General features: G+C 70.9%; 94 protein-coding genes, 3 tRNA genes and 2 pseudogenes (1 of these 99 cut by a window edge). 42 read left to right on the plus strand and 57 right to left on the minus strand.

The features are described 5' to 3' along the window. Positions 1 to 1,124: calcium-binding protein (locus tag G3A44_RS09880; RefSeq protein WP_163457355.1), on the plus strand; the 1,124-nt coding region annotated here is incomplete at its 5' end. Between the two features lie 40 nt (positions 1,125 to 1,164). Here the strand turns inward: G3A44_RS09880 and G3A44_RS09885 are convergent. Beyond that, positions 1,165 to 3,141 (minus strand): aminotransferase class I/II-fold pyridoxal phosphate-dependent enzyme, encoded by a 1,977-nt coding sequence (locus tag G3A44_RS09885; protein ID WP_163457356.1) that lies wholly within the window; start codon positions 3,139 to 3,141, stop codon positions 1,165 to 1,167. Positions 3,142 to 3,308: 167 nt separating this feature from the next. On the opposite strand from G3A44_RS09885, the gene G3A44_RS09890 reads away from it, so the two are divergent. From G3A44_RS09890 to G3A44_RS09905, 4 genes are all read left to right on the plus strand, one after another. Beyond that, positions 3,309 to 7,214 carry a calcium-binding protein gene (locus G3A44_RS09890; protein ID WP_163457357.1) on the plus strand — a complete coding sequence of 1,302 codons (3,906 nt, stop codon included), beginning with the start codon at positions 3,309 to 3,311 and terminating at the stop codon, positions 7,212 to 7,214. Between the two features lie 165 nt (positions 7,215 to 7,379). Then, positions 7,380 to 9,152: a type I secretion system permease/ATPase gene (locus tag G3A44_RS09895; protein ID WP_163457358.1), complete on the plus strand. Its 1,773-nt coding sequence runs from the start codon at positions 7,380 to 7,382 to the stop codon at positions 9,150 to 9,152. Continuing rightward, positions 9,149 to 10,633 carry an HlyD family type I secretion periplasmic adaptor subunit gene (locus G3A44_RS09900; RefSeq protein ID WP_163457359.1) on the plus strand — a complete coding sequence of 495 codons (1,485 nt, stop codon included), beginning with the start codon at positions 9,149 to 9,151 and terminating at the stop codon, positions 10,631 to 10,633. The genes G3A44_RS09895 and G3A44_RS09900 overlap by 4 nt, the downstream gene beginning before the upstream one ends. A gap of 53 nt (positions 10,634 to 10,686) precedes the next feature. Then, positions 10,687 to 11,922: a glycosyltransferase family 4 protein gene (locus tag G3A44_RS09905; protein WP_163457360.1), complete on the plus strand. Its 1,236-nt coding sequence runs from the start codon at positions 10,687 to 10,689 to the stop codon at positions 11,920 to 11,922. 21 nt (positions 11,923 to 11,943) lie between these two features. Here G3A44_RS09905 and G3A44_RS09910 read toward each other — a convergent pair whose 3' ends face one another. Continuing rightward, positions 11,944 to 12,696 (minus strand): sulfite exporter TauE/SafE family protein, encoded by a 753-nt coding sequence (locus G3A44_RS09910; RefSeq protein WP_163457361.1) that lies wholly within the window; start codon positions 12,694 to 12,696, stop codon positions 11,944 to 11,946. Positions 12,697 to 13,163: 467 nt separating this feature from the next. Between G3A44_RS09910 and G3A44_RS09915 the strand changes: the two are divergent. Beyond that, a pseudogene (locus G3A44_RS09915) lies at positions 13,164 to 14,311 on the plus strand (IS3 family transposase). Between the two features lie 61 nt (positions 14,312 to 14,372). On the opposite strand, the gene G3A44_RS09920 reads toward G3A44_RS09915, so the two are convergent. The 7 genes from G3A44_RS09920 to G3A44_RS09950 form a co-directional block, all read right to left on the minus strand. Beyond that, on the minus strand, positions 14,373 to 14,759 hold the full coding sequence (locus G3A44_RS09920; RefSeq protein WP_163457362.1) for a hypothetical protein: 387 nt from the start codon (positions 14,757 to 14,759) through the stop codon (positions 14,373 to 14,375). Positions 14,760 to 14,808: 49 nt separating this feature from the next. Beyond that, positions 14,809 to 17,928: an efflux RND transporter permease subunit gene (locus G3A44_RS09925; protein ID WP_163457363.1), complete on the minus strand. Its 3,120-nt coding sequence runs from the start codon at positions 17,926 to 17,928 to the stop codon at positions 14,809 to 14,811. Position 17,929: 1 nt separating this feature from the next. Beyond that, complete coding sequence (locus G3A44_RS09930) at positions 17,930 to 19,048, minus strand: efflux RND transporter periplasmic adaptor subunit (protein ID WP_163457364.1); 1,119 nt, start codon at positions 19,046 to 19,048, stop codon at positions 17,930 to 17,932. Then, on the minus strand, positions 19,045 to 19,605 hold the full coding sequence (locus tag G3A44_RS09935) for a hypothetical protein (RefSeq protein WP_163457365.1): 561 nt from the start codon (positions 19,603 to 19,605) through the stop codon (positions 19,045 to 19,047). Before G3A44_RS09935 ends, G3A44_RS09930 begins: the two co-directional genes overlap by 4 nt. Before the next feature lie 59 nt (positions 19,606 to 19,664). Further along, on the minus strand, positions 19,665 to 20,975 hold the full coding sequence (locus G3A44_RS09940; protein WP_163457366.1) for a TolC family protein: 1,311 nt from the start codon (positions 20,973 to 20,975) through the stop codon (positions 19,665 to 19,667). 163 nt (positions 20,976 to 21,138) lie between these two features. Beyond that, entirely contained in the window at positions 21,139 to 21,501 is a 363-nt protein-coding gene (locus G3A44_RS09945; RefSeq protein ID WP_163457367.1) for a DUF2946 family protein, read from the minus strand. A gap of 156 nt (positions 21,502 to 21,657) precedes the next feature. Next, the gene (locus G3A44_RS09950) at positions 21,658 to 22,071 is read right to left on the minus strand and encodes a hypothetical protein (RefSeq protein WP_163457368.1); all 414 of its coding nucleotides are present in this window, start codon (positions 22,069 to 22,071) and stop codon (positions 21,658 to 21,660) included. A 73-nt stretch (positions 22,072 to 22,144) separates the two neighbouring features. On the opposite strand from G3A44_RS09950, the gene G3A44_RS09955 reads away from it, so the two are divergent. Together G3A44_RS09955 and G3A44_RS09960 are read left to right on the plus strand one after the other, a co-directional pair. Next, on the plus strand, positions 22,145 to 22,612 hold the full coding sequence (locus tag G3A44_RS09955) for a hypothetical protein (RefSeq protein ID WP_163457369.1): 468 nt from the start codon (positions 22,145 to 22,147) through the stop codon (positions 22,610 to 22,612). Between the two features lie 187 nt (positions 22,613 to 22,799). Continuing rightward, complete coding sequence (locus tag G3A44_RS09960; protein WP_163457370.1) at positions 22,800 to 23,126, plus strand: hypothetical protein; 327 nt, start codon at positions 22,800 to 22,802, stop codon at positions 23,124 to 23,126. Positions 23,127 to 23,438: 312 nt separating this feature from the next. Here the strand turns inward: G3A44_RS09960 and G3A44_RS09965 are convergent. The 5 genes from G3A44_RS09965 to G3A44_RS09985 form a co-directional block, all read right to left on the minus strand. Continuing rightward, a tRNA-Ser gene (locus tag G3A44_RS09965) sits at positions 23,439 to 23,530 on the minus strand. 85 nt (positions 23,531 to 23,615) lie between these two features. Next, a complete protein-coding gene (locus G3A44_RS09970; protein ID WP_163457371.1) occupies positions 23,616 to 27,935 on the minus strand; it encodes a DEAD/DEAH box helicase in 4,320 nt (1,439 codons plus the stop codon). A 26-nt stretch (positions 27,936 to 27,961) separates the two neighbouring features. Then, on the minus strand, positions 27,962 to 29,281 hold the full coding sequence (serS, locus tag G3A44_RS09975) for a serine--tRNA ligase (RefSeq protein ID WP_163457372.1): 1,320 nt from the start codon (positions 29,279 to 29,281) through the stop codon (positions 27,962 to 27,964). Between the two features lie 101 nt (positions 29,282 to 29,382). Next, positions 29,383 to 30,354 carry a 4-hydroxy-3-methylbut-2-enyl diphosphate reductase gene (gene ispH / locus G3A44_RS09980; protein WP_163457373.1) on the minus strand — a complete coding sequence of 324 codons (972 nt, stop codon included), beginning with the start codon at positions 30,352 to 30,354 and terminating at the stop codon, positions 29,383 to 29,385. Beyond that, positions 30,354 to 30,797, minus strand: coding sequence for an FKBP-type peptidyl-prolyl cis-trans isomerase (locus tag G3A44_RS09985; RefSeq protein ID WP_163457374.1), 444 nt, complete (start codon positions 30,795 to 30,797; stop codon positions 30,354 to 30,356). The genes ispH and G3A44_RS09985 overlap by 1 nt, the downstream gene beginning before the upstream one ends. A gap of 152 nt (positions 30,798 to 30,949) precedes the next feature. Between G3A44_RS09985 and radC the strand changes: the two genes are divergently transcribed. Beyond that, positions 30,950 to 31,624 (plus strand): RadC family protein, encoded by a 675-nt coding sequence (radC, locus tag G3A44_RS09990; protein WP_163457375.1) that lies wholly within the window; start codon positions 30,950 to 30,952, stop codon positions 31,622 to 31,624. Positions 31,625 to 31,707: 83 nt separating this feature from the next. Continuing rightward, positions 31,708 to 32,424, plus strand: coding sequence for a Smr/MutS family protein (locus G3A44_RS09995; RefSeq protein ID WP_375138644.1), 717 nt, complete (start codon positions 31,708 to 31,710; stop codon positions 32,422 to 32,424). Between the two features lie 20 nt (positions 32,425 to 32,444). On the opposite strand, the gene G3A44_RS10000 is transcribed toward G3A44_RS09995, so the two are convergent. From G3A44_RS10000 to G3A44_RS10010, 3 genes are read right to left on the minus strand one after another with little or no spacing between them, the layout of a single operon-like run. Continuing rightward, on the minus strand, positions 32,445 to 32,867 hold the full coding sequence (locus tag G3A44_RS10000; protein ID WP_163457376.1) for a group II truncated hemoglobin: 423 nt from the start codon (positions 32,865 to 32,867) through the stop codon (positions 32,445 to 32,447). Continuing rightward, complete coding sequence (locus G3A44_RS10005) at positions 32,867 to 33,646, minus strand: MinD/ParA family protein (RefSeq protein WP_163457377.1); 780 nt, start codon at positions 33,644 to 33,646, stop codon at positions 32,867 to 32,869. The genes G3A44_RS10000 and G3A44_RS10005 overlap by 1 nt, the downstream gene beginning before the upstream one ends. Next, on the minus strand, positions 33,643 to 34,398 hold the full coding sequence (locus tag G3A44_RS10010; RefSeq protein WP_163457378.1) for a GGDEF domain-containing protein: 756 nt from the start codon (positions 34,396 to 34,398) through the stop codon (positions 33,643 to 33,645). Before G3A44_RS10010 ends, G3A44_RS10005 begins: the two co-directional genes overlap by 4 nt. A 201-nt stretch (positions 34,399 to 34,599) precedes the next feature. On the opposite strand from G3A44_RS10010, the gene G3A44_RS10015 reads away from it, so the two are divergent. Genes G3A44_RS10015 through G3A44_RS10025 form a run of 3 tightly spaced genes read left to right on the plus strand, consistent with a single transcriptional unit; the run spans position 34,600 to position 37,394 of the window. Continuing rightward, on the plus strand, positions 34,600 to 35,481 hold the full coding sequence (locus G3A44_RS10015; protein WP_163457379.1) for a CheR family methyltransferase: 882 nt from the start codon (positions 34,600 to 34,602) through the stop codon (positions 35,479 to 35,481). Between the two features lie 31 nt (positions 35,482 to 35,512). Continuing rightward, positions 35,513 to 36,208, plus strand: coding sequence for a chemoreceptor glutamine deamidase CheD (gene cheD / locus G3A44_RS10020; protein ID WP_163457380.1), 696 nt, complete (start codon positions 35,513 to 35,515; stop codon positions 36,206 to 36,208). Between the two features lie 34 nt (positions 36,209 to 36,242). Next, complete coding sequence (locus tag G3A44_RS10025) at positions 36,243 to 37,394, plus strand: protein-glutamate methylesterase/protein-glutamine glutaminase (protein WP_163457381.1); 1,152 nt, start codon at positions 36,243 to 36,245, stop codon at positions 37,392 to 37,394. A gap of 9 nt (positions 37,395 to 37,403) precedes the next feature. Here the strand turns inward: G3A44_RS10025 and hemW are convergent, their stop codons facing one another. From hemW to G3A44_RS10050, 5 genes are all read right to left on the minus strand, one after another. Continuing rightward, entirely contained in the window at positions 37,404 to 38,606 is a 1,203-nt protein-coding gene (hemW, locus tag G3A44_RS10030) for a radical SAM family heme chaperone HemW (protein WP_163457382.1), read from the minus strand. Positions 38,607 to 38,630: 24 nt separating this feature from the next. After that, positions 38,631 to 39,281: a non-canonical purine NTP pyrophosphatase gene (locus G3A44_RS10035; protein ID WP_163457383.1), complete on the minus strand. Its 651-nt coding sequence runs from the start codon at positions 39,279 to 39,281 to the stop codon at positions 38,631 to 38,633. Positions 39,282 to 39,307: 26 nt separating this feature from the next. After that, positions 39,308 to 40,042, minus strand: coding sequence for a ribonuclease PH (rph, locus tag G3A44_RS10040; protein WP_163457384.1), 735 nt, complete (start codon positions 40,040 to 40,042; stop codon positions 39,308 to 39,310). A 107-nt stretch (positions 40,043 to 40,149) separates the two neighbouring features. After that, a complete protein-coding gene (locus G3A44_RS10045; protein ID WP_163457385.1) occupies positions 40,150 to 41,061 on the minus strand; it encodes a PP2C family protein-serine/threonine phosphatase in 912 nt (303 codons plus the stop codon). Between the two features lie 40 nt (positions 41,062 to 41,101). Further along, positions 41,102 to 42,067, minus strand: a complete 966-nt coding sequence (locus tag G3A44_RS10050; protein ID WP_163457386.1) for a serine/threonine protein kinase — start codon at positions 42,065 to 42,067, stop codon at positions 41,102 to 41,104. Positions 42,068 to 42,099: 32 nt separating this feature from the next. Between G3A44_RS10050 and G3A44_RS10055 the strand changes: the two genes are divergently transcribed. From G3A44_RS10055 to G3A44_RS10075, 5 genes are all read left to right on the plus strand, one after another. After that, positions 42,100 to 43,008, plus strand: a complete 909-nt coding sequence (locus G3A44_RS10055) for a YicC/YloC family endoribonuclease (RefSeq protein WP_163457387.1) — start codon at positions 42,100 to 42,102, stop codon at positions 43,006 to 43,008. A gap of 8 nt (positions 43,009 to 43,016) precedes the next feature. Continuing rightward, positions 43,017 to 43,655 carry a guanylate kinase gene (gmk, locus tag G3A44_RS10060; RefSeq protein WP_163457388.1) on the plus strand — a complete coding sequence of 213 codons (639 nt, stop codon included), beginning with the start codon at positions 43,017 to 43,019 and terminating at the stop codon, positions 43,653 to 43,655. Between the two features lie 47 nt (positions 43,656 to 43,702). After that, entirely contained in the window at positions 43,703 to 43,906 is a 204-nt protein-coding gene (gene rpoZ, locus G3A44_RS10065) for a DNA-directed RNA polymerase subunit omega (protein ID WP_163457389.1), read from the plus strand. Positions 43,907 to 44,043: 137 nt separating this feature from the next. Beyond that, on the plus strand, positions 44,044 to 46,344 hold the full coding sequence (locus tag G3A44_RS10070; protein WP_163457390.1) for a RelA/SpoT family protein: 2,301 nt from the start codon (positions 44,044 to 44,046) through the stop codon (positions 46,342 to 46,344). A gap of 92 nt (positions 46,345 to 46,436) precedes the next feature. After that, positions 46,437 to 47,219, plus strand: a complete 783-nt coding sequence (locus tag G3A44_RS10075) for a class I SAM-dependent methyltransferase (protein WP_163457391.1) — start codon at positions 46,437 to 46,439, stop codon at positions 47,217 to 47,219. 7 nt (positions 47,220 to 47,226) lie between these two features. Here G3A44_RS10075 and G3A44_RS10080 read toward each other — a convergent pair whose 3' ends face one another. Beyond that, a complete protein-coding gene (locus tag G3A44_RS10080) occupies positions 47,227 to 47,862 on the minus strand; it encodes a response regulator (protein ID WP_163457392.1) in 636 nt (211 codons plus the stop codon). Further along, positions 47,859 to 49,010 carry a hybrid sensor histidine kinase/response regulator gene (locus G3A44_RS10085; protein WP_163457393.1) on the minus strand — a complete coding sequence of 384 codons (1,152 nt, stop codon included), beginning with the start codon at positions 49,008 to 49,010 and terminating at the stop codon, positions 47,859 to 47,861. The genes G3A44_RS10080 and G3A44_RS10085 overlap by 4 nt, the downstream gene beginning before the upstream one ends. 211 nt (positions 49,011 to 49,221) lie before the next feature. Between G3A44_RS10085 and G3A44_RS10090 the strand changes: the two genes are divergently transcribed. The 8 genes from G3A44_RS10090 (at position 49,222) to G3A44_RS10125 (ending at position 58,188) form a co-directional block, all read left to right on the plus strand. Next, complete coding sequence (locus tag G3A44_RS10090; RefSeq protein WP_163457394.1) at positions 49,222 to 49,689, plus strand: hypothetical protein; 468 nt, start codon at positions 49,222 to 49,224, stop codon at positions 49,687 to 49,689. Positions 49,690 to 49,734: 45 nt separating this feature from the next. Next, positions 49,735 to 50,097, plus strand: a complete 363-nt coding sequence (locus G3A44_RS10095) for a response regulator (protein WP_163457395.1) — start codon at positions 49,735 to 49,737, stop codon at positions 50,095 to 50,097. 82 nt (positions 50,098 to 50,179) lie between these two features. Further along, positions 50,180 to 52,387, plus strand: a complete 2,208-nt coding sequence (locus G3A44_RS10100; RefSeq protein ID WP_163457396.1) for a chemotaxis protein CheA — start codon at positions 50,180 to 50,182, stop codon at positions 52,385 to 52,387. Between the two features lie 24 nt (positions 52,388 to 52,411). Further along, complete coding sequence (locus tag G3A44_RS10105) at positions 52,412 to 54,112, plus strand: methyl-accepting chemotaxis protein (RefSeq protein ID WP_163457397.1); 1,701 nt, start codon at positions 52,412 to 52,414, stop codon at positions 54,110 to 54,112. A gap of 78 nt (positions 54,113 to 54,190) precedes the next feature. Next, entirely contained in the window at positions 54,191 to 55,939 is a 1,749-nt protein-coding gene (locus G3A44_RS10110; RefSeq protein WP_310734355.1) for a methyl-accepting chemotaxis protein, read from the plus strand. Positions 55,940 to 55,974: 35 nt separating this feature from the next. Continuing rightward, the gene (locus G3A44_RS10115; RefSeq protein ID WP_163457398.1) at positions 55,975 to 56,451 is read left to right on the plus strand and encodes a hypothetical protein; all 477 of its coding nucleotides are present in this window, start codon (positions 55,975 to 55,977) and stop codon (positions 56,449 to 56,451) included. 66 nt (positions 56,452 to 56,517) lie between these two features. Beyond that, positions 56,518 to 57,528: a methyl-accepting chemotaxis protein gene (locus G3A44_RS10120; RefSeq protein WP_163457399.1), complete on the plus strand. Its 1,011-nt coding sequence runs from the start codon at positions 56,518 to 56,520 to the stop codon at positions 57,526 to 57,528. Between the two features lie 114 nt (positions 57,529 to 57,642). Beyond that, a complete protein-coding gene (locus G3A44_RS10125; RefSeq protein WP_203561362.1) occupies positions 57,643 to 58,188 on the plus strand; it encodes a chemotaxis protein CheW in 546 nt (181 codons plus the stop codon). A gap of 32 nt (positions 58,189 to 58,220) precedes the next feature. Here the strand turns inward: G3A44_RS10125 and G3A44_RS10130 are convergent, their stop codons facing one another. The 10 genes from G3A44_RS10130 to hemC form a co-directional block, all read right to left on the minus strand. Then, the gene (locus G3A44_RS10130) at positions 58,221 to 59,009 is read right to left on the minus strand and encodes an enoyl-CoA hydratase (protein ID WP_163457400.1); all 789 of its coding nucleotides are present in this window, start codon (positions 59,007 to 59,009) and stop codon (positions 58,221 to 58,223) included. 49 nt (positions 59,010 to 59,058) lie between these two features. Then, the gene (locus G3A44_RS10135) at positions 59,059 to 60,147 is read right to left on the minus strand and encodes a DUF3108 domain-containing protein (RefSeq protein ID WP_163457401.1); all 1,089 of its coding nucleotides are present in this window, start codon (positions 60,145 to 60,147) and stop codon (positions 59,059 to 59,061) included. Between the two features lie 70 nt (positions 60,148 to 60,217). Next, on the minus strand, positions 60,218 to 61,951 hold the full coding sequence (locus tag G3A44_RS10140) for a M61 family metallopeptidase (RefSeq protein ID WP_163457402.1): 1,734 nt from the start codon (positions 61,949 to 61,951) through the stop codon (positions 60,218 to 60,220). A 58-nt stretch (positions 61,952 to 62,009) separates the two neighbouring features. After that, the gene (locus tag G3A44_RS10145) at positions 62,010 to 62,507 is read right to left on the minus strand and encodes a DUF3429 domain-containing protein (protein ID WP_239061790.1); all 498 of its coding nucleotides are present in this window, start codon (positions 62,505 to 62,507) and stop codon (positions 62,010 to 62,012) included. 186 nt (positions 62,508 to 62,693) lie between these two features. Continuing rightward, positions 62,694 to 62,770 (minus strand) — tRNA-Arg (locus G3A44_RS10150). Between the two features lie 134 nt (positions 62,771 to 62,904). Then, a tRNA-Arg gene (locus G3A44_RS10155) sits at positions 62,905 to 62,981 on the minus strand. Between the two features lie 83 nt (positions 62,982 to 63,064). Further along, positions 63,065 to 64,312 carry a heme biosynthesis protein HemY gene (locus G3A44_RS10160; RefSeq protein ID WP_163457403.1) on the minus strand — a complete coding sequence of 416 codons (1,248 nt, stop codon included), beginning with the start codon at positions 64,310 to 64,312 and terminating at the stop codon, positions 63,065 to 63,067. Between the two features lie 37 nt (positions 64,313 to 64,349). Beyond that, a complete protein-coding gene (locus G3A44_RS10165; protein ID WP_163457404.1) occupies positions 64,350 to 65,516 on the minus strand; it encodes a uroporphyrinogen-III C-methyltransferase in 1,167 nt (388 codons plus the stop codon). A 132-nt stretch (positions 65,517 to 65,648) separates the two neighbouring features. Then, a complete protein-coding gene (locus tag G3A44_RS10170) occupies positions 65,649 to 66,461 on the minus strand; it encodes a uroporphyrinogen-III synthase (protein ID WP_163457405.1) in 813 nt (270 codons plus the stop codon). A gap of 99 nt (positions 66,462 to 66,560) precedes the next feature. Further along, complete coding sequence (hemC, locus tag G3A44_RS10175; protein WP_163457406.1) at positions 66,561 to 67,529, minus strand: hydroxymethylbilane synthase; 969 nt, start codon at positions 67,527 to 67,529, stop codon at positions 66,561 to 66,563. Positions 67,530 to 67,665: 136 nt separating this feature from the next. On the opposite strand from hemC, the gene ppc reads away from it, so the two are divergent. Continuing rightward, entirely contained in the window at positions 67,666 to 70,524 is a 2,859-nt protein-coding gene (gene ppc, locus G3A44_RS10180; RefSeq protein ID WP_163457407.1) for a phosphoenolpyruvate carboxylase, read from the plus strand. Positions 70,525 to 70,638: 114 nt separating this feature from the next. On the opposite strand, the gene G3A44_RS10185 is transcribed toward ppc, so the two are convergent. Then, positions 70,639 to 71,403 carry a LytR/AlgR family response regulator transcription factor gene (locus tag G3A44_RS10185; protein ID WP_163457408.1) on the minus strand — a complete coding sequence of 255 codons (765 nt, stop codon included), beginning with the start codon at positions 71,401 to 71,403 and terminating at the stop codon, positions 70,639 to 70,641. Between the two features lie 49 nt (positions 71,404 to 71,452). Continuing rightward, entirely contained in the window at positions 71,453 to 72,529 is a 1,077-nt protein-coding gene (locus G3A44_RS10190) for a sensor histidine kinase (protein WP_239061791.1), read from the minus strand. A 190-nt stretch (positions 72,530 to 72,719) separates the two neighbouring features. Here G3A44_RS10190 and argH point away from each other — a divergent pair, with 190 nt between their 5' ends. After that, positions 72,720 to 74,156 carry an argininosuccinate lyase gene (argH, locus tag G3A44_RS10195; RefSeq protein ID WP_163457409.1) on the plus strand — a complete coding sequence of 479 codons (1,437 nt, stop codon included), beginning with the start codon at positions 72,720 to 72,722 and terminating at the stop codon, positions 74,154 to 74,156. A gap of 54 nt (positions 74,157 to 74,210) precedes the next feature. Here argH and G3A44_RS10200 read toward each other — a convergent pair whose 3' ends face one another. From G3A44_RS10200 to G3A44_RS10210, 3 genes are all read right to left on the minus strand, one after another. Continuing rightward, a complete protein-coding gene (locus G3A44_RS10200; RefSeq protein ID WP_163457410.1) occupies positions 74,211 to 75,431 on the minus strand; it encodes a DUF5666 domain-containing protein in 1,221 nt (406 codons plus the stop codon). Next, entirely contained in the window at positions 75,412 to 76,323 is a 912-nt protein-coding gene (locus G3A44_RS10205) for a DUF6502 family protein (RefSeq protein ID WP_163457411.1), read from the minus strand. Before G3A44_RS10205 ends, G3A44_RS10200 begins: the two co-directional genes overlap by 20 nt. Before the next feature lie 154 nt (positions 76,324 to 76,477). Next, on the minus strand, positions 76,478 to 77,806 hold the full coding sequence (locus tag G3A44_RS10210) for a DUF5666 domain-containing protein (protein ID WP_163457412.1): 1,329 nt from the start codon (positions 77,804 to 77,806) through the stop codon (positions 76,478 to 76,480). 155 nt (positions 77,807 to 77,961) lie between these two features. Between G3A44_RS10210 and dinB the strand changes: the two genes are divergently transcribed. Next, entirely contained in the window at positions 77,962 to 79,338 is a 1,377-nt protein-coding gene (gene dinB, locus G3A44_RS10215) for a DNA polymerase IV (protein ID WP_239061792.1), read from the plus strand. On the opposite strand, the pseudogene G3A44_RS24075 reads toward dinB, so the two are convergent. Further along, positions 79,286 to 79,885: pseudogene (locus G3A44_RS24075) on the minus strand (YbaN family protein); the annotation flags it as partial. The gene dinB and the pseudogene G3A44_RS24075 overlap by 53 nt on opposite strands. On the opposite strand from G3A44_RS24075, the gene G3A44_RS10225 reads away from it, so the two are divergent. The 4 genes from G3A44_RS10225 (at position 79,799) to G3A44_RS10240 (ending at position 83,111) form a co-directional block, all read left to right on the plus strand. After that, positions 79,799 to 80,368 (plus strand): hemerythrin domain-containing protein, encoded by a 570-nt coding sequence (locus G3A44_RS10225; protein ID WP_239061793.1) that lies wholly within the window; start codon positions 79,799 to 79,801, stop codon positions 80,366 to 80,368. The pseudogene G3A44_RS24075 and the gene G3A44_RS10225 overlap by 87 nt on opposite strands. A gap of 16 nt (positions 80,369 to 80,384) precedes the next feature. Next, positions 80,385 to 81,350: a LysR substrate-binding domain-containing protein gene (locus G3A44_RS10230; protein ID WP_163457413.1), complete on the plus strand. Its 966-nt coding sequence runs from the start codon at positions 80,385 to 80,387 to the stop codon at positions 81,348 to 81,350. Positions 81,351 to 81,470: 120 nt separating this feature from the next. Further along, positions 81,471 to 82,610, plus strand: a complete 1,140-nt coding sequence (locus tag G3A44_RS10235) for an alpha-hydroxy acid oxidase (protein ID WP_163457414.1) — start codon at positions 81,471 to 81,473, stop codon at positions 82,608 to 82,610. A gap of 204 nt (positions 82,611 to 82,814) precedes the next feature. Continuing rightward, entirely contained in the window at positions 82,815 to 83,111 is a 297-nt protein-coding gene (locus G3A44_RS10240) for a hypothetical protein (protein WP_163457415.1), read from the plus strand. 11 nt (positions 83,112 to 83,122) lie between these two features. Here G3A44_RS10240 and G3A44_RS10245 read toward each other — a convergent pair whose 3' ends face one another. The 7 genes from G3A44_RS10245 to G3A44_RS10275 all read right to left on the minus strand — a co-directional run bounded on the left by G3A44_RS10245 (position 83,123) and on the right by G3A44_RS10275 (position 89,754). Then, entirely contained in the window at positions 83,123 to 83,539 is a 417-nt protein-coding gene (locus G3A44_RS10245; protein WP_163457416.1) for a DUF1801 domain-containing protein, read from the minus strand. Positions 83,540 to 83,692: 153 nt separating this feature from the next. After that, on the minus strand, positions 83,693 to 84,058 hold the full coding sequence (locus G3A44_RS10250) for a hypothetical protein (RefSeq protein ID WP_163457417.1): 366 nt from the start codon (positions 84,056 to 84,058) through the stop codon (positions 83,693 to 83,695). 135 nt (positions 84,059 to 84,193) lie between these two features. Next, positions 84,194 to 84,763 (minus strand): dCTP deaminase, encoded by a 570-nt coding sequence (dcd, locus tag G3A44_RS10255; RefSeq protein WP_163457418.1) that lies wholly within the window; start codon positions 84,761 to 84,763, stop codon positions 84,194 to 84,196. A gap of 30 nt (positions 84,764 to 84,793) precedes the next feature. Next, complete coding sequence (locus G3A44_RS10260; RefSeq protein WP_163457419.1) at positions 84,794 to 86,020, minus strand: DUF1513 domain-containing protein; 1,227 nt, start codon at positions 86,018 to 86,020, stop codon at positions 84,794 to 84,796. Between the two features lie 13 nt (positions 86,021 to 86,033). After that, positions 86,034 to 87,092 (minus strand): imelysin family protein, encoded by a 1,059-nt coding sequence (locus tag G3A44_RS10265; RefSeq protein WP_163457420.1) that lies wholly within the window; start codon positions 87,090 to 87,092, stop codon positions 86,034 to 86,036. After that, complete coding sequence (locus G3A44_RS10270; RefSeq protein WP_375138645.1) at positions 87,092 to 88,570, minus strand: di-heme oxidoreductase family protein; 1,479 nt, start codon at positions 88,568 to 88,570, stop codon at positions 87,092 to 87,094. Before G3A44_RS10270 ends, G3A44_RS10265 begins: the two co-directional genes overlap by 1 nt. Then, entirely contained in the window at positions 88,567 to 89,754 is a 1,188-nt protein-coding gene (locus tag G3A44_RS10275; protein ID WP_163457421.1) for an imelysin family protein, read from the minus strand. Before G3A44_RS10275 ends, G3A44_RS10270 begins: the two co-directional genes overlap by 4 nt. A gap of 93 nt (positions 89,755 to 89,847) precedes the next feature. Here G3A44_RS10275 and G3A44_RS10280 point away from each other — a divergent pair, with 93 nt between their 5' ends. Then, entirely contained in the window at positions 89,848 to 91,278 is a 1,431-nt protein-coding gene (locus G3A44_RS10280; protein ID WP_163457422.1) for a carbohydrate porin, read from the plus strand. 89 nt (positions 91,279 to 91,367) lie between these two features. Here the strand turns inward: G3A44_RS10280 and G3A44_RS10285 are convergent, their stop codons facing one another. The 4 genes from G3A44_RS10285 to G3A44_RS10300 all read right to left on the minus strand — a co-directional run bounded on the left by G3A44_RS10285 (position 91,368) and on the right by G3A44_RS10300 (position 96,648). After that, positions 91,368 to 91,595 carry a (2Fe-2S)-binding protein gene (locus G3A44_RS10285; RefSeq protein WP_163457423.1) on the minus strand — a complete coding sequence of 76 codons (228 nt, stop codon included), beginning with the start codon at positions 91,593 to 91,595 and terminating at the stop codon, positions 91,368 to 91,370. 205 nt (positions 91,596 to 91,800) lie between these two features. Then, complete coding sequence (gene bfr, locus G3A44_RS10290) at positions 91,801 to 92,277, minus strand: bacterioferritin (protein WP_163457424.1); 477 nt, start codon at positions 92,275 to 92,277, stop codon at positions 91,801 to 91,803. 123 nt (positions 92,278 to 92,400) lie between these two features. After that, a complete protein-coding gene (locus G3A44_RS10295) occupies positions 92,401 to 95,475 on the minus strand; it encodes an efflux RND transporter permease subunit (RefSeq protein WP_163457425.1) in 3,075 nt (1,024 codons plus the stop codon). A gap of 42 nt (positions 95,476 to 95,517) precedes the next feature. Further along, positions 95,518 to 96,648 (minus strand): efflux RND transporter periplasmic adaptor subunit, encoded by a 1,131-nt coding sequence (locus tag G3A44_RS10300; protein ID WP_163457426.1) that lies wholly within the window; start codon positions 96,646 to 96,648, stop codon positions 95,518 to 95,520. Between the two features lie 705 nt (positions 96,649 to 97,353). On the opposite strand from G3A44_RS10300, the gene G3A44_RS10305 reads away from it, so the two are divergent. The 3 genes from G3A44_RS10305 (at position 97,354) to fur (ending at position 99,906) form a co-directional block, all read left to right on the plus strand. Next, positions 97,354 to 98,499 (plus strand): porin family protein, encoded by a 1,146-nt coding sequence (locus tag G3A44_RS10305; RefSeq protein ID WP_163457427.1) that lies wholly within the window; start codon positions 97,354 to 97,356, stop codon positions 98,497 to 98,499. A 180-nt stretch (positions 98,500 to 98,679) separates the two neighbouring features. Next, positions 98,680 to 99,342, plus strand: coding sequence for a nucleoside/nucleotide kinase family protein (locus tag G3A44_RS10310; protein WP_163457428.1), 663 nt, complete (start codon positions 98,680 to 98,682; stop codon positions 99,340 to 99,342). 90 nt (positions 99,343 to 99,432) lie between these two features. After that, complete coding sequence (gene fur / locus G3A44_RS10315; RefSeq protein WP_163457429.1) at positions 99,433 to 99,906, plus strand: ferric iron uptake transcriptional regulator; 474 nt, start codon at positions 99,433 to 99,435, stop codon at positions 99,904 to 99,906. A 388-nt stretch (positions 99,907 to 100,294) separates the two neighbouring features. On the opposite strand, the gene G3A44_RS10320 is transcribed toward fur, so the two are convergent. Next, positions 100,295 to 100,663, minus strand: a complete 369-nt coding sequence (locus tag G3A44_RS10320; RefSeq protein WP_163457430.1) for a hypothetical protein — start codon at positions 100,661 to 100,663, stop codon at positions 100,295 to 100,297. 307 nt (positions 100,664 to 100,970) lie between these two features. Between G3A44_RS10320 and hemP the strand changes: the two genes are divergently transcribed. The 5 genes from hemP (at position 100,971) to G3A44_RS10345 (ending at position 108,271) form a co-directional block, all read left to right on the plus strand. After that, on the plus strand, positions 100,971 to 101,159 hold the full coding sequence (hemP, locus tag G3A44_RS10325) for a hemin uptake protein HemP (RefSeq protein WP_163457431.1): 189 nt from the start codon (positions 100,971 to 100,973) through the stop codon (positions 101,157 to 101,159). 193 nt (positions 101,160 to 101,352) lie between these two features. Beyond that, complete coding sequence (locus tag G3A44_RS10330) at positions 101,353 to 102,327, plus strand: hypothetical protein (protein ID WP_163457432.1); 975 nt, start codon at positions 101,353 to 101,355, stop codon at positions 102,325 to 102,327. Between the two features lie 35 nt (positions 102,328 to 102,362). Then, entirely contained in the window at positions 102,363 to 103,805 is a 1,443-nt protein-coding gene (locus G3A44_RS10335; RefSeq protein WP_163457433.1) for a DUF2325 domain-containing protein, read from the plus strand. Positions 103,806 to 103,874: 69 nt separating this feature from the next. Continuing rightward, positions 103,875 to 104,939, plus strand: coding sequence for an ABC transporter substrate-binding protein (locus G3A44_RS10340; RefSeq protein ID WP_163457434.1), 1,065 nt, complete (start codon positions 103,875 to 103,877; stop codon positions 104,937 to 104,939). Beyond that, positions 104,936 to 108,271 carry a hybrid sensor histidine kinase/response regulator gene (locus G3A44_RS10345; protein ID WP_163457435.1) on the plus strand — a complete coding sequence of 1,112 codons (3,336 nt, stop codon included), beginning with the start codon at positions 104,936 to 104,938 and terminating at the stop codon, positions 108,269 to 108,271. The genes G3A44_RS10340 and G3A44_RS10345 overlap by 4 nt, the downstream gene beginning before the upstream one ends. Here G3A44_RS10345 and G3A44_RS10350 read toward each other — a convergent pair. From G3A44_RS10350 to panC, 5 genes are all read right to left on the minus strand, one after another. Continuing rightward, on the minus strand, positions 108,231 to 109,967 hold the full coding sequence (locus G3A44_RS10350; protein ID WP_163457436.1) for a DUF4139 domain-containing protein: 1,737 nt from the start codon (positions 109,965 to 109,967) through the stop codon (positions 108,231 to 108,233). The genes G3A44_RS10345 and G3A44_RS10350 overlap by 41 nt on opposite strands. A 133-nt stretch (positions 109,968 to 110,100) precedes the next feature. Beyond that, complete coding sequence (locus tag G3A44_RS10355) at positions 110,101 to 111,684, minus strand: hypothetical protein (protein WP_163457437.1); 1,584 nt, start codon at positions 111,682 to 111,684, stop codon at positions 110,101 to 110,103. Positions 111,685 to 111,772: 88 nt separating this feature from the next. Next, positions 111,773 to 112,189 carry an aspartate 1-decarboxylase gene (gene panD / locus G3A44_RS10360; RefSeq protein ID WP_163457438.1) on the minus strand — a complete coding sequence of 139 codons (417 nt, stop codon included), beginning with the start codon at positions 112,187 to 112,189 and terminating at the stop codon, positions 111,773 to 111,775. 68 nt (positions 112,190 to 112,257) lie between these two features. Then, positions 112,258 to 113,343, minus strand: a complete 1,086-nt coding sequence (bioB, locus tag G3A44_RS10365) for a biotin synthase BioB (RefSeq protein WP_163457439.1) — start codon at positions 113,341 to 113,343, stop codon at positions 112,258 to 112,260. A gap of 26 nt (positions 113,344 to 113,369) precedes the next feature. Continuing rightward, positions 113,370 to 113,674, minus strand: the final stretch of a protein-coding gene (gene panC / locus G3A44_RS10370) for a pantoate--beta-alanine ligase (RefSeq protein WP_163457440.1). The gene runs 535 nt beyond the window's last position; the window shows 305 of its 840 coding nt (coding positions 536-840); the start codon falls outside the window, past its right edge; its stop codon occupies positions 113,370 to 113,372.

Below are 113,674 nucleotides of genomic sequence, written 5' to 3' on the forward strand. Positions count from 1 at the left end.
GTGACGACATCGTCCTGACCAACAGCGCGGGCTTTGACGACTACATCAGCACCGGCGCCGGCAACGACCACATCACCGTCAGCAGCAGCCACGTCTGGGGCTGGGGCAACGTCTACGCCGGCGAGGGCGATGACACCCTCCTGGGCGGCAGCGGCACCGACATCAACCTCTTTGGCGAAGCCGGCAACGACTCCATCGACGGCGGCGCCGGCAACGACGCCCTGACCGACGGCGCCGGCGATGACACCCTGGTCGGCGGCACCGGCGACGACCGCCTCTATGCCGACTGGTCCAGCGCCACCACCGCCATCGTCGCCGACTTCTCCGACCCCAGCGCCACACAGGTGGTTCAGGGCAACACGATCACCGGTTTTGAGGCCTTCTGCCTGACCACGGGCTCAGGCGACGACGTGATCGTCACCAACGGCGGCGGCTTTGACGACTACCTCAGCACCGGCGCCGGCCACGACCACATCACGCTGGGCAGCAGCCATGTGTGGTCCTGGACCGCGGTGTACGCCGGCCTGGGCGACGACACCCTGATCGGCGCCGAGGGCAGTGATGCCGGCCTGTTTGGCGACGAGGGCCAGGACTGGCTGGAGGGCCGGGGCGGCGACGACCGCTTCTACGACGCGCTGGGCGACGACACCTATGTGGGCGGAACGGGTCTGGACTACATCGAGCTGCGCGCCGGCAGCGACACCGTGGTGCTGGGCGCCGCCAGCGGCGCCGACCGGGTGGCGGGCTTTGCAGCGGGCGACGACCACCTGGTCATCGACCAGACCCAGGGCACGGTGGGCAACGGCGACACCCTGCTGGAAAACGTGGCCACCACCGCCGGCCCCGGCGGCTTTGCCGCCGCCAGCGAGCTGGTGCTGGTGGACCATGACTTTGGCGCCAACCTGGACGCCGCGACCGTGGCCGCGTGGCTGGGCGCCGCCGACGACGCCTACGCCATGGGCCAGGGCAGCCTGTTCCTGGTGCGGGGTGGCGCGGACAGCGCGCTGTTCCAATTCACCGCCGCCGATGCCGGCGCCACCGTGGAGGCCAGTGAGCTGACCCTGCTGGCCACCCTGGCGGGCAGCACCGGCCTGGGTGCGGCCGACCTGGCCCTGCTGGGCTGAACGCTGCGGGCCGGGGCGCTGGCGGAGCCCGGCCGGCCGTTCAGGCGTCCGTCTGCAGCGCCGGCAGCCGCGCCAGTTCCGCCTCGCGCAGCACGCGCAGGCGTAGCTCGCCATCGGCCTCGCACAGGCCATGCAGCTCAATGCTGCGCTGGGTCTGCAACAGGCGCGCCAGGTAGGCCACCACCGCCGGCTCAATGACCTGCCCGGGCACCAAGACGGGGATGCCCGGCGGGTAGGGCACGATCTGGTCGCAGCACACCCGGCCATTGAGCGCCGGGTTGGGCTGGCCGCTGTCGTCCAGCACCGGCAGGCGCTCGCCACGCTCGTAGAAGGCGTCTCGCGGCAGGCAGGCCAGGCGCGAGAAGCGCGGCGCCTCGGGCATGCGGCCGTAGCTCAAGGGCGTGCGGCGCTCCTTGGCCAGCCGCAGCATGGCGTCAAACAGCCGGCTGGCCTTGGCGCGGGTGGTGCCAATGGTCAGCAGCAGCGTCAGGGTGTTGTGGGTGTTCTTCTCCACCTGGATGTTGAAACGGCTGATCAGCTCCTCGCGCAGCTCGTCGGCCCCCCAGCCGCTGGCCGAGAGGTCAATGGTGAGCTTGGTCGGGTCCAGGCGGATGCCATCGCCCTGCACGGCCTCGGGCAGCAGCTCGGCCAGCTCCAGCACCCGGAAGGCGCCGGTCGCGTTGATCTTCTCCCGCAGTTCGGCGGCCAGCTGCAGGCTGCGGTCCAGCAGCCGAAAGCCTTCCATCACCGCCTGGCGCCGCGCCACATCCAGGCTGGCGATCAGGTTGTACTGCGGGCTGGTGGAGGTGTGCATGTTGAAGTTCTCCCGGAACAGGTGCTCGTCGAAGTCCGGGTCGTTCACATGGATCATGCTGGCCTGAGAGAAGGCCGAAAGCACCTTGTGCGTGCTCTGGGTCACGTAGTCGGCGCCGCACTCCAGCGCGGTGGGCCGCAGGCCGGGGTGAAAACGCGCGTGGCCGTACCAGGCCTCGTCGACGATCACCTTGATGCCGGCGGCGTGCGCCATCTGCACGATGGGACGCAGGTCATAGCGCAGGCCGTCATAGGTGCAGCTGGTGAGGATGAGTACCTTGGCCTCGGGGTGGGCGGCGATGGCCGCACGCAGCGTGGCCAGTGGCACCGGGCCAAACAGGCCAAAGCGCCGGTTGACCGACGAGTCCAGGTACACCGGCCGCGCCCCCGAGAGGATCACCCCATGGTGCACGCTCTTGTGGCAGTTGCGGTCCAGCAGCAGGGTGTCGCCCGGCGTGAGCAGGGTCTGGAAGATGACCTTGTTCGAGGTGCTGGTGCCATTGGTGGCGAAGTAGGTCTTGCGCGCGCCAAAGGCCTGCGCGGCCAGCCGCTGCGCCTGCGCGATCACGCCGGTGGGGTGCATCAGCGAGTCCAGCGCCGGCACGCTGACCGAGAGGTCCGCCCGCAGCAGCTCCTCGCCCACAAAGTCATGGAAGTCGCCCACCCAGGGGCTGGCCTTGAACGAGTCCCCGCCGCCATGGCCGGGCGTGTGCCAGCTGTCTTTGGCCTGGGCCACGTAACGGCGCAGGGCGTCATAAAACGGCGTGGCCGACTTCTCAGCCACCTCGGCGGCCAGGATGCGGCACCAGCCCGCCAGGTCGGCTTCGTCACGAAAGAAGTAGCCGTCCACCGCGTCGCTGGCCAGGCGTTCCACCAACAGCTTGGCGGCGTCGTCTTCCAGCACCATGTAGAGCGAGAGCTCGGGCCGCGCCTGTGTCAGGCGCTGGGCGGTGGCCACCGCCTGCTCACCCGCGGCGGCGTCACCGCCAGCGCCGTGGTCTATCAGCACCCCCTGCAGGTCCTCACCCGCCTGCGGGCTCAGGGCATGTCGCAGGGCCTCGTCGCCCGGGGCGCTGGGCAAGGGATGCAGCACAAAAGGATGCGGTGCCAGGCGGTGCGCGGCCTCGGTCAGGCCGGCGGCCACCTGCTGGCGCCAGGCCGGATCGGCACTGACCACCAGGATGCGGGTGAGGGGTGCTGTCATGGATGAACGTCACTCCAGAACAAAGGGTGGGGCGAGTGTAGGAGCGGCCCGCCCGGCCCGGGAATTCAACGCGGCATCAACGCAGCCTGCCTAGAGTGCGCCGCATCCGCGGCCTTGGCGCCCTCCGCGGCGCCCGCGCCCCCCCCTTCTCCTGCCAGGCCACGCCCATGCGAACCTTGACCGCTCCCCACGCCCCCCAAGCCCTCCCCGGCACGCCCCGCACCGGCACAGAGGCCGCCGACGTGCTGCACGGCACCCTGGGCGACGACTGGCTGCAGGGTGGCGGTGGCGATGACTGGCTTGATGGCGGGCTGGGCAACGACCTGCTGGAAGGTGGTGAGGGCCACGACCAGCTGCGCGACGGCGGTGGCCTGGACACCCTGGTCGGCGGCGCCGGCAACGACCTCTACCGCGTGACCGCCACCACCACCCAGCTGGTCGAGCAGGCCGGACAGGGCCATGACGTGGTGGTGGCCGCCGTGGACTGGACACTGGGCGAGGCCCTGGAGGAGCTGCGCCTGACCGCCTCGGCCACCGCCCTCAACGGCACCGGCAACGCCCTGGACAACCGCCTGCTGGGCAATGCCCTGGACAACGTGCTGCTCGGCCTCGGCGGCCATGACGCACTGTGGGGCGCCGACGGAGCCGACACCCTGTCCGGCGGCGCGGGGCGGGACACCCTGGACGGCGGCCGGGGGGACGACCTGCTGAGCGGCGGCGCCGACGACGACACCTACCGGGTGGACAGCGTGGGCGACCTGGTGCAGGAGAGTGCGGACCGCGGCCACGACACCGTGCGGGCCAGCGTGGACTACACCCTGGGCCAGCACCTGGAGGACCTGGTGCTGACCGGCACCGCCCGGCTGGCCACGGGCAATGCGCTGGACAACCTGCTGACCGGCAACGGCCAGGACAACCTGCTGACCGGGGGCGCGGGACGGGACACGCTGGAAGGCGCCGGCGGACACGACACCCTGGTGGGCGGCGAAGGCGATGACTACTACCGGCTGCGCGGCCTGCCCGACGAGGTGGTGGAGCTGGCCGGCCAGGGCACGGACACGGTGGAGTCCAACGTCAGCCATGTCCTGGCCGAAGCGGTGGAGAACTTGGTGCTCACCAGCGCGGCCCTGCGCGGCACCGGCAACGCCCTGGACAACCACCTCACCGGCACCGCCGGCGCCAACGTGCTGGACGGAGGCGCCGGCGTGGACACCCTGGTGGGCGGTGCGGGTAACGACCTTTACCTGGTCGACGACACCGCCGACCAGGTGATCGAGCGGGCCGGCGAGGGCTGGGACAAGGTGCGCAGCAGCGTCAGCTACACCCTGGGTGAGCACCTGGAACGCCTGGTGCTCACCGGCACCGCCTACCAGGCCATCGGCAACGCGCTGGACAACCAGCTCAAGGGCAACGAGGTGGGCAACCTGCTGGACGGCGGCGCCGGGCGCGACACCCTGACCGGCGGCCTGGGCGATGACCTCTACCGCGTGGACGACACGGGCGACGTGGTGGAGGAAGGGGTCGGCGAGGGCGAGGACACGGTAGAGGCCAGCGTGGACTGGACCCTGGGCAGCGGCGTGGAGCATCTGCAGCTGACCGGTGCGGCCGTCACCGGCACCGGCCATGCGGGAGACAACCACCTGCGCGGCAACGCCGGAGACAACCTGCTCAGCGGCCTGGAGGGCCACGACCTGCTGCAGGGGGACGGGGGCGACGACGTGCTGCAGGGCGGCACCGGCAACGACACGCTGGCCGGCGAGGCCGGCGTCGACCTGCTGATCGGCGGCGGTGGTGACGACATCTACACGCTGGACGATGACGACGACCTGGTGGTGGAGCGCACCAGCGAAGGTCGCGACACCGTGGTCTACGGCGTGGCCGGCGGCGCCTGGACCCTGGCGGCCCAGGTCGAGAACCTGATCCTGACGGGCACGGCCCTGACCGGCCGCGGCAACGCCCTGGACAACCAGCTCACCGGCAATGCCCAGGACAACCTGCTGCAGGGCGACGCCGGGCACGACACCCTGGACGGCGGCGCCGGGGCCGACACCCTGGACGGCGGCAGTGGCGACGACCTCCTCTTCGTCGACCACACCGCCGAGGAGGTGCGCGGCGGTGACGGCGACGACACGGTGCAGGCCAGCGTCGCCTGGGCGCTGGGCGCGGACCTGGAAAACCTGGTGCTCACCGGCAACGATGACCTCACCGGCACCGGCAACACGCTGGACAACCGGATCACCGGCAACGACGGCGCCAACACCCTCGACGGCGGTGCCGGCGCCGACACGCTGGACGGCGGAACAGGCAACGATCTCTTCATCGTGGACACCGCTGACGACCAGGTCCTGGACGCTGGGGGGCAGGACACCGTGCGCGCCAGCGCCAGCTACACCCTGGGTGAAGACGTGGAAGTCCTGGAACTGACCGGTGGCGCGTCCCTGTCCGGCACCGGCAACGCACTGGCCAATCTGATCCAGGGCAATGACGGCGACAACACCTTGGACGGCGGCGCTGGCGCCGACCTGCTGTACGGGGGTCTGGGCAATGACCTGTACCTGGCCGACGACACCGGCGATTTGGTGGGATGGGACGCCGGCGGTCAGGACACCGTGCAGGCCAGCGTCGATCACACCCTGGGCGTGGGTGTGGAGACGCTGATCCTCACGCACGGCGCCCAGACAGGCATCGGCAACGCCTTGGACAATCTGATCGTCGGCACCGACGGTGACAACACGTTGGACGGCAGTCTGGGCCAGGACACCCTCCGGGGCGGGCTGGGCAACGATACCTATGTGGTCGACGACAACGTGGACATCGTGATTGACGATGGCGGCGAGGACACCATCGTGAGCAAGCTGTTTGGCATCAACCTCAACTTACACAGTTGGCCAGGCATTGAAAACGTCCGGCTGCACGAGGTCTGGTTCCACCCCGTCAGCGCGCACGCGATGTACCCGATGAACGCCACGGGCGATCAGGGCAACAACCAACTCTGGGGCAACAGCATCGGCAACAGCCTTTACGGCATGGGCGGGGACGACTCCCTCTACGGCGGAGACGGCGCCGACGAGCTGGAGGAGTACTCGGGAGCGAATCTGCTGGATGGTGGCGGCGGAGACGACATCCTGCGGGTCGAGTGCAGCAACAACACCTTGCTTGGCGGGGACGGCCGCGACCAGCTGTACGTCCGCTATGGCGCCTCGGGCGCCCAATGGCTCGATGGCGGCGAAGGCAATGACCGCCTGATCATCCAAGAAGCGTCCGCCGGCCGCATGACCCTGGAGGGCGGCCTGGGCGATGACGACTACCACCTGAGTGGCGCCCCGGCGCTGCTGACCGACATCGGTGGGCACGACACGGTCGCCGTGCTGGACTTCGACTGGGTCCTGCCCGAGGGGATCGACAACGTGGAACTCGACAGCAGCGGAGCCCGCCACGAGATCACCGGCAACGCGCTGAACAACCGCATCGACGGCTCCTACTTCGGCGACGATTTGGCCGGCGCCGAAGGCGATGACCTGCTGGTCGGCCACAACGGGGACGACCTGCTGTCCGGCGGCACCGGGCAGGACACCCTGTCGGGCGGGGAGGGCCGCAACACCCTGGTGGGTGGTGCCGGGTCAGACCTGATCCAGCTCTGGGACGGCCAGCCAGACACCGTTGTCCTGAACGACACGGGGGGCCACGACACTGTCACGGGTTTTCACCCGCAGGCCGTCTTGGCCCTGGATGCAGTCACGTTGCGGTTGGGCAATGGCGACGCCGTGGTGGACAGTGGCACCGTCCAGGCGCAGGGCCAGGGCTTCTCCAGCCAGGCAGAGGTGGTGATCTTCAGCCAGGCTGCCGCCAGCCTGGCGGCGCAAGACGCCGCCGACTTCCTTGGCAGCGCCGATGGCGCTTTCGTCCAGAGCGATGCCCGCGTGTTCGTGGTGAACGACGGCACCGACACCGGCGTGTACCTGTTTCAGTCGGCAGACAGCGACGCCACCGTCAGCGCCAGCGAGCTGACGCTGCTGGCCACCCTGAGTGGCACGGTGACGGTCGATCTGCCCAATCTGGTGTTCAGCGTCTGAGACGGGCGGCACGGGCGGCCCGCCCGTCGCCTGTCGCCCGAGGCCCCGGCCGGAGCCTGAGTCGGACTGCACCCAAAATAAGGGGCGGCCGGCACGCTGGCCGACCGCCCTGCGCGGGGGCCTGTCCAGGCAGGCCCCCGTCCCGCGTCACCACGATCTCGCTCCATGGCCCAGTCTCCGCAAGCCTCCGGCGCCCTGCGCCTTTTCCTGCTGCCCCAGCTGCGCTGGGCGGCGGGCTACAGCCTGGTGCTCAACATCGCGCTGCTGGCCCCGTCGCTGTACATGCTGCAGGTCTACGACCGGGTGCTGGTCACCCGCAGCGTGGAGACCCTGGTGATGCTCACCGTCATCACCGCGCTGACCCTGCTGGCGTATGGCCTGCTGGACCAGACCCGCAGCCGGCTGCTCACCGTGGCGGGCATGTCGCTGGAGCAGCGCTTCGGCCCGCTGCTGCTGCAGCAGGCCATCGTGCAATCGGCCCGCCAGGTGCCCGGCGCCAGCGGCGAACTGCTGCGCGACCTGGGCCAGCTGCGGGCCTTTCTCTCGGGCCCCGGGGTGGTGGGCCTGTTTGACGCGCCCTGGGCGGTGCTCTACATCTTGCTCATCGGCGCCTTTGACTGGCGCCTGGGCGCGGTGGCCCTGGGCGCCGCGCTGCTGCTGCTGGCCCTGACCGCCGCCAACGAGCGCCGGGTGCGTGCCGGCCTGAGCGACACCCTGGCCGATACCCGCGCCGCCGGCCGCTGGGCCGAGCGCAGCGTGGCCAATGCCGAGGTGGTGACCGCCCTGGGCATGAGCCAGACCTTGAGCCAGCGCTGGGCGGGCCAGACCGCCAGCGTGCACGACCGCAGCCTGGCGGTGAACGCCCGCACCGGCCTGCTCACCGCCAGCACCCGCACCCTGCGGCAGTTGGTGCAGGTGCTCATGATGGGCCTGGGCGCCTGGCTGGTGATCCACGAGGGCGCTTCGCCCGGCGTGATGATCGCCACCACCATCATCCTGGGCCGGGCCCTGGCGCCGGTGGAACAGCTCATCGCCGGCTGGAACGCCCTGACCGAGGCCCGCCTGGCCTTTGCGCGGCTGCAGCAGCAGCTGGACCGGCCGGCAGAGGGCGAGGTGGGCACCACCCTGCCCCGACCCAGCGGCCGCATCCAGGTGGAGGGCCTGACCCATGCCGCGCCCGAGAGCGGTCGCCTGCTGCTGCGCCAGGCCAGCTTTGAGGTGGCCCCGGGCGAGATCGTCGCCATGGTGGGCAACAGCGGCGCCGGCAAGACCACGCTGGCCCGGTTGCTGGTCGGCGTGCTGCGCCCCAGCGCCGGCGCGGTGCGCCTGGACGGCGCCGACATCCGGCAGTTCGACCCCCAGCGCCTGGGCGCCGCCCTGGGCTACCTGCCGCAGGACGTGGAGCTGTTCGCCGGCACCGTGGCCCAGAACATCGCCCGCTTCACCGAGGGTGAGGAGCCGGCGCACTCGGCGGCGGTGATCGCCGCGGCCCAGGCCGCCGGCGCCCACGAGCTGATCCTGCGCCTGCCGCAAGGCTATGACACGCCAGTGGGCGAAGGCGGCCGCCGGCTCTCGGGTGGCCAGCGCCAGCGCGTGGCCCTGGCCCGAGCCCTGTTTGGCGATCCGGCCGTGGTGGTGCTGGACGAACCCGACGCCAGCCTGGATGCCGAGGGCGAGGAGGCCCTGGTGGGCGCCCTGCAGGGCCTGAAAGCCCGTGGCGCCACGGTGATCACCGTCACCCAACGCCGGCGCCTGCTCTCGGTGGCCGACAAGTTGGTGGTGCTGCAAAACGGCCAGGTGGAACGGGTGGCCACCCGTCAGGAGTTGCAGGCCCAGGCCGCCGCCGGCCCAGGCGGTGCCGCCGGGTCGGCCCGCCCTGCGCCCGCCACGCCGCTGCGTGGCCCGGCCCACCCCGCCACCCCGGGAGCCGCCGCATGAACGCGCCCCAAACACCGCTGAACGCCACACCCGGCCCCGCGCTGGCCGACCCGATGGCCCCCACGCCCCCCAACCTGGACGCCCCGCACGCCGCAGGCGCCCCCGCGCCCGCCTGCAGCGAAACGCCCCTAGGGCCGGCCCCCGGCACGCAGGCGCCCCCTGCCCTGGCAGGACCTGCGGCCGCGCCCGTTCCCCTGCACCAGGTCGCCCAAGCCGCACGACGCCGGGGCCTGTGGATCATCGGCCTGTGGACGGGCGCCTTTGCCGCCTGGGCGCTGTGGGCGCCCATCTCGGGCGGTGTGGTGGCCCAGGGGCTGGTCAAGGTCGAGGCCAACCGCCGGGTCATCACCCACCGTGACGGTGGCACCGTGGCCCGCATCTTGGTGCACGACGGCCAGACGGTCAGCCAGGGCCAGCCCCTGCTGGTGCTGGAGGATGTGCGGGTGGACGCCTCGGTGGACCTGCTGCGGGGACAACTGGCCGCCGACCGACTGCGACGCGCCCGCCTGGAGGCCGAACTGGCGGGTGCCCCCCGCTGGGCGCCGCCAGCCGCCCTGCTGGCCGAGTTCAAGGGCGTGCCGGCCTTGTCCGAGCTGGCCGCCAAGGAACGCGCCACCTTCACCGCCCGCCGCCAGCACCTGGAGACCCAAATCACCGGTGAACAGCGCCAGGCCCAGGACACCCGCAGCGAGGTCGAGGTGCGCGAACGCGAGCGCCAGAGCGCCACCGAGGCCATCGCGCTCATGCGCGAGGAGCTGCGGCTGAACCAGCAGCTGGAGCAGGCCCAGTTCGTCAATCGGGCGCGCATCCTCACCTTGCAGCGCTCGGTGAGCGACTACGAGAGCCGCCTGCTCAACAACGACGCTGAACTGGCCCAGGCCCGCCAGCGCCTGGCCGGCTTTGCCGCCCGCGAAGCCAGCCTGCGCGAGGCCTACCGCCAGAACGCCGCTGACGAGCTGCGCGATGTGGCCGTGCGCCTGGCCGACACCGAGCAGCGCCTGCGCTCCAGCCGCGACGACCAGCAGCGCCAGACGGTGCTCGCCCCCGAAGCGGGCCGCCTGATGAACCTGCGGGTGAACACGCCCGGCTCCGCACTGGGGCCGCGCGAGCCCATCGTGGACCTGGTGCCGGCCGACGCCGCGCTGCACATCGAGGCCCGTATCCCCCTGGAGACCGGCGCCGACGTGCGGCCGGGCACCCCCGCCGAGGTGCACATCGTCACCGCCCACAGCCGGGGCGAGAAGCTGCTGGCCGGCCAGGTCACACGCGTCTCGGCCGACGCCGTGGAGGACCCGCGCAGTGGCGCGGCCTACCTGCTGGCCCAGGTCCAGGTGTCCCCCCAGGAGTTGGCCCGCAGCGGCCTGCCGCTGCAGCCCGGCCTGCCCGCCGAGGTCTACCTCCAGGTCAGCGAACGCACGCCGCTGGGTTTTCTGCTGGAGCCGGTGACCGGCTACTTCCGCCGCGCCTTCCGCGACCGCTGAGCAGCTGACAAGCCGTTCGACGCCCGCGCCGCCGACCATTTTTCCCCCGCCCCATGCGCGTCCTCTTCATCCACCAGAACCTGCCCGGCCAGTTCACCCACCAGATGCGCGCGCTGCAGGCCGCAGGCCACGAGGTGCTGGGCATCGTCGAGAAATCCGCCCTGCAGCGCTGCGCCGCCCTGCACCCCGGCATCGGCCTGCTGGGCTACGGGGTGCAGGCGCCCAAGGAACCTGGCGGCATCCACGCCTACCTGCGCGACGTGGACACCCAGGTGCGCCGGGGCCAGTCCGTGGCCCGCGCCCTGCTGGAACTCAAGAAGAAGGGTAAGGTGCCCGACTTGGTGGTGGCCCATCCCGGTTGGGGCGAGAGCCTGTTCATCCGCGACGTGCTGCCCGGGGTGCCGCTGGTCAACTACCTGGAGTTCTTCTTCTCCGCCCGCGGGGGCGACGTGAACTTTGACCCCGAGTTCCCGGCCACGCTGGACACCGAATGCCGGCTGACCGTGCGCAACGCGCTGTTCCTGTCCGCCCTGGAGAACTGCAGCGCGGGCGTGGCGCCCACCCCCTGGCAGCGGTCCCGCTTTCCGGCCACCTACCTGCCGCGCATCTCCGTCATCCATGAAGGCGTGGACACCCGCGCCATCACCCCGCAGGACGGCGCGCAGTGGACCTGGGAGGGACGCACCTACCGTCAGGGCGAGCCCATCGTCACCTACGTGGCCCGCGGGCTGGAGCCCTACCGGGGCTTTCACCTGTTCATGCGGGCCCTGCCCCGCTTGCTGCGCGAACACGCTGGCGCCCGGGTCATCCTGGTGGGCGGTGACGCGGTGAGCTACGGCAGCCGGCACCCCAGCGGCAAGAGCTGGCGTGAGGTGATGCTGGACGAGGTCGGCGACCAGCTGGACATGGCGCGGGTGCATTTCACCGGCCGCGTGCCGCATGCCGACCTGCACCAGATCTTCCGCGTCTCGGCCGCCCACGTGTACCTGACCTACCCCTTCGTGCTGTCGTGGTCGCTGCTGGAGGCCATGGCCTGCGGCGCGCTGGTCATCGGCAGCCGCACGGCCCCGGTGGAGGATGTGGTGGTGGACGGCGGCAACGGCCTGCTGGTGGACTTTTTCGACCAGGACGCGTTGCTGGACCGCATCACCCAGGCGCTGACCCAGCCCGGGCGCTGGGCGCCGTTGCGTCAGGCCGCCCGCGAGACGGTGGTCAACCGCTTTGACCTGCAAACCGTCTGCCTGCCCGAGGCCCTGCGCCTGCTCGACCGCGTGGCCGGCCGGGGCTGAGCCCGCGCCAGGCCAAGCGTGTCAGCGCAGGCCGTCCCAGAGCAGCTTGACGCCGGTGAGGAACATGCCCAGGTGGAAGATCCGGTAGAACCACACCGGATCGATGTGCCGCACCACCCGCAGGCCCAGCCACACGCCGACCGGCGCAAAGGGCATGAGCGCCAGTGAGGTGGCGATGTTGCGGCCGTCGATCAGGCCCAGCCAGGCATAGGGCACCCACTTGGAGAAGTTGATGACGGTGAACAGCACCGCACTGGTGGCGGTGAACACGATGGGCGCCAGGCGCTGCGGCAGCAGGTAGAAGCCCAACGGCGGGCCGCCCGCATGGGCCACAAAGCTGGTGAAGCCGGCCGTGGTGCCCAGCACCGCCCCCAGCCAGCGTGGCGGACTCGGCGCGTCCGCACGGGGTGGAAACACCACCCGGATCGCCAGGAACAGCAGGGTGATGGCCCCAACCACGCCCGCCACGGCCTGGGCCGGCAACGCCCCGAAGGACAGGGCGCCGATCACGATGCCCGCCAGCCCCGCCGGCACCAACAGCCGCAACAGCGCCCGATCGGCCTGCCGCACCAGGGCGGCCAGGCCCATCAGGTCCATCACCGCCAGCAGCGGCAGCATGATGGCCGCCGCCTGCGGCACCGGCACCGCCAACGCCATGATCGGCACCGCCAGCGCCCCGAAACCTGCCCCGAAGCCGCTCTTGGAGATGCCCATCAGCACCACGGCCGGTATCGCCACGGCATAGAACAGCGGATCGGTGATGAGATCGGGCATGCGGTCCGTGGCCTGGGCTGAAAAAGCAAAAAGCCCAGATGACGAATCAACTGGGTTTGCTGACGGTGCACGAATTTGGCGGAGAGAGAGGGATTCGAACCCTCGATACACGAGTACCTGTATACCGGATTTCGAGCCCTTTGCGCCTGTGCAGAGCGGCGCGTCAGCCAAATTTCTCAGTTCGCCATGCGGGACATGGCTTAAGGGCCGTCGAGCACGTCCTCGATGCCCGCACAACGGCCCAGCGAATTCCGTTGGGCGGTGCATCTCTGGTCCACCGCACGGTCGGGCCGACACGCTTGAGTGCCGGGCTGCGTGCTGTGGTCCGCTGTGCACAGGGGGTTTGCGGGGTGCCGACCGAGCAGCTTGCACGCAAGCGGACTACGCTCACGCACGCTTGGGACAGTGGGCTGCTGCCGGTTTTTCGGACACCTTGTTAAGGTAGAAGAAGGAACCGGAGGTGGTTTATGGGAACGAGAAGGCAGTTCAGCCGAGAGTTCAAGGTCGAGGCGGTCAAGCTGGTCAAGGATCGCGGGGTGTCGGTGGCGCAGGCCGCACGCGACCTGGAGGTGCACCAGACGGTGCTGCGCTCGTGGATCAGGGAGTTGGCGGCAGACCCGCAGCAGGCTTTCCCTGGCAAAGGCGTGATGAAGCCCGAGCAGGCCGAAGTCGAGCGACTGCGGCGTGAAGTGGCCAAGCTCAAGATGGAGCGTGACATCTTGAAAAAAGCCGCGGCCTACTTCGCCGAGGACTCACTGTGAGGTTTGAGTTCATGGCGAAGCACCGAGGAATCTGGCCGGTGGTGGTGATGTGCGAGGCGCTCGGTGTCTCGCGTAGTGGCTTCTACGACTGGCTGGAACGGCCGCAAAGCCAGCGCTGCTTGACCAACGAGGTGTTGGCCAAGCAGGTCAGGCAAAGCTTCGTGGGCAGCGACAGGACCTAGGGTGCACGCCGGGTTTGGCGCGACGTGCTGGCCAGCGGTTTGAACTGTGGCCTGCATCGGGTCGAGAAGCTCATGCAGCAACAGGCGCTGCGCGCCAGGCCCAGACGGCGTGGTCTGCCCAAGGACGACGGGCAACGCAGTGAGATCGCGGGCAACCTACTGGAGCGTCAGTTCAAAGCAGATGCCCCGAACCAGAAGTGGGTCGCCGACTTCACCTACATCTGGACCGCCGAGGGGTGGCTGTATGTGGCGGTGGTGCTGGACCTGTACTCCCGCAAGGTCGTGGGCTGGTCCATGCAGGCCAGCATGACCTCGCAGTTGGTGGCCGATGCGCTGATGATGGCGGTTTGGCGGCGTGGCAAACCCGCGGCGCTGATGCACCACTCGGACCAGGGCAGCCAATACACCAGTGGGCATTTCCAACAACTGCTCAAGGAGCAGGGCATCACCTGCAGCATGAGCCGGGCCGGCGAGGTCTGGGACAACTCGGCGATGGAGAGCTTCTTCAGTTCAATGAAGACCGAGCGCGTTGCGAGCAAGGTCTACAGAACGCGCGAGGAGGCGCGGGCTGATGTGTTCGACTACATCGAGCGGTTCTACAACCCGACTCGGCGGCATTCGACCATCGGCTACGTCAGCCCAGTACAGTTCGAACAAGCTCGAGGAGCTTAGGTCGGTGTCCAGAATTCCGGCAGCAGCCCAGCACACGTCAGTCTGCGGGCAGTCATTGTGTTCACTTCACGGTGAAGCGTGCGGTGGCTGGCTTGCCGCCGACGGTCACGACCGCGACGGCCTTGGTGCCGGGGCCGACCTTGAAGCTTCCGGTGGCTTCGAGCTTGTCGCCAGCCGGCTTCAGCTCGACTTCTTGCTTCTCGGCGCCGGTCAGCAGCGTGACCTTTGCGCTGGCCTTGGACACGTCAGCAGGCTTGCCGTGATCCCGCAGGTACAACTGGATCGCGGTGGGCTTGGCCACCAGCTCGTAGTCCATGTCCTTGACCTCGACCACGACGCCGCCATGCAGCGGCTTGTGCTCATGGGCATGGTCATGCTTGTCGCCGGCGGCGAAGGCCGAACCGGCAAGGGCGAGGGCGACGGAGGCGAGAACGGCGTGCATCTTCATGGGAGTCCTTTCAGGGTGGTGGATGGGAACAACGACGGGCAGAACGTGGTCACAGGGCCTCGGCATCCTTGTCGTCCAGCAGCGCCTCGGCCGGCTTGCGACCGAAGAGCCAGAACATCGCCGGCGTGAGGAAGGTGTCGAGCAGCGTCGAGCTGATCAGCCCGGAGAAGATGACCACGGCCACCGGGTGCAGCACCTCGGTGCCGGGCTGCTCGGCCTCGAACAGCAGCGGTGCCAGCGCAAACGCAGTGACCAGGGCGGTCATCAGCACCGGGCTCAGGCGCTCCAGCGAGCCACGCAGGATCATCTTCTGGTCGAAGGACTCGCCCTCGAAACGCATCAGGTTGACGTAGTGGCTGACCTTGAGGATGCCGTTGCGCACCGAGATGCCGGCCAGCGTGATGAATCCGACCAGCGCCGCCACGCTCAGCGGCTGGCCCGACAGCCAAAGGCCGATCACCGCACCGACCAGGGCCAACGGGATGTTCACCATGATCAGCGCCGACAGCGCAGCCGACTTGTAGCGGCTGTACAGCACCACGAACATCAGCGTCAGCGACACGATGGACAGCAGGCCGACCAGGCGCGAAGCCTCCTCCTGCGCCTGGAACTGCCCGCCCAGGGTGATGAAGTAGCCCTCGGGCAGCTTCGTCTCGGCGACCACCTTGCGGATGTCGGCCACGATCTCCGAGAGTGCCCGCCCGGACGCGTTGGCCGACAGCACGATGCGTCGTTTGCCGTCGTCGCGGCTGATCTGGTTGGGGCCGTCGCCGTCCTCGATCGTCGCGATCCTCGACAACGGGATGCGGCCGTTCGGTGTCTCGATCAGGATCTGGCCCAGGCCTTCGACCGACCGAGCCGTGTCGGGCAGGCGCACGACCAGCGCAAAGCGCCGGCCACCCTCGACGATCTGCGTGACCTTCTCGCCCTCGACCAGTGCCTGCAGCGCCGACAGCACCTGCGGTGCCGGCACGCCGTACTGCGCGGCTGCCGCGTAGTCGACGCGCACCTTGATCTGCGGCGCCAGCACCTGCTTCTCGATCTGCAGGTCCGCGATGCCCGGGATGGCGGCCAGCTTCGCGCGCAGGGCATCGGCCTGGCCCCGCAGCGCATCGAGATCCTCCCCGAAGATCTTGATGGCGATCTGCGAACGCACCCCCGACAGCATGTGGTCGATACGGTGCGAGATGGGCTGACCGATCTCCAGCGCCGCGGGCAGGTTGACCAGGCGCGCGCGGATGTCGGCCTTGATTTCGTCCATGCTGCGCGTCAGCTCGGCCGTGGGCTTCAAACCCACGTCGAGCTCGCTGACGTGCACCCCTTCGGCATGCTCATCCAGCTCGGCCCGGCCGCTGCGCCGCCCCACGTGCGTCACTTCCGGCACCTGCTTGACCAGCACCTCGGCCTGCCGCGCCAGCGCGGATGACTCCGTCAAGGTGACGCCGGGGTTCAGGCGCAGACCGATCAGCAGCGTGCCCTCGTTGAAGGGTGGCAGGAAGGTCGTCGGGAAGAACGGCACGGCGGCCGCGGCCACCAGCACCGCCGCGCCAGCGGTCGCCATGGCGGCCTTGGGCCGGTTCAGCACGCCCTGCAGGCTGCTGCGGTAGCCCGCCTTGAGCCAGGCCAGGACCTTGGTGTCGCCGTGGTCCAGGTTCTTCATCCGCGGCAGCAGGTAGAAGCTGAGCACGGGTGTCACCGTCACCGAGACGATCAGCGAAGCGAGCGTCGAGACGATGAAGGCGATGCCCAGCGGCACGAACAGCTTGCCTTCCAGCCCCGGCAGCGCGAACAGCGGGATGAAGACCAGCACGATGATGACCGTGGCGTACAGGATGGCCGAGCGCACCTCCATCGTGGCGTGTGCGACGACCTCGATCGGGTGCAGCCGGCTGTGCGGATGGTTGGCCCGGTCGGCCTTCAGCCGCCGCAGCACGTTCTCGACACCCACGACCGCGTCGTCGACCAGGCCACCGATGGCAATCGCCAGGCCGCCCAGCGTCATCGTGTTGATCGACAGGCCGAAGTACTTGAAGACCAGCGCGGTGATGAAGATCGATACGGGAATGGCCGTCAGCGCGATGATGGTCGGCCGCAGGGTGCCCAGGAAGAAGAACAGGATCACCGCCACGAAGACCGAGGCGCCGATCAGCTTGCCCTGCAGCGTGGTGATCGAGGCCTCGATGAAGCTGGCCTGGCGGAAGGTCACGCGCGGTGCCTCCATGCCGGCCGGCAGCGAAGCCTTCAACCCGACCAGCGCGTCCTCGATGGACTTGGTCAGCGCGATGGTGTCGGCCGTCGGCTGCTTCTGGATGCCCAGGATGACGGCCGGCTTCCCCTCGAAGCCCGCATCGCCGCGCTTGAGCGCCGCGGCGAAGGTCACCTCGGCGATCTGGCGCATCAGGATGGGCTGGCCATCCTTGGAGGTCAGTGCCAGGTTCTTCAGGTCATCGAGTCGCGAGGTCCGGCCCAGGTTGCGGATCAGGTACTCGCGACCGTTGAGCTCCAGGAATCCGCCGGAGGTGTTGGCCGAGTAGCCCTTGAGCGCCCCTTCGAGCTGCTCGTGGGTGATACCCAGTTCCGCCATGCGGGCGGTGTTGGGCTGGACCTGGAACTGCCGCACCTCGCCGCCGATGGGGATCACCTGCGCGACACCGGGCACCGACAGCAGCCTTGGCCGTAGCACCCAGTCGGCGTACTCGCGCACGGCCATCGGGCTGATCTTGCTCGGATCGACGGGAATCGCGATCTGCATGATCTCGCCCATGATCGAGCTGATCGGCCCCATGCGCGGCACCACACCCTCGGCGATGCCCTCCTCCATCGACGACAGCCGCTCCGACACCAGCTGCCGGGCGCGGAAGATGTCGGTGCTCCAGTCGAAGGTGACGTAGAGGAAGGACAGGCCGGCCGACGAGGTCGAGCGCACGGACTCCACGCCGGGCAGACCGTTCATGGTCGTCTCCAGCGGGAAGGTGATGAGCTGCTCCACCTCCTCGGCGGCCATGCCGCCGGCCTCGGTCATGATGGTGACGGTGGGCTTGTTGAGGTCCGGGAACACGTCCACCGGGGTACGGGACAGCGTGAACGCGCCGTAGGCCATCAGCACCACGCTGGCGATGATCACCAGCAGACGGTTCGTCAGGCTGTTGTCGAGTAGCCACTTGAACATGTCAGCGCACCTGGTTGATCAAGGTGGCGCCCTGGGTGGCGACGCGGTCACCAGCCTTCAAGCCCGACGTGACGGCGACGTTCAGGCCGTCCAGCGGCTCGGTCGTGACGGTGCGTGGCTCGAAGCGTTCGGGGGCGGTCTTGACCCAGACGACGGTCTGGTTGGCCGGGCTCTTCATCAGCGACGCGACGGGGACCGGGATGCCCTTGACCTTCTGCCTGGTCTGCACGAACACCCGCACCGGCTGGCCGACGGCCAGCCCGTTCAGGGCTGCGCCCTGCGCCCGGAAGCCCAGCGGCAGCGCCTGCTCGCGCAGGCTGCGCGCGGCGCCGACGAACACCAGCGGCACGCGCTGATTGCCGACCGCCAGCGTGGCGCTGCCGACATCGGCCCCCAGGGCCGGATCGAAGGCCAGGGCCTCGATGCGCAGGCGACCCGGATCGACGATCTCGAACAGCAGTTCGCGGGCATCGACGACCTGGCCGGCCACCACGTGGGCCGACGCGATCACACCGGACACCGGGGCCACCAGCGCCTCGCGCGTGGCCAGCCCGCCGCCGACGGCAGCGATGCGTTCGCCAAGGCTGGCTGCCTCGCTCTCGGCGGCCTCGATGTCCTTGCGCGGCACGGTGTCGGCCAGTTCCTTGAGGCGCGCGACGCGCTTGTCGGCGAGCGACTTGGCCGCACGCAGTTCGGCCAGTTGCGCGGACTGGTTCGATCGCTCGATGGGTGCCGCCGACGGCACGACATAGGCGAGCACGTCGCCCTTGCGCACCACTTGTCCAGGGCTGGGCAGGCCGCGCGGACCGGGCTCGATGCGACCGGCGTTCAGTGGCTGGACCTTGCCACCCGCGTTCGGATCCATCAGCACCTTGCCGTTCAGCTCGACCGAGCGCGGCAGTTCGGCCTCCTCGGTCACCATCGTGCGCACGCCGAGCTGGCGCTGGGCGGGCTTGGGCAGGAAGACGCTCCCATCGGGCTGCCGCTGGGGGCCGTTGGCGCTCGGCGCGGCCGGGGCATCGCCGTGGTCGTGCCCTTCGCCGGCCTGTGCGGGCCACACGGCGGCCAGGGCCAGCACGACGCCGAGCCCAGCGAGGTGGTTCGTGATGGCGCGCTTCATGCCGCACCTCCCGCTTGCGGCTGGCGAGCCGCCATCAGGCGCCTGCCACCGAGCACCACGACCGCCAGTGCGGCCAGGCCGCCGACAGCCCAGCCGGCGTACTCCTTCCACGAGTGCTGGTGGACCGGGTCATCGGCGTGCGGGGCCTCGTGCAGGTCGAGTTCCCCGGCCAGCAGGTCGACGTCGGAGCCCGCCGTCACCGTCGCGGTGATCGGCAGCACGCCGGGCTTCGGCGCTTCCTTCAGCACGATTTCGTAGGCGTCGTCGCCATGGGACTGTGCGCTGAACTTCGCGCCCGCGATCTCGAGATCGATCTTCGCGCCGCGCACAGGCGTGTTGTCGGCGAAGCGGTCCAGGTACAGCGTGACCTGCTTGCCGTCGAGCACGCCGACCAGCTCGAAGGTCTCGGAGACGGCTGCGAATCGCGGCAACGCCTTGCCGGTGGCGACGGGTGTTGCATCGCCGTGGTCATGGCCTTCGCCGGCCAAGGCCGGCATGCCGGTACCGAGCAGGAAGGCCGCGAGACTGAGCACGGCCAACGGATGGGTGGACTTCATGGGGTGGGATTCCTGAATGGGTTCGCTAAGGCGCGTTCGTTTCGTGCGGGACGCCGGGCTCATTGCGGCAGCAGGCCCAGCGCCTGGCGCCACGCCGAGATGGCTGCGGCGAGTTCGATGCGCGCACGCGCGGCCTGGCGCTCGGCGTCCGCGGCCTCGGACTCGATGCGCAAGCGGGTGGGCAGGTCGGTCTCGCCGAGCCGGAACGACTTGTCGAAGAAGCCTCGCGACTCCAGCGCAAGCCCCGCGCGTCGTTCGGCGGCCGCGAGCTGCGCGCGCGCGGCATCGGCGCGTGCCCGGGCAGCCTCACGTTCGCCCGCAAGGCGGGCACGTTCGAGCGCCATCTGCGCCTGCAACTCGACCGCTTCGGCGCGCGCAGTGGTCACGCGTGCGTCGTGTCGGGGTCCGGCGCCGAAGGGGATGCGCACACCGACGGTGAAGGTCTGGTTGTGGGACTCCCCGTAGGCGCCCCGATCGCGGGTGGCGGCGATCGTCAGCTCCGGGCTGGCACGTGATTGGGTGGCAGCCAGCGCGATCGCTCCCTCGGCGACCGCTGCGCGGTCCTTCAGCGCAAGCAGTTCGGCATGGTCGTCCATCTCGGCCGTGGCAGTTGCCGGAGTGGGCGGCTCGGGCTCGGCCTGGCTCGGCATGGCGCTGGCCAGGCCGACGGCGGGCATGGCGGTCAGCGAGCGAAGATGCTGCTGCGCGACCGTGAGCGCACCGTCTGCCTGCGCAACGGCGCCTTCGGCCGCAGCCACCGCGGCATCGGCTTGGTGCTGGTCGGCTCGGGCCAGATCCCCAGCCTTCAGGCGCTTGCCCACGTCGGCCGCGATGCGGCGAACGTTTTCCAGTTGGCCGCGCGCGGCTTCCAGCTCCGCGTGTGCCCGCTGCCAGGACCACCAGGCTTCCCGCACGGCGGCCGCGATGCGCAGCTGGGCCGCAGTGGTCCGGCTCTCGACAGCACGGCCTTCGGCGTCGGCCAGTGCCTGGCTGCGACCGCGTTCACCCGGCAGCCACAGCGGGATGGCGACGCCGACTTCGTATTCCCGCGTGCCGACGTTTCGGTTCAGGCGGTCCGTCTTGGTCGACAGCTCCATGGCGACAGGCTCGGGCGTCCACGACTGGGCGGCCTGCGCCTGAGCGCGTGCCGCATCCCGCCGTGTCGCGAGCGCCAGTGCTTCAGGCTGGCGGGCCCATGCCGCTTCAAAGGCCCCGCGCAGGGTCAGCGGGTCCTGCGCTGCGGGCGGTACCGCTGTTTGCGCGTGCGCTTGGATCAGGCCGCCTGTCAGTGCGGCAGCCAGTGCCAGGGTCAGGGTGGCGCGGGCAGTGTGTGGCCACCGCCCGGCAGCCGGAAATCTTCTTCGGTGCATCCGATGCTCCAGTGTTGAGAACAACCCACGGGAGATCGGCGAGAGGCGACGCTGAGGGACTCAGGTCGGATCGGGCCTCGAACGGCGCCACTGACCGATGCGTCAGGAGGCGCGCGCGCAGGCGCGAACGGGCTTCAGGAAGGGAAGAGACCCGCCTCGCCGATCAGGCGAGGGGCAGCCACTGAGGGCGTTCGGGCGGGCTTTGCGCGATCGTGCGTACGATGCCGTCGACCGGTGTGACCGGATGCGAGGTCAGGGCGAGCGGCGTCGTCTCATCCATCGGTGCAGGCATGCCGGCACAGGTGCCGTGGCAATGGCCGCAATCGAAGTCGAACCCGGCCGGCGCGCTCTGGTCCGCCGGCGCACTGTCGTGGTCGGCAGTGGCCTGGCCGGTGTGCTGGTGCTCGTGGTGGCCCAAGTGCTGGGCTTGCGGGTCACTCTCGTGTCCGCAGTACACCGCCACGGCCGCCCAGCTGAACTGGAGCGGCAGCAGGGCGAGCATGAGGATGGCAAGCCAGCGGCGCATGGAGAAGAGTCTAGCAGCTACAGGGTTCGGGCAGGGGTCACGCGCTGAGCGCCGTGACCGGCATCACCGCTTTTCGGCACGGATGCGCCGGACCTGAGCGTTTATTCGGTGCCGGATCACTGGCCTGACCTGAACTCGCGTGGGGGGGCGAAGCGCTCACCCCCGCGCAAGGAGTGCATCACCATGAAGACCAGTAGTTCCAGCTGCCTGAAGGCACATCGGACCCAGTCCATCAACACCACGGCGCACGTTCAGCCCGGTCAGAAGTTCAAGAACCTCGACCTCGCCCAGAAGCTTGCCTTCCTGCAATTGCAGCATGACCAGCACGGCACGCTTCGCGCGTGGACAGACGCCGACGCGGCAAAGGCCCTCGACGCCCTGGTCGCCCTGAACGAAGAGCAGATGCGCCGGCGGTATGCCGCGAACGTGCGTCGCCTGCGCATGGCGCTGGAACAGGACCACGGCAGTGTGCTGCGCCCGGCGGTGCGCCCTGCCGCGCAGATTCCCTACGACGAGGACGAGCGCGACCCCTTCGAGATCATTCCCGACTACTTCAACGTGCGCAGCCACGAAAGCACGAAAGACGGCATCGGGAGCACGTCGCTGGTCCAGGCGTTCCCTGTGGGCTATCCCTGGCCTGCGCGTGCAGCACGTGTTCGTCTTCGCCGGGCTGACGAGGCAAGGTTACGACCTGGCCTGCCCGCAGACCGTCGTCTGGATGGACAAGCAGCGCCTGCTTGCGACCGGAGAGCTCAAGCGCGTGCGTGTCGACGGGATCGTCCAGACCTGCGAGGGTGCCGTCGTTCCGCTGGAGTTTGAGGTCGAGAGCGCCTTCGATGGCATCGAGATGCCCGAGGGATTGTTGGACGGGGCATCCAGCGTCGATCTGCACACGATGGCCTGGGCGCAACGTGACCCGCCGCCCTCTGATGTGGTGGCGCTGGAGGACGGGCGCCCGATGGCCGCGCTGCCGCCTCTGGCTGTGCCGTTGGACAACTTCTGGAGCGGCGAACTGGCCAACATCATCAACTGGGATGAGCGCTGTGAGCTGGCGTGGTCGCGCCCCTTTGCACGGACAGGCGCTGTCGATGCTGTGGAAGTGGAGTTGTGAGGTCCGCGGGAGGGCAGAGCCGCCAGAGTTGAATGTCACGGTGGCAGATTGACAGCCGGCATGTGGATGGCCGAGCCAGGGCGAGCAGGGCGCTCGCGGGCAGATCTAACAACAAGACCATGAGCCACCATCCACAGGAGCATGTGCCCATGACCACCCAGAACTTCACCAAAAAGGCCCGCCCCACGTGATCGAACCGCACGACACCGAGGCGATCAACCAGTGGCTGGCGGCCGTGAGGATGGACGCCGCGTTGACCCAGCCCACCGCCTTCCGGCTGGCGCAGGTGCTGGCTGCGCAGAAGTCCCCCGCGATCTCACTCACGCCGGAGATTCGTCGCCTGCTCGGGCGTGACCCGATGGAGTGGGAGGAGGACCTCGCGGACCTGTACCGCCGCGGCTTGTTGGCCATGTGGCAGAGCCTGGGATCGCCGTGGCTGGTCATGCTCATGCGCGGCGGGCCGACTAAGGTTGCGAGGGCCCTCGCCACACATGCTCCTGAGTGGCGCGGATAGGCCTCCGTCGCCCGCGGTTGGCGCCATCCCGGGTGACTGCGGTCCACTGCCGGTCCTGGCGTGAAGGGCCGCTGCAACCGACGCGCCGTGCAGACGGCCGAGAAGCCAAGCCAGCGTTGCATGGTCCGCCCACCAGGACCGTACGGTCCACGGTCCCTCGCCGGGTCCGGGGCCGGTTTTGGTGCACCTTCGGGTGGCCACGGGGCTGCTGCAGAGCGCAAAACCACCCCGGCGGCAACACCCGGGGCAGTCCGTTCGTGGGGCGCTGAAAATAAAAAAACCCCAAGTGCGACAAGCACTTGGGGTTGATTTTGGCGGAGAGAGAGGGATTCGAACCCTCGATACAGGAGTACCTGTATACCGGATTTCGAGTCCGGCGCATTCGACCACTCTGCCATCTCTCCTGGAAATCGATGTTCGCCGTGGTCAACTAAGCGAAGCCTTGCATTCTAGCCTCGTTGTCCCGGGTTTGGGAAGAGGCTTCACACCTCAGGCGGTTTCATCGGGGGGCAGCGCCTGGCCGCGCATCAGCGCCAGCAGTTCGTCGGCCGGTGGCAGGGCGCGGGCTTCACCGCCCTCCAGCAGCAGGTCGGCCAGCTCGCGCTTGTCGCGGTGCAGGGTCAGGATCTTCTCCTCCAGCGTGCCCTGGTGCACCAGGCGGTAGACGGTGACCGGCCGCTGCTGGCCCATGCGATGGGCACGGCCACTGGCCTGGTCCTCGGCCGCGGGGTTCCACCAGGGGTCGGCGATGACCACGTAGTCGGCCACGGTGAGGTTCAGGCCAAAGCCACCAGCCTTCAGGCTGATGAGGAAGAGGTCGCCCTGCCCGGCCTGGAAGGCGTCCACCCGTTTCATGCGCTCGGGCCCGGGCGTGCTGCCGTCCAGGTACTGGTAAGCGATGCCCGCTGCGTCCAGTGGCGCCTTGAGCAGGGCCAGAAAGTCCACGAACTGGCTGAACACCAGGGCCTTGTGGCCGTTGGCCACCAACTCGGCGGCCAGCTCGGCGAAGGCCTGGACCTTGGCACCGGGCAGCGCCAGCTGGGGCGAGACCAAGCGGGGGTCGCAGGCGGCACGGCGCAGCCGGGTCAGGCCGGCCAGGATGTTCAGGTGCGCCTGCCCGGGCGCGTCGCCGCTGAGGCTGCGCTCGGCGTCGGCCAGCACCTGGCGCCGCAGGGCCTCGTAGTGGGCACGCTCGGTGGCATCACCCTCCACCTGAAGCACCAGCTCCGTGCGCGGTGGCAGGTCGTCCAGCACCTGGGCCTTGGTGCGACGCAGGATGAAGGGGGAGATGAGCCGGCGCAGCTGGCGCTGGGCAGTCTTGTCGCGCTGGCGCTCGATGGGGCCGGCGAAACGCTCGTTGAAGCGCGCCAAGCTGCCCAGCAGGCCGGGGTTGCAAGCCCGCATGATGGACCAGAGCTCGGCCAGCCGGTTCTCGATGGGGGTGCCCGACAGCGCCAGCCGGAAGGCCGCCCGCAGCTCGAACACCGCCTGGCTGCGCTTGGCCTGGGCGTTCTTGATGGCCTGGGCCTCGTCCAGCACCAGGGTGGCCCAGTCCACCGCGGCAAAGGCGGCCTGGTCGATTTGCAACATGGGGTAGGACACGACCACCAGCTGCTGACGGCCCAGCTGGGCCAGCGCCTCGGTGCGGTCGGCGCCGCCCTCGGCATGCACGATCACCTCCAGAGAGGGGGCAAAGCGCCGGGCCTCCGCGCGCCAGTTGCCCACCAGCGAGGTGGGCGCCACCACCAGGGCCGGCCCCTGGCCGGCGCGCGCCAGCAGCACGGCCAGGGCCTGCAGGGTCTTGCCCAGTCCCATGTCGTCGGCCAGGCAGGCGCCCAGGCCGGCATGGGCCAGGCGCATGGCCCATTCATAGCCTTCCTCCTGGTAGGGGCGCAGCTGGGCCTGCAGGGTGGCCGGCAGGGCGGGCACCACCTGCCGGGCCTGGTCCAGCCGGGCCAGGCGGTCGGCAAAGGCAGGGTCCACCTGCAGCTGCGTGCCCTCGGTCAACTGCTGCAGCCAGGGGGCGGCCACGGCGGGGATGCGCAGCTGGGCCAGGTCGGCGGCGTTGGCGGTCTCGGCCACCGCCGACAGGTCGTCCAGACGTTCGCGCAGTTCCTGCGTCAGGGCCAGGTAGCGGCCCTGGCCCAGGGGCACGAATCGGCTCTTGCGCTGGGCGGTCAGGGACAGGAGTTGGTGCAGGCTCAGCACCAGGCCTTCGTCCAGACCCAGCTCACCGTCCAGGCCCAGCCAGTCCTGCCGGGTGTGCACCCGCAGGGCGAGTTGGTCCAGTCCAGCGGCCTCCACCCGCACCGGCTGGCCCTTGGGCCAATCCACCCCCTGCAGGCAGGCCAGGGTCGGCAGGCGCTCGACCAGGGTGAGGGCGGCCTCGGGCTCTTCCACCAGCCATTCGGCCGGGGCGCCGGCCGGTGGCGGCACCAGCATGGGGCAGGCGTCCAGCAGGGTGTCCAGATGGGCCCGCTCGGCGGCCAGGTCGCGCTGCACACCCAGGGTCTCGCCGCGCAGGGCGGTCACCACCCGCTGGCGGCCGGCGCCCGGCACCAGCCGGGGCGACTCCTCCAGGTAGTCCTGCCCGTAGGGCACCGCCACCACGCGCAGCGACAGGGCGTCGCCCACGGGGGAGAGCTCGGCACGCAGGCGGGCGTCGGCGGGCAGTTCGCGGGCGGCCTGCACGCCGGCGGCATCACTCTGGATCTGGAAGTGCATGCCCAGGCCACCGAGCACCTCCTTCAGGCGGGCGGCCCCGGCCGGGGGCAGGACCAGGCCTTGGGGGCCCAGCAGCTGGGCCACCCGGCGCTGGGCCGGGCTGAGCTGGATCAGCCGGCCACGCTGGGGGCTGTCGAGGACCACGCGCAGGCCGCGCAGGGCCTCCAGCTCCTTCTGCTCGGCCGGGGTGCCCGCCCAGCGCTTCTCGACGGCCTGGCAGTGCTGGAGGTCGATGGCGGGCAAGAGCCGCACCCGCAGGCGGTCGGGCTCGCGCACCACGTCCAGCTCCGGCTGGCCCTCGACCAGCTCGAAGTTGCGCTCGGGGCTGTGCCACAGGGCGACCTGGGGGTGGCCGACCAGGGCGGAGAGGGCGGCCGGCAGGTCCAGGCGCAGGCCGCGGCCGAAGGCTTCGGCGCGGATGCAGCGGGCCAGGCGGGCGTCGGCGGCCGGCAGGGCCTCGGCGGTGCGCTGCAGGCGGCTGAGCGGCACCTCCTTGGCCTTGCTCCAGCCCCGCGCGCCCAGACGCTGCTCCAGGGGCTGCAGGGCGCTCACGCTGCCGTCCTCCTCGACGGTCAGGCACCAGACCAGGCGGGTCTCGGGCTTGTCGGCCTCGGCCCCCGCCCCTTCGGGCTGGGCCACGGCAGACAGGGCATCCAGCGCCAGCTCCCAGGCCGGGCGCGGCGGGCTGACGAAGAATGTGTCGGGCACGGGCCGGCCGTCCAGCAGGTCCAGGGCCTGGTCCAGCCAACGGCTCAGGGTGCCAAAGCCGGCGCCTTCCAGGTGCTGGCGCAGCAGCCGGGCGGCCGCGCGCTCGTCGGCGCTCAGGGCTTCGGCCTCCCCCCCCGTCTTGAGCCAGGCGCGGGCCAGCCAACGCCAGAAGTCCAGGATCATGACCGGCCCGTCGCCCGAAAAGCTGGGGGCCGGATGCTGGGGGCTGTAGCTCAGGCCGCTGCGGGGCAGGAACAGGCGTAGGTTCAGCGGCACCTCGGCCAGTCGCATGCGCAGGGCCTCGGCCAGCAGGCCGTAGGGCGAGTCCGGCACCGGCTCGCGCTTGCCGCCTTCGGCCAGGCAGTATTTGAGGGCACGCTGCAGGTGCTCGGGCTCGGGCCTGGCCATGAGGGCCAGGGGATAGAGGCTGCCGGGCCAGGCCCCCAGCAGGCCGCGACGCTGGCCGCTGAGCTTGCGCAGCAGGGGCAGGGCCGACTCGTAGCCGGCGATGGCCTCTTCCCAGGCGCCGCGCGCCACGGCTTGGGCCGCCTGCAGGGCCAGGGCACGCTGCTGGCGCTCGGCCAGGCCGGGATCGGGATCGGCCAGCGGCACCAGGGCGGGGGCGAGCAGGCGGGCCAGGTCAGGGGCGTCGCCACGCATGAGCTGGGCCTCCGCCCACAGCAGGCGCAGGTTGGCGCCACTTGGGCCGGTCTCCAGGGCCAGCAGTTCGTCGATCCAGTGGTTCAGGTCCAGGTCGGGCGGCTGGCGCCAGTTGCCCAGCAGGCCCAGCAGCGCATGGTGGACCATGCCGACCTGCAGGTCGGGATGGAGCATGGGCAGCAGGTCGTCGTCGAGCACATCGGTGACGGCCCGGTCCAGCACCTCGCCCAGGCTGGAGATCCCCCAGGGCAGGCGGTGCTCCAGGGCGCGCAGCTGCTCGGGGTCGCTGGCGGCCAGGGCCTCCAGGCGGACACGGGCGAAGGCGGCCTGCTCGTCCGGAAAGCGCACGTTGTAGGCCTGCCGGCCGCCCACGGTGTCGCTGTAGTGGTCGGCCTCGGCCAGGGCACGGCGCAGGCGGTCGATGTCGGCAGATTCCAGCAGTGCGGGATAAAGCACGGCCAGCGCCTGGGGACTGGGCTCCCAGTGGCCGGCGCGGTAGGTGTCCTGCCGCAGCCAGCCGTGCTGGCCCAGGGTCTGCAGGGCCTGGCGCACCACCTCATGGGTCAGGCGCGCGGCGGGATCGCGCCACAGGCCGCCATGCAGCAGGGTGTGGATCCACGGGCGGGTGCGCAGGCGTCCGCCCAGGGTCACCGCCAGGGCGACGAAGCGTTCCGCAGGCCCCAGGGCCAGGTAGTCGTTCAGCGCCAGGGTGGCCATGGGTGACTCCGCCGCGTGTGCGCCACTCAGGCGCGCAGCACGCTCTGGCCGCCGAGGTAGGGCTGCAGCGCGGCCGGGATGGCGATGCTGCCATCGGCCTGCTGGAAGTTCTCCACCAGCGCCACCAACGTGCGGCCCACCGCCAGGCCAGAGCCGTTGAGGGTGTGCACCAGCTCGGTCTTGCCCTGGGCGTTCTTGAAGCGCGCCTGCATGCGGCGTGCCTGGAAGGCCTCGCAGTTGGAGCAGGAGCTGATCTCGCGGTAGGTGCCCTGGGCCGGCACCCACACTTCCAGGTCATAGGTCTTGGTGGCGCCAAAGCCCATGTCACCAGTGCACAGCAGCATGACGCGGTACGGCAGCTCCAGGGCCTGCAGGATGGCTTCGGCGTGGCCGGTCATGGCTTCCAGCGCCTCGTAGCTCTTGTCGGGGTGGACGATCTGCACCATCTCCACCTTGTCAAACTGGTGCTGGCGGATCAGACCCCGGGTGTCGCGCCCGGCCGAGCCCGCTTCCGAGCGGAAGCAGGGGCTGTGGGCGGTGAGCTTCAGGGGCAGCTCGTCGGCGGCCAGGATGGTGTCGGCCACGGTGTTGGTCAGGGTGACCTCGGCCGTGGGGATCATGTACCACTTGTTGGCGGCGGCTTCGGCGTCGCCCGAGGTGACGTGGAAGAGGTCCTGCTCGAACTTGGGCAGCTGGCCGGTGCCCTGCATGGTCTTGCCGCTGACGATGTAGGGCGTGTAGCACTCGGTATAGCCGTGGCGCGTGGTGTGCATGTCCAGCATGAACTGGGCAAGCGCACGGTGCAGGCGGGCGACAGGCCCCTTCAGGAAGGAGAAGCGCGCGCCGCTGAGCTTGGCACCGGTCTCGAAATCCAGCCCCAGCGGGGTGCCCAGGTCCACATGGTCCTTGACCTCGAAGTCAAAGTGGCGCGGTGAGCCCCAGCGACGCACTTCCTGGTTGCCGTGCTCGTCGCTGCCCACAGGCACGCTCTCATGCGGCAGGTTGGGCACCGACAGCAGCATGGCCGACATCTCGGCCTGCAGGGCTTCCAGACGGGTGCCACCGGCGCCCATCTCGTCGGCGATGGCCGCCACCTGAGCCATCAGCTCGGCCACCTGGACGCTGGTGTCCTCGCCCTTGGCGGCCTTGCCCTTGAGCATGCCGATCTGCTTGGACAGGCTGTTGCGCTGGGCCTGCAGCTGTTCGGTGCGCACCTGCAGCGACTTGCGCTCGGACTCCAGGGCCGAGAAGCGCGCCACGTCGAGGTAGGGCTGGGGGGTCTTACGGGTTTCCAGGCGGGCGACGACGGCGTCCAGTTCACGGCGCAGCTGGTTGATGTCAAGCATGGTGGGGTCGGGAGCAAGGTGTCAGGGAGGGTTCCGGGGCGCCTGGTGGCGGGAGGGCCCCGGGGCGGGCCGACCGCAGGAGCGGGGCGCGCCGGGCGGGTTCAATCCGCGGATCGCGAAGCGGCAAATTCGGCCATGGACCTGTCGCCCAGGCCCAGGGGCAGCGGAAAGCGCATGGTCTCCTCCACCCCCGGCAGGCTGCGCACCGAGACGGCGCCCAGGGCCTTGAGCCGGCCGATGACCGCCTGCACCAGCACGTCCGGGGCGGAGGCACCAGCGGTCAGGCCGATGCGCGGGCGACCATCGAGCCAAGCAGGCTGCAGGTCTGCGGCGCTGTCCACCATGTAGGCGGGCGTGCCCAGGCGCTCGGCCAGCTCACGCAGACGGTTGCTGTTGGAACTGGTGGGGCTGCCCACCACGATGACCACATCCACCTGCGGCGCCAGCACCTTGACGGCATCCTGCCGGTTCTGGGTGGCGTAGCAGATGTCCTGCTTCTTGGGCTCGCGCACGTCCGGAAAGCGGGCCTTGACGGCGGCATGGATGGCCGCGGCATCGTCCACGCTGAGCGTGGTCTGGGTCACGACGGCCAGCCGCTGCGGGTTGCGCACCGGCACGGTGGCCACATCGGCCACGTCCTCCACGAGGTAGATGCCCTCGTGCAGCTGGCCCATGGTGCCCTCCACTTCCGGATGCCCCTTGTGGCCGACCATGATGAACTCGTAGCCCTCCTTGGAGAGCTTGGCCACTTCCACATGCACCTTGGTGACCAGGGGACAGGTGGCGTCAAAGACGCGGAAGCCGCGCTCGGCTGCCTCTTGCTCCACGGCCTTAGGCACGCCGTGGGCCGAAAACACCAGTGTGGCGCCGGCGGGCACATCGGCCAGGTCCTCGATGAAGACGGCGCCCTTGGCCTTGAGGTCATTGACCACATAGGTGTTGTGCACGATCTCGTGGCGCACATAGATGGGCGCGCCGTGCAGGCGCAGGGCCCGCTCGACGATCTCGATGGCCCGGTCCACCCCGGCGCAGAAGCCCCGGGGCTCGGCCAGCAGGATCTCGGCATCACCCATCACAGCACCCCGATGATCTGCACTTCAAAACTCACCGGCTGGCCGGCCAGCGGGTGGTTGAAGTCGAACTCCAGCCAGCCCTCGCCCACCGCGCGCACCACACCGGCGAAGCGGCCGGTGTTGTCGGGGGTGGGAAAGTCCACCACGTCACCGACGTGGTACTCGGCCTCGGGGTCCCCCAGCTCCCGCAGGACCTGGCGCGACAGGCGCTGGACCATGTCCGGGCTGCGCTCACCAAAGGCCTCGCCCGGGGCCAGGGCGAAGGTGGTGCGGGTGCCCTCGGCCAGGCCGATGAGCCGAGCCTCAATGGCCGGGGAGAGCTGGCCGCTGCCCAGGGTCAGGGTGGCAGGATGGTCGGCGAAGGTGGTCACCACGTCGGCGCCATCGGGGCCGGCCAGCCGGTAGTGCAGGGTAAGGAAGGATCCGGGTTGGACGGTGGTCACGGCGCAGCCTCGCGGCAGGGAGAAACCGGCGATTTTAGGAGGCTGGCGCCGCGGCCCCCCCGCCGGGGGGATGTGACCCTTCAGGGGCCTGCCCAGAATCCCGCGGCATCGGGCCCCGACCGCGCGGCCCCCTGCCCTGCACCGGAGCCGCCATGACCCTCAAGGACCTGCCTGCCGCCCTGCGCCCGCGCGAAAAGCTGCTGGCCCACGGGGCCTCTGCACTGGCCGACGCCGAGCTGCTGGCCCTGCTACTGCGCACCGGCCTGGCGGGCAAGGGTGTGCTGCAGCTGGCCGAGGACCTGCTGGCCCGGCAAGGCGGCCTGGCCGGGCTGCTGCAGGCGCAGGCCGCGGACTTCCGGCGCATCAAGGGCCTGGGGCCGGCCAAGTGTGCTGAGCTGGCGGCGGTGGTCGAGATCGCCCGGCGCGCGCTGGCCCAGGAGCTGCAGCGCGGCCCGGTCTTCGACAGCCCCGGCAAGGTCAAGGACTACACGGCGTTGCGCCTGGGCGGCCTGCCGCACGAGGTTTTCGCGGTGCTGTTCCTGGACGCGCAGCACCGCCTGATTGAAATGCGCGAGCTCTTCCGCGGCACGCTGACCCAGACCAGCGTGTACCCACGGGAAGTGCTCAAGCTGGCCATGGCGCTCAACGCCGGCGCCGTGATCCTGGCCCACAACCACCCTTCCGGGCTGGCCGAGCCCAGCCGGGCCGACGAGTTCCTGACCCAGTCGCTCAAGACCACACTCCAGATGGTGGACGTGCGGGTGCTGGACCATCTGGTGGTGGGCAGCGGCCAGGTGGTGAGCTTCGCCGAGCGCGGGCTCCTGTAGCCGGCAGCGCCCTCGGTCGGTGGCGCCGCCGCAAGCCCCCTGCCGGGCAGGCCCTGGCGGGCTTGGGGTAGGCTTGCAGGCCCTTGTCCAGCGCCCGTTCCGCCGTGCCCGCCGATCGCTCCCCCTCCCCCGCCCCGCTGCGGGCCATCAGCCTGCAGGACCTGGGCGCCCTGCGCCAGCAACTCAAGGACCGGGCGGCCCAGCAGGCCGCCCAGCGCGCCCGCGAGGAGGCCGAGCGCCGCCGCCGGGAGCGGGAGGCCGCTGCCTTCGCCCACGCCGTGGGGCCGGTCACGCGACTGCCTGACCGCAACCTGCACGAGGGCGGTGGCAGGCCGCTGCCGCCGCCGGAGCCGCGCCAGCGCGAGCTCGACGAGCAGGCGGCGCTCAAGGCCTCGCTGAGCGACGAGGTCGACCTGGAGAGCCTGCTGCTGACCGACGACGGCCTGAGCTTTCGCCGGCCCGCCATCGGCCTGGACGTGGTGACCCGGCTGCGCAAGGGCCACTGGTCGATCCAGGGTGAGCTGGACCTGCACGGGCTGCGCCGCGACGAGGCACGGGACGCATTGGCCCATTTCATCCACCAGTCGCACCAGCACAGCCGGCGCTGCCTGCGGGTGGTGCATGGCAAGGGCCTGGGCTCGCCCGGGCGTGAGCCGGTGCTCAAGGCCAAGGTGCAGCGTTGGCTGGCGCAGCGCGAGGAGGTGATCGCCTTCACCCAGGCCACCGGCCCGCAGGGCGGCGCCGGGGCGCTGATCGTGTTGCTCGGCAGCCGGCCACGCGGCCGGGTGCCAGTGGCCTGAGCTGGAAAAGCGCCCGTGCCTCAGTCGGCCCGGTTGCGCATCCAGTCGGCGGTGTCAAAGAGCGACCGCTCCAGGCGGGCGCGCAACTCGGTGGGCACCTGCCGCTCCTGCATGGCCTGGAACATGCATGCCAGCCACTGGTCGCGCTCAACCCGGCCGATGGAGAACGGCAGGTGGCGGGCGCGCAGACGCGGGTGCCCGAAGCGGTCGATGAAGTGGTTGGGCCCCCCCAGCCAGCCGCAGAGGAACCAGAACAGCTTGTCCCGGGCGTCGTCCAGGGTGCTGCCGTGGACCTCCCGCAGTCGGGCGTAGGCGGGCTCCAGGTCCATCAGGTCGTAGAAGCGGTCCACCAGGGCACGCACGCCGGGCTCGCCGCCCAGCTGCTCGAAGGGGGTGGCCACGGGGGCGGCCGAGGAAGGGGTGTGGGAGGTCGATTCGCTCATCAGTCGGCCATGCGGGTGGCGACAGCCACCACGGCCACGGCCGCGCTGCTGCCAGGAAAGCATTCCAGCAGCAATTGTCGCCGGCGCACCGCATCGCGCACCGACACGTCGGCCGGCACCTCGCCCAGGAAGTCCAGACGCACCGGGCCGTCGAGCCCAGGGGTGACATAACGGTCCACCACCTGCTGCAGCTGGGCGCGCACCTGGCGGCCCTCGCCGGCCTTCTGCACCTGGTTGACCACCAGCCGCAGCTCGCGACGGCCCTGGGTGGTGGCCAGCACTTTGATGGTGGCGTAGGCATCGGTGAGCGCGGTGGGCTCAGGCGTGGTGACGATGAGCACCTCATCGGCCAGCGAGACGGTGTAGAGCACCACGTCCGAGATGCCGGCCCCGGTATCCAGCAGCACATGGTCGAAATGCGGCCGCACCGTCTCCAGCAGGCGCTGCAGCCGTTCGCGGACCTCAGGGGTGAGGCGCGAATATTCCACCATGCCCGAGCCTGCCAGCAGGGCGGTGAAGCCTCCGGGGGCGGGCAGCAGAGCCTCCTCCAGGCGGGCCTTCCCGGTGAAGACCTCGTGCAGCGTGACCTTGGCGGGCAGGTTGAGCACCACGTCGAGGTTGGCCAGGCCCAGGTCGGCGTCCAGCACCAGCACGCGCCGGCCCAGCCGGCTGAGGGAGGCGGCCAGGTTGGCGGTGGTGAAGGTCTTGCCCACCCCGCCCTTGCCGCTGGTGACGGCGGTGATGCGGGCACCGCCGGTCGGGGCCGCGGGCCGGATCATGGCCGCGCCGCCCGAGGGCCTGGCTCGTCGGCCATGGCCCCCACGGGGGTGAACAGCAGGTCCTTCTCGTCGGCCGAGACGGTGGAGTGGGCGGTGGTCTCCAGACAGGCCCGGTGGCCGCCGTCCAGGCGTGCACGGTCGAGCTGCAAGCCGGCTCGGCCCAGCCAGGCCGCGGGGTCGGCATGGCGCGCGGGGCCGGCAAAAGCGCCCCCCACGCTGGCGGTCAGGCCCAGCCGCCGCCCGGCCAAGCCGGGCAGGTCCAGCGCGGCCACCCGGGCGCAGAGCCCGTCGGCCACTTCCTGGCCAAAGCCCGGGGCGCAGTTGGGCAGCAGCACGGCAAAGCACTGGCCCTCCAGGCGGGCGGCCAGGTCCATGGGGCGCAGCTGAGCGGCGATGTCACGCCCCACGGTCTGCAGGGCCTGCTCGGCCACCGCCCGACCGTGCAGCTGCTGCACCCGAGGGTGGTCGTCCACATCCAACAGCAGCAGCAGGGCCGGCTCGCCCGTGCGCGCCACGCGGTCGAGCTCGCGCAGCAGGGCCGACTCCAGGCCCCGGCGGTTGGCCAGCCCGGTCAGCACATCGCGGCTGGAGAGTTCACACAGGGCGTCCACCAGGCCCTGCAGCCAAGCCTGGCTGCCGGGGGCCCCGGGGGGCGCGGCATGGCCGGCCTGCCGCAGCAGCTGCAGCGCCGCCTCCACCTGGAGCGCCGGCGGCTCGGGCGGAAAGTGACGGCGGACGGCGGAGAGGTTCACGGACGGGGTTCCAAGGGGAAGGTGCCAGGGCAGTCTAGCCCTCGACTTCCGTGCAGGGCGGGCGATAAGGCCGACAAATGCGCCTCAACTTCCGCCCTCCGGGGCCGATCACTGGGCAAGACTGGATGCGGTCCCGGCGGGACTGTCCTGACCTGCGCCGGACCTGCCCGACCTCCACCCTTGCGCCCTCGCGCCCCCCTCATGCCACCGCCCACCCTTGACCTTCCCGCACGCGCCTCGCCGTCTGGCGAAGGCGGTGCCGAGCATGAATTCAACTTCAGCGCCTCGGACTTCGAGCAGGTGCGCAAGCTCATCTACGAGCGCGCGGGCATCCACCTGCATGAAGGCAAGCGGGCGATGGTCTACAGCCGGCTTTCCCGCCGGCTGCGCGAGACCGGCCACCGCAGCTTCAAGGCCTACCTGGACGACCTGCGCCAGGCCAGCGGCGCCCAAGGCGAGCAGGAGTGGCAGGAGTTCGTCAACTGCCTGACCACCAACCTCACCGCCTTCTTCCGGGAGGATCACCATTTCCACGCCCTGGCCGAGGCGCTGCGCCAGGGCCAGTTCAGCGCCGGACGCCCGCCGCGCATCTGGTGCAACGCCGCCTCCACCGGCGAGGAGCCTTACTCCATCGTGATGGTGCTGGCCGAGGTGCTGGGCGAGCGCTCAGGCGCGCGCCTGGTGGCCAGCGACATCGACACCAAGGTGCTGGCCCAGGCCCGGCGCGGGGTCTACAGCGCCGAGGCCCGGGGGCTGTCGCCCGAGCGGCTCAAGCGTTTCTTCATGCGTGGCACCGGCCCCAACGCCGGGCAGATCCGCATCAAGCCGGAGCTGGGCCAGATGGTCGAGTTCCGGCCCTTCAACCTCATGACCCCGAGCTGGTCGGTCGGCGAGTCCTTCGACATGGTCTTCTGCCGCAACGTGATGATCTATTTCGACCACCCGACCCAGCGCAAGGTGCTGGAACGCATCCATGGCGTGATGAAGCCGCAGGGCCTGCTGTTCGTGGGCCATTCCGAGAACTTCACCGACTCGCGCGACCTGTTCCAGCTGCGCGGCAAGACCATCTACCAGCGGGTCTGACCCGCCGGTGACGACAACCCCTGGAGACCGCATGGCCGTCAGCCCCTCCTCCACCCCCTCTTCCGGCGCCCGTCCGCCCCTGCCCGCGCTGCAGAGCGCGACCACGGCGGCCCGTGGCTCGCGCCTGGAGCGGCTCAAGTCCGTGGCGCGCAAGCCGGGCGAGGCCTCGTTCTTTTTCTGGGATGCGCATTTCCGCAACGACGCGGTCAAGGTGCTGCCAGGCGAGTACTACGTGGACAACGAGGACATCGCCGTCATGACCACCCTGGGCTCCTGCATCGCTGCCTGCCTGTGGGACCGCCAGGCCAAGGTGGGCGGCATGAACCACTTCATGCTGCCCGAGGGCTCGGGGGACTCCGGCCGCTACGGCAGCTACGCCATGGAACTGCTGATCAACGAAATGATGAAGCGCGGCGCCAGCCGCCTGACGCTGGAGGCCAAGGTGTTCGGCGGTGGCGCCGTCATCAGTGGCATGAACACCATCAATGTGGGCGAGCGCAACACGAAATTCGTGATGGACTTTCTCAACACCGAACGCATTCCAGTGGTGTCCAAGGACGTGCTGGACATCTACCCGCGCAAGGTCTGCTTCCTGCCCTCCAGCGGCAAGGCCATGGTCAAGCGCCTGGCCCCCACCAATGCCGAGGCCGTGCTGGCACAGGACCGCGTGGCGGCGCAGAAGGCCGCCCCGGTGGCGAGCTCCGGCGGCTCGATCGACCTGTTCTGAGACCACGGCCAGGCCTGAACCCGAGGAGACCGACATGGCCAAAACACGTGTGGTGGTGGTGGACGATTCCGCCCTGGTGCGCAGCCTGCTTTCCGAAATCATCAACCGGCAGCCCGACATGCAGTGCGTGGGCACCGCGGCCGACCCCCTGGCCGCCCGGGAGGTGATCCGCAACCTCAACCCGGACGTCATCACCTTGGATGTGGAAATGCCCAAGATGGACGGACTGGATTTCCTGTCCAAGCTGATGCGCCTGCGGCCCATGCCGGTGGTCATGGTCTCGACCTTGACCGAGCGAGGGGCCGAAACCACCTTGCGCGCGCTGGAGCTGGGCGCGATCGACTTTGTGGCCAAACCCAAGCTGGGCATCGCCGACGGCCTGCGGCAGCTGGCCGAGGAGATCACCGAGAAAGTGCGCATCGCCGCCAAGGCCCATGTGAGCCGGCATGTGGCGCCGTCCGCGGCCGCCGCAGCCGCAGCCGCTGCCGCCGGCGGCAGCAGCAGTGGCGCGGCGGCGACGGGCTCGGCCGCGCGACAGGACGTTCGTGCAGTCCCGCCGGCGGCCACCCCCAGCCTGGGCCGGGTGTCCACCGAGAAGATCATCTTCATCGGCGCCTCCACCGGCGGCACCGAAGCCACCAAGGAGGTGCTGCTGGGCCTGCCCCATGACGCCCCGGGCGTGGTGATCACCCAGCACATGCCGCCCGGCTTCACCCGCAGCTATGCGGCGCGGCTGGATGGGCTGTGCCGCATCCGGGTCAAGGAGGCCCAGGACGGCGAGCGCATCCTGCCCGGACATGCCTACATCGCCCCGGGCGGTCTGCACCTGAGCGTGGAGCGCTCCGGCGCCAACTACATTGCCCGGGTTCGCGACGGCGAGCCGGTCAACCGGCACAAGCCCTCGGTGGAGGTGCTCTTCGAATCCGCCGCGCGGGTGGTGGGCGCCAACGCCTTCGGCATCATGCTCACCGGCATGGGCGCCGACGGTGCCAAAGCCATGCGCCAGATGAAGGACGCCGGCAGCTACAACTACTGCCAGGACGAGGCCACCTGCGTGGTCTTCGGCATGCCGCGCGAGGCCATTGCCCACGGGGCAGCCGACGAGGTGCTGCCGTTGGCGCAGATCGCCCCGCACCTCATGGCCAAGCTGCGCGAGACCCACGGCGCCCTGCTGCACCGGGTCTGAGCCCGAGGCTCAGAGAAAGAGTTCCTGCAGGTCGCTGAGGAAGTCAAATCCCTTGGCGGTCGGACGCCACCGTCGCCCGGCCGGCCCCTCCACCTGCTCCAGCAGCCCTCGGGCAAGCGCCTCCTCCACGCCGCCGGCGATGGCCGAGGGCGGCAGCCCGGTGCGCTCGGTGAACAGCATGGGCTCGAACCCCTCGCGCAGGCGCAACAGGTTGAGCATGAACTCGAAGGGCAACGCCTTGCGGCCCACTTCCTCCTCGTTGGAGGTGGCGTTGCCGGCCAAGGCCTCGCGCATGTAGGCCGCCGGCTCACGCCACTTGACCTGCCGCATCACCCGGTGCGGAAAGCTCAACTTGCCATGCGCACCGGCGCCCAGGCCCAGGTAGTCGCCGAACTGCCAGTAGTTCAGGTTGTGGGTGCAGCGGTGGCCCGGCCGCGCATAGGCCGAGACCTCGTAGCGCTCCATGCCGGCCGCACCGGTGCGGGCCACCACCTCGTCGAGCATCTCGGCGGCCAGGTCGTCATCGGGCAGTCGCGGCGGCCGACGGGCAAACTCGGTGTTGGGCTCCAGCGTCAGGTGATAGAGCGAGAGGTGCGGTGGCGCAAAGGACAGCGCGGTGTCCAGGTCACGGCGCAAGCCGTCCAGGTCCTGCCCGGGCAGGGCATACATCAGGTCGAGGTTGAAGGTGTCAAAGCAGTCGGCTGCCTCGGCCACCGCCGCACGGGCCTGCGCGCCGTCATGCACCCGGCCCAAGGCCCGCAACTTGTCGTCGTCAAAGCTCTGCACACCGATGGACAGGCGGGTGACGCCAGCGGCACGGAAGGCGCGGAACCGGTCACGCTCGAAGGTCCCTGGATTGGCCTCCAGCGTGATCTCGCAGCCCGGCTGCAGGGGCAGCAGCAGACGCAGATCCGAGATCAGCCGGGCAATGCCCTCCGGCGAGAACAGGCTGGGCGTGCCGCCGCCAATGAAGACCGAGTGCACACTGCGGCCCCACACCAGCGGCAAGCTGGCCTCCAGGTCGGCGCGCACGGCGTCCAGGTAGCGGGATTCGGGCAGGGCCTCGCCCTCGCCGGCCCGCAGGGCATGGGAGTTGAAGTCGCAATACGGGCACTTCTTGAGGCACCAGGGCAGGTGCACGTACACCGACAGGGGCGGTGGCGCGCCCAGCTGCAGGGTGCCCGGGCGCAGATAGCGGTCTTGGAGCTGCATGGCAGACCTTGGTGGGGAGGGGCCTCAGCCCAGGCGCCAGGCCGAGCGCATCAGCGCCAGCATCTGGGCCGCGGCCAGCGCCCGGTGGCTGTGGGCGTTCTTGACCTCGGCCGGCAGTTCCGCCGCCGTGGCACCCAGTGCCGGGATGTACATCAGGGGGTCGTAGCCAAAACCACCAGCGCCACGGCGCGTGGCCAGGATCTCTCCGGGCCAACGCCCGAAGGCGATCAGCGGTTCCGGATCGTCGGCGGCACGCAGCGCCACCAGGGCGCAGACAAAGGCGGCCTGCCGGCCGCCAGCGGCCCCGGGGGCCTCGGCCAGACGCTGCAGCAGCAGGGTGTTGTTGGCCTCGTCCTGCGCGGCGCGACGGGCCTCCCGGTCGGCCAGCGCCACGGCCTGGGGCGGCAGCGGGGCGTACACCGCGCTCTGCACGCCGGGGTGTCCGCCCAGCGCATCCACGCACAGGCCGGAGTCATCGGCGATCACCGGCAGGCCGGTGGCCGCTGCCGCATGGCGCGCCTTGGCCAGCGCGTTCTCCACGAAGGTGATGTGCGGCTCCTCGGCCTCGGCCACCCCCAGCGAGCCCTGGGTCACGATCTCCAAGGCCAGCGGGGCAAACAGGGCGTTCAGCTCCTTGAGCTTCTTGGCGTTGTTGGACGCGAGCACGAGCTTCATGGTCAGACTCCTCGGGGAGAAACCACTCAGGCCTGCGCCTGGGCCAGCGCGGCCTTCTGCAGGGCCACCAGCTCGGTGATGCCGGCCTCGGCCAGCGCCAGCAACTGGTCCATCTCGGTGCGGGTGAAGGCCACGCCCTCGGCGGTGCCCTGCACTTCCACGAAATGGCCGGCGCCGGTCATGACCACATTCATGTCGGTGTCGCAGGCAGAGTCTTCGGTGTACTCCAGGTCCAGCAGCGGCGTGCCCTGCACGATGCCCACGGACACGGCGGCCACATGGTCACGGATGGGGCTGGCGGCGATGGCCCCCTTGGCCAGCAGCCAGTTCACCGCATCCTGGGCCGCCACGAAGGCGCCAGTGATGGCCGCCGTGCGGGTGCCGCCATCGGCCTGCAGCACATCGCAGTCCAGGGTGATGGTGCGCTCCCCCAGGACCTTCAGGTCGAACACCGCGCGCAGCGAACGGCCGATCAGGCGCTGGATCTCCTGCGTGCGACCGGTCTGCTTGCCCTTGGCAGCCTCGCGGCTGCCCCGGGTGTGGGTGGCGCGCGGCAGCATGCCGTACTCGGCCGTCACCCAGCCTTCGCCGCTGCCCTTCTGGTGGGGGGGCACACGCTCCTCCACCGAAGCGGTGCACAGCACGCGGGTGGCGCCAAACTCCACCAGCACCGAGCCTTCGGCGTGGCAGGTGAAGCCGCGGGTGATGCGCACCGGGCGCAGGGCATGGGCGGCACGTTGGCCGGAGCGCTGGAAGCTCATGGAAAGGTCCTCGGGGTCAGAAAGCACAACGCCGGTGAACCCAGTCACCGGCGCAGAGAAAAATCCAGCCGTGGCCCCCGACGGGGCCGGACGGCCTGCGGTGTGGCTCAGCGCGACTTGCGGCTGGTGCGCTGGATGGCTTCGTTGATCTCGCGGATGGAGCGCTCGATCTCCGCCTCGTCCAGGTCGGCCGGCGCGGTGTCGGCCAGCGTGGCCTGGATGGTCGAGGCAAAGACGTCCTCGCCCATGGAGCGGGTGGAGATGCCGGCCAGGGTGTCAGCGTCCTCGGCAGCCTCCCATTCGACTGCCAGCACGGTGACGTTGTCGCCGTGGGTGCCGCCGTTACGCAGGGCCTGCTCCACCATCTCGGGCACCGCATCGGCCAGGGGGCGGGTGGAGAGCATGTCCACGATGGCGGTGTCGGTCAGCACGCTCCACAGGCCGTCGGAGCAGACGATGAGGCGATCGCCAGAGTGCAGCGGCACCGGCCCGGCGGTGTCCACCACCGGCTTGCCCGGGCTGCCCAGGCAGGTGAACAGCACCGAGCGGTTGTAACGCGCATCCATGGGCACCACATGGGCCAGCGACTGCTGCAGCTCGGTGTAGCTGTGGTCCCGCGTGCGCACCACCAGGTCGTTGCCCCGCACCAGGTACAGGCGGCTGTCGCCGCAGTGTGCCCAATAGGCCATGCCGGCCTGGATCACACACGCCACCACCGTGGTGCGGGGGGTGTCCACCAGCGACCGTTCGGTGGCGTAGCGCAGCAGGGCGTGGTGCCCGGCCAGGATGGCGTCCTGCAGGAAACGGATGGGATTGCGCAGGGTCGGCTTGGCCTCGCGCTGGAAGGCATTGGCCAGCACCTGCAGGGCCATCTGGGAGGCCACCTCCCCTTCCGGATGCCCGCCCATGCCGTCGGCCAATGCGAACAGGCCCGAATCCCGCGTGTAGCAGTAGCCCATGCGGTCTTCGTTCTTCTCGCGGCCGCCCTTGCGGCTGATCTGGAACACCGAGAACCTCATGGCCGGCCCAACCTGTGGAGTGTGTCAGGGTGCGGCATGGTCAGCGCGCTCCGGACTTCATGTTGTCGATCTGCAGTTTCAGCCGTTCGGTGAAACTGAGGGAGGAATAACGCCGCTCGGTCTCCTGGCTGAGTTCCTTCTGCAGGGCGAAGACGCTCTGCGGACGCGACAGCGGATCCAGGGACATGCACCACTCGGTGACCTCGATGAGGTTGTCCGAATAGATGTTGCGCATGCGCGAGAGGGAGAGCTGCAACCGGTCCTTCTCGATGCGCTGCGGCGCATCGGTGGGCGGATAGCCTTGCATGCAGGCGTAGATGCAAGCGCCGATGGCGTAGATGTCGGTCCAGGGGCCCAGGCTGCCATCGCGGCGGTACATCTCGGGCGCGGCAAAGCCGGGCGTGTACATCGGCCGGATGAAATTGCCTTCCTTGGACAACACTTCGCGGGCGGCACCAAAGTCCAGCAGCACCGCCTTGTTGTCGTTGGTGATGAGGATGTTGGCCGGCTTGATGTCCAGGTGCAGCATCTTGTGCTGATGCACGATGCGCAGCCCGCGCAGGATCTCGTCAAAGAGGCTGCGGATGGTGGACTCGCGGAAGATCTTGTCGCGCTTGAGGTCGCGTGCGGTGACGATGAAGTCCTGGAGGGTGTCGCCCTGCAGGTAGTTCATCACCATGTAGACGGTCTCGTTCTCGCGGAAGAAGTTGAGCACCGACACCACGCTGCTGTGCGAAATCTGCGCCAGCGACCGGCCTTCCTCGAAGAAACTCTTGAGGCCCAGACGGTAGAGCGGCAGCTTGTCCGGCTTGACCCGCGGGATGAGCTCACCGGGCACCCGCTCGGCCAGGGAGGCGGGCAGGTACTCCTTGATGGCGACGTAGTGGTGTTCCTCGTCCTCAGCAAGGTACACCACGCCGAACCCACCGGCGGCCAGCTTCCTGACGATGGTGTAGCCGCCGACCACGGTGCCTGAGGGCAACGGGGCGGGTTTGGGCTTTGTCATAAAATTGCGCTTTTGCTTACAGCAGCACCTCCATGCCAGTTTACAGCATGACCGGTTTTGGCAGCGCCAGCGCCGCCCCGGTCTCCGAGGGCGAAGCCACCGCATCTGGCGTGAGCGTGGAACTGCGCTCGGTCAACAGCCGCTTCCTGGACCTGTCCTTCCGCATGCCCGACGAGCTGCGGCAGTGTGAGCCCGCCTTGCGCGAGCTCATCCAGGGCGGTCTCAAGCGCGGCAAGGTGGAGCTGCGCGCGCAGTCCGCCCGCGGCGAGGACAACAGCCTGTCCACCCCCAGCGCGGAGCTGCTCAACCGCCTGGCCCGCATCGAGTCCGCCGTCACGGGCTGGATGCCGCGCGCCCAGCCCCTGTCGGTGCATGAGGTGCTGCAGTGGAGCCGGGGGCAGCAGGCCAGTGCGCCGGCCCGTCAGGACGAGCTGGTGCTGCAGGCGGCGCGCCTGGCCCTGACGGCCCTGCGCGATGCCCGCGCCCGGGAAGGTGAACGCTTGGTGGGCATCCTGCTGGAGCGGGTTCGGACCCTGCGGAGCCTGGCGCTCCAGGCCGAGCCGCTGGTGCCCGCGGTGGTGCAGCGCCAGCAGCAACGTTTCCTGGAGCGCTGGAACGAGGCCCTGGCCAGCGCCGGCGCCGGCCAAGCCGTCTCCGCCGAGAACGCGCGCGACCGTGCCCTGTCCGAGGCTGCCGCCTTCGCCATCCGCATCGACGTAGCCGAGGAGCTGGCCCGCTTGAAGGCCCACCTGGACGAGATCGAGCGCCTGCTCCAGGGCGGCGGCGAAGTCGGCAAGCGGCTGGATTTCCTGATCCAGGAATTGCACCGCGAGGCCAACACCCTGGGCTCCAAGTCCGCCGCCCTGGAACTCACCGCCATCTCAGTGGAGATGAAGGTTGCCATCGAGCAGATGCGCGAACAGGTGCAGAACATCGAATGACGCCGACCATGACGTCCGACACCCTTCTCGAAACCCCCGGCAACCTCTTCGTGGTGGCGGCGCCCAGCGGCGCCGGCAAATCCAGCCTGGTCAAGGCCCTGCTGGAGCTGGATTCCCACCTCTCGGTCTCGGTTTCGCACACCACACGCGCCCCGCGCGGCCAGGAACAGGACGGCCGCGAGTACTGGTTCATCAGCGCCCCGACGTTCCAGGACATGGTGGACCGCGGCGAGTTCCTTGAATGGGCCGAGGTCCATGGCAACCGCTACGGCACCAGCCGAAAGGGGATCGAGTCGCGCCTGCAAGCCGGCGAGGACATCGTCCTGGAGATCGACTACCAAGGGGCGCTGCAGATCAAGCGACTGTTCCCGCATGCCATCCTGATCTTCATCCTGCCCCCCAGCTGGCAGGAGCTGGAGCAGCGGCTGCGCCGGCGCGGCGAAGACCAGCCTGAGGTCATCGCCCAGCGCATGGTCAATGCGCGTGAAGAAGTGGCGCAGGCCCGCCATTTCGACTTCGTTATAATCAACGCTTTGTTCGAGACGGCGCTGTTCGACCTCAAGACCGTGGTCCATTCACAGCGCCTGAAGTACGCCGCGCAGCTGCGCGCGCGCTCTGGGGTGTTCCAAGCCCTGGACCTGGCCTGAAGGTCAGGCACTCCCGTCTCGCCCTCCACAGCCTTCCCGAGCACGCCATGGCCCGCATCACCGTCGAAGACTGCCTCGAAAAGATCCCCAACCGCTTCCAGCTGGTGCTGGCAGCCACCTACCGGGCACGCATGCTGAGCCAGGGCCATGCCCCGCGGCTGGAGTCCAAGAACAAGCCCGGCGTCACCGCCCTTCGTGAAATCGCCTCCGGCGAGGTGGGCGTGGAGATGCTGCGCCGCGTGCCGACCTGAGCCGCGAGCCCGCCTCACCGCGTCCGCACCTTCAAAGGGCACCTTTCCAGGTGCCCTTTGTCATTTGCGGCCCCCTCAACATGAGGTTTGGGCGCGGGCCAGCAACCGCCCCAGCCTTCCTCGGCTAAATTCGTGGCATGGGCCTGCGATCCTTCGTCACCGACATCCTGCCAACCACCCTGCACACCCGAGGCCGGCACGCGCCGACGCTCGTGGGTGAACCCGAGGTCGAGACCTTCGCCCAGTTGGTGGACAAGCTGGGCTACCTGAGCCGTGAGGACCTCAAGCAGGTCCGGGCCGCCTACAAATTCGCCGACGAGGCCCACCTGGGCCAATTCCGCGCCAGCGGTCAACCCTATATCACCCATCCCATCGCGGTCGCGGCGCTGGTGGCCGACTGGAAGCTCGACGCCCAGGCGGTGATGGCCGCGCTGATGCACGATTCGATGGAGGATTGCGGGGTCACCAAGGTCGAGCTGATCGAGCGCTTCGGCTCGCCCACGGCCGAACTGGTGGACGGCCTGACCAAGCTCGACAAGCTGCAGTTCTCCACACGCGAAGAGGGCCAGGCGGAGTCCTTCCGCAAGATGCTGATGGCCATGTCGCGCGACGTACGCGTCATCCTGGTCAAGCTGGCCGACCGGCTGCACAACATGCGGACCATGGGCGCGATGGCGGCGCACAAGCGCGCGCGCATCGCCCGCGAAACCCTGGACATCTACGCCCCCATCGCCCACCGCCTGGGCCTGAACCAGCTCTACCGGGAACTGCAGGAGCTGGCCTTCAGCTATGTGCACCCCTGGCGCCACGCCGTGCTGCACAAGGCCATCACCCGGGCCCGGGGCTACCGGCGCGACATCGTCGAGCGGGTGCGCAGCGATGTGGACAAGGCCTTCGGGGAGGCGCGGGTGAAGGTGGAGGTGAGCGGCCGGGAGAAGACCGTCTTCTCCATCTACCGCAAGATGCGGGAGAAGCATGCCGGCTTCGCCCAGGTGACCGACATCTACGGCTTTCGCGTGGTGGTGCAGAGCTGGCAGGAGTGCTATTTGGCACTGGGCGTGCTGCACCAGCTCTACCACCCAATGCCGGGCCGCTTCAAGGACTACATCGCCATCCCCAAGCCCAACGGTTACCAGTCGCTGCACACCACGCTGGTCAATCCGCTGGGCACCTCGGTGGAGTTCCAGATCCGCACCGAGGAGATGCACGCCATTGCCGAAACGGGCATTGCCGCGCACTGGCTCTACAAGGTGGGCACCAAATCCTCGGCCAACCCGGCTGAGGTGGCGCAGACGCTGGGGGCGATGTGGCTGAAGTCGTTGATGGACATCCAGCGCGAGACCCATGACGCCTCAGAGTTCCTCGAGCACGTCAAGATCGACCTGGTACCAGACTCGGTCTATGTCTTCACCCCACAGAGCAAGATCATGGCGCTGCCCCGGGGGGCCACGCCGCTGGACTTCGCCTACGCCATCCACTCCCGGGTGGGCGACCATTGCGTGGCCGCCCGCATCAATGGGGAACCGGCCGCGCTGCGGGCTGAGCTCAAATCGGGCGACGTGGTCGAGATCATCACCAACCCCGGCTCACGTCCCAGCCCCGGTTGGCTCAACATCGTGCGCACTGGGCGCGCCCGCTCCAAGATCCGCCACTACCTCAAGAACCTGGAGCACGAGGAAAGCCAGGCCCTGGGCGAGCAGATGCTGACCCAGGCCTTGAGGGCCGAGGGCATGGCGCTGCCCCCCGAGTCGGCGCCCGAGGGCACCAGCGTCTGGCCCACCCTGCTGCGGTGGAGCGGCAACCGCAATCCTTCGGAGCTGATGCTCGACATCGGGCTGGGCCGCAAGGTGGCGGCCATCGTGGCCAAGCGCCTGGCCCAGCTGATGCAGGAACAGGGACAGCGCCCGGATGCGGTGACCCTGACGCTGGCGCGCTACGCCGCCGGCGGCGAAGAAGCAGGCGCCACCCCGCCGAGCCTGGTGGTGGTCGACGGCAGCGAAGGCACCGGCGTCTCGCTGGCCACCTGCTGCCGCCCGATTCCCGGCGACGAGATCCAGGGCTACCTGGGCCGAGGCGAAGGCCTGGTGGTGCACACCGGCGACTGCGGTGTGGCCCGCCGGCTCTCGGCCCGGGACAAGGAACTTTGGATCCCGGTGGCCTGGTCCGAAGAGCCGGTGCGCCAGTTCGACACCGATGTGCAGGTGCTGTTGCGCAACGACAAAGGCACGCTGGCCCGTCTGGCCGCGGCCGTGGCGTCGGCCGAAGCCGACATCCACCACATCGACATGGGCGATGAGGCCCGCGGAGAGACGGCGGAGTTGCGCATGCGCCTGAGCGTGCGTGACCGCCAGCACCTGGCCGATGTGCTGCGGACGCTCAAGCGCAGCCCCTCGGTGTTGCGGGCTTCGCGCGTCAAGCCCGAGCGCCCACCGGGCTGATCCCCAGCCCCGGCCCCGACCGCCGAACTGGCGCGCCGCGACGCCGCTCCACCGCCGATCTGACCGGACGAAGGTCCGCAGAATCCGCGGGCATGGACGGCCCGTCTCCCCTCATCACCCGCCTCTGGCCGCTGCCGGCGCTGCTGGTCTGGGGCTTGGCCTGGGGCGTGTTCCTGCAGGCCTGGCGCAGCGGCCTACCGGGCTGGCTCTGCCTGGTGTCAGGCACGCTCACCGGCCTGCTGGGCAGCCTGTTGGGCGCCAACCGCTGGCGCCGACTGCTGATCGCGGCGGGCTTTCCCCTGGGCGTGCTGCTGGCCGCCCTGGCGCCGGCAGTGCCGGTGGCCGCCTGGCTCTTGCCGGTGGTGGTGCTGCTGGCGGTCTATCCGCCGCGGGCCTGGCGGGACGCGCCGCTCTTTCCCACCCCGCGCGGGGCACTGCAGGAGCTGGCGAAGGCGGTGCCGCTGGCGCCAGGCGCCCAGGTGCTGGATGCTGGCTGCGGCCTGGGGGCTGGACTGCGGGCGCTGCGTGCAAGTTATCCACAGGCCCGGCTGGAGGGGTGGGAATGGAGCTGGCCGCTGGCGCTGGGCTGCCGCCTGCGCCATCCGGGGCTGCGGGTGCGGCGCCGCGACATCTGGGCGGCATCGTGGCGGGGGCAGGACTTGGTCTACCTCTTCCAGAGGCCGGAGAGCATGCCGCGCGCCATGGACAAGGCCCGGCGTGAACTGGCGCGGGGCGCCTGGCTGGTGAGCCTGGAGTTCGAGTGCCTGGGCTGGCGACCGCAGGCGCGGCTGGAGACGGTGACGGGCAAGCCGGTGTGGGTCTACCAAGCGCCCTTTGAGCCGGCGCCGGCCCCGGGCGAACCCCCGCCGGGCTGAATCCCGATCACTCGCCCACCAGGCCGTTGCGGATGGCGTAGACGGTGAGCTCAGCGTTGTTGGCCAGGGCCAGCTTCTCCAGCACGCGGGCGCGGTACACGCTGACCGTCTTGGGGGAGAGGGCCAGTTCCGAGGCGATGTCGGACAGGCGCTTGCCGCTGGCGATCATCACCAGGGTCTGCAGCTCACGGTCGGAGAGCTTCTCATGGGCATTGGCCACCTCGGGCGTGGTCAGGCTCTCGACCAGCATCTGCGCGATTTCAGGCGTGACGTACTTGCGGCCCTGGGCCACGGTGCGCACCGCCTGCACCAGCAGCGCCGGATCGCCGCCCTTGTTGACGTAGCCGAAGGCGCCGGCGCGCAGGGCCCGGATGGCGTACTGGTCTTCGGGGTACATGCTGACCACCAGCACCTTGACGGTGGAGCCCTCCTCACGCAGGGCGTGCATCACGTCCAGGCCGCTGCGGCCGGGCATGTTGATGTCCAGCACCAGCACATCGCAGGTCTCCTTGCGCATGAGGGTGCGCAGCTCACCGTAATCGCCAGCCTCGCCCACCACGTCCAGGTCAGGGGCGTCGGCCAGGGTGTCACGGATGCCGCGGCGTATCAGCGCATGGTCATCGCAGATGATGACGCGGGTCATAGGGCTCCCCAGGCGGAAGGGTCGTGCTCCAGGTCGAGGTCCGCCTCCGCCTCGGGTCGGCCTCCGGGCTCCAGCGGGATCGACAGGATCAGGGTGGTACCGGCACGGCCGCTGGAGAGGTCCACCCAGCCCCCCACCGTCGAGGCCCGCTCATGCAGGCCGCGGATGCCGAAACTGCGGGCCTTGGCCAGGTCGGCATCGGACAAGCCGCGACCGTTGTCGCTGATCTCCAGGGACAGCACGCCCTGGGCGAGCGAGAGGTCGATGGAGACCCGCGTGGCCTGGGCATGCTTGCTGACATTGGTCAGCGCCTCCTGCGCGGTGCGGTAAGCCACCAGGGGCACGCCGGCGGGCAGCTGCGGGCTGTCGTGGCTGGTGCGGAACTGGCAGGTCACCCCCGTGCGGCGCTCGAAGCGGCTGGCCATCCACTGCAGTGCCGGCACCAGGCCTTGCTCCAGGATGGCCGGGCGCAGGTTGTGCATGATGCGCTGGCTGGCCTCCAGGGCGTGGGAGACGGTCTCGAGCGCGCTGTCAAAGCGGGGCTTGAGCTCGGCGGGAGTGGCCGGATGGCGGGCGAGCCAGGCCAGGTCGAACTTCAGCGCGGTCAGGCTGCCGCCCACGTCGTCATGGATTTCCCGGGCAATGGCCGCGCGCTCCATCTCGACGCTGGTCTGCAGGTGCTGGGCCAGCTCGGACAGGCGCTGGCGCGAGGCGGCCAGCTCACGGTCGGCGGCCTGGCGGGCACGCTGGGCCTCGTGTGCGGCGATGGCATGCTCGACCGCCGGTGCCAGGCGGGCCAGGTTGGCCTTGAGCAGGTAGTCGCTGGCGCCGTTGCGCATGGCCTCCACGGCCACATCCTCCCCGATCTCGCCGGACACCAGGATGAAAGGCAGGGTCACCCCCTGCTCACGCACCAGCTCCAGGGCCCGCAGGCCGGAGTAGCCCGGTAGGTTGTAGTCCGACAGGATGATGTCCCAGGGCTGGTCCAGGCCTTCGCGGAACTCGCGCTCGGTATCCACCCGGAGGGTCTGCACCGCGCGACCGCCACGGCTCAGGTGCGCCATGGCCAGTTCATGGTCAAGCTCGGAGTCTTCAAGGTGCAGCACCCGCAGCGGACGCAGGGCGGCGGAGGTGTTCGCGGCCGGCATGCACCAAGTATGACCCAGCAGCAGGCCAGGGAAAGGGAGAGCCAGACCGGAAATTGGCCACGTTTTGCCGCCGTGATCAATTCAACATTGACCGGGTGGCTGCCGAAAAATCAGCCACGTCCGAGCCCATGGACGCGACTGACGCCAGGGCCCGCACACCCCACTCCAGCGCATGACCACCGCCCAACCGCCCTGTGAACCCGGAGCCCCGATGCAAGCCTTAGACGCCCCCGTCCCAGAGCCCGCCGGCGGTGGCCTGCCGCTGCTGGCCGCGGCGGACCTGCAGGACCACCTGATGGTGGCCAGCCATGACCTGGAGCGCCTGCAGCGCCTGCTCGACGATGCCAGCGAATCGCTCACCACCCAGTTCTATGGCGCCAGCCACCTGATCACGCAGTACCTGCGGGCTGCCGCCCCCGGGCCGGATCAGGACCACGGCGCCGTGCATGAGGCGATGCAGAACCTCGCCTCGGCCATCACCGCGCTGCAGTTCCATGACATGGCCACGCAGCTGATCGGCCACACGCAGAAACGGCTGCGCAGCTGCGCCGACCGCATTGCGCGCGACGCCATGGGCGAGGAGGACGACGACGGTACCGCCGTCATCGAGGAAGGTCCCGCCCGCCCCAACCCCGTCACCCAGGACGAGATGGACGCCGGCTCCATCGAGCTGTTCTGATCCTCACGCCCCCCGCCATACCGACTGAACTCCGGAGAACACGCGATGCATTCGATCCTTGCCGTTGACGACTCGCCCTCGATGCGCCAGATGGTCAGCTTCACCCTCAAGAACGCCGGCTTCAATGTGGTGGAAGCCGTGGATGGGCAGGACGCCTGGGAAAAGGCCAACCAGCGCGACTTCAACCTGGTGCTGACCGACCAGAACATGCCGCGCATGGACGGCATCAGCCTGACGCGCAAGCTGCGCGAGAACCCCAAGTTCAAGACCACGCCCATCCTGATCCTGACCACCGAGTCCAGCGACCAGATGAAGCAGGCCGGCCGCGCCGCGGGCGCCACCGGCTGGCTGGTCAAGCCCTTCGATCCGGCCAAGCTGATCGAAGTCATTGGCAAGGTCATCCGCTGAGCTGACCTCCCTGCGGACCGCCGGCCCGGTGGGGCGGGTGGTCGCGATTCCCAGAGTTTCCGGATCACAGGAGCGGCGCACCATGGGTGAGACCCTGCACGAAGGCGGCAGCATTGCCGAGAGCATCGACCTCAGCCAGTTCTACCAGGTGTTCTTCGAGGAGGCTGGCGAGAACCTCGAGCAGATGGAGCAGCGGCTCCTGGAACTGGACGTCAACGCCGCCGACGACGAGGAGCTGAACGCGATCTTCCGTTGCGCGCATTCGGTCAAGGGCGGCGCGGCCACCTTCGGCTTCAGCGATGTGGCGGAACTGACGCACCAGATGGAGACGCTGCTGGACAAGCTGCGCCGCCACGAGCTGCAGCCCACGTCCGCCATGGTGGACGTGCTGCTGTCGGCCGGCGACGCGCTGCGTGCGCAGCTGGCGCGCCACCAGGGCACGGGCGGACCGGCCCCGGACACCCGTGAGCTGGTGGCCCACATCCGGGCCCTGGCCGAGGGTCAGGCCGTGGAGGCTCCTGCCGCCCCGCGGGCGGAAACCCGCGTCAGCGCGCCTGCAACCGCTGCGGTACCGGTGCCCAGCGCCTCGGGCGGCTGGGAACTGCGTGTGGGCCCGCTGGCCGATCCGGCGGCCGCCGACGGCCTGGCCGACCTGTTCCGCGAGATTCCCAACCTCGGCACCATCGAGCCGCTGGACGGCGGCAAGGCCGAGGACGGCATGCGCCGATTCCGTATCGTCAGCAACGCCAGCGAGACGGACCTGCTGGACCTGTTCACCTTCCACGTGGCCCGCGAGCAGCTGCAGCTGGGCCCGATGGGGCCCGGTTACGGCTTCCACGACGGGGCCCCCGGGGCTCCCGCCGACACCCGGCCCGCCGCCGCCCCCGCAACGCCGCCCGCCAGCGCACCGGCAGCACCCGCCAAGGACGTGGGCTACGGCTTCTTTGACGATGCACCGGGCGCCCCAGGCGGTGGCGTGGCGGCAGCGGCCCCCGCTCCCGCCCCTGCGCCTGTGGCCGCCCCGGAGCCGACACCGCTGGCCGCCGCAGCCACGCCGGTTGCGCCGGCGCCAGCGGCCGCCAGCCGGGCGCCCAAGGCCGAGGCGAAGGCTGGCGCCGGTGCCCTGGACTCCACCACCCTGCGGGTGTCGGTCGAAAAGGTCGACCAGCTGATCAACCTGGTGGGCGAGCTGGTGATCACCCAGGCCATGCTGGCGCAGAACAGCCGCACTGGCGACAACCCCATCAGCCAGCAGCTGGCCTCGGGCCTGGCCGACCTGGAGCGCAACACCCGCGACCTGCAGGAAGCGGTGATGTCGATCCGGATGATTCCGATGTCCATGGTCTTCAACCGCTTCCCTCGGATGCTGCGCGACCTGGCCAGCAAACTGGGCAAGAAGGTGGAACTGGTCACCCAAGGCGAAGCCACCGAACTGGACAAGGGCCTGGTGGAGAAGATCACCGACCCCTTGACCCACCTGGTGCGCAACAGTTGCGACCATGGCATCGAGCTGCCGGCCGATCGCCTGGCCAAGGGCAAGCCCGAGCACGGCACCGTGACCTTGGTGGCCTCGCACCAGGGGGGCTCCATCGTCATCGAGGTGCGCGACGACGGCCGTGGCCTCAACCGCCAGAAGCTGCTGGATAAGGCGCGCGAGCGCGGCATCGAGGCCCCCGACAGCCTGACCGACCAGGAGGTCTATGGCCTGATCTTCGCGCCCGGCTTCTCCACCGCAGACGTGGTGACCGACGTGTCCGGCCGTGGCGTGGGCATGGACGTGGTCAAGAAGAACATCACCGCCCTGGGCGGCACGGTGGAGATCGACTCCGCCGAGGGCTACGGCATGAGCGTCAAGGTGCGCCTGCCGCTCACCCTGGCCATCATGGACGGCATGAGCATCGGGGTGGGTGACGAGGTCTACATCCTGCCGCTGTCCTCAGTGGTCGAGTCCTTCCAGATCGAGGACGGCATGATCAAGACCATTGGCAACTCCGGCCGGGTGGTGGAGGTGCGCGAGGAGTTCATGCCGGTCATCGACCTGGAACAGGTCTTCAGCGTGCCCCGCTTCGACTTCGAGAAGTCCACCAGCATCCTGGTGGTGGTCGAGGCCGAGGGTGGGCGGGTGGCGCTGCTGGTCGACGAACTGCTGGGCCAGCAACAGGTGGTGGTCAAGAACCTGGAGGCCAACTACCGCAAGGTCAACGACGTCTCCGGCGCCACCATCATGGGTGACGGGCGGGTCGCCCTGATCCTGGACATCGGCTCCCTGGTGCGCCGCTCGCGCCACTGAGGCCCATTGCCGAGGAGACCCCACATGCCGACAAGCCGCCTGAGCGTGGGCCAGCGCCTGGCCCTGGGCTTCACCACCCTCATGGCCCTCATGGTCCTCATGGCCGCCGGCGTGCAGTGGCAGCTGGCGCAAGTCGCCCGACTCAACCAGGACATTGCCCAGGCCCAGGGCGCGGCCGTGCTGGCCGTGACCTGGCAGGGCCACACCCAGACCAACCTGGCTCGGGCGCTGTCCGTGGCCAAGTCGGGGGGACAGGCTGAACTCAAGGCCTTCCTGGACCCGATGATGAAAGAGACGACCGCCCGCATCAACGAGCTGCAAAAACAGATCGAGGGCCTGGCGCTGACCGACAGCCAGCGCCAGCAGCTGGGGCAGGTCGCCCAGACCCGCAAGGTCTACATCGACAGCCGGGCCGCGGTGCTCAAGCGCCTGGGCGAGGGCGACCCCCAGGCCGCGGCCGACGTGGACCGCCAGGTTGTCCCCGCGGCGAATGCCTACCTGGCGGCCCAGGCCAGCCTGGTGGGGAGCCTGCAGGCCCAGGCCCAGGAGGCCGCCCAGTCCGGCGCCCAGGCCCTGGACACCAGCCGCCGCCTGCTGCTGGCCGGTAGCGTGCTGGCCTTGGCCCTGGGCATCGTCATGGCCTGGCGCCTGACCCGCTCCATCATCGGCCCCATGCGCCGGCTCATGCACGGCGCCGAGCAGATCGCCGAGGGCCATCTGGACCGCCCCATGGCGCAGGACCGGCACGACGAGATCGGGCATCTGCAAGGCACCCTGGAGAAGATGCGCCGCCAGCTGCAGGCCATGGTCTCAGGCATCCGCCGGAGCACGCAGAGCATCGGCAACGCCAGCAGCGAGATCGCCGCCGGCGCCCAGGACCTGAGCGCGCGCACCGAGCAGACGGCCTCCAACCTGCAAGAGGCGGCCTCCTCCATCGAACAGCTGGCCGGCAACGTGCGTCAGACCGCCGATGCCGCACGCACCGCCAACCAGATGGCTGCCACGGCGGCCGAGGCCGCCCAGCGCGGTGGCCAGGTGGTGGGCGAGGTGGTGAGCAACATGTCCGACATCACCGAGGCCAGCCGCAAGATTGCCGACATCATCAGCGTCATCGACGGCATTGCCTTCCAGACCAACATCCTGGCGCTCAACGCGGCGGTGGAGGCCGCCCGCGCCGGCGAGCAGGGCCGCGGCTTTGCGGTGGTGGCCGGCGAGGTGCGCACACTGGCCCAGCGCAGCGCTGCGGCCGCACGCGAGATCAAGACCTTGATCCACGCCAGCGTGGAGCGGGTGGAGTCGGGCTCCCGCCTGGTGCAGTCTGCCGGCTCCACCATGGGCGAGATCGTGGGCAGCGTGCAGCGGGTCACCGACATCATCGCGGAAATCAGCGCCTCGTCCACCGAGCAGAGCGACGGCATCGCCCAGGTCAACACCGCCGTGAACCACCTGGACCAGATGACGCAGCAAAACGCCGCCCTGGTCGAGGAAAGTGCCGCCGCCGCCGAGAGCCTCAAGCACCAGGCCGAGCAGCTCAACCATGCGGTGGACCGCTTCTCGGTGGGCGACGACCCTCCACCCGCGCCCCTGGCCGCCGGCGCCTCGCCGCCCGCCGCCGCACCGGCCATCCGGCAAACCGCGCTGCCACCAGCGCCCCGACCTGCACCGCGACCGGCCGCGCGCGCGCCGGCCGCCACCCCGTCCGACCACGACTGGGAAACGTTCTGAACGCCACCCACCGCACGGCCCCCCGCGGCCGGCCGCTCCCACCTTGCCGCCCCGGCGCCGCTGCTTTTGGAGAACTGCGTGACCTCCTCCTCAACGCCCTGGATGCGGCGCTTCCCCATCCGCCTGCGCATGCAGGGTGCCATCGGCACCGTGCTGGCCTTGTTCGCCCTGGTCGGTCTGGCCGCCTGGCTGGGCATACACCACCTGGCGTCGCTCAACCAGCACTTCATGGTGCATTCCATGGCGGAACTGCATGAGGTGGGCGACATCCGCCAGGCGCTGGGCCGCATGCGCCAGGCCGAGAAGGACATGGTCATCGACTTCGAGGACAGCGCCGCCGTGCAGCGCCACGCCGCGGTGTGGCAGCAGGCGCTGGAGGGGACGCGCAAAGGCCTGAACGAGCTGCAGGCCGGCGAGGAGGACGAGGACAACCGGCTGGCGCGCGAAGCGTTGACCTCGCTGGAGGCCTACGCCACGGCCACCCAGGGCGTGATCCGCACCCTGAGCGCCGGCAGCTACGACTCGGCGCGCGGCCCCAGCCGGCTGATGGACCGCGCACGGGGCCATGTGACCGAAGTGGAGGAGCGCGTGGCCGGCATCGCCAAGGTGGTCGATGACGAGGCGACCGAGACCCGAGCCGCCTTTGAGGCCCGGATCCATCAGGTCCAGGTCAGTTTCGGCTTGGTGATGGCCCTGGTGGTGGTGGTGGTGGTGCCGTTGACCCTGCTCAATTCCCACTCCATCACCGAGCCGCTGATGGCCGCGCGCGACGTGGCCAAGGCCATTGCCGAGGGAGACCTGACCCGCCCCATCGACACCCGTGGCCATGACGAGGTGGGGCAGCTCATGCGGGCCCTGTCCACCATGCAGACGGCCCTGGGCGGGCTGGTGGGTGAAGTCCGGCAGGCTGCAGACAGCATCCGGACCGCCTCGGCCGAGGTGGCCTCCGGCAACACCGACCTCAGCGGGCGTACCGAACAGGCCGCCAGCAGCCTGCAGCAGACCGCCAGCTCCATGGAGCAGCTCACCACCAACGTGCTGCAAAGCGCCGAAGCGGCGCGCCATGCCACCGGCTTGGCCGACTCCGCCTCGGACGCCGCCACCGCCGGGGGCACCGTCGTGCATGAGGTGGTGCAGACCATGGAGGACATCCAACAGTCCAGCCGCCGCATCGGCGACATCATCGGCACCATCGATGGCATCGCCTTCCAGACCAACATCCTGGCGCTCAATGCCGCGGTGGAAGCCGCTCGCGCCGGCGAGCAGGGCCGCGGCTTTGCCGTGGTGGCCGGTGAGGTGCGCAGCCTGGCCAGCCGCTCGGCCGAGGCCGCCCGGGAGATCAAGACCCTCATCGGCGCCTCGCTGGACCGGGTAGAACACGGCTCGCGCCTGGTGCGCGACGCCGGCAGCCGCATGGAGGACATCGTCAACGCCGTGGGCCGGGTCTCGCACACCATCCACGAGATCTCCACGGCCACCGGTGAGCAGAGCCAGGGCATCGGCCAGGTCAACCAAGCCGTCGGCCAGCTCGACCAGATGACCCAGCAGAACGCGGCCCTGGTCGAAGAAAGCGCCGCCGCCGCGGAAAGTCTGCGCGAGCAGGCCACCCGTCTGTCTAGCCTGGTGGCAAGCTACCGCGTGGAGGGGGCGGCGGGCCTTGCGGCCTCCACCGGGTCGGCCCCCGTGGGCCGTGGCGCCGCGCCCCCGCCCCGGCCTGCCACCCGCCCGGCCGCACCGGCCACCCACCGCGCCACGCCGGCAGCCGCCGCGCCCGCAGCCCGCCCGCAGGCCCCGGCTTCGACCGAGACCGAGTGGGAAACCTTCTGAGCCCAGCCTGACCAGACACCACCATGAGCCCCCTCATGAGCCCTTCCCTTACCGCTCCGCCCTGGCTGCGGCGCCTGAGCATCCGCCAACGCCTGCTGGGCAGCGTGGGCGTGGTGGCCCTGGCGATCCTGGTGCTGGGGCTGTGGGCCTCGGCGGCCTACCGCCAGCTGCAACAGGACACCGACGCCCAGTTGGCCCGCCAGCTGGCGGTGCTGGACCAGGCCCGGGCCCTGGAGACCGCCGTGGAGCGCCTGCAGCGCCTGGAGCAGGAGGTGCTGCTGGCCTCGAACAACGTGCTGGAGGCCCGTGAGCGCCAGCAACGCTGGCAGGCCGAGCTCAAGACCACCCAGGGCTTGCTGCAGCAGGCCGGCGCCGCCGGCGCGGGCGCCCTGGCCCCGCTGGGCCGCTACGGGGAGACCGTCGCCCCGGTGCTGCAGCAGGTCAGCGATGCCCGCATCGACACTGCGGCCGCCCACGCCTACACCCGCCAGGCAGGCCCCGACCTGGCCTAAGCCCTCCAGGCCATCGGCCAGGCCGCGCAGGCCGACCGGGAGCGGCTGGACGCCGAGCATGCCGAAATGGCCGCCGCTGGCCAGCGTCAGTCCCTCCTGCGTCTGGTGGCGGCTGCAGCCGTGCTGGGCGGCTTTCTCCTGGCGATGCAGGCCATGGTGCGCTCCATCGCCCGGCCGCTGGAAACCGCCACCTCCGCGGCGCTGCGTATGGCCGAAGGCGACCTGAGCCAGCCCCTGGCCGACAGCGCCCCGGACGAGGGTGGCCAGATGCTGCGCGCCCTCGCCCGCATGCAGGACAGCCTGCGCCAGGTGGTGGGCCAGGTTCGCGAAGTGGCCGACAGCATCCAGACCGCCAGCGCCGAGGTGGCCACCGGCAACCTCGACCTGAGCCAGCGCACCGAGAACACCGCCAGCAACCTGCAGCAGACCGCAGCCTCGATGGAGGAGCTCAGCGGCACGGTCCGTCACAGCGCCCAGGCCGCCGACCAGGCGCACCAGCTCTCCGGCCAGGCCAGCCAGGAAGCGCGCCAGGGCGGCACGGTGGTCGATCAGGTGGTGGCCACCATGGACGCCATCAGCCAGGCCTCACGGCAGATCGCCGACATCACCGGGGTGATCGACGGCATCGCCTTCCAGACCAACATCCTGGCCCTCAACGCCGCGGTAGAGGCCGCCCGTGCCGGTGAGCAGGGCCGCGGTTTTGCCGTGGTGGCCGGCGAGGTGCGCACCCTGGCCAGCCGGTCGGCCGAGGCCGCCCGGCAGATCAAGTCCCTCATCGGCACCAGCGTGGACAAGGTCGAGGCTGGCGCCGCGCAGGTGCAGCAGGCGGGTCAGGCCATGGGCGGCATCGTGCAGTCCATCCAGCGGGTGGACCACATCATGGGCGAACTGGCCAATGCCAGCGGCGAGCAGAGCCGGGGCCTGGAGCAAATCAACCAGGCCGTCTCGCAGCTGGACCAGATGACGCAGCAGAACGCCGCCTTGGTCGAGCAGAGCGCCGCCGCCGCCGACAGCCTGCAGCAGCAGGCCCGGCAGCTGCACGCCCTGGTGGCCACCTTCCGGCTGCAGGCCCATTGAAGCCGGACAACACGGCCCCAGCGCAATTCCTGCCCTTCAGCATCGGTCCATCCGACCGATAAGCCCACAAGGGCCCCACCCTTTCCGAGTCCCCGTCTTTTCAAGGACACAGCCATGGACATGAGCACCGACGTCGCCCACGTGGCCCGCCACGAGGCCGAACGCGCCCTGATGGGTGCCCGCGGCCGCACCCCCGCCACCCCCACCTCGGCCCATGGCGAGTACCTCACCTTCCGCCTGGGCGCGGAGGAGTACGGCATCGACATCCTGCGGGTGCAGGAAATCCGCTCCTATGAGCAGCCCACCCGCATCGCCAATGCACCGTCCTTCCTCAAGGGCGTGGTCAACCTGCGCGGCGTGATCGTGCCGATCATCGACCTGCGGGTGAAGCTAGGCTGTGAGAGCGCCGACTTCAACGCCTTCACCGTGGTCATCGTGCTCAACATCCGCGGCCGGGTGGTGGGGGCGGTGGTGGACTCGGTGTCGGACGTGATGGAGCTCTCGCACGACCTCATCAAGCCGGCCCCGGCCATGAACGCGGTGGTGGACATGAGCTATGTCACCGGCATCGCCAACGTGGGCGACCGCATGCTCATCCTGATGGACATCCAGGCCCTGATGAGTGCGGCCGACATGGGCCTGATCGAGGCCATGGGCTGAACGGGTCGGGGCGCGCCGCGCCCCGCCCGCACTCAGCGGTGGCGGAACTCCGCCTTGCGCTTGTCCAGGAAGGCGCCCATGCCTTCACGCTGGTCCTCGGTGCCAAACAGCGCATGGAAGAGCCGGCGCTCGTAGCGCACGCCGGTGGACAGGCCGCTCTCGAAGGCCTCGTTGACCAGCTCCTTGACCATCATCACGCTGGGCTGGCCCATGGTGTTGATCTGGGCCGCGGTGGCCAGCGCCTCGTCCAGCAAGCTGGCCGCCGGCACCACCCGGGAGACCAGGCCGCTGCGCTCGGCCTCCTCCGCCCCCATCATGCGCCCGGTCAGCAGCATCTCCATGGCCTTGGCCTTGCCGATGGCGCGCGGCAGGCGCTGCGTGCCGCCGGCCCCGGGCACGATGCCCAGCTTGATCTCCGGCTGGCCAAACTTGGCCGAATCCGCAGCGATCACCACGTCGCACATCATGGCCAGCTCACAGCCACCGCCCAGGGCAAAACCCCCCACGGCGGCGATCACCGGCTTGCGAACCTGGCGGATGGTCTCCCAGTTGCGCGAGATGTGGCCGCGCTTGAACGCATCCATGTGGCTGAAGCCAGCCATGGCGGCGATGTCAGCGCCCGCCGCGAAGGACTTCTCGCTGCCGGTGATGACGATGCAGCCGATGCCGTCGTCGGCATCAAAAGCCAGCAGCGCCTGACCCAACTCGTCCATGAGCTGGTCGTTCAAGGCATTGAGCTGCTTGGGCCGGTTCAGGGTGATCAGTCCGGTCTTGAGGGCACCGTCTCCACGCACCTCGGTCAGGATGCATTCATGGCTCATCGTCTTCTCCTTGGGTCTGCTTTTGCGGGGGAGGAAACAGGCCTGCGCCTCAGCGCGCCGGCGCGGCCTGCAGCGGGGGTTGCTTGAGGGTCAGCTCCAGATGGGTCTCGGCATCTTGGTGGATCAGGATGCGCACCGGCAGGTACTGAAGGCTGGGCGCCATCCACATCTCCACGCTCAGCTCGTTGGGCTTGCGGCCTTCGGCGCGCGGCCGCAGGTGGTAGGCGTCCACCGTGGCAAAGGGCAGGACCACCGGCTCCAGGGCAGCCACCTCATAGCCCCAGGTGCCCACGCGTCGCGGCAAGGCCATCGGGAACTGCAGTGTGGCCCCGACCCGCTGCAACTCCGGTTGGGTCAGGAAGCGCCAAGTCATCTGCACGAACTGGCTGGCAGAGTCCTGCACACCGGCAGGCGCTGGCACCGTCTTGCCGTTGGCCAGCCGCACTTCCTCGGCGTCGAAATGGACCGTCTCCTGCCGGGTGCTCACCAGCGGCGCCTCGGAGACCTGGTCAAAGCGGCGCGGCGCCAGGCCCTGGGCCGTGATGAGCCCGTCACTTTGCAGCCGACGCTCGAAGGCAGGCGAAACCTTGAGCGTCAGCTGCACCTGGTAGCGCTCGCCCTGCCGCCGCCATTCCACCTGGGCCGAACCATAGAGCGGACCGCGGAAATGGCCCTTGAGGTCCAGCGTCAGCCGGGTCGAACTGGGCCATTCGAAAGCCGCCGGAGCCGAGGCGGCCGCGGCCACCGCGGGCGCGGCCGCCGACGCCGGCTCGGCCACCGCGGCCACGAATTCAGGCGTGGAGGCGGCCGGGGTCGCCGGCTCGGCCACCACCTCTGGAGCGACAGGCTCGTCGGGCTCCGGCAAAGGCCGGGAAGCCGCTGGCGACGGGGCGGGCGCCGCGGCGCGGATCGGCGGCGGGGCAGGCGGCGCCGGTGGGCGCACCGCCGGCGGCGCACTCAAGGCCATTTCCTGCACAAAGGCCACCTCCAGGGCCGGGGGCGGGGCCGCCTGGGCGCCCCAGCCCACCATGGACTGCGAGACCTCGCGGCCCAGCCAGACATGGCCCAGGCAGACCGCGGCCCACACCGCCCACCACAGCGGCCGGCGCCAAGCCGCCAGGGCCCGCAGATCCCTCACCACCGGGAGGGCTCCCACCGCGCGGCCTTGCCCCGCTGGGCAGGCCCGCGCCTGCGGCCGTGCCCTGTGCTCATTCGCCCAACCAGGCCAAGCGTCGGGCCGCGATCTCGGCGTCGGACGGGGTCTGCAAGCCCAGGCGGACCTGCTGGCCGGCCGCGGCCTCGGCGCTCTGTTCGGCGGCCAGGCGCAGGGTACGCAGGCGCTGGCCGCGCACCACGGTCAACTCGCAGGCCTGGGTGGGCAGGACCCACTGGCGCAGGTCCTCCAGCCGGCGCAAACGCCAGCCATCGGCGGCCAGCAGCTCATCCCCGGCCGAGAGCCCGGCCGCCTCGGCCAGCCCGCCGCGCAGCACGACCTTGACCTTGAGGCCCTCGGCCCCCTCCTGCATCCGCAGGCCCAGGCGCTGCGCCAGGGCGGTCGCCTCTTGGGTGACCGACACGCCCATGGCTTCCAAGGCTGGCGCAAGGGGCAAGGGATCACGGCCGTGGACCCACTGGATCAGGGCCCCGGCCAAGGCCGGACCGCCCTCGGCGGAAACGGCCGCCAGGATGGCGGCTTCGGTCACGCCGTGGCGCAGGCTGCCCTTCCAGAGCCGGCGCATCACCGCATCCAGCCCGGCGGCACCGGCCGCGCGCAGGCGCAGGTCCAGCAGCAGGGCCACGAGCGAGCCCTTGGTGTAGTAGCTGACGGTGGCGTTGGGGGAGTTTTCGTCGGGGCGGTAGTACTTGACCCAGGCGTCAAAACTGGCCTGGGCCACGCTGTGCCACGCCTGCCCCGGTGCCTGGGCCACCCCATTGACGGTGCGGGCGAGGGCCTTGAGGTAGCGGGCGGTGTCCATCAGGCCCACCCGGCGCAGGAAGAGGTCGTCGTAGTAGGAGGTGAAGCCCTCGAAGAACCAGAGCAGCTCGGTGTAGTTCTCCCGCGCATAGTCGTAGCGCAAGAACTCCCGCGGCTTGAGCCGCTTGACGTTCCAGGTGTGGAAGTACTCGTGGCTGATCAGGCCCAGCAGGGTCTGGTAGCCCTCGCTGGTCTCCGGCATCCCGGTACGCGGCAGGTCACGGCGGTTGGCGATCAGGGCCGTGCTGGCGCGGTGCTCCAGACCGCCATAGCCCTCCTCCACCGCGTTGAGCATGAAGACGTAGCGGGCAAAGGGCGGGCGGCCCTTGCCATGCCAAAAGCGGATCTGGGCCTCGCACAGGCGTTGGGTGTCGGCCAGCAGGCGCTCTCCATCCATGCCCGGCCACGCGCCGGCGACCACGAACTCGTGGGGCACGCCGCAAGCTTCGAAGCGGCCGCGCCAGAAAGGACCAAGTTCCACCGGGGAGTCGGCCAGCTCGTCGTAGTCGGCGGCCTTCCAGGTCCGCGGCCGCGGGCCGGGTGGCAGGGCCACCGCCACGTCCCAGCCGCGCGGCAACTGGCCCAGTCGCAGCTCGTGGGGCTCGTCCTCGCGCCCCTCCACCCGCAGGCACAGGCTGGTGGGGTTGAAGAAGCCGCGGCAGTCCTCCAGCCAGGCACAGCGCACCGAGTTGTCGAAGGCGTACACCTCGTAGCGCAGCACCAGGGCGGTGCTGCCCTCGCAGGCCACGTCCCATGTGCATTTGTCGAGCTGGCGGACCGCGCAGGCCGCCTCGCCCTGGCGGGCCTCCAGCGGCCCCAGGTGACGGGCGAACTCGCGCACCATGTAGCTGCCCGGAATCCAGGTGGGCAGGCTCAGGCGACAGCGGGCCGGCGGCTGTGGCACGGTCAGGGTGACGGCAAAGCGGTGTGCGGCCGCCTGGGCCACGTCCACGCGGAAAGTGATCATCGGCTCGGGCTCCTGCCGGTCGGATGGGGAGTGGCGGTGAGGGTCGATGGTGCCGGGCTCAGATGCCGGCGGCCCCCAGGAAACAGCAGAAAGCAGCGATGGCACTGAGGCGGAAGCGCAGGGTGAGCCAGTAGCCCAGGCCCGCGGCGGTGTAGAGCTGACGGTCCTTCCAATAGCAGACGCCCAGCATCACCCCCAGCACCACCAGGCCCGCGTGCGGGGGCATGATCATGCCGAACCAGCCCACCAACGGCGGCACCATGGCCCAGCGGAAAGCCCGCCCCCCCGGCAGGCCGGCCCGCATGGCCAGGCCCCAGTGCACACCGCCCAGAAAGGCGACGATGGCCCCGGCATAAGCGGACAGGGAAAGGGCCACCCAGACGTGGGCATCACGCAGCTCATCGCTGTCGCCCCCCACCAGCCAGACCAGCAGGGTGCCCAGCGCAAAGGGGATCAATCCAGCATGGCCCAGCTTCCAGGCTTCCTGGGGAGGCTGCTGCTCGCCCGGCACCACAGGCCAGGCCGGGGAAGAGGGAGGCGTCATCGGCGTGTTCATGGCGCCGCATTGTCACCGGTGGCGCAAGCCGGCAACACACGCATGGGCGTCGATCTGGCGCCGGCGCGACAGCGGCCCGCGCCCGGGACGGCGAGCCGCCCATCCGACACGGCGGCAACGCCGTGTGGCGGATTCGAGAGAACAAAAGAAAACGGGCCAGATGTTTTCACATCTGGCCCGTGGAGTTGGTGCGGCTGGCAGGATTCGAACCCACGACCCCTTGGTTCGTAGCCAAGTACTCTATCCAACTGAGCTACAGCCGCTCGTCTATGACGGTGATCAGACTGGCAAGAGACCTGAGCCTCGAGTCAGAACGACGCTGATGGCATGCTGTTTGGAGTCAGACTGGTGACTGACTTTGCACTTTCGTGCATGCACGCTCACAAGCGATTTGGTTTGGTGCGGCTGGCAGGATTCGAACCCACGACCCCTTGGTTCGTAGCCAAGTACTCTATCCAACTGAGCTACAGCCGCTGCGAGCCTATGACTATAGCACAGCGTATTTTTGAATTGCAAGCACTCTGCGCGAAAAACTTTTGCAGGCCGGTTCCAACCCGTCAATCGATGGCGGCAGCACGCTGGTCGTAAGCCAGGGCGCGGTCTTCCTGGCCCTCCTCGCGGGCCATGCCCGCCAGGCAGCGCAGGGACTGCCGGCGCACAGATGAGGGCAAGGCGACCGCCGAGGCGGTCTGCTCCAACAGACGTCGGGCCTTGCCCCAGAGCTGCCGGTCGGCAAACACCATGGCCGCCGCGGCCACCAGCGCCGGCTCATGTCCGTGCTGACCCATGGCCACCTCCAGCCGTGGCAGCCATTCGCTGCCCGCACCGGGCGCACAGTCCACCAGGGCCAGTGCCAGGGCGGCACGGCCTTCGGGCTCAAACTTGCCCAGCCGCTCCCAAGCCTGCTGCAGCCAGAACCGGCCGGTGCCGGCCTCACCCAGGCGGGCGGCACGGCTGGCGGCCCGGGCCACCACCCAGGGGTCCTGGCGGTCGGCCGCGTCAAGCTGCTGCCAAGTCCGCTGCAACTGATCCACGTCGAAGGCCTGGTCCAGCGCATCCAACGCCAGCGACCGCAGCAGCGACTGGGCAGCCGCTGCCGAGAAGCCCTGGTGCTTGGCCAGCAGGCGGGCCACCTGCAGGGCCTGCAGGGGTTGGCGCATCTGCCGCGCCAGCTGCAGGCGCAGGCGCAGGGCCTGGGTGCGGCGTGCCACCCCTGGTGGCAGCTCAGCCAGCAGCCGCTGCGCCTCCTCGGCCTGGCGGTCCTCGACCGCCCACTCGGCGCACTGCAGCAGCAGGCCATCCACCGCGGAGCCGCTGAGCTGCTGTGACCGCGCCAGCGACAGCGCGGTCTGCACGGCCTCATCGCGACCCTTGCGGTCCTGCAGGCGGTGGGCGGCGCTGGCCAGCAGGCCATGTGCGAGCACCGAAAAACCGGTGTCTTCACGCAGGGCCGCGGTATCGGCCTGCAAGGCCAGCGCCCGCTCCGCCGCCCGCTGGGCCCGCGCGTAGCGGGCGGCCAGGGCCTCGGTCATGGCCTCGCGCAGCGCGGCCTGAGCGGCCCGCTCGCGCTTGAGTTCACGCCAGGCGCGGGCCCGTCCAGGCAGGCTCCACAGCGAATCGGCGGTCCTCAACACCAGGAAGGCGGCCACCACGGCAGCGGCCACCACCAGCAGGAAAAGGTTGAGCGACAGGTCGAGCCGCCAGTGACCGTAGTAGAGGGACACCAAGGCGTCGTTGCTGCCCAGGAAGGTGGCGGCCACCACGGCCGCCACGAACACCAGCAGCATCCAGGCAATGTTTCTCATCGCGTCGGAGATCCGGAAGCGGTTGTTCGGAGGGCACTCAGCGGCCGGCTGCGGCGGCGGCCAGGGCGGCCAGGGTCTCGTCGGGGCGCGGCAGGTTCACCACCCGGCTCTGCGCGCCGACCTGCCCCACCAGCTCCTGGGCCGCGGCGACGCGCCGGGAGGCGGGATCGAAGTAGCGCCCCAACGCCCCCTGGGCCTGGGCCAGGTCGCTCTGGGCCAGGTCGAACTGCCGCGACATGAGCGCCAGCCGGGCGTTGAGCAGGCGGAGCTTGAGGTTCTCGCGCAGGAAAAAAGACTGCTCGGGGCTGATGAGGGCGGCCTCAGGGTGGTCGATCCGCGTCACGCGGACCAGGCCCTTGACCTCTTGCCACACCTGCCCGACCCAGCGCTGCCACACGGCCGGCTCCTCAGGCGCGGAGGCGGCGGCCGCCGGCCGCGATGCGGCACGGCTGGCCACCGCCGCGGCAGCCGTCGTCGGCCGGCCGGCCCGCTCGGCGCTGGCCAGCAACGGCAGCTCATCGACCAGCCGCACCGCCTCATCGAGCTTGATGACCAGACTGGGCACGTCCACAGCGCTGACCGCGCGCGCCCGATCCAGGTCACGCGCCACCGCGCGGCGCACCCGCTCTAGGCGCGGCTGGTTGTAGCGGGTCAAGCGCTCGTCGGCCTGGCGCAAGGCGGCCACCACCGGGTCGGCGCTGCCCGTGATGGCCGCCTGCTGCTGGGCCACCCGCAGGGCGGACTCGACGTCGGCCAGCACGTTCTCGTCGCGTGAGCGTGACAGGGACTGGATCAACTCCTCGACCTGGGAGCGCTGCAGTGCGGACTCGGCCACCCGGGCCTCCAGCAGCCCCACCTTGGCCTGCGCGTCCGCGGCGATCTCCTGGGCCTGCCGCGACAGCAGGCGCGCCTCGGTGCTCTGCTCTTGGCTGACCTGCTGCCGGCGCACCAGCTCCTGCTCCAGCAACTGCACCCGCTGCTGGGTATTCCAGGCCAGGGTGACGCCCAACACCCCCATGGCGGTGACGGCCACCGCGCCGAGCACCCAGATGTTGGCGCGGTGGTGCCAAGCCGGCGGAGCGCCTGCCAGGCCCGGGGCCTGGGCGGCCACCGGCGACAGGGGAGCGGCAGGCGCGACCGGCGGGACGGACGTGGCCGCAGGCTCGGGCGAGGCGGGAGTGGGAGGCAGAGTGGGTTCGCTCACGGTCAACAAGCTCTCACAGGATGTCTTGGCGCCACAGGCCGGCCCAGGGGAGAGGGGCCCCGGGGCCGGCAGCGGGCACAGCCCGCACGGTACACCGGAAAACTGATCACCGGCCGGCCCGGACGCGGACCCTCAGGCGCCCCGGTCGGCCGTCAGGACGGCCAGCGCGGCCTCCAGCCCCACGCCCACGGGCAGAACACGCCCGAAGCCGAAGCGCTGGCAAGCCTGCTCGATCCGGGGATGGCTGGCCAGCGCGGTGCTCTGGTGCCAGGGCCAGGGGCCGGTCAGGGCCGCCAGATGATCCAGGGCCTCGGAGCTGCTGATGAGCCAGCGCGCACGCGCCGGCTGTGCCCGCAGTGCCTGCAGCACCGCCTGCTCCGGCTCGCCCCAAACCGGGCGGACCCGGGCATAGGCCTGCAGGGTGTGGACGCGGGCCCCCGCCTGGTCCAGGGTGCGCGCCAACCAGTCGCGCCCCCCCTCACCACGCACGATCCAGACCTCGCGCCCAGGCCAGTCCTCCTGCGCCACCAAGGCCCAAAGGGCCTCGGAGTCGAACTGGGGAGACTGCGGCCCCGGGGCAACGATGGCCGCCTGCGGCACCCCGGCGGCGCACAGGGCGGCCACGGTGCCCGGCCCGGTGGCCAGGGCGCGGGCGCCGGCCGGCCAGCACCAATCGGGGCCCAGCGCCTGCCGGAAACAGTGAACCGCATTGGGGCTGACGAACATCACCTGAACCTGGGTCGGCCAGGCGGCGACGGCTGCACGCAGCGCCGCGGGATTCGGAGCGCCCTGGATGGCCAGCAGGGGCAGGGCCTGGGCGGCCTGGCCACGGGCGCGCAACTTGCTCACCCATTCCTGTGCCTGGGCCTGGGGCCGGGTGACCAGCGCCAGCCACGGGCTGGGTGACGGCTGCAGGAAGCCGGGGGCTGAAGCGTCGGGGGACATGGGATGAATCTCGCAGGGGACCGTGCCGCGCCACCCGAGGGCGGGTGCGCCGGGCACCAGCGCCGGCGCCCCGCCTTGGTGCGCACCGGGGGGAAGGCCTCAAACGCTGGCGCAGGCCTGCAGGTAGGCCTCACCGCCTTGCGAGCGCAGGGCCTGGGCGGCCTCGCGCCCCAGGGCCTCGGCCGCTTCAGTGCCCGTCACCTGCGCCTGCAGGCGGACCTGCAGCAGCGGCTGGCTGGCATCACCCACATGGCCCAGGGCGGCCACCAGGGTCATGCCGTGCTCCTCTACGGTGGCATAGGCGGCCAATGGCACGCTGCAGCTGCCCCCCAGGGCACGCGAGACGGCGCGCTCGGCATGCGTGGCCAGCCAGGTCGGGGTGTGGACAAAACCCGCCAGCACCGCCGCCAGGGCGGTGGCGTCGCGGCGGATCTCCAAGCCCAGTGCGCCCTGGCCGGCGGCCGGGATCATCTCCTGCGGCGTGAACACAGCCCGGATGCGCTCACCCAAGCCCAGGCGTTTGAGGCCCGCGGCGGCCAGCACGATGGCGTCGTAGCCGCCCTCGTCGAGCTTGCGCAGCCGGGTGTCGAGGTTGCCACGCAGCGGCTCGATGCGCAGGTCGGGGCGCGCGGCCCGCAGTTGCACCATGCGGCGCAGGCTGGAGGTGCCCACGCAGGCGCCCTGCGGCAGCGCCGCCAGGTGTTCGAATCGGTTGGAGACGAAGGCATCGCGGGGGTCCTCGCGCTCCAGCACGGCAGCCAGGCTGTAACCCTCGGGCAGCTCCATCGGCATGTCCTTGAGCGAGTGCACAGCGAGGTGGGCATGCCCCTCAGCCATGGCCACCTCCAGCTCCTTGACGAACAGGCCCTTGCCGCCCACCCTGGAGAGGCTGCGGTCGAGGATCTGGTCGCCGCGGGTGGTCATGCCCAGCAGTTCCACCGGCCCGCCCAGCGCCTGCCGCAGGCGGTCGCGCACATGCTCGGCCTGCCACAGGGCAAGCCGGCTCTCGCGGGTGGCGATGACCAGGGGTTGCGGAAGTTCGGTCGGGGTAGGCGCGGGATGGTTCATGCCCCGGATTATCCCGGTGGCCGCCACCTCCCCCAAAGCACACCCGGGGGCGCCGCACCCCGGGTCTGGCCGCCGCATCCCGGAGTCTGTTAGCATCATTGATTGGTAATTCGGTTACATCAAACTGGACATATCCATGCCCACCACGACACGCACGAGAAAGACCCCGGCCCGGCCCGCCAGCAAGACCGCCAAGGTCATGGTGGAAAAGGACATCCAGACCCTTGAAGAGACGCCGGAGGAGAAGAACAGGCCTCTGGTGGAGGACATCCGGTTACTCGGTAGGATCCTGGGCGATGTGATCCGTGAGCAGGAGGGCCGCGCGGCCTTCGACCTGATCGAGCGGGTGCGCCAGCTGTCGGTGGCCTACCGGCTGAAGAAGGACGCGTCGGCGGGCCGCGTGCTCGACCGCCTGCTCAAGAACCTCTCGGCCGACCAGACCGTGAGCGTGATTCGCGCCTTCAGCTATTTCTCCCACCTGGCCAACATTGCCGAGGACCGCCACCACGTGCGCCGCCGCCTGCACCACGAGGCCCGGGGCGACCTGCAGGACGGCTCCCTGGCCATGTGCTTTGACAAGCTGGCCGATGCCGACCACCGCGCCGCCGACATCTCGGCCATGCTGGAGCATGCCTACATCGCGCCGGTGCTGACCGCCCACCCCACCGAGGTGCAGCGCAAGAGCATCCTGGACGCCGAGCGCGCCGTGGCCGAGCTCATCGGCCAACGCGACGACCTGCACACCGAACGCGACCGCAACGCCAACGAGGCCCTGATCCGCGCCCGCGTCACCCAGCTCTGGCAGACGCGCATGCTGCGCTACACCAAGCTCACGGTGGCCGACGAGATCGAAAACGCGCTCTCTTACTACCAAAGCACCTTCCTGCGCCAGATTCCGCGCATGTACGCCGACATCGAGGAAGCGCTCAACGGCCACCCGGTGCCCAACTTCTTCCGAATGGGCAACTGGATCGGCGGCGACCGCGACGGCAACCCCAATGTCACCGCGCCCACGCTGCGCATGGCGCTGTCCCGCCAGAGCGAGACCGCGCTGCGCCACTACCTGACCGAGGTGCACCTGCTGGGCGGCGAGTTGTCCATGTCGCAGATGCTGGCGCCGGTGTCGGCCGAGATGCAGGCCCTGGCTGAGGCCTCACCGGACAAGAACCCGCACCGCGAGGACGAGCCCTACCGCCGCGCCCTGATCGGCATCTATGCCCGCCTGGCCGCCACGCTGCACGCGTTGACCGGCACCGAGGCACTGCGCCATGCTGTGGCGCCGCAGAACCCCTACGCCAGCGCCGCCCAGTTCCTGGCCGACCTGCGGGTGATCGAGCGTTCGCTGCACAGCCACCATGCCCAGGCCCTGGTGGCCCCGCGCCTGGCGCCGTTGATGCGCGCGGTGCAGGTCTTCGGCTTCCACCTGGCCACCGTGGACCTGCGCCAGAGCTCCGACCAGCACGAGTTGGTGGTGGCCGAGCTGCTCAAGACCGCCCGCGTGCATGCCGACTACTGCAGCCTGCCGGAGGACGCGCGACGCAGCCTGCTGCTGGCCCAGCTGAGCGATGTGCGCCCGCTGCGGGTGCGCGGCGCCAGCTACTCGGCCCTGGCCGAGAGTGAGCTGGCGATCTTCGAGGCCGCCGCCGAGGGGCGCGCCCGCTTTGGCACCGAAGCCATCCGCCACTACATCATCTCGCACACCGAGGACGTGTCCGACCTGCTGGAAGTGCTGGTGCTGCAGAAGGAAGCCGGCCTGCTGCGCGGCGTGCTGGGCGAGGACGCGGTGGCCGACCTGATCGTCTCCCCGCTGTTCGAGACCATCGCCGACCTGCGCAACGCCGGCCGCATCATGGCCGAGTTCTATGCCCTGCCGGGCATGGCCGCCCTGGTGGCACGCGGTGGTGCCGAGCAGGACATCATGCTGGGCTACTCCGACAGCAACAAGGACGGCGGCTTCTTCACCAGCAACTGGGAGCTCTACCGCGCCGAGATCGCGCTGGTGGCCCTGTTTGACAGCCTGCGTGAGCAGCACGGCATCCGCCTGCGGCTGTTCCACGGCCGCGGCGGCACCGTGGGCCGGGGCGGCGGCCCCAGCTACCAGGCCATCCTGGCCCAGCCCCCAGGCACGGTCAACGGCCAAATCCGCCTGACCGAGCAGGGTGAGGTGATCGCCTCCAAGTACGCCCACCCGGAGATCGGCCGCCGCAACCTGGAGACCCTGGTGGCCGCCACGCTGGAGGCCACGCTGCTGCACCCCACCCAGGCCGCACCCAAGGCCTTCCTGGAGACGGCTGCGCTGCTCAGCCAGGCCAGCATGGACGCCTACCGCGAGCTGGTCTACGGCACCGAGGGCTTCACCGACTATTTCTTCGCCGCCACCCCCATCCGGGAAATCGCCGAGCTCAACATCGGCTCGCGCCCGGCCTCACGCAAGGCCACGCGCCGCATCGAAGACCTGCGCGCGATTCCCTGGGGCTTTTCCTGGGGTCAGTGCCGCGTGGCGTTGCCAGGGTGGTGCGGCTTCGGCTCGGCCGTGATGAACTTCCTGGGCGACGTGGCCGATCCGGCCCACGCCGCCCGGCTGGAGCTGCTGCAGAAGATGCACCGCCAGTGGCCGTTCTTCCGCACCCTGCTGTCCAACCTGGACATGGTGCTGGCCAAGAGCGACATGCGCATCGCTGCCCGCTATGTGGAGCTGGTTGAGGACAAGAAGCTGGGCAAGAAGATCTTCGGTGCCATCAAGGACGAGTGGGAGCGTACCTTCCAGGCGCTGAACCTGATCACCGGCGAGGGGGAACGGCTGCAGTCCAACCCCAGCTTGGCGCGCTCCATCGAGCACCGCTTCCCCTACCTGGACCCGCTGAACCACCTGCAGGTGGAAATGATGCGCCGCTACCGCAAGAAGCGTGAAGGCGACCCGGTCAACGAGCGCCTGCAGCGCGGCATCCACCTGTCGATCAACGGCATCGCCGCCGGCCTGCGCAACACGGGCTGAAGCCGGCACCATCCCGCAGGCGCATGAAAAAGGGGAGGCAGAAGCCTCCCCTTCGGGTTGGGGCGGGTGCCGCATCGGCCCATCCGGGCCGCTGGCACTGCGCCCTGGCGGGGCTCAGAGCGCGCCGGCCGCCAGCAGCTCGCGCACGGTGGAGAGCTGCCGGCGCGAGACCGCCAGCCACTCACCACTGGGCTCCACGCGCACGGCCCAGGACTCCTCGCCCTCAGCCCCCTCCAGGGCATGGCGCTCCAGGGCGCGCACCGCCGAGGGCGCCACCAGCGCATTGCGGTGGATGCGCAGCACCGCCGCCCCCAGCCGCTGCTCCAGGTCCTGCAGCGAGTCGTCCAGCACGTACACATGCTGCCGGGTGCGCAGGGTCACGTACTTCATCTCGGCCTTGAGGTAGACCACCTCCTCCACCGGGATGCGCAGCACCCGGCCCCGGTCGCTCACCACCAGCATGGGCTGGTCGGTGCCCGACGCGGGCTGGGCCACCACCGGGCGCTGGCTGCGGGCGGCCACGCGCTGCAAGGCCTCCTGCAGACGGGCCCGGCGCACCGGCTTGGTCAGGTAATCCACGGCATCCAGCTCAAAGGCGGTCAGCGCATGCTCGGCATAGGCGGTGACAAACACCACCGCCGGCGACTGCGCTTGCGCCTTCAGGCGCCGGGCCAGCTCCAGACCGTCAAGTCCGGGCATGTGGATGTCCAGCAGCACGCCGTCCACCCGCTGGCGGGCCAGCGCGTGCAAGGCCTCGGGCACGCTGCCCGCCTCAGCCACCACTTCGGCCGGGGGGAAGGTGCAGTCTGCCACCAGGCTGCGCAGCCGCAGGCGCGCCAGCGGCTCATCGTCCACGATCATCAGGCTTAGGCGTTCCATCGCCTTTTGTCCTCCATCTTGTGCTCCCAACGTTGACGCAGCCGCGCCCTCACGACGCCGGCACGCTCAAACTCACGCGCCAGCGACCATCCTCGGTCAGGCCGCTGCGGAAATCCGCATCCAGGTCATACATCAGACGCAGCCGCTCGCGCACGCTCGCCATGCCGATGCCATGGCCGCGACGCGGCTCGCGATTGTCGCGAGGCAACGTGTTGGTCACGGAGATCAGCACCCGGTCACGCCGCCGGCGCGTCCGCACGTCTATCTTGCCAGGGCGGTCGCTGGGTTCCACCCCATGGCGCACCGCGTTCTCCACCAGGGGCTGCAGGGCCAGCGGCGGCAGCCGGGCGGTGCCAGCGGCCGGATCCAGATCCCAGCGCACCTCCAGGCGAGGGCCGAAGCGCAGCTGCTCAATGGCCAGATAGCGCCGGGACAGCACGATCTCCTCCTCCAGCGTCTTGGCCTCGTCCAGGCCGCCCAAGGCCGCGCGGAACAGGTCCGACAGGTCCTCCAGCACCTCCTCGGCCTGGCGCGGATCGGTTTGCACCAGGGTGATGGCGGTGTTGAGGGTGTTGAAGAGAAAGTGCGGCCGAATGCGGGTCTGCAGGTCGGCCAGCCGGGCTGCAGCCGAAACCGGCAGGCGCGCGCGTTGGCGGCCACGCTCCAACTGATAAACCAGCACCCCGGCCATGGCCCCGGCCAGCAGGCTGGCCAGGCCGGTGCCCGCGCCTTCGGCAGCCAGCCCCAGGCGGCTGAGCAGCACATGCATCATCAGGCTCAGGCCGCCGGCCAGGCCCCCCACCCCCGCCAGCTGCAGCCAGGGGGAGAGGCGGGACAGCGGAGCACGGAACAGGCACACCATCACCAGCCACAACAACGTGCTGGGCAGGGACTGCAACGAGGCCGCCGAAAAGGCGGCCAGCCAGTCCTGCAGCAGCCCGGCACCAAACAGCAGCCCCACGCCCACCAAGCCATGCACCAGCAGCACGGCGCGCAGCAGCGCCCCGTTGCCGCACAGCGGCAGGGCCCCTGGCTGCAGGGCATCCGGAGAGAGCACCACCTCGCGCAGGTCGTCGAAGAGGGTGCTGCTCACCGCGTCCGAACCTTGACGACGTCGACCAAGCATGGGCGCGATTGTGGCCCGGCCCGGGGATCGGCCCGCCGCACGCGGCGGCCGGCAGCCCCCTCCGAAGGACCGCTCCGTAGAATGCCGGCTCCGGTGCCTGCGCCGGCGCCGCCGGCGCCGCCGGCCACCCTCCCCCCTTTCCCGACACCCTTCCTGCACGGGCCGCCCCGTCGGTGGCCCTTCCCACGCCATGAGCAGCAACCAACTCGACAAGAAATCCCAGGCCTGGTCGGCCCTGTTCTCCGAGCCGATGAGCGAGCTGGTCAAGCGCTACACCTCGAGCGTGTTCTTCGACAAGCGCCTGTGGGCCGCCGACATCGACGGCAGCCTGGCACATGCCGACATGCTGGCCGCCCAGGGCATCATCGGCGCCCAGGACCTGGCCGACATCCAGCGCGGCATGGCCCAGATCCGCGGCGAGATCGAATCCGGCGCCTTCGAGTGGAAGCTCGAGCTGGAGGACGTGCACCTCAACATCGAAGCCCGCCTGACCCAGCTGGTGGGCGATGCCGGCAAGCGCCTGCACACCGGCCGCAGCCGCAACGACCAGGTGGCCACCGACGTGCGCCTGTGGCTGCGTGGCGAGATCGACCAGATCGCCGAGCTGCTGGCCGACATGCAGCGTTCGCTGGTGGCCGTGGCCGAGAAGAACACCGAGACCGTGATGCCCGGCTTCACCCACCTGCAGGTGGCCCAGCCAGTCAGCTTCGCCCACCACCTGCTGGCCTATGTGGAGATGTTCGCACGCGACGCCGAGCGCCTGGCCGACCTGCGCCGCCGGGTCAACCGCCTGCCGCTGGGTTCGGCCGCGCTGGCCGGCACCAGCTACCCGCTGGACCGCGAGCGCGTGGCCCGCACCCTGGGCTTCGAAGCCGTCAGCCAGAACAGCCTGGACGCGGTGAGCGACCGCGACTTCGCCATCGAGTTCACCAGCTTCAGCACACTGGTGATGATCCACGTCTCGCGCCTGGCCGAGGAGATCGTGCTGTGGATGAGCCAAAACTTCGGTTTCATCAACCTGAGCGACCGCTACTGCACCGGCTCGTCGATCATGCCGCAGAAGCGCAACCCCGACGTGGCGGAGCTGGCCCGCGGCAAGAGCGGCCGCGTGGTGGGCCACCTGATGGGCCTGATCACCTTGATGAAGGGCCAGCCCCTGGCCTACAACAAGGACAACCAAGAAGACAAGGAGCCGCTGTTCGACACCGTGGACACAGTCAAGGACACCCTGCGCATCATGGCCGAGATGATCGGCGGCGAGGTGGCGGCCGACGGCTCGCGCTCCGGTGGCCTGACCGTCAAGGCCGAGGCCATGGAGGCCGCCGCCCTGCGCGGCTACGCCACGGCCACCGACCTGGCCGACTACCTCGTCAAGAAGGGCCTGCCCTTCCGGGACGCCCACGAGGTGGTGGCCCACGCCGTGAAGGAAGGCCTGAAGGCCGGCGTGGACCTGGCCGAGCTGCCGCTGGCCACGCTGCAGGGCTTTGATGCCCGCATCGAGGCCGACGTGTTCGAGGTGCTGAGCCTGCGTGGCTCGCTGGGCGCGCGCAACGTGCTGGGCGGCACCGCCCCGGCCCAGACGCAGGCGCAGATCGCCCGCCACCAGGCCCGGCTGGCCCAGGGCTGAAGTCCCCGGACGGCGCCAGGACGAACCTGGCGCTGTTCCAACGGGCTGCGCCCGTCAGTCCTCCAGCTTGACCTGCTCGGCCACCAGGGTCACGCCGTCCCCGGCCCAGCGGCCGCGCACCTCGATGCGGCCGTTGAGCTTGAGGTCGGCCGGCTTGCCACTGGAGAAGCTGGCCTGCCCGTAGTGCACCGTGACGCCACGCACCACCAGGGTCTGGGCCACGGCATCCAGGGCACTGATGCGGCCCTCGATCTCCACCGCGCGGGGATCGTCGTCCTCACCATCGTCGTCGGCGTCGCGCACCTCCAGGCGTGTGGCCACCAGGACCCCGCTGGCCATGGCGCCTTCCACCTCCACCCGCATGCCGGCGGCCAGCACGGTGCCGCTGGGCGAGACACGGGCGCTGGCAATGTCGACCACCTGGCCGGCCAGGGTGAAGCGGCTGGCACCGGACAACGCCGAGACCACCCCTTCAAGCTCGACCTTGCGGCCGTCTGCCGGCCGGGTGCGACCCGCGCCTGCCGTGGTCACCAGCCAGCGGCCCGATGCGTCCGCCACCGTCTCGAGCTTCAGGCGCAGCAAGGCGCCCGCGGCCAGACCGGCCGGCGCGCTGACGTAGCGGAAGGTGCCGGCGCCTAGGGTGAAGGTCTTGGCGCCCTCCTCCACCGCCCCGACTGCCCCGCGCACGAAATACGCCGTCACCGCACCCGTCGGCAGCTCCACGCGCCGGGCCAGGTAGGTCCCGGCAGCCGCGTCATAGACCGCATGCACCACCACGACCTGACCGGCGGCCAGTGCCGACACGCCGCCAGAGAGGGCCTCGGCCCAGGCGGTGTCGCTGTTGATGCGCACGGTCTGTCCCAGGACCGTGAAGCGGCCAAGGGCCGCGTCTGTCGACTGCACCGGCCCCAGCAGGTCGGGGGCCACGGTCACCTTCTGCGCGGTGGCGGTCAGGGTGCCGCTGTCGATGGCGCCGCCATCCACCCGCACGACCATGCCCAGACGCAAATCACCGGCGGCCAGCACCAGACCATCTTCGTTCACGATGGTGGCCGCGCTCTCGTCGTAGTGCACACCGTTGACCACGATGGAGCCAAAGCCCGAGATCGAACCCTCGGCATAGGTGCTGGCATCGCCGGTGCCGCCCACCTCCACGCCGCCACCGCAGGCCACCACACCGGCCAGGGCCCCCAGCAGCAGCGCGGTCAAGCCCCACCGCCATCCGGCAGGGCGCAGCGCCCCGGCGGGCCGTGCCTCAGTCCACAAGCTCTTCATCGTCGTCACTCCCTGCGCCAAGGCTCGGCGCTGGCGGCTGCGGCGCGGCCAGGGCCGGCGCCTGATCGGCATACATGTACAGGCCCACCCTCAGGCGGTGCAGGGTATCGGCTCCCGGATCGTCCTGATCGATCCGGCGCTGCAGCTCAGGCACCAGGGCGCGGGCCAGCAGCCGCCATTGGGCCTGGATGAGGGCATGCATGTCAGCCACCGAGGCGGCCGACAAGCCATCGGCCTTGATGGCCTGTTCCAGGTGAGGGGGCTGACGCCCCTCCACGTTCTCCACCGCCGCCGCCAGGTGGGCCCCCACGTTGCTGCCCAAAAAGCCCAGCATGCGCACCTGGTCCTCCCGGGGCACAAAGGCGGTCCGCAGCAGCCGCACCTCGTCGCGCCCCTCGTCCAGCTCGGCCAGGCGCAGACCGACCAGGCCGTCCAGTAGGCTGCGCGGGTGCACGTCGCGGGTGATGGAGGCCGCCAGCGACTCGAAGCTCGGCGCGGGCCCCTGACGCTGCAAGGGCCGGGGCTGCCCCTGCCCGTCCAGGTACACCGGGTCGGTGGTCCAGCGGGCGAACACCTGCACCGGCGGCGACCGCCGCGGTTCGGCGGCCTGCAGGTCGGCCTGCACCAGGCGGGTCACCTCGCGCCGGCTGATGCCGGTGGCCGTGGCCAGGCGGCTGACCAGGCGGTGCGGCAGGGCCTGGGGATGGGCACGCAGGGCCGCCTCGCGGGCGGCCGCCACAAAGGCCACCTTGAGCTGCTCCTCCACGGTGCCGAAGTGCAGTCCCCTGGCCACCGCCAACCGAGCCAGCGGCGCCAGCACGGCCTGAACCGCCTGCAGCAGCGCCTGCTGTTCGGGGCTGCCGGCACCGGGTTCGGAAGGGGCGTCGTTCATGGCCTGCGGAGAAGAAAGGGCTGCACCGGCACCGCCGGGGCATGGCGGCTGGGGCCGGGCGGGCAACCAATGGGCGTTCTGCCCATTTTGCCGCAGCCGCAGTCCGCCCGCATCCGGTCGGCCCCGGCGCACGCCGGCCACCCGGTGCCGGCGTTCAGTCCTCCAGCGAGATCCGCGAGGCGGTGAGCACACTGCGGTCGGCTGCGACCACCCCCTTGACCTCCAGCGCCTGGCCACTGGCCTGCAGCGCAGCCAGGCTGTCGGCGCTGAGGCCGTCCTTCCAGACCAGGGCCGTGCTGGCGTAGCTCACCGTCATGCCCCGCAGCACGAAGGTCTGGGCGCTGGTGTCCAGCGCACTGAGCGTGCCGTGCAGCTCGAACTCGCGGCGCTTGCGGCCGCCACCGTGGTCCTCTCCCCCGCCGTGGTCGTCGTCGCTCCCGCTGTCGTCGCTACCGCTGTCGTCGCCACCCGCACTGCCGGTGCTGCTGCTGTCATCGAGCTCCACCTTGACGGCCACCAGCACCCCGCTGCTGAGCGTGCCCTCCACCTCCACCCGAGCCCCCAGCACCACGCCGGTCTGCCCATCGGGAAAGCTGGCGGCGCTGGCGTTGACCACCACGCCATCCACCTCGAAGGCGGTGGCCGAGGTCCAGGCGGTGATGGTGCCGTGCACATGGGCTTCGGACGCATCCGACAGGCTGCGCCGCCCCCCGACCACCCGGGACGCCACCCAACGCCCCTCCACCGCCGTGGTCTGCATCCGCACCCGCACCACATCGCCGTCGGCCAAGTCGGTCTTGACCGGGTTGGCGCTGGCGTAGCTGATCAACGCCCCGCCGATGGCAAAGGTCTTGGCCGTGGTGTCCAGGGCGCTGACCGTGCCGCGCAGGCGGTACTGGGTGGCCCCACTGGACTGCTCGACCCGCGTGGCGGTGATCAGGCCGGTGCCACTGTCGAGCCATCCGTGGACATGCAACACCGCCCCGAGCGTCCAGGTGGACAGGTCGGTGGACAGGGTGCTGTCCAGCAGGGTGTCGGCGGTCACCACCACGGTCTGCCCCAGCACCGTGACCTGGCCGGTGGAGGTGTCCACCGCCTCCAGCGGGCCCAGCAGGCCGTCGTCACAGCGGATGCGCTGGGCGCTGGCCCGGCCGCCGTCGTCCACCTTCCCGCCTTCCACGGTCACCACCACCCCCAGCTGCAGGGCGGCCGCGGACAGGCGCGTGCCGTCGTCGTCACGCAGGTCCGCAGCCGAATCGTCGTACCGGACCCCGTTGACGATGATCGAGCCAAAGCCGGTGATCGCCCCCATGGCCACCGAGCCGGCGGTGGTGGTGACCGGCGGCACCGTGGTGTCTGCGCCACCGCCGCCCCCGCAGGCCACCAGCGACAACAGCGACGGCGTGGCCGCCAGGCAGGCACCGGAGCGGGCGAGCCACTGGCGGCGGCTCAGGAAGGAAGCGGTCTTGGCGGTCGGTTGCATGGCAAGTCTCCTGCCCCGGACGGGGCGTGTGGCCCGGCCCCCATGGCCCGGTCATCATGTGATGTACTGTAAATGTGCATTGCGCACATTTCAATTCCCTAAGTTCTGGGGGCCGTGAAGAAAGTCCGTCAAAATACTGGCTATCCATCCAGCCCATGCCTGAACGCCGACTCATCGCCCACCTGGACATGGATGCCTTCTATGCCTCGGTGGAACTGCTGCGCTATCCAGACCTGCGGGGCCGCCCCGTGGTGGTGGGTGGCCGCAGCGCGCACCAGCCCGTCGACGATGGCCGGGGCGGCCGGCGCTATGCCACCCTGGCTGACTACACCGGCCGCGGCGTGATCACCACCGCCACCTACGAGGCCCGGGCCCTGGGCGTGCACTCGGGCATGGGGTTGATGAAGGCAGCACAGCTGGCGCCGCACGCGGTGCTGCTTCCCAACGACTTCCAGCGCTACCGCGAGTACTCCCGGCGCTTCAAAGCCGCCGTGGCGGAGCTGGCCCCGGTGATCGAGGACCGGGGCGTGGACGAGATCTACATCGACCTCAGCGCCGTCCCCGGCGCCCAGGACCCGGTGGGCCATGACCCGCTGGGCGGCGTACGCGCGCTGGCCCAGGACATCAAGAACAACGTCCGCCGCGCCACCGGACTGAGCTGCTCCATCGGCATCACACCCAACAAGCTGCTGTCCAAGGTCGCCTCAGACCTGGACAAGCCCGACGGCCTGACCGTGCTGACCCCACAGGATGTGCCCCTGCGCCTGTGGCCCCTGCCCGTGCGGCGCCTCAACGGCATCGGCCCCAAGGCGGCCGCCCGCCTGGCCGAACGGCAGGTCCACACCGTGGGCGAGCTGGCCCGCTGCGACCTGCCGTGGCTGGTGGAGCACTTCGGGCGCAGCTATGGCGCCTGGCTGCACCGGGCCGCGCGGGGGGAGGACGACCGACCCGTCGTCACCGAAAGCGAGCCGGTCTCCATGAGCCGCGAGACCACGTTCGAGCGCGACCTGCATCCCGTGCGCGACCGGAACCGGCTGACCCCACTGTTCACCCAGCTGTGCCAGCAGGTGGCCGCCGACCTGCAGCGCAAGGGCTACGCCGGCCGCACCGTGGGCATCAAGCTGCGTTTCGAGGACTTCCGCACCGTCACCCGCGACCTGACACTGGACCATGCCACGGCCGACGCGGCCGAGATCCGCCATGCCGCGGGCCTGTGCCTCAAGCGCATCGCGCTGGACCGCCGGCTGCGCCTGCTGGGCGTGCGGGTGGCCAGCCTGCAACGGGCTGCGCCCCTGGCGGCACCGCGCAGTGCGGCCCCGGCCCCGTCTGGCGCCCCGCGGACGCGACCACCGCCAGCGGCACAAGCCGCCCGGCCGCACACGCCCGACCTGTTCAGCGATCTGGACGGGTCGGTATCCGGGTTGGCAGGCGCCACAACCAGCAGGCCACTGCCGCACAACACAGCGCCGGCACCCAGTTCCACGGAAACTTCAGCGCCCAGCCGGTCCACAGACAGCTCAGGGTCATCATGACCGTGGCCAGCTGCTTGGCGCGCAGGGGTACCGCGCGGTGGTGACGCCAGTCATGCACCATCGGCCCCCAGCGGGGATGCGACAGCAGCCAGCGCTCCCAGCGGGCACTGCCCCGCGCAAAGCAGAACGCGGCCAGCAGCACGAAGGGCGTGGTGGGCAGCAGCGGCAGAAAAATGCCCAGCACCCCCAGCGCCAGCGCCAACGCCCCGCCCAGCAACCACAAGGGCCGCAACCAGCGCGAGGTGCTGAGCAGGGGCGGCTCATCGCCAGCCGGTGCCGCGGCGGGCGGTGCGCCGGACGCCGCGGCGCGCGTGGCGGAGGAGAGCATGGGATCAGCGGCCATGGCCCGATGGTAGCCAGCCCATTGCGCCCCCGGCGCCGGAACAGCAGGCCTGAGGGGGTCTTGATGCAGCGCAAGCCCGCACGCCGCCCGGGTCCACCCACGAACCGGAGGCAGTCCATGGCGGACAATCCCGCCTGTCCCGAACGCCACGACACGCCCGACATGCCCACGCTCACCTGGTCCTCCGCCCTGGCCCTGTCCCATCCGCAGATGGACGCCACCCACCAAGAGTTTGTCGACCTGCTGACCGCCGCCGAGAACGCCCTGGTGGCGTCCCACGAAGCCGGTCTGGCCGCCTACGAGGCCCTGGTGGTGCATACCATCGGCCACTTTGGCCAGGAGGACCGCTGGATGCAGGCCACCGGCTATGCCGCGGACAACTGCCACACCGGCCAGCACCAGCAGGTGCTGATGCTGATGCAGGAGGTGACCCGCCTGGCCCGTGAGGAAAACGACTGGGGTCCGCTGGAGCGCGTGCTGCCCGAGCTGGGCAAGTGGTTCGAGATGCATGCCCAGACCATGGACGCCATGCTGGCCTCGCACCTCGAACAGGTGGGCTACGACCCCGACAGTGGCTTCGTGGGCCATCCGCTCAACACCAGCCAGCCCGTCAGCGGCTGCGGGGGCAGCGGCCACAGCTGCGGCAGCGAGCCCGCCGGCCACACCGCCGAGACCGCCGCCGCCTGAACGCGGCGCTCCGCGCTTGCACGCCCCGCCCCCAGCCCCGGCAGCCCTGCCGGAGCGCCTGCCCTCGCTGGAGGCCCTGCGCGCCTTGGCGCTGGTGGGACGTCTGGGCAGCCTGGAGCGCGCTGCTGCCCAGCTGCACATCACCGCCAGCGCGGTGGCCAAGCGCCTGGCCACGCTGGAGACGCAGCTGGGGGTGGCCCTGGTGGAGCGTGGCCCCCGGGGCCTGAGGGGCCTGACCCCGGCGGCGCATGACTATCTGGCCCATGCCGGCCCCTTGCTGCAGCAACTGGCCGAGCTGCCCTGGCACCGCGCCGCCCGCGCCCTGCAAGCCCCGGTACGGTTGCGCTTGAGCGCCCCGCCCACCTTCGCCCGGCTGGTGCTGGTGCCCGCCCTGCCGGCCCTGGCCCGGGCCGAGCCGAACCTGGAGCTGGAACTGTTGGTTTCCGCCCCCTGGCGGGAGGAGCCCGCGGCCACCGCCGACTTGGCGGTACGTCACGGCCAGGCGCCTGAGCCGGCCCAGCGCCTGCTGGACGATGTGCTGCTGCCCCTGGCCAGCCCGCAACTGCTGCCGGCCGGCCAGCCCCTGGCTCAGGCCCGCGACCTGGACACCCTGCCTCTGCTGCGCACGCCGGTACAGGCCTGGCGCCCGTGGTTCCAGGCCGCCGGCCTGCATGCGGCCGAGCCCGAACGTGGCCCCCGCCTGGTCGATCTGGGCCTGGTGCTGGAGGCCGCCGTCGCCGGCCAGGGGGTGGCACTGATGCGCGCCTCGCTCGCCCGACGGGCGCTGCAATGCGGCGAGCTGCTGCCGGTGCTGGGGGCCGGCCACACCCCCTGGATCCCCGCCACCACCCACTACTGGCTGGAGACGCCGGCCACCGACCCAGGCCGGCAGCAGGCCCTCCAGGCCCTGGCCAGCTGGGTGCACCAGGCCAGCCGGCAGGCGGCGGCCCAGGGCCTGGAACAGGTTTCCGGCCCGGGCTGAAAAACTTTCCGCGCCGCCCTAGGGTCCACTCTCTAGCATCCCGGGCAGCTGGCGGTGGTGCGCACACCCCCGCCGCCCTCCCTCTTCCACCGGCAGCATGCCGGCCTTCTGGAGCGCTCCATGACCGTCATCACCTGCATCGAAGACCTGCGCCGGCTGGCGCAACGGCGTGTGCCGCGCATGTTCTACGACTACGCCGACTCCGGCTCCTGGACGGAGTCCACCTACCGCGCCAACGAAGCCGACTTCCAAGCCCTGCGGCTGCGTCAGCGCGTGGCGGTCGACATGGAGGACCGCAGCACCGCCGTGCGCATGGTGGGCCAGGAGGTGGCCATGCCGGTGGCCCTGGCCCCCACCGGCCTGACCGGCATGCAGCATGCCGACGGCGAGATCCTGGCGGCCCGGGCGGCGGAGGCCTTTGGCGTGCCCTTCACGCTCAGCACCATGAGCATCTGCTCGATCGAGGACGTGGCCGCCCACACCACCCGGCCCTTCTGGTTCCAGCTCTACGTCATGCGCGACCGCGGCTTCATCGGCGACCTGATCGACCGGGCCAAGGCCGCGCACTGCAGTGCACTCATGCTCACCCTGGACCTGCAGATCCTGGGCCAGCGGCACAAGGACCTCAAGAACGGCCTGTCCGCCCCGCCGCGGCTGACCCTGCGCAACCTGCTGGACATGGCCTCGAAGCCCCGCTGGAGCCTGGGCATGCTGGGCACGCGGCGACGCGGCTTCGGCAACATCATCGGCCACGTCAAGGGCGTGGACGATCTGGGCTCGCTGGGCGAATGGACCGCCCGGCAGTTCGACCCGCGACTGAGCTGGGACGATGTGGCCTGGATCCAGCAACGCTGGGGCGGCCCACTCATCCTCAAGGGCATCCTCGACGTGGAGGATGCGCGCCTGGCCGCCCAGACCGGCGCCCAGGCCCTGGTGGTGAGCAACCACGGCGGCCGCCAGCTCGACGGCGCCCCTTCGGCCATCGCCGCCCTGCCCGGCATCGCCGAAGCGGTGGAGGGCCGCATCGAGGTGTGGATGGATGGCGGCATCCGCAGCGGACAGGACGTGCTCAAGGCCTGGGCACTGGGGGCGCGGGGCACGCTCATCGGCCGCCCCTTCCTCTATGGCCTGGGCGCCCTGGGCCAGGCCGGGGTGACCCGCGCACTGGAGATCTTGCACAAGGAGCTGGACCTGACCATGGCCTTTTGCGGCCACCGGCGCCTGCAGACCGTGGGCCGTGAGGTGCTCTGGCAGGCCTGACCGCTTCACGGCAACCCTTGCCCTAGGGACGGACAAACCAAGGGTTAACCCTTAAATTTGCGCCTGTTTTCGGGCGGGGCGTGCAAACCCCCCGCTTCTTGGCGTTCTCCTGCGGCAAAGCTGACAGCAAACTGACAGTCTGGCGCAGCGGTCAGGCCCACCCGCCCGGACCCCCTGTCCCAAGCCCCTTTCAGGAGAACCGTCATGAGCGTCAACGAGCTCGCCGCCATCAAGGCTTGGCATGTGGCCCACCGCGGCCAGCGGCCGGTGGAGTACCACGTGTACGACCTGGTGCTGGCCCTCTGGCTGTTCGGTGCCCTGGGGGTGCCGGCCATGCTGATGCTCGACTGGATGCCCGCGGTGGCGGTGTGCGGCCTGTGCGCCTTCACCCCGACGGTGTACGTGGGCTGGCGCCGCCGCCTGCACCGGCAAGGGCGTGTGCGCTGCGACTGGCTTGACAGCCTGATCGACGACAGCCGCGCGCCGCCTCCCGCCGCCTGAGGCCCTGAGGGTCAGGCGGTGCCGCCTTCGGCAGGCGCCTCGCGCCACGGGCGCTCGCGGACCTGGCCACGGGCCAGCTGGGCACTGGCCGCCGCCAAGGCTTCCACCAGCGGCACGTCCACGGGCTGCGTCAGCCGCACCCGCAGATTGCGCGAACCCCGCCCAGTGCCCTCCAGCGGTGCCAGACCCGGCGGCAGCAGGCTGCCGTTGAGCACCTGCAGGTGGACATGCGCCTTGTGCGGCACCAAGGCCATGAAGACGACCTCGTTGACGCTGAAGACCAGATTGCCCCACTTCACCGCCTCCTGCACTTCGGGCACAGCCAAGCGCACGGCGCGCTGCAGCACCTCACAGGCCGGACGCTGAGCCGGCGACAGGAAATCGAACCAGGCGGCCACCAGGGCCTTGGGGCGGGCGGAGGACCTCATGGACGGCAAGGCCCAATCGCCCTGGGGCTGACCCGGCCGGTACACGAAGAGGTGGAGTTCATGGCGTCCGATTGTGCTGGTTTCCCCGGGCTTGCGCCATGCTGCAGGCATTGGCATGGCGCCTGCTGCCCGTAGGCCTGTCGAAGGGGCGTCTCAGGACAGTCCACCACGGCGTTCGCGGTGCTGGAAGATCTGCAGCGCCAGCCGGCGCAGGCGGTCGTGGCCACTGGCGTGGGCCAGGGCCAGGCAGTGACCGGCATAGCGGCGGTCGTAACGCAGCCGGGGCAGCTGGACCTCGTGGCCGACTTCCCGCATCCAATGGCGAAATCGCCAGAGCGAGGGATAGTCGGGCAGCGGATCGCGGGGCGTGGCGCGCCGGGCCGCTTGTTGGGCGTCCAGCCCCGCCAGCCAACCCCACAGCGCCGGGCTGGCGTCCGCCGCCTGTGCGTCGTGCACCGAAGATGCTTCCTCGATCGCGGAGAGATGCCGCTGCAACGGCGGCATTTCCAGCATGGTCATCGCGTCCCCCTGATGGCCTGAACGGACGTGGCCACGCGGCGACGCCCGGAGCTCATGGTGCAAGGCGGGCGGGGACGGCAATCGGAGGAAGCAAGGGGCGATCACCCCTCAACTCGGGCGCCAGAGGGCGCAGGCTCAGGTCTTGGGCAAGGTCACGCCGCGCTGGCCCTGGTACTTGCCGCCCCGGTCCTTGTAGCTGGTCTCGCAGACCTCGTCGCTCTCGAAGAACAGCACCTGGGCGCAGCCTTCGCCGGCATAGATCTTGGCAGGCAGCGGCGTGGTGTTGCTGAACTCCAGCGTCACATAGCCCTCCCACTCCGGCTCAAACGGGGTGACGTTGACGATGATGCCGCAGCGCGCATAGGTGCTCTTGCCCAGGCAGATCGTCAGCACATTGCGCGGGATGCGGAAGTACTCGACCGTGCGTGCCAGCGCGAAGCTGTTGGGCGGGATGATGCAGACATCGCTGTGGATGTCCACGAAGCTCTTCTCGTCGAAGTTCTTGGGATCCACCACCGAGCTGTAGACGTTGGTGAAGACCTTGAACTCCGGCGCGCAGCGGATGTCGTAGCCGTAGCTGCTGGTGCCGTAGCTGACGATCTTCTGCCCGTCTGCCGCAAAGCGCACCTGCCCCGGCTCGAACGGCTCGATCATGCCGTGCTCCTCGGCCATGCGCCGGATCCACTTGTCGCTCTTGATGCTCATGACTCAGCCTTTGGGAAAACCCGCGGGATTCTAGGAGGCCGGCAGGCTGAGGGCGTGGTTGTCCGGGCGCAGGCCCGCCGGCAGCGGCCAGGCCCGGGGAGTACCCTGCGCCGGTCCGCCGGCGCTGCGCGCCGGCGCGTCCCACGCCAAGGAGGCCTCGCGCCCCAGGGCCACGGCGGCGGCGTCGCGCGACGCGGCCATGGCGCAGCCCTCGGGCAGCGGCAGCAGGCTCTGCAGACCGCCTGCCAGGGTGAAGCGGGCCACCCCCCCAGCACGGGGCGCGCCCACCAGGAAGCCCTCGTCGGTGGCCAGCACGTCGCCGCCATAGCCGGCCAGGGCTCGGGACTGGGGCGCCAACTGCAGGGCCGTAGCGCCGGGTCGCAGGCCAGGCTGTTCCTCGGCCCCCGGCGCCGCGGCCGCCGGCAGCAGGGCCAAAAGCGGTGCGGCGGCGCGCTGGGCGGGGTCGTCATGTTCGGCCTGCAGGGCCACCCCCACCACGCCGCTGGCATGGCGGGCCAGATGGCGCAGCGACAGGCGTGGATCGGCCAGGCGCCATTGGGCCCGCAGGGTGCCGGTCAGGGGGTCCAGGCGGACCAGGCTGCTGTCCATGCGGGCCATGTCGCGGCGGGCGCGACCGGTTTCAGCCTGGGTGGGTACGCCCCCGTTGGCCAACAGCACGGTGCCACCGGGCTCCCAGAGCGCCTGGTGGGGATCGAGGCCGTGGGTGGGCCATTCCTGCTGCACCGCCAAGCTGCGGGCGTCGCGGCGCACCCACAGGCCCGCGCCGGTGTCTTGGTCGGCTTCGATGGTGAACACCGCCCCTTCTGCCGGCCCTGCCCCCGGCGGGGCCAGCAGCGCATGGCCGGTGAAGCGCCGGTCCGGCCCGGCCCAGTGCCATTGCGGCGCGGGCCCGCCCTGCGGCCACCAACGCAGCAGCCACTCGCCCGGGCGACGTGCACACACAAGCAGGGCGCCCCCTGCCTCGGCATACAAGCCGTGGGCACGGGTGGGCAGTTCCAGGCGTGGGCCCAACTGCCAGCCGCGGCCGGCCTCCCGCCGCAGCACGCCGACCCAGTGCCGGCCGTCGGCGTCGTCCCAGGCAGCGGCCCAGGCCTCAGCGGCGGGCACGGCCACGGTGGCGGCCACAGCCCAGGCCGGGGCCAGGCCGGATGCGGCCAGCGGCGCGGCCAGGCGCAACAGACCCCGGCGCGTCGGGCGTTGCCATGGCCGCTGGGGGGCCGGGGACGGCACAGACATGCAGCGCGCCCTTTCAGTCGCCGTCGGCGTCGGAGAAGCCGATGGTCACCTGCAGGGCGGGCGCGATCTCCTCGCTGGCCAGGCGCTGCAGGGCCGCCAGGCTCCGGCTGGCGGTCCGCAAGGCGGTAGGGCCAGGCGCGCGTGCAGGCACAGCGGCCAAGGTGCGGTCCACCGCCGCCACGGCCGCGCGCAGGCGGTCGGCCAGGGGGTTGAGGCCCTTGGCGCGCAACAGGGTCTCCAGCGGCACCAGGGCGGTGCCCGGGGCCGGCGCCACGGCCGCCTGGGCCACCGCCAGTTGGCGCAGGGCCAGCCAGCGGGCCATCCGGTCTTCGGTGCTGGCGCCACTCAGGGCGCGTGGCAGGGCGGGCGCGCCACTGGCGGACGACAGCGCCGGCCGCTCCAAGGCCTGCAGGCGCAGCTGTTCCAGACCGCCCAGCCATTGGTTGACGGCCTCGGCCACCCGCTCAGGGGTCTGGTCCTCGTCGGGGGGCGATGCCTGCCGCTGGGCAAAGCCCTCGGCCAGGGCCTGGGCCTCGGCACGCAGGTCATCGGCCAAGACGCGCCGCAGCCGGCAGGCACCGGCCGCCTGGGCGGAGGTCTGTGGAGATGTCTGCGCCTGTGGCGACCAGAGCAGCCACTCCAGCGCGGGCAGGCCGCGGGCGGCGCTGCCCACGCGGTCCATGTCCAGGGTGCCGGCGGCGGCAGCCTCCAGGGCCTGCTGCAACAGCTCGGGCCGCGTGGGCTGGAAGTCGATGCGGCGCGCGCTGCGCCGCTCCACCACCGGCCCCACGGCCGCGGCGGACAGGCGCGACCACGCCTGCAACGCCTGCCGCCAGGCCTCGCGCGCGGTGGCATCGGCCGCACAGTCAACGGCCAGGCGCTGGCGCAGGGCCTCGGCCCGAGCCAGGAAGTCGGCCGACCATGGGGCGAACGCATGCCGGTCCAGCATGTGGACGTACTGGTCGGGCGGGATGACGGGCACCGCTTCCCGACGCCAGTCGGTCTGCGCCCTGGCGGACAGGCCTGCGCAAAGGAGCACTGCGCCCAGCAGTCCGGGCAGGAGAGAACGCATCACAGGGACTCCACAAAGGCGACCAGGGCAGCGCGGTCGGCGGCGCTCCATTGCAATACCTGCTGCCGGGAGGCCTCGGCCTCGCCACCATGCCACAGCACCGCCTCCAGCACGCCATTGGCCCGGCCGTCGTGCAGCAGGCGCTGGTGGCCGTTGACGTCGCGCAGCAGGCCCACACCCCACAGCGGTGGGGTCTTCCACTGCCGGCCGTTGGCGGCAAAGTCCGGTCGGCCATCGGCCAGGGCGGGGCCCATGTCATGCAGCAGCAGGTCGGTGTAGGGCCAGATGCGCTGGCCCACGACCTTGGGGCTGGAAAAGCCTGGGAAGGGGGGCGCGGCAGTCACGTAACTCGGCCGGTGGCAGGTGGCGCACTGGGCCTGGGCAAAGAGGCGCTGGCCGCGCAGCACCTGGGGGTCCTGCGCCTGGCGGCGAGCGGCCGGGGCCAGGGTGGCCTGGTAGAAGACCACATCGGCCAGGGTACGGTCATCGATCTCCAGCGCCGGGCCGCCGGGCGCTTCGGCGCGACCGCCATGCGGCGCGGCCAAGCAGTCCTTTTGCGCCGGGGTGCAGGTCTGCTCGGGATGGTGGCGCGAGGTGATGCCGATGTCGCCCAGGAAGGCGCCGGCGGTTTGGTGCGCCAGGGTGGCAACGTTGGCCTTCCAGCCCAAGCGGCCCAGCATCATCTGCTGGGCGTAGTCGTCCCACACGCGGTTGGGCTGGCCCTTGATGGGCCCCGGCTGCGCGGCCTGTTCGGCGGCATTGCGTTCGATCTCTGCGGCGGGAATGGCCTCCAGCAGGCCGACGCCGGCCAACTGCGGCGCCACCCGGGGGCTGAGCATCAGATCCGGGGCGGTAGGGCCATAGCCCAGGTCGGTGAGCCGGTAGTGCGGCTGCCGCAGGGTGTAGCGGGTGCCGTCGGCAAAACGGCCGTGCACCGGCGTCCAGTGCATGGCCACCCGCCCTTCCGGGCGGACCCCGGGGATGGCGGCGTTGTTGAACTGGTCTCCGTAGACCGGATCAGGCACCACGCCCCCGTGGGCCCCCACGCCGGGCACCGACAGGCGGATCAGCAGCCCCACCAGGGGCTCATGGCGCGGCTGCAGACCGGCCCGGAAGTCCGGCGGCGCGCCGCGGCCGTCCTGCACATGGCAGCCCCCGCAGGAGCGGGCGATGAAGTGCGGGCCCAGGCCATCGCGGGCGGTGGTGGAGGCCGGTGCCTCCACCCAGTTGCGGCGGAAGAAAGAGTTGCCCACCGCAAAACGGGTGCGCTCATCGTCTTCCAGGGTGGCCAGGGGAAAGGAGAAGGCGTTGCGGCCGGTGGCGTAGACGGTGGCGTCCCCACCCGTCCGCTCCCCCAGGGGATCGTCCGCGGGCTGCGCCTGCAGCAGGGCGGCGGCGGCCAGCAGCCCCCCACCCAGGCCCACCCAGACCACCGGACGCAACGTGCGGTGCCGCACCGCCGAACGACGGCCGATCACGGTTTGACCAGGGTCAGGCGGGTGATGCCCAGGGCCTGGGCTGCGGCCACCAGGTCCTTGGACTGCTGCACCAGGCTCTGGATGGTGGCCTGCACGCGCTGACGGCCAGGGGCGTTGGCACCGCCCAGGATCTCCTGGTCAAACGGCGCCTGGATGGCTTGGGCGGCCGCCAGGGAGTCCTCGATCTGGCGTCCGGTGCGCGCGGCCAGCGCGGCATCGCGCCCGGCCACCAACGCCTGCAAGGAGGCCCCTTCGATCACGCTGCCGTTGGTGCGCACATAGCGACCCGTCCACACGTTGCGGATGCCCAGGGCGTTGGTGACGATGTCCCGATGGGTGTTGTCCGAGAAGCAGGAATGCTCGTCCTCCTGGTCCTGGGTGTTGAGCGCCACCTCCATGCGCTCACCGGCGAGCTCTCCGCGCGAGAGCGAGCCCAGGCCCACGATGATCTTGCGCACCGACTCCTGTGCGCCGGCCTCGAAGCGGCTGCGATAGGGCGCGCCCGGCTGCCAGGCGCGCACCAGGCTGCGCAGGTCGTCCACCAGCAGTTCGGTGATCACGGTCAGGGCCTGGCGACGGCGGTCGGCATTGGGCGCCTTGCCGTCGACGTAGTCCTCGAAGGAGCGCTGGCCGGCGCCATCGGCGCGCTGGTCCTGGCCCCACAGCAGGAACTCGATGGCATGCCAGCCGGCGGAGATGTTCTCCTCCCCCCCCCGCTCGTTCAGGCCGGCAATGCCCGCCTTGCTGATGACGATGCGGCGGTTGTTGATGAAACCCGCCCCGGGCTTGCCCTTGACGTAGTCGATGTAGGACTCGTCCAGCGGCCAGGCATTGAGCCGGCCCTCCGGGCCCTTGTCGTCGTCGATCGGGCCGCCGTAGAAGCGGAAGGCCTCGGTCTGGCCATAGGCCTCGCGAGCGTCGCGCCAGGCCTGGCGGGCAGCCTCCAGGCGCTCGGCCGACGGCTCGGCCACCAGGGCCAGCAGGCGCTGCTGCAGGCTCAGGGCCGCGCCCAGGGTGTCCTCGTACGTGGCATGGACCAGAACCGCATAGTGCCGGGCGACGGCGGCGGCATCCACCGCCTGGGCCGTGGTCGACGGTGCCACCGCCACGGCCTGCGCCTGCACCGTGCCCGCCAGCCCCAGCGCCAGTGCGCCCACGCCCATCCAACGGCCCCATTGCGTCATCGTGAATCTCCAGGAAAAGGACAAGGTTTGTGTGGGAATCAGTGTAAGCTTAATTGCGAATCGTTTGCATTATCACCCACAAAGGAACTCACGATGGCCTGCCAACCGCCCCTGAAACCCCGCGTCCTGACCCGCCTCCTCTCCCACCTGGACCTCTGCGGCCAGCAGGCGCGCCGCGCCCTGCCCGGCCTGGGCCTGCCGGTGCTGCTGCTGGCCGCCTCACCGGCCCTGCAGGCCGCCGAGGACACCCCAGCACTGGGCGAGCAGGTGCGCCAGCTCGGCACGCGCCTGCAGCAGCTTGAAGCGCGCAACCGCGCCCTGGAGGAGCGCCTGCGCGCCCAGGAGGCCGAGGAAGCTGCTCCCGAAGAGGGGGGCCTGGCGGTGGAGGGTGGCGTGGTCGCCGTGTGGCAGCGCAGCAACGCTGCCGGCAGCGCCGAAGGCCGAGCCACCGGCCGCTTGAACTACCGCGGTGACTTGGAGTTCAGCCTGCCCATGGGTCGGCTGAGCCCCCTGGGCGAGGCGCAGCTGAGCGGCTTTGGCCACCTGCGGTTCGGCCAGGGCAGCGGCCTGGCGCTGCGGCCCACCCACACGGCCACCGGCAACTCGGTGCCCTTTGAGACGGCTGGCGGATCGGAGGAGACCTACGCCATCGTGGCGCAAGCCTGGCTGCAAGCGAGCTGGCCCCTGGCGGGCAGCGGCCTGAACGACCAGGCCCCCAGCCGCGTGGAACTGACCGCAGGCAAGCTGGACCTCTTCGGCTTCTTCGACCAGAACGCGGTGGCCGGCGACGAGGGCGCACAGTTCCTCAACAACGTGTTCGTCCACAACCCCTTGCTGGACTCGGGCGGCGACATCGGGGCCGACGCCTACGGCCTGGCGCCGGGCGTGCGCCTGGCCTGGGTGGACGAGGGGGAGGACAGCGGCTGGCGCCTGGGCCTGTCGGCCGGGGTGTTCGCCTCGGGCGCAGGGGCCAGCTTCAACGGCGGGCTGGGTCGGCCGCTGGTGATCGTGCAGGCCGAGGCCTCGCCCAAGCAGATCAACGGCGAGCCGCGCGGCAGCTACCGCCTGTACGCCTGGACCAACGGCCACACGACCAACCTGGCGGGGGATGCGGAACAACGCCACAGCGGCTGGGGCCTGAGCCTGGACCAGCGGGTGGGACGCGACTGGAACCTGTTCGCCCGGTGGGGTGCACGCACCGAAGGCGAGGGCAGCTTCGACCGCGCGCTCACCCTGGGCGCCGAGCAGACCGGCCGGGCCTGGGGCCGCCCCCACGACAGCGTGGGCCTGGCCCTGGGCTGGCTGCGCACCGACGCTGCCTGGACCGCCGCCACCGCAGCCGACGCCAGCTTGCTGGGCTATGCGGCCCGGGGCCACGAGCGGGTGGGCGAGCTGTACTACCGCTACCAGCTCAATGAGCGCATTGAGCTGTCACCCGATGTGCAATGGATCGACCGTGCCGGTGGCCAGGGCGATGCCCGGCGCGTGGTGCTGACCGGCCTGCGGGCCAGCATCGGGTTCTGAGGCCAAGGGACAGGGCCTGGCGCCCTGCCGCCCACCTGGGTGGCGGGATCCACCCGCCATGCAAAAGGCCCCTCACGGGGCCTGGGACTTCAGCCTGCCGCCACACGCAGGGGGATGCCTCCACCCACCACGGCGTGCAGCCCGGCCAGCTGCTGCTGGCAGGCGGCGGCGAAGGTCTCGCGGGCGCAATCGGTGCAGCGGCCGCATTGGGTGGAGACACCCGTTTCCATCTGCAGGTCGTCGAAGGTGGCCGACCCGTTGCGCACGGCGCGGACGATGTCACGGTCAGAGACCCGGCGGCAGACACAGACGATCATGATGCGGCGCTGAGGTGGAGGTTCAGGATGACGCGCATCGTAGTAGAAAATGAGAACGCTTCTCAATCTCCCATATCTCCGGTAGGGAAATGAGAACGGCTCGCAATGCGAGCCGTTGTGCCGGGTGCGTTCGAAGGCCGGGCCCGGCGGGCCGCCGGGCTGCAGGCCGCCCCGGTCAACCCGGGTGCAACCTGCCTGGCAGGGCTCAGGACCCCTCGCCCATCTGCGATTGCAGCCAGTTCTGCTCACCCACCTGGGCCACCAGACCGATCTGGGTCTCCAGGTCGTCGATGTGCTCCTCGGTGTCGTCCAGGATCTCCAGGAAGAGATCGCGCGAGACGTAGTCGCGGACCGATTCGCAATGGGCGATGGCTTCCTTGAGCAGGGGATGGCTGCCCGTCTCGATCTTGAGGTCGCAGTGCAGCACCTCGACGGCGTTCTCGCCGATGTAGAGCTTGCCCAGGTCCTGCAGGTTGGGCAGGCCGTCCAGCATGAGGATGCGCTCGATCAGCTTGTCGGCGTGCTTCATCTCCTCGATGGACTCCTCGTACTCGTGCTTGGCACGCTTCATCAGGCCCCAGTTCTTGAGCATGCGGGCATGCAGGAAGTACTGGTTGATGGCGGTGAGCTCGCACTTGAGCTGAGCGTTGAGGAATTCAATGACCTTGGCATCACCTTGCATGGGCGGCTCCTGAAGAGGGTTCTGAGGGGAACGGCGACAAGCCGTCCATGCTGCGATTGTCGGCAGTTCGGCACCAGGGAGCCGTGAAAAGTCCCCAGGCGCGGCGGTAAACGCCAATGCGTGTCATTTGGCAGGCCGTGGCGCGCGGCGCCCCCATCGCCAGCCGCGCCAATGCACCAGGTCATCGACCACCGAGAACACCACCGGGATGACCAGCAGCGACAGGAAGGTGGAGGTGATCAGGCCGCCGATGACGACGATGGCCATGGGGGAGCGGAAGCTGGGATCCACCCCCACGCCCAGGGCAATGGGCAGCATGCCGGCCCCCATGGCGATGGTGGTCATGACGATGGGTCGGGCGCGCTTGCGGCAGCCGTCCAGCAGCGCGTCCCAGCGGGAGAGGCCGTGGTCCCGCCGGGCGATGATCACGTAGTCCACCAGCAGGATGGAGTTCTTGGTGGCGATGCCCATGAGCATGATCATGCCGATGAGCGAGGGCATGGACAGGGCCGAGCGGGTGGCGAACAGCGCCAGGAATGCCCCTGGCACCGACAGCACCAGCGCCGCCAGGATGGTGACAGGCTGCACGAACTGGCCGAACAGCAGCACCAGCACGGCATAGATGCACAGCACCCCCGCCAGCATGGCCAAGCCAAAGCCGGTGAACAGCTCGCCCATGGCCTCGGCATCGCCCACGGAGCTGCGGCTGACGCCCGGGGGCAGTTCCTTCAGGCTGGGCAGGGCCAGCGCGGCGGCCTCCACCTCGCCCAGGGGCTGGCCGTTGAGCTCGATCTCGAAGTTGACGTTGCGCTGGCGGTCAAACCGGTCCACCTGCGCCGGACCGCTGGCCACCTCCAGACTGGCCACACTGGACAGCGGCACCATGCCACGGGCACCCGGCACGGGCAGGCGGCCCAGCAGGTCCAGGTCCTGCCGGGCGGCATCGGGCAGGCGCACCACCACCGGCACCTGGCGCTGCGGCAGGTTGAGCTTGGGCAGGGCCTGGTCGTAGTCGCCGCTGGTGGCCACGCGCAGGGTGTCGGCCACGGCGGCGGTGGTCACCCCCAGGTCGGCCATGCGGGTGAAGTCCGGGCGGATGATCAGCTCGGGCCGCTGCAGGCTGGCGGTGGAGACCACGGCGCCGATGCCGGGGATGCCGCGCAGCTCGCGCTCGACCTGGGCGGCGTGGCGGTTCAGGGCTTCGCCGTCCTCGCCGGCCAGCACCAGCTGGTACTTTTCACTGGAGCCGCCCAGACCCACCTTGACACGCGCGCCAGGCAGGGCCAGCAGCGCCTCGCGCAGTTGCGCCTCCACGGTCTGCTTGGACAGGCCGGGGCGGTCGTTGCGGTGGGTCAGGTTGAGGGTCAGCGTGGCCTTGCGGACGCTGCCGCCGGTGGACGGTGCAAAGGGATCGCCACCGGCGGAGCCGCCGCCGATGGCGGTGTAGATCTGCTTGACCTGCGGATGTGCAGCCACCAGGCCGCGGGCCCGCTCGGCAGCGTCGAAGGTGTCGCGGAAGGTGCTGCCCGGGGGCAAGGTCAGCGTCACCTGGGTCTGCGACAGGTCATCGGGCGGGATGAAGCCCGAGGGCAGCAGCGGCACCAGCATGAAGCTGCCCACAAAGAACACCAGCGTGGCCGCGGCGGTGCGCCAGCGGTGGCGCAGGCAGGCGGCCGCCCAGCGCTCATAAACCACCAGCCAGCGCGGCGTGGCACCGGGCTCGGCCACCGGCCGCAGCATGTAGGCGGCCATCATCGGCGTGAGCATGCGCGCCACCACCAGCGAGAAGAACACCGCCACCGCCGCCGTCCAGCCGAACTGCACGAAGAAGCGGCCGACGATGCCGGTCATGAACGCCGTGGGCAGGAACACCGCGATCAGGGTGAAGGTGGTCGCGATCACCGCCAGGCCGATCTCGTCGGCCGCCTCCATCGCCGCCTGGTAGGGTGTCTTGCCCATGCCCAGGTGCCGCATGATGTTCTCGATCTCGACGATGGCATCGTCCACCAGGATGCCCACCACCAGCGACAGCGAGATCAGCGTCACCCCGTTGAGCGAGAAGCCCATGAGGTACATGGCCCCGAAGGTGGGAATGATGGACAGGGGCAGCGCGGCCGCGGCCACGAAGGTGGCCCGCCAGTCGCGCATGAACAGCCAGACCACCAGCACCGCCAGCGCCGCCCCCTCGTACATCAGCTTCATCGAGCCGTCGAAGTTCTCCTGCACCGGGTCGACGAAATTGAACACCTCAGTGACGGTGATGTCGGGGTGCTCCTCGCGCAGGCTCTGCAGCGCCTGCCGCACGCCGGCTGCCACTTCCAGCTCGCCGGCGCCACGGGAGCGAGAGACTTCGAAGGCCACGGCGAGCTGACCGTCGATCAGCGCGGCCGAGCGCTGTTCGGCCACCGTGTCCTGAACGGTGGCGATCTGGTCCAACCGCACCCGCCGGCCGTCGGACAGGCTGATGTCCATGGCCGCCAGGGCCTCGGCCGAGCCCACGGCGGCCAGGGTGCGCAGCGACTGTTCGGCGCCGCCGACGTCGGCCCGCCCCCCGGCGGCATCCTGCTGGATGGCACGCAGCTGGCGCGAGACATCGGCCGCGGTGGCGCCCAGCGCCAACAGGCGGCCCGGATCCAGCGTGACCTGCACCTCGCGGTTGACCCCGCCCACCCGGCTGACCGCCCCCACGCCCTTGACCGCCAGCAGCGCCTTGGTCACCGACTTGTCCACAAACCAGCTCAAGGCCTCGTCGTCCATGCGGCTGGAGGCCACCGTGTAGGTCAGGATGGGCTGGGCGGCCAGATCGAGTTTGCTGACGATGGGGTCACGCAGGTCGCCGGGCAGATCCGAACGCACCCGGGAGATGGCGTCGCGCACATCGTTGACCGCCTCGGTCAGCGGCTTCTCCAGGCGGAACTCCACCGTCAGGGTGGCCATGCCATCCGAGAGCGTGGTGTAGATGTGCTTGACCCCCTGCAGCGTGGCGATGGAGTTCTCGAGCTTGCGGGCGACATCCACCTCCAGCTGCCCGGGGGCCGCCCCCGGCAGCGCCGCCGAGACGGTGACCATGGGCAGCTCCACATCGGGGAAGTTCTGCACCTTCATGGCTGCAAAGCCCAGCAGACCCGCCAAGGTCAGCAGCAGGAAAAAGAGCACCGACGGGGTCGGGTTGCGAATGGACCAGGAGGAGACGTTCATGGTGCGGGGTGGGCGTGGCGTTCTGGAGAGGGACGGCGCCGCTCAACGGCTGGCCGCGGCCTGCGGCGCGGCGGGAGAGCCCGACGGCAGCGCCGGGGCCTGTCCCACCACCTTGACCAAGTCGCCCTCGGTGAGGAAGGCGCCGCCCGCGGCCACCACCCGGGCCTGCGCGCCCAGCCCGGACAGGATCTCGACCTCACCGCCCAGGCGCCGGCCCACCTGCACCTTGCGGCTGCGCACCCGCTGGTCGGCCCCCACCTCCAGCACGTACTGGAAGCCGTCGCGGGCCACCAGGGCCGCCTGCGGCAGCACCAGTGCCGGGCGTTCGCCCAGCACAAACTCGCCGCGGGCATGCATGCCGGCCCGGGCGCCGCCCCCCGGCGCCAGGTCGACGTAGACCAGGCCTTGGCGGGTGGCAGGCTCCACCGTGGGCGCCACCTGCCGCACCGTCCCCGCCACCACCTCGCCCGACGGGGTCGTCAGGCGGGCCTTGAGGCCGGGCTTGAGACGGCCCAGCTCGGCGGCCGGCACCTCGGCCCGCCATTCCAGGCGCTCGCGGCGGATCAGGCGGAACAGCTCCTGCCCGGTGCCGGCATAGCCGCCCACCACCGCCAGCCGCGCGGAGATGACCCCGTCATCAGGCGCCAGCACCTGGGCCTGGGACAGGCGCAACTCGTCGGCCGCCAGCCTGGCCTTCACCGACTCCACCCGCGCTGCGGCGGTGGCCTCCGCGGTGTAGGCCTGTTGGGCCGCCTGCTGGCTGATGGCCCCGCCAGGGGCCAGCTCACGGGCCCGCGCAGCGTTGGCCCGAGCCTCGGCGGCCACGGCCTGCGCCTCGGCCAGGCCAGCGCGGGACTGGGCCAGGTCGGCCTGCAGGGTCTCGGTGGCCAGGCGGGCCAGCACCTGGCCCTTGCGCACCTTGTCTCCCACCTGCACCGCCACCTCCACCAGGCGACCGCCCGCGCCCTCAGCGGCCACCACCGCCTCCTGCCAGGCGGCAATCACACCCGCCGCAGGCAGGGGCTGGGCCCACTGGGCCGTGGCGGGGGCGACGGTGGTGACCGTCAGGGCTGGCCGCGGCGGGGCGGAGGCCGGCTGCGCGGCGGCCGCCCCTCCCAGCAGCAGGACAAGGGCAAGAGCGAGCGGACGCAGGCGCAGGCAGGCAGCAGGCATGGCAGTGGCGTGGAGACGCCGGCCGCCGGCAAAGCCGACCAGGCCAGGCGTGGACAGGGGTGGAGAGGAAGGGTGAGCGCGCAGCACCCGGCACCGCCGTGGCCGCCCGTCGCCCCCTGATCGCCGATTATGAGCAAGCGGCGGCCCCAGGCACCGCGAACGGCGTGGACCGCCCCCACGCTCAACGCCGCCCGCCTGCCTTCGGGTCATCCCGCAGTCCCGGACGGCGGCGGGGCCACTCGGCCCGCGGGTGGACCCGCAGGGCTGGCCCAGGACGCCACAGCCGACGACGCGTGCCGGCTTGGCACGGCGTCACACCTGGCCCTGGCGGGAACCCCCGCCCGCCACCCCACCGGTGCGTCAGGCCGGACCGGCCGCGCTGCAACCTGAGCCAGGCGGCACACCCGGGCCTGCGCCAACGCGCCACGCCGCTGTACCGCCTGCGCCAGGACGGCACCGCCACCGGTCCGGCCCGGTGCTGGCACGGCGCCTGCGATGACGCTGGGGTCGGACGGACCGTGCCACAAGCCGCCGCCCGCCCCGCTCCCAGCATCCCTGGGGGCCCGCCGGGTCCACCCCTGGCCCGACCCGCCCACAGCACCCGAGCCCGTCCCGCCCGGACGGCCACGCCACCCACGGGGCGCCGGCCGGGCCGCCTCCCCATTCCACCCACACGCACCTCGCGCCTCACTGGAGACAAGCACCATGAAGCACCGCCTCGCCCTCACCGCCCTGGCCGCCGCCGCCACGCTCGCCACCCTGCCGGCCCAGGCCGCCGACTTCAAGGCCGGCGACTGGACCCTGAGCCTGGGCGGCATCGTCAACGCCTACTACACCAGCAGCAGCTGCAGCGGCGACGCCGTGGGGGGCCTGGCCCTGGGCGGACGCGCCCTGGGCTGCGGCGGTGCCGACAAGTCCACCACCATCGGCAACGGCCTGCTGCCCAACGTCATCAGCGTGGGCGCCAAGACCACGCAGGACGGCTATGACATCGGCGCCACCCTGATCATCGGCTCGGCCGTGTCCTCGGACTCCTCCATCGCCAACAACAGCAACGTCGACGTGCGCCAAGGCTTCCTGACCTTCGGCAACGCCAGCATGGGCACCGTCAAGCTGGGCCGCGACTACGGCCTCTTCGGCGCCAACGCCATCCTGGGGGACATGACCCTGCTGGGCGCCGGCGCCACCGTCAACGCCACGCAGGCCAACCGGGTGACGCTGGGCCACATCGGCGCGGGCTACAGCTTCCTGGGCATGTATGGCCAGATGGCCTACACCACCCCGGCCCTGGGCGACTTCAGCCTCACCGCCGCCCTGGTCAGCCCGGTGGACGCCTACGCCAACGCCAGCGCGGTGGCCGGCAAGACGCCCCAGGTGCAGGTGCAGGGCACGCTCAAGCTGGGCAACGCCGGCAAGGCCTGGCTGGGGGTCAAGCAGCAGAAGTTCGAAGGCGCGGGCGGCGCCGACGGCTTCACCATGAACGGCACCGAGGTGGGGGTGTCCTACACCGTGGGAGGCCTGGGCCTGCTGGCCAACTTGCAGCAGGGCAAGGGCCTGGGCCTGCTGGCCGACGGGGACAACGGCGACGGCAAGGGCAGCCACACCCTGCTGCAAGCCACCTGGCAGGCCACCGCGGCCACCAAGCTGGGCCTGAGCCATGGCCAAAGCAAGCTCAAGGACCAGGTGGGCAGCAATGTGGAGACCAACACGGCCACCACCTTGGGCGTGTACCACGGCCTGACCAAGAGCCTGACCCTGGTGGGCGAGAGCACCCGCACCGTCTCCAAGGCCGCGGACGGCAGCGAGGCCCGCATGAACGGCCTGGCCCTGGGCGGCATCCTGTTCTTCTGACCCGTCCCGGCCCACAGGGCCGGAACCCATGGACCGGGAGGGTGTGGCATGCGGCTGACCCTCCCCCGGCTTGAGCCCGCGAGCGGGGCTGCCACCCGATTTCAGGCGGGTGGCCCTCCAGGACGGACGTCGTTGGGACTCCACCGGCCACCGGCAACGCCGGTTGCCTAAGATCGGGGCATGTACCCCGCCTCCGCCCCCTCGCCGGCGCCAGCCGCCGCAGCCCTGCCCCCTGCCGCCGCCCTGCAACGCCTGGATGCGCTGATCACCCAGGGGGGACGGCGCCTGCTGGGCTTGGCCGGCCCCCCGGGGGCCGGCAAGAGCACCTTGGCCGAGGCCCTGCACCGGGCCCGCCCGCAGCACACCGTCATCGTGCCGATGGACGGCTTTCACCTGGCACAGGCTGAACTGGAACGGCTGGGACGTGCCGCGCGCAAGGGCGCGCCGGACACCTTTGACGCGGCTGGTTTTGTCCACCTGCTGCGCCGCCTGCGGCACGCCACCCCGGATGAGGTGGTCTACGCCCCCGCCTTCCGGCGCGAGATCGAGGAGCCGGTGGCCGGTGCCGTGCCGGTCCCCGCCACGGTGCCGGTGCTGCTGGTCGAAGGCAACTACCTGCTGCTGGAGGAGGGCGCCTGGGCTGGCGTGCGCCCCCTGCTGGACGCCTGCTGGTATGTGGGCGTGGACCCCGACTTGCGGGTCAGCCGCCTGGTGGCCCGCCACATCCACCATGGCCGCTCCCCCGAAGCCGCCGCCGCCTGGGTGGCCCGCAGCGACGAGGCCAATGCCCGGCGCATCGAGGCCAGCGCCCACCGCGCCGACTGGGTCTGCCCGCTGGACTGAAGCCCCCCCGGCCAGACGCGAGGCCCGGAGGGATAAGCAAACGCGAAACATTCCCATTTGCAATAATGGGCGCAGACCTCAGGATCGCCCATGCCCCACACCCCCGTCGAACGCAACGCCGCCGAGCTCAAGACCACCGGCCTGAAGGCCACCCTGCCCCGTCTGAAGATCCTGGAGGTGTTCCAGGACTCGTCGCAGCGCCACCTGAGCGCGGAAGAGGTGTACCGCGCCCTGCTGGCGCGCGATGCCGACATCGGGCTGGCCACCGTGTACCGCGTGCTCAGCCAGTTCGAGCAGGCAGGCCTGCTGCTGCGCAGCCAGTTCGACAACGACCGGGCGGTGTACGAGCTCAACGAAGGCGAACACCACGACCACCTGGTCTGCCTGCATTGCGGCAAGGTCGAAGAATTCCACGACCCGGTCATTGAAGGCCTGCAGCACCGCGTGGCCCAGGCGCGTGGCTTTGCACTGCGCGCCCACTCGCTGGCCCTCTACGGCCTGTGCGATGCGCCCGCCTGCCAGGCCCAGGCGGAGTCCGGCCGCGGCGCCCTCGGCTTGCGCTGACCGCCGCACGGCGGGTGCCCCCTGCGCCAGGGGCCACCCGCCGCCAAATCAGGCCTGCAGCGGCACAAACAGATAGACCGCCGCCACCACGGCCAGCACCAGGGCCCAGTCCAGGACGGCACGCAGACGGGTGTCGCGCCTCATGGCTCGCCGGCACCACCGGCGCCAACGGGGCTGCCGCAGCCGACCGGACCGACTGCCCCGCCGGCCTCCCCCTGCGCCCCAAGCAGCCAACGGCGGCGCCAGGCCGGCTCGTGCCTTGCCTCGCCCGTGCAGCAGGCGCACTGCAGGCGCGGCACGCGCCGCCCCCGCGTCCCCATCCGACGTCGGGCGTCCCGGTCATGGCGCCCCGCGGACGCTGCCGCCTGCGGCACGGAGACGCGCCCCATCAGTGCACCCACCCCGTCACCGCTCCCGCCGGGGCCGTGGTCGCCACCGCCGGTGCGTCACACGCGGCTGCACCGCCGTCATCCGGCCTGACGACGTCGGCCCCTTGCGCCGACAGCGCCTCCCAGCGGTTCTGCAGTTGAACCGCGATCTGGCGGGCACCACCGCTGGCTTGCGGATGCAACTGCAGCAGGAGCAGGTGGGCGCTGATTTTGCGGGCCAGCACCCGGCGAAGCGCCTGCGGCCCCAGGCGGGACTGCGGACACGGCGCCGCCCAGGCGGTCATCAGGGCCAGCGTGGCCATCAGCAGGGTCTGCACATCGGGCGCTTGCGGAGCGTCAGTGCCAGGGCATTCGGAATGTGGAGGCATGGACATGGGGCAGAAAGAAGAATGAAGACGGTCAGTTGCAGCGTCGGACGTGGAATCACCACCACGACCACCACGCTTCGCCTCACAGATAATAACGCGAACGATTCGCATTTAAATACGCATTGCAAGCAAGGACATACCGCCACCGGACACCGCCCCACCCGGCGCAGGCCCGCCGCCAAGCTCGCGTGCCCCCTCCGCCGCCGGTCCACCCCAGACCCTCCGCCCATCGGACAAACCTGGTGACATGACGCCAAACCGGCACGACAAGCTTGCTAATGCGAATCGTTCGCATTACGATGCATCCATGTCCTCTCCCACCACCCTACCCCGCCCGGAAGCCACGCCCGCCCCGGTGTCCGCGCCCCCTGCCGCGCCACCCCGATGGCACAGCGAACAGCTGCTGGGCCCCCAAGGGCAGGCCCACATCGTCCACGGCGATCAGGTCTACCGGCTGAGCCTGACCGCCCTGGGCAAACTCATCCTCACCAAGTGACCCACGCCTGGGGCACCGGCGCCTGCCGTCGGTGCCCTGCGGGCGCGCATCAAAGCCATGGGGCCGGTCCCGGCAGTCGCTGCCACCGCCCTCTTTTCCTCGGCGCACCGCCAGCCCACGCCAGCCCGCGCTGCCTTTTCCTCCCGCCCCGGACGCGGCCACCCCGCCGCCCCTGCACAGGAGAACGCTGGTCATGAACGCTCCGACGCCCCTGTCCCGCCAGCGCGCCGCCGACCCCACCCTCCTGGGGAACGATCCCCTGGCCTGGGCCGCCCGGCAGGCGGATCTGCCCGAAGGCCTGTGGCTGGCCTTGCAGACCCGCCAGCCAGCCCCGACGGGGCCGACCGCCCTGCGCTTGCTGCGGCTGCAGCCATCCCCCGAAGACCTGGCGGCCTGGACCGCCACACCGGGCCTGCTGCCCCACCTGCGGCTGCGCTGGCCAGCCCCCTGGACAGGCGACCGGACGGTGCAGGCCACCGCCCTCAGCCCCCTGAACTGTCCGCTGCAGGCGCCGCTGACCCTGTCGCCGGCCGCACGGGCGGCCATGCCGTCCTGCTACCTGGTCATCGAGCAGGCTCCGCACGGCATGCGGCACAGCCTGCGCACCTACGACCCGGCCGGGCACCCCGGCCTGGTGCTGGAGGTGGCCCTGGAAGCCGGGGAGGCCCTGGCCAGCCTGGCGGCACGCCTGTGCGAGCCGACCCCTCCCCTGGTCCCCCTGGCCGCTACGCCGGTCCACCTGCCTCCTGCCGCCACCTGGACCGAGCTGCGCCAGGCCACGCAACTGCCCGCCTGGCTGGCCGCCCAGGGCCAGGGCTGGCATGGGGCCGTGGCCGCACTGGGTCGCCAAGCGGCGCAGGCCCTGGAAACCGAAGGCTGGGGCGACCTGTTCGCCCTGGCCGCAGCGCGGGGACTGGACCTGCAGGCCCAGGTGCTGCAGACCGGGCTGCTCGCCACGGTGGCCCTGCCGGCCAACCGCTTGCCACGGCCCGGCACCTGGACCCCGGCCGCCCTGTGGCGGCTGGCCCTGCCCACCCCCCGCGGCCTGGCCCAGCGTCTGCTGGCCAGTCTGCCCGGCCCGCAGGCCTGGATGCTGCTGGGGCCGGCCGACCACGACCGGCCGTCCTGCCCCTGGCAGGCCCTGCTGTCCGTGCTGGCGCCCCGCTGAGCCACGCCCCCAAGTCTTGCCCGAGCCCGACGCCCATGTGCCAGCCCACGCGCGCCCCGTCCCGCCTGTTCTCCGCCCTGCTTGAGGCCACCGGCGCCCTGCCCGGCATCGCCCCCGCCCAGGTGGGCCCGGCGACGGCCCCCGCCGCCGCCGAGGTCCCTTCCGGTGCAGCGGTTGAGGCCCCCGGTGCCGGATCGCGGCGGCGCCGGCTGTGGGAGCTGGGACCTCACGCCCATTGCCCGGTGGTCGGCGTCTGCCTGCCCATGGGCGCGCTGCGCCAACTGGGCCTGCGCCACGGCCTGCCCCGCGAGGCCAGCGACTACGAGATCCATGTGCAGGCCAACAGCCTGTGCCGCCAGCGCGGGCCCCTGGCCGAGGCGATACAGAAGGCGCTGGACCAGCGCTTTGACCTGACGCTTCGCCAGGCCCGGGCGCTCAAGACCCGTGAGGAGCTGGCCGAATGGTGGCAGCAGCAGGTGCGCCAGGCCAGCGCCTGGCCGGCAGCCTTCTGGTCCACGCTGACCCACCCGCGCTGCGATGCGGCCCTGGAGGAGCTGGTGCTGCAGACGGTGCACATGCTGCAGCACCAGGCCGGGGCGACCGACCGGGCCGACTGGGCCCGGCTGCAGGCCCTGGCCGATGAGAACGCCGTGCTTACCCGCGCGCTGGCGGCGGCCCAGCGCCGGGCCACCGAGGTCAGCGGACAGCAGACCCGGCGCATCGAGCAGCTGCAGGCCCAGGCCATGCAGCTGCGGGCCGACATCCTCAGCCGGGACACCCAGATCGCCGCGCTCTGGGACGAATTGCGCGGACTGGAGCAAGCCCACCCGGGACTGCCCGAGCGCCAGGCCCTGGCCGAGGAGGTGGCCCAGCTGCGCCAGCGGGCGCAGGACCTGCAGCGCCAGCTGACCCGCCGGGACGACGAGCTGGCCCGCGCCCGCCAGCGGGCGCACGAGGCCTGGGCGGAGCTGCGCCAGTGGCGCGCGGCCCAACCCGAGGCGGCCGGCGCCAGCGGGGCGGCAGGGCCGGCCCACGCGTCCGCCCCCCTGGGCCCGCACCCGGCGGGCGCCCCCGCCGAGGACGCCGCGGAACGGCTGGAGGGCCGCGCCGTGCTGTGCGTGGGTGGGCGCACCGGCAGCGTGCCCGATTACCGCGAGCTGGTGGAGTCCTCCGGCGCCCGTTTCCTGCACCACGACGGCGGGGTCGAAGACCATGCCGACCGCCTGGAGGCCACGCTCGCCGCGGCCGACCTGGTGATTTGCCAGGCCGGCTGTGTCAGCCACAACGCCTACTGGCGGGTCAAGAGCCACTGCCGGCGCACCGGCAAACCTTGCGTGTTCATCGAGCGCCCCAGCCAGCACGCGCTGCGCCAGGCCCTCTGGCGGCTGCAGCCGCTGACCGAAGTGCCCGCGGCGTCCGCCGCATCCCTGCTGGCCGTCGGGCTCTCCCCTCAAGGCGAAGACACACCGGGTCGATAAGGCCCACAATCGTCCGCGCCGCTGACACCCCGTCAGCAGCCGCTGGACGCTTGAGCCCTTGACCCTGCCGTGCCGCCCAACCCCAAGACCCGCCGCTGGCGGCGCCGTGAACTGCTGAGCCTGCCCCCGCTGGGCGCCGCCGCCGCCATGGTCCGCTGGGCTGGCTGGGCGGGCCTGGCCGGCGTGGGCGGGCTGGCCGCCCTGTCCACCCTGGGCGGCTGCAACGCCGCAGCGCCCGGTACGCCGCTGCGCATCGGTGCCCATCCCTGGCCCGGGTACGAGCTGCTCTACCTGGCGCGCCACCACCATCTGCTGGACCCGCGGCGCGCCCGCCTGATCGAGCTGCCCAGCGCCAGCGCCAGCCTGCGGGCCCTGGCCGCCCAGGTGCTCGAGGGCGCCTGCCTGACGCTGGACGAGGTGATCACCGCCCGTGAACGGGGTCTGCCGCTGGTCATCGTGGCGGTGCTGGACGTGTCGCACGGCGCCGATGTGGTGCTGGGTCGTCGGCCCATGGCAGCCCTGGACCAGCTGCGCGGCCACCGCATCGGGGTGGAGCCCGGCGCAGTCGGGGCGGTGATGCTGGACGCCTTCCTGCGCCGCGCCGGCCTGCAGCTGCGTGACATCCAGCGGGTGGACCTGACCATCGACCAGCATGCCCGGGCCTTCCGCCAACGCCAGGTGGAGGCCCTGGTGACCTATGAGCCAGTACGCAGTCAGCTGCTGCAATCCGGCGCGGTGCCGCTGTTCAGCAGCGCCGACATCCCCGGGCGCATTGTCGACACCCTGGCCCTGCGGGCCGATGTGCTGGACGATCCCGCCCGCCTGGAGGCGGCCCGCCACCTGGTGCTGGCCCACTTCCTGGCCCTGCGCCGCTGGCGCGAGGACCCCACCAACGTCAGCACCGTGCTGGCGCCACGCCTGCAGCTGCCGGCCACCGAGGTCCCCGGCGCCTTCGCCCTGCTGGACTTGCCCGACATCCCCGCCAACCTGCGACTCATGGGCGGCGGCGAGCGCGGCCTGCCCGGCCAGGCCCGCGAGCTGGTGCAGCTGATGCTGCAGGCCGGCCTGTTGGCGCAGGCGCCCCCGCTGGACGGGATGGTGCGTCATGACCTGCTGCCCCGGGAGCTGCTGTGAAGCCCGCCGCCCCCCCAGAGACCGCGTCCTCCCCTGGGGCCCGCCGCCCCTGGCGCTGGCCCCTGCGCTGGGCGGTGCCGCTGCTGCTGCTGGTGCTCACGCTGGCCGGCATGGGCCTGACCCTGTTGCGCGAGCTCGCCCGTGACGAGGCGGTGCTGTGGCAGGAGACCCAGGCCGATGCCCTGCACCAGCTGGGCGTGCTGACCGTGGTGGCCGAGCGCTCCCAGGGCCGTGACCTGGCGCTGCTGACCGAGCTGGTGGCGCGCACGGCCACCCAGCGGCACCTGGGCCTGGCGGCCATCGTCAACGCCCAGGGCCAGGTGTGGATCAGCAGCCAAAGCGCGCGTATCGGGCAGCCCGCCGAAGCCCTGGACGGCCTGCAGGCGCCCTGGCTGAGCACCCTGCGGCCCGGCGGCGACGCCCAGGTGCACCTGGACCCCGTGCACCACAGCCTGATGGTGCTGCAGGCCCTGCCCTGGCAGGATGACGGCAACAACCTGCGGGGCCGCGGCCAGGTGGTGGTGGTACTGCGCTACGAGCTGGGCGAAGCGCTGGCCGCCATGCGCCAGCGCTCGCTGCAGGACCACCTGCCCGACGCCGGACTGCTGCTACTGGGCGCGGGCCTGCTCTACCTGCTGCTGCTGCGCGGCCTGCTGCTGCCGCTGGGCCAACTGCAGCGCGCGGCCGAGCGCCTGGCCCAAGGTCAACTGGAGAGCCGGGTCAAACCCCAGCGCGCCCAGGAACTGCAGGCGGTGGCCGAGAGCTTCAACACCATGGCCGACACGCTGGTCCGCCAGGTGCAGCGCCTGGAGGACTCGGAACACCACCTGCGCGAACTGGTGAGCGCGGCGCCGGACGCCATCATCACCGTCACACCGGAAGGGCGCATCGAGCGTTTCAACCTCGCGGCCGAGCAGCTCTTCGGCTACCTGGCCCGAGAAATCACCGGCCAGCCTTTGGACCGCCTGCTGCCCGCGGGCATGGGGCCGGCCCACCAGGCGCTGATGCAGCACTATGCCGCCGAGGACATCCCGCGTGGGCGCCGCATGAGCCAAGGCCGCGTGGTGCGTGGCCGCCACCGCGACGGCAGCGCCCTGGCACTGGAGGTGGGCATCTCCCGCCTGCGCCTGGCCGACGGCCGCTGGCTCTACACCGCCGTGGCCCGTGACGTGACCGAACGCCAGCGCGTGGACGAGGAATTGGCCCGCCACCGCCATCACCTGGAAGAGCTGGTGAACAGCCGCACCGCCGAGCTGGCCCGCTCGCGCGACTTGGCGCAGGCCGCCACCCGGGCCAAGAGCGAATTCCTGGCCAACATGAGCCATGAGATCCGCACCCCGATGAACGCCATCATCGGCCTGGCCCACCTCACCCGCCAGGGCGCCAGCGCCACCCAGCTGGGCTACCTGGACAAGCTGCAGGGCGCGGCCCGGCACCTGCTGGACATCCTCAACGACATCCTGGACTTCTCCAAGATCGAGGCCGGCAAGCTCCACCTGGACCCGGTGGACTTCGCCCTGGACGAGCTGGTGGAACAGGCCTGCGAGGTGCTGGGCGAACGCGCCGCGTCCAAGGGCATCGAACTGGTCGAGCGCATTGCGCCGGACGTGCCCACCCACCTGCACGGCGACCCGCTGCGCCTGCGCCAGGTGCTCATCAACCTGCTGGGCAACGCCGTCAAGTTCACCGAACGCGGCCATGTCCGGCTGAACGTGAGCCTGGTGCCAGGTGCCGTGTGGACGCCGGGCGGGCCGGTGCCGCTGCGGCTGGAGGTGCGGGACACCGGCATCGGCATGGGGCCCGAGGCGCGGGCGCGCCTGTTCCAGGCCTTCGAGCAGGGTGACCGCTCCACCACCCGGCGCTTTGGCGGCACCGGGCTGGGACTGGCCATCAGTCAGCGCCTGGTACAGCTCATGGGCGGCCAGCTCCAGGCCGACAGCCAAGAAGGTGTGGGCAGCTGCTTCTGGTTCGACATCGACCTGCAACCGGCCCAGGCCCCGCTGCGCCAGGTGCCGGCCCACCGCCCCTTTGCGGGCCAGCGCGCCCTGGTGGTGGACGACCTGCCCGAGGCACGCGAGGTGCTTCGCGAGCGCCTGGCCCTGCTGGGCTGGCGCACCGCTGCCGCCGACTCCGGCCTGGCGGCCCTGACGGCCGTGCGCGAGGCCGAACTCGATGGCGACCCCTTCGCCCTGGTGCTGCTGGACTGGCGCATGCCCGGCATCGACGGCCTGGCCACCGCCCAGCGCCTGCGCGACCGCACCCTGGAGCGTTGCCCGGTGCTGGTGCTGGTCTCGGCGGTGGGCACGCTGCCGGCGACCAGCCTGCTGCGGGAGCACGGCATCGCCGGGGTGCTGCCCAAGCCGGTCTCCCCTTCGCAACTGCACGACCTGCTGATTACGCTACTGCCCGGGCCCGACCGCCTGCCGGCCGCCCTGCCCACGCTGCCCCCGCCCGCGCCCGCCCCGGGTCAGACCCCAGACTGGACGGCTGGCCGCCATGTGCTGCTGGTCGAGGACAACCTGCTCAACCAGGAGGTCAGCAGCCACCTGCTGCGCGCCATGGGCCTGCAGGTCAGCCTGGCCGAGGATGGCCTGGCCGCCCTGGAAGCGGTGCAGGGCCGGACCGCTGGCTTCGACCTCATCCTGATGGACATGCAGATGCCGCGCCTGGACGGGCTGGAGGCCACCCGCCGCCTGCGCGCCCTGCCCGGCCTGGGCCCGGTGCCGGTCATCGCCATGACCGCCAACGCCTTTGCCGAGGACCGCGCCGCCTGCCAGGCCGCGGGCATGGACGATTTCATTGCCAAGCCGGTGGACCCGGCCACGCTGGAGCAGGTGCTGCGCCGCTGGCTGCAACGTGCGGAGCCCCCGGCACCGCTGGCATCGGCGCCGGGGGAGGCTACCGGTGCGGCGAACCCAGGAGCCAGCGCGCCGGCCGCGGGGACGGCGGACCCGGTGGCGCGCTGGCGGCAGGTCCCCGGGTTGGACGTGGACCTGGGCCTGCACCAGGTCAAGGACAACACCGCGCTCTACGGCCGCCTGCTGCAGATGTTCCTGAGCCAGCATGGCGACGAGGCCGCCCACCTGCAGCGCCTGGCCAGCGAAGGCCAGGTTGAGGCCCTGGCCCACCGCCTGCACCGGCTCAAGGGCACGCTGGGCACCCTGGGAGCGCCGGCGCTGGTGGCGCGGCTGGTGCAGACCGAGGCGGACACCGCCGCCCTGCCCGGTCTGCTGGAGGCCCTGCAGGCCCTGGTGCAGGCACTGCCTCAGGCCCTGCAGGCACCGGCGTCGCTCAGCGACGCTCCTCCAGTGCCAAGTCCCGCGGATGGCTGATCAGGTAATCGGCCTGCAGCCGCAGGCGTGAGCCCGGGGCCAGCGTCGGCGTCCAGGCCACCACGCCCGGCTGGTCCTGCCAGTCGCCTGCCGCGGGCGCGGGCTGGAACTGGCGCTGCACCGTGATGCGCTCATCCAGCGAGACCGGCCCCGCTTCCAGCACCTCCAGCGCCACCGGGCTGCGGTGGCCGTTCTCCACCTCGTAGACCCGCGCCACCCGCCGCTCCTGACGGCTGCCGATGAAGCCGCCGCTGGCCTGCTGCGTCTGGGACGGCAGCACCCGCACACGCACGCGCTCGTCGCGGCCAAAGGGCAGCTGCCAACCCAGGGGATCGGCCGCGCGCAGCACGCTGCGGCCCACCACCTGCCCACCGCGCCACAGCTGCAGCGGGCCTTCGGGATAGACGCCCTCGGGACGGTCCAGTTCGGCCAACAGCCAGGCCGAAGCGTCCTGGGCCGGCACGGTGCGCACCTTGAGCCGCGCTGGCAGGCGCTGCTGGTCCAGGGTGAAGGCCACCTGCTGACCGCCCGAGGCCACCGACACCCGACCCGCTACCTCGAACTCGGTGGCGAACTCCCCCTCCACCGCCTGCACCGCAAAGGCCGGCGGCTCATCGGCCTCCACCTTGGCGGCGCGGGCCTGCAGCCGCTCGGCACCCGGCGCAGGGGCGGGCATCGGAGCGGCCATGGCCATCGGTGCGGCCAGCGCCATGGCCGGACGCGGCTGACGCACCTGCAACGCCCAGGGTCGGGGCTCAGGGCCGGCGGTGGCCCCTCGGGGTGAGCCGGTGGACAGGCGCAGGGCCACGGCCTGCCAGTCTTCACCGGTGTGCTGGCTGACCTGCGCCTGGCGCTCCAGCAGCACCTGGGGCCCAGCGGCGGCGGCGGTGTCAAGCTGGGCGCGATAGGCCGGCGCCCAGGTGGGGCCAGGCACCTGGTAGACCACCCGCAGCGCCTGATCTCGGGGTGTGCTCAGGGCGATGCGCAACTGTCGCACCTCAGCGGCCTGGCCCTGGGTGCGCTCACGCTCGGCCAGCAGGGGCTGCAGCTCGGCCTCCACCCCCTCCCGCTCTCGGGACAGACGAGCCTGGGCCTCCAGGGCGCCCTGACCGCTCTTCTGCACCCCGGCCAGCCAGCCCTGCAGGGCCGCGGCCCCGGTGGGCAGCGGCCGGCCACCCCCAGGCGCAGCGGAGGACGGGCCACGGCCGTCCTCGGTCACGGCCGCCGGACCCGCCGGCGCGCGCAGCCAGGCCAGCACGAGCTCATGGCTGGCATGCTCGGCGTTCAGGGCGGACAGCCGCTCTTCCAGGGCCCGGATGCGCCCATCCAACGGGCTCTGTGCGCAGGCCGGCACCTCGGCCCGTGGGCGCACCGTGCTGCTGACCGCACCCAGGCGCACCCCCTCGGGCGCCTCCACCTGCAAGCTCGCCATGTCCAGGCGGGGGCTCAGGCAGTCCAGCACCAGCTCACGGGCGCCGGCGGCCACCACGGCACTGCGCTCCACCTGGGCCAGGCCAGGGTAGACGGTGACACGCTCGACCCGCCCGGCAGGCGCGCCCGCCGGTGCCGGGGCCGTCCCCTGCGCCAGCGCGGAGGCGGCGCACAAGGCCAGGGTGGCCGCGGCAGCCGGTCCGTTCAGGCAGCGGGCAGCAGAGAAGGGGCGCAGGGCCGGCACGGCCTCTGGGATGGCAGGCATGGGATCTCCACGGGAGGTGACAGAGACGCCCGAGGGCCACGGCCAATGGGCCGCCACCCGCGGCGCACCCAGGCCCAACGCACCAGAACCGGTGGCGGTTGGCACCGCCCATCCGGCGCGCTGCGCCGTCGGCTCAGGACAAGGCCGGCAGCACCTGGCGCACCACCAGCTGCTCCAGACGCGCCAGGGCCTCGGCCGCCTGGTGCAGCACGGGCGGCGTGTTGGGCAAGGCAGCCTCCAGCGCCTGGTCGACCGCGTTGGCCTGCTGCAGCAGCTGCTCGGCCAGCTCGGCATGGCCGGCCTGCTGCAGCCGGGTGGTCCAGGCCAGGCCCTGCAGGCCGGGGCCGGCGGGGCCACCACCCTCCTCACCCACCGCCAGCGCACGCAGGGCGGACCAGCGCGACACCCGGTCCACCGAGGCGCTGCCGCTGAGTTGGCGCGGCAGGGGCAGGCCGGCGCGACCCTTGTGGGCCTCGGCCTGCAGGGGCTGCTCCAGCGCCTGCACCCGCAGCTGCACCAGGGCCTCCAACCAGCCCGCGCCCAAACGGTCGCCGCCTGCGGGAGCGGTGGCCGACGGTGCCGAGGCGGCGACGGCCAAGACCGGGGCGGCCTCCAGGCGACGGGCCAGGGCGTCGGCCAGGCCCAGGCTCTGCGTGCGCAGGTCCGCCACCAGCGCGCGGCCCAGCCGGCACGCCGCCGGCTGCGCCGTGCGCGAGGCCTGGCCCGCCGCGCTGCGCCCCCCCGCCAACAACGGATCCACCGGCTCGGCGGCCACCGCAGCCGCCGCCGTCCGGGAGGGCTTGGTCGCCTTGGTCGCCTTGGTCGACCTGGCGGGCTTGGCGTTGGTCTTGCGGGCCTTGGCCGGGGCCGCGGGCTTGGGCTTGCTGGCCTGGGCGCGGTAGCCCTGCGGGGCGCTGGCCGCCTGTTCCAGGCGCAGCAGCACCGCCCCGACGGCATCGGCCGCCCCACCCCAACCGCCAGCATCCAGTTGGGCGCGGCGGGCGGGTGTCTTGGCGGCGGCCTTGGTCTTGGTCGACTTGGTGGCCGCGCCCTTGGCCGCGGGTTTGGCGACGCGGCGGCTGGGGGCCGCGGTGCTGCGGCTGCGGCTGGGCGGCGCCTTCAGGCTCACCCCAGGCGGCTGGGTCCAGAGCAGCCATTCCAGCGCACCCAGCCCGCGCGCCCCGGGCGCCAGGCGGTCGGCCTGCAGCGTGCCCTCGGCGGCGGCCTCGATGGCCTGCTCGATCAGCTCGGCACGGGCCGGTGCATCCAGCCGGGTCAGGACCTCCGGCGCCAGCAGGTCCGGGCCCGGCACGGCCGACAGCCGCAACCAGGCCACCAGGGCCTCGCGCCAGGCGGTCCGCACCGGAATGACGAGGCCCCCCTGGCAGTGCTGGTCCATGGCCTGCTGCAGCGCCTCCAGGCGGCGGATGAAGTCCACCGTGCGCGGCGCATGCCAGTACTGGTCCTGGGCCCGAGCCCAGTCCGCCGGCAGCGCGGGCGCCGACGCGGCACCGGCAGGGGCCGAGGCCACCGCCCCGACCACCACAGCGGACGCCGCCCCCGGGGCGGCGGGCACCGGCTGGGCGCCACTCTGCCAGGCACTGCCCCAGAGCAGCAGGGCCAGCAGGCCCCGGCCCCAGGCCCCGGGGCGGGCGGGGGCATGGCGGGCAGACGCCCCAGCGGGGACGGATGACGACGCAAGAGGCGGTCTGACCATGGGCAGGGGCTCCGGGGCGGCGCGGGGGACCAGGACAGCGGGCGGATGGACGGGGCAGGAGGTCGGGGCAGGCGGCAGGACGCCGGCCTCAGTCGGCCAGGTCTGGCTGCACGGGCGCGTCCACCCCGGCCTGAGGACCGGCGGGCTGGTGGCGCACCTCGGCAATGCGGTTGGCGGCGTCCGGGAACACCAGCTGCGGCACGCAGTCGTCGAGCTTGTCCTCATGCACCAGGCCGAAGGCGGCAATGATGACCAGATCGCCCACGCTGGCGCGCCGGGCGGCCGAGCCGTTGAGCGAGATGACACCGCTGCCTCGCGGGGCCTCGATGGCATAGGTGATGAAGCGCTCGCCGTTGTTCACATTCCAGATGTGGATCTGCTCGTTGGCGCGCAGGTTGGCCGCCTCCAGCAGGTCCAGGTCAATGCCGCAGGAGCCTTCGTAGTGCAGCTCGCAGTGGGTGACGGTGGCGCGATGGATCTTGGACTTGAGCAGGGTGCGGAACATGGCGGGGGCGTGTTGTGCTGATGGGGAGACGCCGGTGGGGCAGCCGGCGGTGTCGGGACGGATGACGTTCAGGCGCCCAGCACGTGGCGTGGGCGCAGGCCCAGGCGCTTGAGCAGGGCGCGGTCGCGGTCGGCATCGGGGTTGCCGGTGGTCAGCAGCTTGTCGCCGTAGAAGATGGAGTTGGCACCGGCCAGGAAGCACAGCGCCTGGATGCCTTCAGGCATGGCCTGGCGGCCGGCCGACAGGCGCACCCGGGCCTTGGGCATGGTGATGCGGGCGGCGGCGATGGTGCGCACGAACTCGAAGGGGTCGAGCTTGTCGGTGCCGTGCAGCGGCGTGCCCTCGACCTGCACCAGGTCGTTGATGGGCACCGAATCGGGGTAGGGCTCGAGGTTGGCGAGCTGGGCGATCAGGCCGGCGCGCTGCAGGCGGCTCTCGCCCATGCCCACGATGCCGCCGCTGCACACGGCCACGCCAACCTGGCGCACCCGCTCCAGCGTGTCCAGGCGGTCCTGGTAGTCGCGGGTGGTGATGATGCTGCCGTAGGTCTCGGGGGCGGTGTCGAGGTTGTGGTTGTAGTAGTCCAACCCGGCGTCCTTGAGCTGCCGGGCCTGGCCCTCGGTGAGCATGCCAAGGGTGCAGCAGGCCTCCAGGCCCAGGGACTTGACCTCGCGGATCAGGGTGCTGACCTTCTCGATGTCGCGGTCCTTGGGCGCGCGCCAGGCCGCCCCCATGCAGAAGCGGGTGGCGCCGGCCTCACGGGCGGCCAGGGCGGCGGCACGCACCTCGTCGGCCTCCATCAGCTTGGTGGCCTCCACGCCGGTGGGATGGTGGATGGACTGCGGGCAGTAGCCGCAGTCTTCCGGGCAGCCGCCGGTCTTGATGGACAGCAGCGTGGCCAGCTCGATCTCGGCCGGGTCGAAATGCTCGCGGTGCACCTGCTGGGCGCGGTGGATCAGCTCGGTCAGCGGCAGCTCGTAGAGCGCGGCCACCTGCTCCACGGTCCAGCGTGGGGCCGTGGCCCGGGTGGCGGCCGTTCCGCCCGTTGAGGCGAGGACCGGGGCGTGGAAATGCAGTGGCTGCGGCGCCGGTTGCGGAGCGGACGCGCCGCAGGCATGGGCAGGGGCGGCGGAGGAGGAGGCGGTGGTGTCCATGACGAGGGGGCGGCCCGCAGGCGCGCTCAGCATTCCAGGTTGTCGATCAGCCGGGTGGCGCCCAGGCGGGCGGCGCCCAGTGCCACCAGGGGCTCGCCGTCGGCGCGTTCGGCGTCGGTGGGCGGCAGCAGGTCACTGCGCCGGCGCAGGGTCAGGTAATCCGGCGTCCAGCCACGGCCGCGCAGTTGGTCGGCGGCCTCGGCCTCCAGCAGGACCAGGGGGCGGCCCAGGTCGCGGGCCCCTTCGGCCAGGGCCTGCAGGGTCTGCGACAGTGCGGTGGCCTCGGCACGCTCGCGCTCATCCAGGTAGCCGTTGCGCGAGGACAGGGCCA

The sequence above is a fragment of the Ideonella livida genome (genome assembly GCF_010499455.1).
GTDB lineage: Bacteria > Pseudomonadota > Gammaproteobacteria > Burkholderiales > Burkholderiaceae_C > Ideonella > Ideonella livida.

What these genes read in the sequence shown, in the direction of transcription:
- G3A44_RS09885 (WP_163457356.1), bottom strand. Translation starts at nt 3,141, where the DNA reads ATGACAGCACCCCTCACCCGCATCCTGGTGGTCAGTGCCGATCCGGCC.
- G3A44_RS09890 (WP_163457357.1), top strand. Translation starts at nt 3,309, where the DNA reads ATGCGAACCTTGACCGCTCCCCACGCCCCCCAAGCCCTCCCCGGCACG.
- G3A44_RS09895 (WP_163457358.1), top strand. Translation starts at nt 7,380, where the DNA reads ATGGCCCAGTCTCCGCAAGCCTCCGGCGCCCTGCGCCTTTTCCTGCTG.
- G3A44_RS09900 (WP_163457359.1), top strand. Translation starts at nt 9,149, where the DNA reads ATGAACGCGCCCCAAACACCGCTGAACGCCACACCCGGCCCCGCGCTG.
- G3A44_RS09905 (WP_163457360.1), top strand. Translation starts at nt 10,687, where the DNA reads ATGCGCGTCCTCTTCATCCACCAGAACCTGCCCGGCCAGTTCACCCAC.
- G3A44_RS09910 (WP_163457361.1), bottom strand. Translation starts at nt 12,696, where the DNA reads ATGCCCGATCTCATCACCGATCCGCTGTTCTATGCCGTGGCGATACCG.
- G3A44_RS09920 (WP_163457362.1), bottom strand. Translation starts at nt 14,759, where the DNA reads ATGAAGATGCACGCCGTTCTCGCCTCCGTCGCCCTCGCCCTTGCCGGT.
- G3A44_RS09925 (WP_163457363.1), bottom strand. Translation starts at nt 17,928, where the DNA reads ATGTTCAAGTGGCTACTCGACAACAGCCTGACGAACCGTCTGCTGGTG.
- G3A44_RS09930 (WP_163457364.1), bottom strand. Translation starts at nt 19,048, where the DNA reads ATGAAGCGCGCCATCACGAACCACCTCGCTGGGCTCGGCGTCGTGCTG.
- G3A44_RS09935 (WP_163457365.1), bottom strand. Translation starts at nt 19,605, where the DNA reads ATGAAGTCCACCCATCCGTTGGCCGTGCTCAGTCTCGCGGCCTTCCTG.
- G3A44_RS09940 (WP_163457366.1), bottom strand. Translation starts at nt 20,975, where the DNA reads ATGCACCGAAGAAGATTTCCGGCTGCCGGGCGGTGGCCACACACTGCC.
- G3A44_RS09945 (WP_163457367.1), bottom strand. Translation starts at nt 21,501, where the DNA reads ATGCGCCGCTGGCTTGCCATCCTCATGCTCGCCCTGCTGCCGCTCCAG.
- G3A44_RS09970 (WP_163457371.1), bottom strand. Translation starts at nt 27,935, where the DNA reads ATGGCCACCCTGGCGCTGAACGACTACCTGGCCCTGGGGCCTGCGGAA.
- serS (WP_163457372.1), bottom strand. Translation starts at nt 29,281, where the DNA reads ATGCTTGACATCAACCAGCTGCGCCGTGAACTGGACGCCGTCGTCGCC.
- ispH (WP_163457373.1), bottom strand. Translation starts at nt 30,354, where the DNA reads ATGGGTGATGCCGAGATCCTGCTGGCCGAGCCCCGGGGCTTCTGCGCC.
- radC (WP_163457375.1), top strand. Translation starts at nt 30,950, where the DNA reads ATGACCCTCAAGGACCTGCCTGCCGCCCTGCGCCCGCGCGAAAAGCTG.
- G3A44_RS10000 (WP_163457376.1), bottom strand. Translation starts at nt 32,867, where the DNA reads ATGAGCGAATCGACCTCCCACACCCCTTCCTCGGCCGCCCCCGTGGCC.
- G3A44_RS10005 (WP_163457377.1), bottom strand. Translation starts at nt 33,646, where the DNA reads ATGATCCGGCCCGCGGCCCCGACCGGCGGTGCCCGCATCACCGCCGTC.
- G3A44_RS10015 (WP_163457379.1), top strand. Translation starts at nt 34,600, where the DNA reads ATGCCACCGCCCACCCTTGACCTTCCCGCACGCGCCTCGCCGTCTGGC.
- cheD (WP_163457380.1), top strand. Translation starts at nt 35,513, where the DNA reads ATGGCCGTCAGCCCCTCCTCCACCCCCTCTTCCGGCGCCCGTCCGCCC.
- G3A44_RS10025 (WP_163457381.1), top strand. Translation starts at nt 36,243, where the DNA reads ATGGCCAAAACACGTGTGGTGGTGGTGGACGATTCCGCCCTGGTGCGC.
- hemW (WP_163457382.1), bottom strand. Translation starts at nt 38,606, where the DNA reads ATGCAGCTCCAAGACCGCTATCTGCGCCCGGGCACCCTGCAGCTGGGC.
- G3A44_RS10035 (WP_163457383.1), bottom strand. Translation starts at nt 39,281, where the DNA reads ATGAAGCTCGTGCTCGCGTCCAACAACGCCAAGAAGCTCAAGGAGCTG.
- rph (WP_163457384.1), bottom strand. Translation starts at nt 40,042, where the DNA reads ATGAGCTTCCAGCGCTCCGGCCAACGTGCCGCCCATGCCCTGCGCCCG.
- G3A44_RS10045 (WP_163457385.1), bottom strand. Translation starts at nt 41,061, where the DNA reads ATGAGGTTCTCGGTGTTCCAGATCAGCCGCAAGGGCGGCCGCGAGAAG.
- G3A44_RS10050 (WP_163457386.1), bottom strand. Translation starts at nt 42,067, where the DNA reads ATGACAAAGCCCAAACCCGCCCCGTTGCCCTCAGGCACCGTGGTCGGC.
- G3A44_RS10055 (WP_163457387.1), top strand. Translation starts at nt 42,100, where the DNA reads ATGCCAGTTTACAGCATGACCGGTTTTGGCAGCGCCAGCGCCGCCCCG.
- gmk (WP_163457388.1), top strand. Translation starts at nt 43,017, where the DNA reads ATGACGTCCGACACCCTTCTCGAAACCCCCGGCAACCTCTTCGTGGTG.
- rpoZ (WP_163457389.1), top strand. Translation starts at nt 43,703, where the DNA reads ATGGCCCGCATCACCGTCGAAGACTGCCTCGAAAAGATCCCCAACCGC.
- G3A44_RS10070 (WP_163457390.1), top strand. Translation starts at nt 44,044, where the DNA reads ATGGGCCTGCGATCCTTCGTCACCGACATCCTGCCAACCACCCTGCAC.
- G3A44_RS10075 (WP_163457391.1), top strand. Translation starts at nt 46,437, where the DNA reads ATGGACGGCCCGTCTCCCCTCATCACCCGCCTCTGGCCGCTGCCGGCG.
- G3A44_RS10080 (WP_163457392.1), bottom strand. Translation starts at nt 47,862, where the DNA reads ATGACCCGCGTCATCATCTGCGATGACCATGCGCTGATACGCCGCGGC.
- G3A44_RS10085 (WP_163457393.1), bottom strand. Translation starts at nt 49,010, where the DNA reads ATGCCGGCCGCGAACACCTCCGCCGCCCTGCGTCCGCTGCGGGTGCTG.
- G3A44_RS10090 (WP_163457394.1), top strand. Translation starts at nt 49,222, where the DNA reads ATGCAAGCCTTAGACGCCCCCGTCCCAGAGCCCGCCGGCGGTGGCCTG.
- G3A44_RS10095 (WP_163457395.1), top strand. Translation starts at nt 49,735, where the DNA reads ATGCATTCGATCCTTGCCGTTGACGACTCGCCCTCGATGCGCCAGATG.
- G3A44_RS10100 (WP_163457396.1), top strand. Translation starts at nt 50,180, where the DNA reads ATGGGTGAGACCCTGCACGAAGGCGGCAGCATTGCCGAGAGCATCGAC.
- G3A44_RS10105 (WP_163457397.1), top strand. Translation starts at nt 52,412, where the DNA reads ATGCCGACAAGCCGCCTGAGCGTGGGCCAGCGCCTGGCCCTGGGCTTC.
- G3A44_RS10115 (WP_163457398.1), top strand. Translation starts at nt 55,975, where the DNA reads ATGAGCCCTTCCCTTACCGCTCCGCCCTGGCTGCGGCGCCTGAGCATC.
- G3A44_RS10120 (WP_163457399.1), top strand. Translation starts at nt 56,518, where the DNA reads ATGGCCGCCGCTGGCCAGCGTCAGTCCCTCCTGCGTCTGGTGGCGGCT.
- G3A44_RS10125 (WP_203561362.1), top strand. Translation starts at nt 57,643, where the DNA reads ATGGACATGAGCACCGACGTCGCCCACGTGGCCCGCCACGAGGCCGAA.
- G3A44_RS10130 (WP_163457400.1), bottom strand. Translation starts at nt 59,009, where the DNA reads ATGAGCCATGAATGCATCCTGACCGAGGTGCGTGGAGACGGTGCCCTC.
- G3A44_RS10140 (WP_163457402.1), bottom strand. Translation starts at nt 61,951, where the DNA reads ATGATCACTTTCCGCGTGGACGTGGCCCAGGCGGCCGCACACCGCTTT.
- G3A44_RS10145 (WP_239061790.1), bottom strand. Translation starts at nt 62,507, where the DNA reads ATGAACACGCCGATGACGCCTCCCTCTTCCCCGGCCTGGCCTGTGGTG.
- G3A44_RS10160 (WP_163457403.1), bottom strand. Translation starts at nt 64,312, where the DNA reads ATGAGAAACATTGCCTGGATGCTGCTGGTGTTCGTGGCGGCCGTGGTG.
- G3A44_RS10170 (WP_163457405.1), bottom strand. Translation starts at nt 66,461, where the DNA reads ATGTCCCCCGACGCTTCAGCCCCCGGCTTCCTGCAGCCGTCACCCAGC.
- hemC (WP_163457406.1), bottom strand. Translation starts at nt 67,529, where the DNA reads ATGAACCATCCCGCGCCTACCCCGACCGAACTTCCGCAACCCCTGGTC.
- ppc (WP_163457407.1), top strand. Translation starts at nt 67,666, where the DNA reads ATGCCCACCACGACACGCACGAGAAAGACCCCGGCCCGGCCCGCCAGC.
- G3A44_RS10185 (WP_163457408.1), bottom strand. Translation starts at nt 71,403, where the DNA reads ATGGAACGCCTAAGCCTGATGATCGTGGACGATGAGCCGCTGGCGCGC.
- G3A44_RS10190 (WP_239061791.1), bottom strand. Translation starts at nt 72,529, where the DNA reads ATGCTTGGTCGACGTCGTCAAGGTTCGGACGCGGTGAGCAGCACCCTC.
- argH (WP_163457409.1), top strand. Translation starts at nt 72,720, where the DNA reads ATGAGCAGCAACCAACTCGACAAGAAATCCCAGGCCTGGTCGGCCCTG.
- G3A44_RS10200 (WP_163457410.1), bottom strand. Translation starts at nt 75,431, where the DNA reads ATGAAGAGCTTGTGGACTGAGGCACGGCCCGCCGGGGCGCTGCGCCCT.
- G3A44_RS10205 (WP_163457411.1), bottom strand. Translation starts at nt 76,323, where the DNA reads ATGAACGACGCCCCTTCCGAACCCGGTGCCGGCAGCCCCGAACAGCAG.
- G3A44_RS10210 (WP_163457412.1), bottom strand. Translation starts at nt 77,806, where the DNA reads ATGCAACCGACCGCCAAGACCGCTTCCTTCCTGAGCCGCCGCCAGTGG.
- dinB (WP_239061792.1), top strand. Translation starts at nt 77,962, where the DNA reads ATGCCTGAACGCCGACTCATCGCCCACCTGGACATGGATGCCTTCTAT.
- G3A44_RS10225 (WP_239061793.1), top strand. Translation starts at nt 79,799, where the DNA reads ATGGCGGACAATCCCGCCTGTCCCGAACGCCACGACACGCCCGACATG.
- G3A44_RS10235 (WP_163457414.1), top strand. Translation starts at nt 81,471, where the DNA reads ATGACCGTCATCACCTGCATCGAAGACCTGCGCCGGCTGGCGCAACGG.
- G3A44_RS10240 (WP_163457415.1), top strand. Translation starts at nt 82,815, where the DNA reads ATGAGCGTCAACGAGCTCGCCGCCATCAAGGCTTGGCATGTGGCCCAC.
- G3A44_RS10245 (WP_163457416.1), bottom strand. Translation starts at nt 83,539, where the DNA reads ATGAGGTCCTCCGCCCGCCCCAAGGCCCTGGTGGCCGCCTGGTTCGAT.
- G3A44_RS10250 (WP_163457417.1), bottom strand. Translation starts at nt 84,058, where the DNA reads ATGACCATGCTGGAAATGCCGCCGTTGCAGCGGCATCTCTCCGCGATC.
- dcd (WP_163457418.1), bottom strand. Translation starts at nt 84,763, where the DNA reads ATGAGCATCAAGAGCGACAAGTGGATCCGGCGCATGGCCGAGGAGCAC.
- G3A44_RS10260 (WP_163457419.1), bottom strand. Translation starts at nt 86,020, where the DNA reads ATGTCTGTGCCGTCCCCGGCCCCCCAGCGGCCATGGCAACGCCCGACG.
- G3A44_RS10265 (WP_163457420.1), bottom strand. Translation starts at nt 87,092, where the DNA reads ATGCGTTCTCTCCTGCCCGGACTGCTGGGCGCAGTGCTCCTTTGCGCA.
- G3A44_RS10275 (WP_163457421.1), bottom strand. Translation starts at nt 89,754, where the DNA reads ATGACGCAATGGGGCCGTTGGATGGGCGTGGGCGCACTGGCGCTGGGG.
- G3A44_RS10280 (WP_163457422.1), top strand. Translation starts at nt 89,848, where the DNA reads ATGGCCTGCCAACCGCCCCTGAAACCCCGCGTCCTGACCCGCCTCCTC.
- G3A44_RS10285 (WP_163457423.1), bottom strand. Translation starts at nt 91,595, where the DNA reads ATGATCGTCTGTGTCTGCCGCCGGGTCTCTGACCGTGACATCGTCCGC.
- bfr (WP_163457424.1), bottom strand. Translation starts at nt 92,277, where the DNA reads ATGCAAGGTGATGCCAAGGTCATTGAATTCCTCAACGCTCAGCTCAAG.
- G3A44_RS10295 (WP_163457425.1), bottom strand. Translation starts at nt 95,475, where the DNA reads ATGAACGTCTCCTCCTGGTCCATTCGCAACCCGACCCCGTCGGTGCTC.
- G3A44_RS10300 (WP_163457426.1), bottom strand. Translation starts at nt 96,648, where the DNA reads ATGCCTGCTGCCTGCCTGCGCCTGCGTCCGCTCGCTCTTGCCCTTGTC.
- G3A44_RS10305 (WP_163457427.1), top strand. Translation starts at nt 97,354, where the DNA reads ATGAAGCACCGCCTCGCCCTCACCGCCCTGGCCGCCGCCGCCACGCTC.
- G3A44_RS10310 (WP_163457428.1), top strand. Translation starts at nt 98,680, where the DNA reads ATGTACCCCGCCTCCGCCCCCTCGCCGGCGCCAGCCGCCGCAGCCCTG.
- fur (WP_163457429.1), top strand. Translation starts at nt 99,433, where the DNA reads ATGCCCCACACCCCCGTCGAACGCAACGCCGCCGAGCTCAAGACCACC.
- G3A44_RS10320 (WP_163457430.1), bottom strand. Translation starts at nt 100,663, where the DNA reads ATGCCTCCACATTCCGAATGCCCTGGCACTGACGCTCCGCAAGCGCCC.
- hemP (WP_163457431.1), top strand. Translation starts at nt 100,971, where the DNA reads ATGTCCTCTCCCACCACCCTACCCCGCCCGGAAGCCACGCCCGCCCCG.
- G3A44_RS10330 (WP_163457432.1), top strand. Translation starts at nt 101,353, where the DNA reads ATGAACGCTCCGACGCCCCTGTCCCGCCAGCGCGCCGCCGACCCCACC.
- G3A44_RS10335 (WP_163457433.1), top strand. Translation starts at nt 102,363, where the DNA reads ATGTGCCAGCCCACGCGCGCCCCGTCCCGCCTGTTCTCCGCCCTGCTT.
- G3A44_RS10350 (WP_163457436.1), bottom strand. Translation starts at nt 109,967, where the DNA reads ATGCCTGCCATCCCAGAGGCCGTGCCGGCCCTGCGCCCCTTCTCTGCT.
- G3A44_RS10355 (WP_163457437.1), bottom strand. Translation starts at nt 111,684, where the DNA reads ATGGTCAGACCGCCTCTTGCGTCGTCATCCGTCCCCGCTGGGGCGTCT.
- panD (WP_163457438.1), bottom strand. Translation starts at nt 112,189, where the DNA reads ATGTTCCGCACCCTGCTCAAGTCCAAGATCCATCGCGCCACCGTCACC.
- bioB (WP_163457439.1), bottom strand. Translation starts at nt 113,343, where the DNA reads ATGGACACCACCGCCTCCTCCTCCGCCGCCCCTGCCCATGCCTGCGGC.